This window comes from Pseudoalteromonas shioyasakiensis, assembly GCF_024518675.1.
Classification (GTDB): domain Bacteria; phylum Pseudomonadota; class Gammaproteobacteria; order Enterobacterales; family Alteromonadaceae; genus Pseudoalteromonas; species Pseudoalteromonas shioyasakiensis_B.
This window is the reverse complement of the sequence record NZ_JANIGL010000005.1, coordinates 173,015-273,399: the sequence shown is the minus strand read 5'-3', so window position 1 is coordinate 273,399 and position 100,385 is coordinate 173,015. Positions and strand designations below refer to the sequence as shown.

94 protein-coding genes, 3 tRNA genes, 1 rRNA gene, 2 pseudogenes and 1 riboswitch are annotated in these 100,385 nt (G+C 39.8%); of the genes and pseudogenes, 58 read left to right on the top strand and 42 right to left on the bottom strand.

Features of this window, described 5'->3' with window-relative positions; all coding sequences use genetic code 11:
* The first annotated feature begins 5 nt into the window (after positions 1-5).
* Positions 6-120, top strand: a 5S ribosomal RNA gene (rrf, locus tag NQT69_RS15230).
* A gap of 440 nt (positions 121-560) precedes the next feature.
* Here rrf and NQT69_RS15225 read toward each other — a convergent pair.
* Genes NQT69_RS15225 through uvrD form a run of 4 tightly spaced genes read right to left on the bottom strand, consistent with a single transcriptional unit; the run spans position 561 to position 6,788 of the window.
* On the bottom strand, positions 561-1,409 hold the full coding sequence (locus tag NQT69_RS15225) for a chemotaxis protein (RefSeq protein WP_256828539.1): 849 nt from the start codon (positions 1,407-1,409) through the stop codon (positions 561-563).
* A gap of 58 nt (positions 1,410-1,467) precedes the next feature.
* Positions 1,468-2,586: an ABC transporter substrate-binding protein gene (locus NQT69_RS15220; RefSeq protein WP_256828538.1), complete on the bottom strand. Its 1,119-nt coding sequence runs from the start codon at positions 2,584-2,586 to the stop codon at positions 1,468-1,470.
* A complete protein-coding gene (locus NQT69_RS15215; RefSeq protein WP_256828537.1) occupies positions 2,555-4,645 on the bottom strand; it encodes a GNAT family N-acetyltransferase in 2,091 nt (696 codons plus the stop codon). The genes NQT69_RS15220 and NQT69_RS15215 overlap by 32 nt, the downstream gene beginning before the upstream one ends.
* On the bottom strand, positions 4,623-6,788 hold the full coding sequence (gene uvrD / locus NQT69_RS15210; RefSeq protein ID WP_256828548.1) for a DNA helicase II: 2,166 nt from the start codon (positions 6,786-6,788) through the stop codon (positions 4,623-4,625). The genes NQT69_RS15215 and uvrD overlap by 23 nt, the downstream gene beginning before the upstream one ends.
* A 310-nt stretch (positions 6,789-7,098) precedes the next feature.
* On the opposite strand from uvrD, the gene NQT69_RS15205 reads away from it, so the two are divergent.
* Entirely contained in the window at positions 7,099-7,323 is a 225-nt protein-coding gene (locus NQT69_RS15205) for a hypothetical protein (RefSeq protein WP_256828536.1), read from the top strand.
* A 116-nt stretch (positions 7,324-7,439) separates the two neighbouring features.
* On the top strand, positions 7,440-7,808 hold the full coding sequence (locus tag NQT69_RS15200) for a YacL family protein (protein ID WP_256828535.1): 369 nt from the start codon (positions 7,440-7,442) through the stop codon (positions 7,806-7,808).
* 35 nt (positions 7,809-7,843) lie between these two features.
* Here the strand turns inward: NQT69_RS15200 and NQT69_RS15195 are convergent, their stop codons facing one another.
* Complete coding sequence (locus tag NQT69_RS15195) at positions 7,844-8,473, bottom strand: peroxiredoxin-like family protein (protein ID WP_256828534.1); 630 nt, start codon at positions 8,471-8,473, stop codon at positions 7,844-7,846.
* Positions 8,474-8,594: 121 nt separating this feature from the next.
* Between NQT69_RS15195 and NQT69_RS15190 the strand changes: the two are divergent.
* The 6 genes and pseudogenes from NQT69_RS15190 to NQT69_RS15165 form a co-directional block, all read left to right on the top strand.
* Positions 8,595-9,053: pseudogene (locus NQT69_RS15190) on the top strand (dUTP diphosphatase); the annotation flags it as partial.
* Positions 9,054-9,147: 94 nt separating this feature from the next.
* A complete protein-coding gene (locus tag NQT69_RS15185) occupies positions 9,148-10,377 on the top strand; it encodes a hypothetical protein (protein ID WP_256828533.1) in 1,230 nt (409 codons plus the stop codon).
* Positions 10,368-12,602, top strand: coding sequence for a hypothetical protein (locus tag NQT69_RS15180; RefSeq protein ID WP_256828532.1), 2,235 nt, complete (start codon positions 10,368-10,370; stop codon positions 12,600-12,602). Before NQT69_RS15185 ends, NQT69_RS15180 begins: the two co-directional genes overlap by 10 nt.
* A 5-nt stretch (positions 12,603-12,607) precedes the next feature.
* Positions 12,608-15,283 (top strand): hypothetical protein, encoded by a 2,676-nt coding sequence (locus NQT69_RS15175; RefSeq protein ID WP_256828531.1) that lies wholly within the window; start codon positions 12,608-12,610, stop codon positions 15,281-15,283.
* A 1-nt stretch (position 15,284) separates the two neighbouring features.
* The gene (locus tag NQT69_RS15170; RefSeq protein ID WP_256828530.1) at positions 15,285-15,818 is read left to right on the top strand and encodes a hypothetical protein; all 534 of its coding nucleotides are present in this window, start codon (positions 15,285-15,287) and stop codon (positions 15,816-15,818) included.
* A 48-nt stretch (positions 15,819-15,866) separates the two neighbouring features.
* Complete coding sequence (locus NQT69_RS15165) at positions 15,867-16,472, top strand: NUDIX domain-containing protein (RefSeq protein ID WP_256828529.1); 606 nt, start codon at positions 15,867-15,869, stop codon at positions 16,470-16,472.
* A 281-nt stretch (positions 16,473-16,753) separates the two neighbouring features.
* Here the strand turns inward: NQT69_RS15165 and NQT69_RS15160 are convergent, their stop codons facing one another.
* The 5 genes from NQT69_RS15160 to NQT69_RS15145 all read right to left on the bottom strand — a co-directional run bounded on the left by NQT69_RS15160 (position 16,754) and on the right by NQT69_RS15145 (position 18,417).
* Positions 16,754-17,374, bottom strand: coding sequence for a hypothetical protein (locus tag NQT69_RS15160; RefSeq protein WP_256828528.1), 621 nt, complete (start codon positions 17,372-17,374; stop codon positions 16,754-16,756).
* A 113-nt stretch (positions 17,375-17,487) separates the two neighbouring features.
* Positions 17,488-17,625: a hypothetical protein gene (locus NQT69_RS15155; protein WP_256828527.1), complete on the bottom strand. Its 138-nt coding sequence runs from the start codon at positions 17,623-17,625 to the stop codon at positions 17,488-17,490.
* A gap of 10 nt (positions 17,626-17,635) precedes the next feature.
* Complete coding sequence (locus tag NQT69_RS15150; RefSeq protein ID WP_256828526.1) at positions 17,636-17,776, bottom strand: hypothetical protein; 141 nt, start codon at positions 17,774-17,776, stop codon at positions 17,636-17,638.
* Positions 17,777-17,909: 133 nt separating this feature from the next.
* A complete protein-coding gene (locus NQT69_RS19585; protein ID WP_372823325.1) occupies positions 17,910-18,248 on the bottom strand; it encodes an arsenate reductase/protein-tyrosine-phosphatase family protein in 339 nt (112 codons plus the stop codon).
* A 13-nt stretch (positions 18,249-18,261) separates the two neighbouring features.
* Positions 18,262-18,417 (bottom strand): antitoxin Xre/MbcA/ParS toxin-binding domain-containing protein, encoded by a 156-nt coding sequence (locus NQT69_RS15145; RefSeq protein WP_256828525.1) that lies wholly within the window; start codon positions 18,415-18,417, stop codon positions 18,262-18,264.
* A gap of 228 nt (positions 18,418-18,645) precedes the next feature.
* Between NQT69_RS15145 and NQT69_RS15140 the strand changes: the two genes are divergently transcribed.
* The 9 genes from NQT69_RS15140 to gapS1 all read left to right on the top strand — a co-directional run bounded on the left by NQT69_RS15140 (position 18,646) and on the right by gapS1 (position 34,534).
* Positions 18,646-19,512: a WYL domain-containing protein gene (locus NQT69_RS15140; RefSeq protein ID WP_256828524.1), complete on the top strand. Its 867-nt coding sequence runs from the start codon at positions 18,646-18,648 to the stop codon at positions 19,510-19,512.
* A gap of 3 nt (positions 19,513-19,515) precedes the next feature.
* Positions 19,516-20,010, top strand: a complete 495-nt coding sequence (gene brxF, locus NQT69_RS15135) for a BREX-3 system P-loop-containing protein BrxF (RefSeq protein ID WP_256828523.1) — start codon at positions 19,516-19,518, stop codon at positions 20,008-20,010.
* A complete protein-coding gene (locus tag NQT69_RS15130; protein WP_256828522.1) occupies positions 20,010-23,732 on the top strand; it encodes a DUF6079 family protein in 3,723 nt (1,240 codons plus the stop codon). The genes brxF and NQT69_RS15130 overlap by 1 nt, the downstream gene beginning before the upstream one ends.
* Before the next feature lie 60 nt (positions 23,733-23,792).
* Positions 23,793-26,606, top strand: a complete 2,814-nt coding sequence (locus NQT69_RS15125; protein WP_256828521.1) for a DNA methyltransferase — start codon at positions 23,793-23,795, stop codon at positions 26,604-26,606.
* Between the two features lie 18 nt (positions 26,607-26,624).
* Positions 26,625-29,414, top strand: a complete 2,790-nt coding sequence (locus tag NQT69_RS15120) for a DEAD/DEAH box helicase (protein WP_256828520.1) — start codon at positions 26,625-26,627, stop codon at positions 29,412-29,414.
* A gap of 3 nt (positions 29,415-29,417) precedes the next feature.
* The gene (gene pglZ / locus NQT69_RS15115; protein ID WP_256828519.1) at positions 29,418-31,385 is read left to right on the top strand and encodes a BREX-3 system phosphatase PglZ; all 1,968 of its coding nucleotides are present in this window, start codon (positions 29,418-29,420) and stop codon (positions 31,383-31,385) included.
* 5 nt (positions 31,386-31,390) lie between these two features.
* On the top strand, positions 31,391-32,101 hold the full coding sequence (locus NQT69_RS15110; protein WP_256828518.1) for a hypothetical protein: 711 nt from the start codon (positions 31,391-31,393) through the stop codon (positions 32,099-32,101).
* Positions 32,102-32,120: 19 nt separating this feature from the next.
* The gene (locus NQT69_RS15105; protein ID WP_256828517.1) at positions 32,121-32,828 is read left to right on the top strand and encodes a hypothetical protein; all 708 of its coding nucleotides are present in this window, start codon (positions 32,121-32,123) and stop codon (positions 32,826-32,828) included.
* Positions 32,829-32,938: 110 nt separating this feature from the next.
* The gene (gene gapS1 / locus NQT69_RS15100) at positions 32,939-34,534 is read left to right on the top strand and encodes a GapS1 family protein (protein ID WP_256828516.1); all 1,596 of its coding nucleotides are present in this window, start codon (positions 32,939-32,941) and stop codon (positions 34,532-34,534) included.
* Positions 34,535-34,540: 6 nt separating this feature from the next.
* Here the strand turns inward: gapS1 and NQT69_RS15095 are convergent, their stop codons facing one another.
* Positions 34,541-34,843 (bottom strand): hypothetical protein, encoded by a 303-nt coding sequence (locus NQT69_RS15095; protein WP_256828515.1) that lies wholly within the window; start codon positions 34,841-34,843, stop codon positions 34,541-34,543.
* Between the two features lie 119 nt (positions 34,844-34,962).
* Entirely contained in the window at positions 34,963-35,229 is a 267-nt protein-coding gene (locus NQT69_RS15090; RefSeq protein WP_256828514.1) for a helix-turn-helix domain-containing protein, read from the bottom strand.
* A gap of 138 nt (positions 35,230-35,367) precedes the next feature.
* Here NQT69_RS15090 and NQT69_RS15085 point away from each other — a divergent pair, with 138 nt between their 5' ends.
* Complete coding sequence (locus NQT69_RS15085) at positions 35,368-36,021, top strand: hypothetical protein (RefSeq protein WP_256828513.1); 654 nt, start codon at positions 35,368-35,370, stop codon at positions 36,019-36,021.
* A 439-nt stretch (positions 36,022-36,460) separates the two neighbouring features.
* Here the strand turns inward: NQT69_RS15085 and dut are convergent, their stop codons facing one another.
* Positions 36,461-36,916, bottom strand: coding sequence for a dUTP diphosphatase (dut, locus tag NQT69_RS15080; RefSeq protein ID WP_130256122.1), 456 nt, complete (start codon positions 36,914-36,916; stop codon positions 36,461-36,463).
* Between the two features lie 267 nt (positions 36,917-37,183).
* Here dut and NQT69_RS15075 point away from each other — a divergent pair.
* Positions 37,184-37,354, top strand: a pseudogene (locus tag NQT69_RS15075) (dUTP diphosphatase); the annotation flags it as partial.
* Here NQT69_RS15075 and yrfG read toward each other — a convergent pair.
* A complete protein-coding gene (gene yrfG / locus NQT69_RS15070) occupies positions 37,351-38,001 on the bottom strand; it encodes a GMP/IMP nucleotidase (RefSeq protein ID WP_256828512.1) in 651 nt (216 codons plus the stop codon). The pseudogene NQT69_RS15075 and the gene yrfG sit on opposite strands and share 4 nt — an antisense overlap.
* A 56-nt stretch (positions 38,002-38,057) precedes the next feature.
* Here yrfG and nudE point away from each other — a divergent pair, with 56 nt between their 5' ends.
* The 10 genes from nudE to NQT69_RS15020 all read left to right on the top strand — a co-directional run bounded on the left by nudE (position 38,058) and on the right by NQT69_RS15020 (position 46,718).
* Positions 38,058-38,633, top strand: a complete 576-nt coding sequence (nudE, locus tag NQT69_RS15065; RefSeq protein ID WP_372823329.1) for an ADP compounds hydrolase NudE — start codon at positions 38,058-38,060, stop codon at positions 38,631-38,633.
* A complete protein-coding gene (gene cysQ, locus NQT69_RS15060; protein ID WP_256828511.1) occupies positions 38,630-39,427 on the top strand; it encodes a 3'(2'),5'-bisphosphate nucleotidase CysQ in 798 nt (265 codons plus the stop codon). The genes nudE and cysQ overlap by 4 nt, the downstream gene beginning before the upstream one ends.
* A 140-nt stretch (positions 39,428-39,567) precedes the next feature.
* Positions 39,568-39,644, top strand: a tRNA-Met gene (locus NQT69_RS15055).
* 81 nt (positions 39,645-39,725) lie between these two features.
* Positions 39,726-39,802, top strand: a tRNA-Met gene (locus tag NQT69_RS15050).
* A 150-nt stretch (positions 39,803-39,952) separates the two neighbouring features.
* Positions 39,953-40,029 (top strand) — tRNA-Met (locus tag NQT69_RS15045).
* A 911-nt stretch (positions 40,030-40,940) separates the two neighbouring features.
* Complete coding sequence (locus tag NQT69_RS15040) at positions 40,941-42,758, top strand: assimilatory sulfite reductase (NADPH) flavoprotein subunit (RefSeq protein ID WP_256828510.1); 1,818 nt, start codon at positions 40,941-40,943, stop codon at positions 42,756-42,758.
* A 64-nt stretch (positions 42,759-42,822) separates the two neighbouring features.
* Positions 42,823-44,520, top strand: coding sequence for an assimilatory sulfite reductase (NADPH) hemoprotein subunit (gene cysI, locus NQT69_RS15035; protein ID WP_256828509.1), 1,698 nt, complete (start codon positions 42,823-42,825; stop codon positions 44,518-44,520).
* Positions 44,521-44,563: 43 nt separating this feature from the next.
* Positions 44,564-45,304, top strand: a complete 741-nt coding sequence (locus NQT69_RS15030; RefSeq protein ID WP_256828508.1) for a phosphoadenylyl-sulfate reductase — start codon at positions 44,564-44,566, stop codon at positions 45,302-45,304.
* Positions 45,305-45,405: 101 nt separating this feature from the next.
* Positions 45,406-46,143, top strand: a complete 738-nt coding sequence (locus tag NQT69_RS15025; RefSeq protein ID WP_256828507.1) for a substrate-binding periplasmic protein — start codon at positions 45,406-45,408, stop codon at positions 46,141-46,143.
* 44 nt (positions 46,144-46,187) lie between these two features.
* Positions 46,188-46,718, top strand: a complete 531-nt coding sequence (locus tag NQT69_RS15020) for a DUF4124 domain-containing protein (RefSeq protein WP_256828506.1) — start codon at positions 46,188-46,190, stop codon at positions 46,716-46,718.
* A gap of 60 nt (positions 46,719-46,778) precedes the next feature.
* Here NQT69_RS15020 and acnA read toward each other — a convergent pair whose 3' ends face one another.
* The 3 genes from acnA to NQT69_RS15005 form a co-directional block, all read right to left on the bottom strand.
* Positions 46,779-49,526, bottom strand: a complete 2,748-nt coding sequence (acnA, locus tag NQT69_RS15015) for an aconitate hydratase AcnA (RefSeq protein WP_256828505.1) — start codon at positions 49,524-49,526, stop codon at positions 46,779-46,781.
* A 185-nt stretch (positions 49,527-49,711) separates the two neighbouring features.
* Positions 49,712-50,140 (bottom strand): hypothetical protein, encoded by a 429-nt coding sequence (locus NQT69_RS15010; protein WP_256828504.1) that lies wholly within the window; start codon positions 50,138-50,140, stop codon positions 49,712-49,714.
* Positions 50,141-50,223: 83 nt separating this feature from the next.
* A complete protein-coding gene (locus NQT69_RS15005; RefSeq protein ID WP_256828503.1) occupies positions 50,224-50,607 on the bottom strand; it encodes an RNA-binding S4 domain-containing protein in 384 nt (127 codons plus the stop codon).
* Positions 50,608-50,877: 270 nt separating this feature from the next.
* Between NQT69_RS15005 and NQT69_RS15000 the strand changes: the two genes are divergently transcribed.
* Positions 50,878-51,165 carry a hypothetical protein gene (locus NQT69_RS15000; protein WP_256828502.1) on the top strand — a complete coding sequence of 96 codons (288 nt, stop codon included), beginning with the start codon at positions 50,878-50,880 and terminating at the stop codon, positions 51,163-51,165.
* 55 nt (positions 51,166-51,220) lie between these two features.
* Positions 51,221-51,883 carry a hypothetical protein gene (locus tag NQT69_RS14995; protein WP_256828501.1) on the top strand — a complete coding sequence of 221 codons (663 nt, stop codon included), beginning with the start codon at positions 51,221-51,223 and terminating at the stop codon, positions 51,881-51,883.
* A gap of 8 nt (positions 51,884-51,891) precedes the next feature.
* Here the strand turns inward: NQT69_RS14995 and NQT69_RS14990 are convergent, their stop codons facing one another.
* The 5 genes from NQT69_RS14990 to glnA all read right to left on the bottom strand — a co-directional run bounded on the left by NQT69_RS14990 (position 51,892) and on the right by glnA (position 56,990).
* Positions 51,892-52,350 (bottom strand): Crp/Fnr family transcriptional regulator, encoded by a 459-nt coding sequence (locus NQT69_RS14990; protein ID WP_256828500.1) that lies wholly within the window; start codon positions 52,348-52,350, stop codon positions 51,892-51,894.
* Between the two features lie 24 nt (positions 52,351-52,374).
* Positions 52,375-53,760, bottom strand: coding sequence for a nitrogen regulation protein NR(I) (gene glnG, locus NQT69_RS14985; RefSeq protein WP_256828499.1), 1,386 nt, complete (start codon positions 53,758-53,760; stop codon positions 52,375-52,377).
* 17 nt (positions 53,761-53,777) lie between these two features.
* Entirely contained in the window at positions 53,778-54,848 is a 1,071-nt protein-coding gene (gene glnL / locus NQT69_RS14980; RefSeq protein WP_256828498.1) for a nitrogen regulation protein NR(II), read from the bottom strand.
* An 87-nt stretch (positions 54,849-54,935) separates the two neighbouring features.
* The gene (locus tag NQT69_RS14975) at positions 54,936-55,448 is read right to left on the bottom strand and encodes a DUF4124 domain-containing protein (RefSeq protein WP_256828497.1); all 513 of its coding nucleotides are present in this window, start codon (positions 55,446-55,448) and stop codon (positions 54,936-54,938) included.
* Positions 55,449-55,583: 135 nt separating this feature from the next.
* A complete protein-coding gene (glnA, locus tag NQT69_RS14970; RefSeq protein ID WP_256828496.1) occupies positions 55,584-56,990 on the bottom strand; it encodes a glutamate--ammonia ligase in 1,407 nt (468 codons plus the stop codon).
* 506 nt (positions 56,991-57,496) lie between these two features.
* On the opposite strand from glnA, the gene typA reads away from it, so the two are divergent.
* Positions 57,497-59,320, top strand: a complete 1,824-nt coding sequence (gene typA / locus NQT69_RS14965; protein ID WP_256828495.1) for a translational GTPase TypA — start codon at positions 57,497-57,499, stop codon at positions 59,318-59,320.
* Between the two features lie 286 nt (positions 59,321-59,606).
* Here the strand turns inward: typA and NQT69_RS14960 are convergent, their stop codons facing one another.
* Positions 59,607-60,335: a CBM9 family sugar-binding protein gene (locus tag NQT69_RS14960; RefSeq protein ID WP_256828494.1), complete on the bottom strand. Its 729-nt coding sequence runs from the start codon at positions 60,333-60,335 to the stop codon at positions 59,607-59,609.
* 178 nt (positions 60,336-60,513) lie between these two features.
* Between NQT69_RS14960 and NQT69_RS14955 the strand changes: the two genes are divergently transcribed.
* Positions 60,514-60,789 (top strand): hypothetical protein, encoded by a 276-nt coding sequence (locus NQT69_RS14955; RefSeq protein ID WP_256828493.1) that lies wholly within the window; start codon positions 60,514-60,516, stop codon positions 60,787-60,789.
* On the opposite strand, the gene NQT69_RS14950 is transcribed toward NQT69_RS14955, so the two are convergent.
* Both NQT69_RS14950 and NQT69_RS14945 read right to left on the bottom strand, forming a co-directional pair.
* Entirely contained in the window at positions 60,784-61,875 is a 1,092-nt protein-coding gene (locus NQT69_RS14950; protein ID WP_256828492.1) for an MBL fold metallo-hydrolase, read from the bottom strand. The two genes, NQT69_RS14955 and NQT69_RS14950, sit on opposite strands and share 6 nt — an antisense overlap.
* Before the next feature lie 145 nt (positions 61,876-62,020).
* On the bottom strand, positions 62,021-62,677 hold the full coding sequence (locus NQT69_RS14945; protein ID WP_256828491.1) for a DUF2959 domain-containing protein: 657 nt from the start codon (positions 62,675-62,677) through the stop codon (positions 62,021-62,023).
* Positions 62,678-62,765: 88 nt separating this feature from the next.
* Between NQT69_RS14945 and NQT69_RS14940 the strand changes: the two genes are divergently transcribed.
* The 3 genes from NQT69_RS14940 to dtd are packed head-to-tail and all read left to right on the top strand — an operon-like array spanning position 62,766 to position 65,075.
* On the top strand, positions 62,766-63,656 hold the full coding sequence (locus NQT69_RS14940) for a virulence factor BrkB family protein (RefSeq protein ID WP_256828490.1): 891 nt from the start codon (positions 62,766-62,768) through the stop codon (positions 63,654-63,656).
* A 40-nt stretch (positions 63,657-63,696) separates the two neighbouring features.
* Complete coding sequence (locus tag NQT69_RS14935; RefSeq protein ID WP_256828489.1) at positions 63,697-64,650, top strand: alpha/beta fold hydrolase; 954 nt, start codon at positions 63,697-63,699, stop codon at positions 64,648-64,650.
* The gene (gene dtd, locus NQT69_RS14930; RefSeq protein ID WP_256828488.1) at positions 64,638-65,075 is read left to right on the top strand and encodes a D-aminoacyl-tRNA deacylase; all 438 of its coding nucleotides are present in this window, start codon (positions 64,638-64,640) and stop codon (positions 65,073-65,075) included. Before NQT69_RS14935 ends, dtd begins: the two co-directional genes overlap by 13 nt.
* Positions 65,076-65,081: 6 nt before the next feature.
* On the opposite strand, the gene NQT69_RS14925 is transcribed toward dtd, so the two are convergent.
* Positions 65,082-65,771: a spermidine synthase gene (locus NQT69_RS14925; RefSeq protein WP_256828487.1), complete on the bottom strand. Its 690-nt coding sequence runs from the start codon at positions 65,769-65,771 to the stop codon at positions 65,082-65,084.
* A 193-nt stretch (positions 65,772-65,964) separates the two neighbouring features.
* On the opposite strand from NQT69_RS14925, the gene NQT69_RS14920 reads away from it, so the two are divergent.
* Entirely contained in the window at positions 65,965-66,858 is an 894-nt protein-coding gene (locus NQT69_RS14920) for a bifunctional GNAT family N-acetyltransferase/hotdog fold thioesterase (RefSeq protein ID WP_256828486.1), read from the top strand.
* 55 nt (positions 66,859-66,913) lie between these two features.
* Here the strand turns inward: NQT69_RS14920 and NQT69_RS14915 are convergent, their stop codons facing one another.
* From NQT69_RS14915 to dapA, 5 genes are all read right to left on the bottom strand, one after another.
* Positions 66,914-67,954, bottom strand: a complete 1,041-nt coding sequence (locus NQT69_RS14915) for a phospholipase A (protein ID WP_256828485.1) — start codon at positions 67,952-67,954, stop codon at positions 66,914-66,916.
* A 220-nt stretch (positions 67,955-68,174) separates the two neighbouring features.
* Positions 68,175-69,293 carry a succinylglutamate desuccinylase/aspartoacylase family protein gene (locus tag NQT69_RS14910; protein WP_256828484.1) on the bottom strand — a complete coding sequence of 373 codons (1,119 nt, stop codon included), beginning with the start codon at positions 69,291-69,293 and terminating at the stop codon, positions 68,175-68,177.
* A gap of 5 nt (positions 69,294-69,298) precedes the next feature.
* A complete protein-coding gene (locus NQT69_RS14905; protein WP_256828483.1) occupies positions 69,299-70,504 on the bottom strand; it encodes a PLP-dependent decarboxylase in 1,206 nt (401 codons plus the stop codon).
* Complete coding sequence (locus NQT69_RS14900; protein WP_256828482.1) at positions 70,504-71,244, bottom strand: 2,3,4,5-tetrahydropyridine-2,6-dicarboxylate N-succinyltransferase; 741 nt, start codon at positions 71,242-71,244, stop codon at positions 70,504-70,506. Before NQT69_RS14900 ends, NQT69_RS14905 begins: the two co-directional genes overlap by 1 nt.
* Before the next feature lie 15 nt (positions 71,245-71,259).
* A complete protein-coding gene (gene dapA / locus NQT69_RS14895; RefSeq protein WP_256828481.1) occupies positions 71,260-72,144 on the bottom strand; it encodes a 4-hydroxy-tetrahydrodipicolinate synthase in 885 nt (294 codons plus the stop codon).
* A gap of 131 nt (positions 72,145-72,275) precedes the next feature.
* Positions 72,276-72,469, bottom strand: a riboswitch (Lysine riboswitch).
* 171 nt (positions 72,470-72,640) lie between these two features.
* On the opposite strand from dapA, the gene NQT69_RS14890 reads away from it, so the two are divergent.
* The 5 genes from NQT69_RS14890 to NQT69_RS14870 all read left to right on the top strand — a co-directional run bounded on the left by NQT69_RS14890 (position 72,641) and on the right by NQT69_RS14870 (position 78,363).
* Positions 72,641-73,345 carry a DNA-3-methyladenine glycosylase I gene (locus NQT69_RS14890; RefSeq protein ID WP_256828480.1) on the top strand — a complete coding sequence of 235 codons (705 nt, stop codon included), beginning with the start codon at positions 72,641-72,643 and terminating at the stop codon, positions 73,343-73,345.
* A 17-nt stretch (positions 73,346-73,362) separates the two neighbouring features.
* Complete coding sequence (locus tag NQT69_RS14885; protein WP_256828479.1) at positions 73,363-74,772, top strand: protein adenylyltransferase SelO; 1,410 nt, start codon at positions 73,363-73,365, stop codon at positions 74,770-74,772.
* A gap of 363 nt (positions 74,773-75,135) precedes the next feature.
* Positions 75,136-76,179: an OmpA family protein gene (locus tag NQT69_RS14880; RefSeq protein ID WP_256828478.1), complete on the top strand. Its 1,044-nt coding sequence runs from the start codon at positions 75,136-75,138 to the stop codon at positions 76,177-76,179.
* A gap of 309 nt (positions 76,180-76,488) precedes the next feature.
* A complete protein-coding gene (locus tag NQT69_RS14875; protein ID WP_256828477.1) occupies positions 76,489-77,121 on the top strand; it encodes a 2OG-Fe dioxygenase family protein in 633 nt (210 codons plus the stop codon).
* 9 nt (positions 77,122-77,130) lie between these two features.
* Entirely contained in the window at positions 77,131-78,363 is a 1,233-nt protein-coding gene (locus tag NQT69_RS14870; protein WP_256828476.1) for a cysteine desulfurase-like protein, read from the top strand.
* A 141-nt stretch (positions 78,364-78,504) separates the two neighbouring features.
* On the opposite strand, the gene NQT69_RS14865 is transcribed toward NQT69_RS14870, so the two are convergent.
* On the bottom strand, positions 78,505-79,209 hold the full coding sequence (locus NQT69_RS14865) for a 2OG-Fe(II) oxygenase (RefSeq protein WP_256828475.1): 705 nt from the start codon (positions 79,207-79,209) through the stop codon (positions 78,505-78,507).
* 23 nt (positions 79,210-79,232) lie between these two features.
* On the opposite strand from NQT69_RS14865, the gene NQT69_RS14860 reads away from it, so the two are divergent.
* Positions 79,233-79,634: an acyl-CoA thioesterase gene (locus tag NQT69_RS14860; protein WP_256828474.1), complete on the top strand. Its 402-nt coding sequence runs from the start codon at positions 79,233-79,235 to the stop codon at positions 79,632-79,634.
* 88 nt (positions 79,635-79,722) lie between these two features.
* On the opposite strand, the gene NQT69_RS14855 is transcribed toward NQT69_RS14860, so the two are convergent.
* From NQT69_RS14855 to NQT69_RS14840, 4 genes are read right to left on the bottom strand one after another with little or no spacing between them, the layout of a single operon-like run.
* Positions 79,723-79,971 (bottom strand): YdcH family protein, encoded by a 249-nt coding sequence (locus NQT69_RS14855; protein WP_256828473.1) that lies wholly within the window; start codon positions 79,969-79,971, stop codon positions 79,723-79,725.
* Between the two features lie 47 nt (positions 79,972-80,018).
* Positions 80,019-80,210, bottom strand: a complete 192-nt coding sequence (locus NQT69_RS14850) for a hypothetical protein (protein ID WP_256828472.1) — start codon at positions 80,208-80,210, stop codon at positions 80,019-80,021.
* The gene (locus NQT69_RS14845; protein ID WP_256828471.1) at positions 80,207-81,106 is read right to left on the bottom strand and encodes a TraB/GumN family protein; all 900 of its coding nucleotides are present in this window, start codon (positions 81,104-81,106) and stop codon (positions 80,207-80,209) included. The genes NQT69_RS14850 and NQT69_RS14845 overlap by 4 nt, the downstream gene beginning before the upstream one ends.
* A gap of 36 nt (positions 81,107-81,142) precedes the next feature.
* Positions 81,143-81,427 carry a hypothetical protein gene (locus NQT69_RS14840; protein ID WP_256828470.1) on the bottom strand — a complete coding sequence of 95 codons (285 nt, stop codon included), beginning with the start codon at positions 81,425-81,427 and terminating at the stop codon, positions 81,143-81,145.
* Between the two features lie 433 nt (positions 81,428-81,860).
* On the opposite strand from NQT69_RS14840, the gene NQT69_RS14835 reads away from it, so the two are divergent.
* From NQT69_RS14835 to speD, 8 genes are all read left to right on the top strand, one after another.
* Positions 81,861-82,442 carry an anthranilate synthase component II gene (locus NQT69_RS14835; protein WP_256828546.1) on the top strand — a complete coding sequence of 194 codons (582 nt, stop codon included), beginning with the start codon at positions 81,861-81,863 and terminating at the stop codon, positions 82,440-82,442.
* 46 nt (positions 82,443-82,488) lie between these two features.
* Positions 82,489-83,649 carry an HDOD domain-containing protein gene (locus tag NQT69_RS14830; RefSeq protein ID WP_256828469.1) on the top strand — a complete coding sequence of 387 codons (1,161 nt, stop codon included), beginning with the start codon at positions 82,489-82,491 and terminating at the stop codon, positions 83,647-83,649.
* A 380-nt stretch (positions 83,650-84,029) separates the two neighbouring features.
* Positions 84,030-85,235, top strand: a complete 1,206-nt coding sequence (locus NQT69_RS14825; RefSeq protein WP_256828468.1) for an aspartate aminotransferase family protein — start codon at positions 84,030-84,032, stop codon at positions 85,233-85,235.
* Between the two features lie 88 nt (positions 85,236-85,323).
* Complete coding sequence (astA, locus tag NQT69_RS14820) at positions 85,324-86,340, top strand: arginine N-succinyltransferase (protein WP_256828467.1); 1,017 nt, start codon at positions 85,324-85,326, stop codon at positions 86,338-86,340.
* A gap of 15 nt (positions 86,341-86,355) precedes the next feature.
* The gene (astD, locus tag NQT69_RS14815; RefSeq protein WP_256828466.1) at positions 86,356-87,825 is read left to right on the top strand and encodes a succinylglutamate-semialdehyde dehydrogenase; all 1,470 of its coding nucleotides are present in this window, start codon (positions 86,356-86,358) and stop codon (positions 87,823-87,825) included.
* A 146-nt stretch (positions 87,826-87,971) separates the two neighbouring features.
* Complete coding sequence (locus tag NQT69_RS14810) at positions 87,972-88,319, top strand: DUF3802 family protein (protein WP_256828465.1); 348 nt, start codon at positions 87,972-87,974, stop codon at positions 88,317-88,319.
* A 79-nt stretch (positions 88,320-88,398) separates the two neighbouring features.
* The gene (locus NQT69_RS14805; RefSeq protein ID WP_256828464.1) at positions 88,399-88,812 is read left to right on the top strand and encodes an OsmC family protein; all 414 of its coding nucleotides are present in this window, start codon (positions 88,399-88,401) and stop codon (positions 88,810-88,812) included.
* 87 nt (positions 88,813-88,899) lie between these two features.
* Positions 88,900-89,712 carry an adenosylmethionine decarboxylase gene (speD, locus tag NQT69_RS14800; RefSeq protein ID WP_256828463.1) on the top strand — a complete coding sequence of 271 codons (813 nt, stop codon included), beginning with the start codon at positions 88,900-88,902 and terminating at the stop codon, positions 89,710-89,712.
* A 279-nt stretch (positions 89,713-89,991) separates the two neighbouring features.
* Here speD and NQT69_RS14795 read toward each other — a convergent pair whose 3' ends face one another.
* The 3 genes from NQT69_RS14795 to NQT69_RS14785 form a co-directional block, all read right to left on the bottom strand.
* Complete coding sequence (locus tag NQT69_RS14795) at positions 89,992-90,285, bottom strand: hypothetical protein (protein WP_256828462.1); 294 nt, start codon at positions 90,283-90,285, stop codon at positions 89,992-89,994.
* On the bottom strand, positions 90,282-90,557 hold the full coding sequence (locus NQT69_RS14790; protein ID WP_256828461.1) for a hypothetical protein: 276 nt from the start codon (positions 90,555-90,557) through the stop codon (positions 90,282-90,284). Before NQT69_RS14790 ends, NQT69_RS14795 begins: the two co-directional genes overlap by 4 nt.
* A gap of 113 nt (positions 90,558-90,670) precedes the next feature.
* Complete coding sequence (locus NQT69_RS14785; protein WP_256828460.1) at positions 90,671-91,069, bottom strand: VOC family protein; 399 nt, start codon at positions 91,067-91,069, stop codon at positions 90,671-90,673.
* 186 nt (positions 91,070-91,255) lie between these two features.
* Between NQT69_RS14785 and NQT69_RS14780 the strand changes: the two genes are divergently transcribed.
* On the top strand, positions 91,256-92,737 hold the full coding sequence (locus NQT69_RS14780) for an NAD(P)H-hydrate dehydratase (protein ID WP_256828459.1): 1,482 nt from the start codon (positions 91,256-91,258) through the stop codon (positions 92,735-92,737).
* 122 nt (positions 92,738-92,859) lie between these two features.
* Here the strand turns inward: NQT69_RS14780 and groL are convergent, their stop codons facing one another.
* From groL to NQT69_RS14765, 3 genes are all read right to left on the bottom strand, one after another.
* Positions 92,860-94,509 carry a chaperonin GroEL gene (groL, locus tag NQT69_RS14775; protein ID WP_256828458.1) on the bottom strand — a complete coding sequence of 550 codons (1,650 nt, stop codon included), beginning with the start codon at positions 94,507-94,509 and terminating at the stop codon, positions 92,860-92,862.
* A gap of 47 nt (positions 94,510-94,556) precedes the next feature.
* On the bottom strand, positions 94,557-94,844 hold the full coding sequence (locus NQT69_RS14770) for a co-chaperone GroES (protein ID WP_256828457.1): 288 nt from the start codon (positions 94,842-94,844) through the stop codon (positions 94,557-94,559).
* A 151-nt stretch (positions 94,845-94,995) separates the two neighbouring features.
* Positions 94,996-95,472: an FxsA family protein gene (locus tag NQT69_RS14765; protein ID WP_256828545.1), complete on the bottom strand. Its 477-nt coding sequence runs from the start codon at positions 95,470-95,472 to the stop codon at positions 94,996-94,998.
* 164 nt (positions 95,473-95,636) lie between these two features.
* Between NQT69_RS14765 and cutA the strand changes: the two genes are divergently transcribed.
* The 5 genes from cutA to accC all read left to right on the top strand — a co-directional run bounded on the left by cutA (position 95,637) and on the right by accC (position 100,381).
* A complete protein-coding gene (cutA, locus tag NQT69_RS14760; protein WP_256828544.1) occupies positions 95,637-95,957 on the top strand; it encodes a divalent-cation tolerance protein CutA in 321 nt (106 codons plus the stop codon).
* Positions 95,957-97,768, top strand: coding sequence for a protein-disulfide reductase DsbD (locus NQT69_RS14755; protein ID WP_256828456.1), 1,812 nt, complete (start codon positions 95,957-95,959; stop codon positions 97,766-97,768). The genes cutA and NQT69_RS14755 overlap by 1 nt, the downstream gene beginning before the upstream one ends.
* Positions 97,769-98,063: 295 nt before the next feature.
* On the top strand, positions 98,064-98,516 hold the full coding sequence (gene aroQ, locus NQT69_RS14750; protein WP_256828455.1) for a type II 3-dehydroquinate dehydratase: 453 nt from the start codon (positions 98,064-98,066) through the stop codon (positions 98,514-98,516).
* Between the two features lie 33 nt (positions 98,517-98,549).
* The gene (gene accB, locus NQT69_RS14745; protein WP_256828454.1) at positions 98,550-99,014 is read left to right on the top strand and encodes an acetyl-CoA carboxylase biotin carboxyl carrier protein; all 465 of its coding nucleotides are present in this window, start codon (positions 98,550-98,552) and stop codon (positions 99,012-99,014) included.
* 26 nt (positions 99,015-99,040) lie between these two features.
* Positions 99,041-100,381 (top strand): acetyl-CoA carboxylase biotin carboxylase subunit, encoded by a 1,341-nt coding sequence (gene accC / locus NQT69_RS14740; RefSeq protein WP_256828453.1) that lies wholly within the window; start codon positions 99,041-99,043, stop codon positions 100,379-100,381.
* Positions 100,382-100,385 lie beyond the last annotated feature (4 nt).

Here is a 100,385-nt window from a genome sequence, read left to right as displayed (position 1 = left end):
ATTTGCTTGGTGACAATAGCGTTTTGGACCCACCTGATCCCATGCCGAACTCAGTAGTGAAACGAAACAGCGCCGATGATAGTGTAGCATTTGTTATGTGAAAGTAGGTCATCGCCAGGCTCCAAATTGAGAAAGCCCGATTCGAAAGAGTCGGGCTTTTTTACGTTTACAGGAAAGTGAAATAGTAAGCGAGCATAAAGCTAGCGAGAGTAAAGAGGTGGAGTACTTGACTACCGCGTTGAAAAATTCATTCTGATAAAACTCGCAAACTCGCAAACTCGCAAACTCGCAAACTCGCAAACTCGCAAACTCGCAAACTCGCAAACTCTATAAGAAAACGCAAACTCGCGCCTTTTATCAGGAATAGGCAAACTCAAAACTCGCGCTCCTTACAAGTCAATGCAAACCCGCGCTCCTTACAATTGAATGCAAACTCGCGCCTTTCATCAGGAATAGGCAAACTCAAAACTCGTGCTCCTTACAATTGAATGTAAATTCACACTCCCTATAAGAAAACGCCAACTCGAAGCTTCATTTTTGACCTAGATGTTTTGAAAAGACTAAAACAATCCGTATGCTTCAGTTTCTTCTGCCTGATGTTGTGCTAGGTGTTCTGGTCTAAATATTACGCTGGGGTCAATTAGTACGCTGTGTTTTTGTTCAAGTTTAATAAGCCCTCGCATCATATTCTTCGTTTGTGAATCAATTTCAAAACCAATATCAGTCAGTTTATCGAGTGGTTTAACATCTTCTTTTTTGTAATTAATGCTATCTTCTACTTTATCAACAAGTAAGCCAATATGAGGGTTAATGCCATCTTTAGTAGTGAAAATTATGATTGGTTTATAATCTAGACTTAGTTGTTCTTTTGCGGACTCAAAAAGCCTCATTAATTGTTTATAACTACCACTTCGCTCGGTGTTTAGCTGTTTTTGTGCCTTTTCATTATGACCAGACTTGGTGAGCATACTTATTTCATTAGCTTGTTGACATAAACGTTCATGTGGAGCATTAAAGCGCTCAACAATGGCTTGGAGGTCATCATTTTCTGTTTTAAAACTAAAATACCAATTAGCGAAACTTGATTGTTGAATATCAGTGTTTTGTTCAAATAGTGTTTGCTGGATAGTGCTGCTCTCTAAAGACGAAAACCAAGCTTGTTGCTTATTCTGCCAGTCATTGAATACCTCAAGCATTGACTGGTTAGCTTCTTGAGTCGACTTTTTATTGAGGATAATACCTAAGTCAAAAATAGGGGTGGGTATTTCCATATAATCTTTGACGCCGATGAAGCTTTTATTGTCGTTTGGGAGGGAGGTTAAGTTATCTTCAAAACGCTCAGTTAAAAGTATGTCTAATATTTTTAATGAGATTGTTTTTTGACCCACCCTAAAGTTTATTAACTCCATAGCTTCCTCGCTTACCTAAATGATAATTTAAGGATAGAACATAATTTAAAAATAGCAGCTATTTTAGTGAGAAGAATGAGCGATAGACGCTATGTTCGTTCACGTTTTTTTTATTTATAAATAAAGTGTTTAATTGCTCATTTTTATTAAACGTTTCTTTAAGCTGTGTCATTAAACATAAATGGTGCAATGGCTGTTGGCACCGCTTAGCGGCCAAATCGAATAATACCGCATTGAGGTAGCCTTCAAAATGGAGCCTATTAGGTGTTGTTATATTGGCATCTTTCATGTCTTTTAAAAACTTCAAACACCAAGTTGATTTACAGGCAAGTGGGTTTGGAACAACTTCAGTTACCATCAGATTGGTAGAATATTTTAAGTTGGCAAATAGATCAGAGCTTGAGGCAAATGAAATGCTTGTGTAATCCGGTTGAAAGCCTTGCTGATAGGCTGTGTTTATAAACTCAGAGAGTGGCTTGTATGTACCTACAAGGCAGATAGCCGTCGCGCCGCTGTCTTTTAATGCTTTCAGTGCTTGCGCTACATCATGAGTGTTACGTAAGTAGCGTGCGACTTTTACCGGTTTTAAACCATACTGAGATAAGGCTTTAAGAAGCCCTGTTTCAACAACATACCCGAACTCATCTGCTTGAATTAAAAAACCAATCTTTGTGTGTTTTTTCTCTTCTACTAAATGTTTTATCTGTACGTTTGCTTCATCATAATAACTAGCGCGGATATTGAATACATTCACAGTTGGATCTGTATGTAAAAATTCAGCCCCACTAAAGGGCATTAAATAGGGGATTTGTAACTTTTCTAATATTGGGCTGACCGCATGGCTTGTGGGTGTACCCATGGAGCCGAATAGAGCTAATACGCCTTCATTTGTAATAAAATGATGAGTATTGTGTACAGCTCTTTGTGGCTCATAGCCATCATCAGCAACCAACAATTGCACCTTTGCACCATTGATGCCCCCTGTTTTATTCAACTTAGTAAAATACACGCTACTTCCTTGATAGAGTTGGTAGCCAATTTCTTTAGCTGGCCCTGTTAAGGCTGTAGACATCCCTAATTTAATGATTGGCTGTTCAGTCGCTATAGCCGTGTTAACAATAATGGCTATGAAAAGTAGTGAAACTCTAAGAAGTGCGTGAATGAGAAAATGTGTCATACCAATTTATTACAGCCTGCTTAAATTGTTTAGTCAGTGTTTTTTTACCGCTGATCTGTAATGTCGATTGTGCCTTTTCTAGTGACCAGTTTTGTAATATTAGTCTAATAAAAAGGTATTTGGTATGTTCATCGCAATTTTTCAGGCTTTGTGGTGACTGCCAAAAAATACGCCATAATATAGGCTTAATTGTAAATAGTTGAAAGTCGGTGTTTAACAGGGGGATTAGACGTTTTATATAGTCTGTATTAATGTCTTGGTTTTGATATTGCTCGATAATAACTTCGATTAAGCGCTGATCTAAGGTTTGAAACTGATCAAACAATTGTAATGCGAAGTCAGATTGAAATTGTTGTTCAAGCAGTTGTACTAACGGGTCATTAATCAAGCTCTTTACAACTAAGGCTGAGTGCTCTGCTGTTGCTTTATCTTTTTGAAAGCCTAATTTAATTAGTTTAAAACCATTATTCTGCCAGAACTTAAGCAGTGTAGCGTTTGCACCAAAACTGGCGCCGAAATAGTCACATTCTGGAGTTAATTTACCTTGGCTATATGTTAGCAGTTGAGAACCAAGGTGCTTATTGTGCTGCGAAGGTGAAACAGCAATACGTACTACTCGGGCACATCTTTTTTCAGCCGTTGCAGGGTCTGCACTAAGCTGTGCAAGAGTTTGTGCCATCAAGTGCCCTTGTGGCCGTCGCTTACCTGCAACTATTTGTTCGCTAATAGCTGTTGTTAAGCCACCTTCAAGCGTTACTAAGCAAACCGCGATAATATTCGTCTGCTGTTGGGCTACAAAAATACGCTGTGACGGTGCGTCTAAAAGATGGCGTAAATCATTTACACTATTTTGATAATGCGCCAGTGAGAGTAAGCTAACAATTTGTTGTAATAAACCCTCGTCGCTTATCAGTTGTGCGCTACTTAGTTCATTAAACTTTAGTTCGGCACTATCTAAATTTGTTTCTTCATAGTGCGCATTAAGCGCGAGCAATGTGGATATTTGCTCTTCTAGTGGATCATGAGCAGCAAAGCGAATCGGGTGTTTTAATTCAATACTGCGCATATTTTTATAATGGAGTTCTAAATAGCGGTTAAACTTTAATGTATAACCTCTGCCATTTCCTTCGTAGCCAATCATAGTGCTAGCAAATACGACTCTTGGATAATGAGCTAACATCTTGATGAGCATTGGCACAGGTATCGATGCTGCTTCATCGACAAACAGGACATCACATTTTGGGAGTTCATGAAGTAACTGATCTGGTGCGAAAAAGTGAAGGTTTGCTAGTTGCTTATCTGTTTTGTTATGAGTTAAGCCAAGCTGTTGTGATAAGTGTTTATAGCAACTGTGTAGCGCAGCAAATTGCTGGGCGCATATGACTATTTTTTTAGTTGTTAATTGTGCTGCAGCAAAACCTAAAGCAGATGATTTACCGCGACCTCTATCAGCATTGATCAATAATGGGCGATTTGCTCTGCCATTGGCTACTTTGATTATTTGCTCAATACAATATTGCTGCTCAGTTAAATCAATAACACCTGGCTGGAGTGCGTATTTTTGCATGGGTTTCCAGCCATTTCTTTGACTAAAGTGTAGAGCACTTTTATGCTCAAGTAATCGGGCTAATCGTTGGTTAAAAAAGCTTATGGGTTGGTTTTGGTCATAGGACTGAAAATAAGTTAAAGCAGGGTCGCACCAATTTTTTAACTGCCCCAGCTCAGGTAACAGTAAAATTAATAAACCGCCAGCTTTAACTGTACCGCTAAGTGCTGCTAGTTTATCGGGTAAAATGCCGCTAAAGCCATCATAAATAGCATGCTCAAACTCTTGGCCTAAAATTTGATGGGTATGCTCAGGCCATGAGCTAGTTGTTAATTTTGTGCTTTTAGATAAAACATTAATGGTACTATTACTTAGTTGGTTGAGTAGGTGTTGGGCATATATATAGCACCAGCTTTGTTCACCGCTAAGCAGTAACAACTGCCTATGCTTAGCATAGGCTAATTGCGTGAGTACTTGAGTTAGACCTGCATTAAATGGCTTGAAGTCGTGCATATTGTGTTACTAGCCATTTACTACCGACATCGTCAAAGTTCACTTGTACTCGTGATTGCGCACCAGCCCCTTCGTAATTTAAAACTGTACCAATCCCAAACTTTGCATGCACAACTCGTTGTCCTAAATTGAAGCCACTTTCTTCAAATGCTGCATGGCTAACCGAAGAGCTAAAGCGTCCTGCGGCAGGAGGCCGAGAGACTTGGGTTTTAATCCTAATCTCTTCTACGCAATCTTCAGGCATTTCGCGTAAAAAGCGTGATGGGCTATGGTACTTTTCTTGGCCATATAAGCGACGGCTTTCAGCGTGGCTAATATAGAGCTTTTCCATTGCTCGCGTCATACCTACATAACACAGGCGGCGTTCTTCTTCTAAACGGCCAGATTCTTCATTACTTTGCTGAGAAGGGAACATGCCTTCTTCCACACCCACCATAAATACCAGTGGGAATTCTAAGCCTTTCGCTGAGTGAAGCGTCATCATTTGCACAGCGTCTTCATGTTCTTCTGCTTGGCCATCACCCGATTCAAGCGAGGTATAAGCTAAAAAGCCTTGTAATGGTGAACTGAACTCTTCGTCTTCAGGTAATTCGTATTGACCACAGGCGCTAATAAGCTCCTCTAAGTTTTCTACTCGGGCACGGCCTTTTTCACCTTTCTCGGCTTGATACATGGCCATTAAGCCTGATGTTTGAATAGCGTATTTGGCTTGTTCTTCGAGTGTAAGGTCGCCAATCTTATCTTCTATATGCTCGACCAGCTCAACAAATTTAGTCACAACACTGGCTGCGCGACCAGATAAATGTTGTTGCTCAACAACTGCTTTAGCAGCATACCAAAGAGGCAATGACTCAGCACGAGCGCAATCACGTATGTGACTTAGGGTTTTGTCACCGATACCACGTGCAGGGGTGTTAATGACACGTTCAAATGCAGCATCATCTTGACGGTTACCTACAAGGCGTAAATAAGCTAGGGCATCTTTGATCTCTTGGCGCTCGAAGAATCGCATACCGCCATAAATTCGATACTTTAAGCCTTCTTGTAGCATGGCTTCTTCAAGTACCCGCGATTGTGCATTGCTACGATATAAAATAGCCGCATCTTGTAATGCATTACCTGCGTTGAGCCAGCTGCGTAGTTTACTGCTAACAAAACGTGCTTCGTCAAGTTCGTTAAACGCCGCATAGACTGATATAGGTTCGCCTTCACTGCCATCAGTCCAGAGGCTTTTGCCCATTCGGTCTGAATTATTTTGGATCAGCGCATTTGATGCTTTAAGAATAGTGGCCGTTGAGCGGTAGTTTTGTTCAAGGCGAATTGTTTCGGCTTCAAAGTCAGTTAAAAAGCGTTTGATGTTTTCAATTTTTGCACCGCGCCAACCATAAATACTTTGGTCATCATCGCCAACAATCATAATGCTGTTGGTATCGCCTGCAAGTAGCTTTAGCCACGCATATTGAATGGTGTTGGTATCTTGAAACTCGTCTACTAACATGTGCGCAAAACGCTGTCGATAATGGCGCAATAAGGTTGGGTTATTTTTTAAGACTTCAAAACTGCGGAGCAGAATTTCGGCAAAATCAACCAAGCCGGCGCGATCGCAGGCCTCCTGATAAGCGGTATAAACCTTAAGCATCATTTGCTCATTTATATCATAAGCCTGAATGTCTTTTGGGCGTAGGCCTTCATCTTTTTTCGCGCTGATATACCAACCAAACTGTTTGGCAGGCCATTTTTTATCATCGATGTTCATCGCTTTTAATAAGCGTTTGATCATTCTTAGCTGGTCGTCGGAATCTAAAATTTGAAATGCTTCAGGTAAATTAGCTTCGCGGTGATGGGCGCGTAAAATGCGATGCGATAAACCATGGAATGTACCAATCCACATGCCGCCGACTGGTGATCCGAGCGTTTCTTCAACCCGAGAGCGCATTTCTTTTGCTGCTTTATTGGTAAACGTTACCGCAAAAATACTGTAAGGCGATGCTTGCTCTACTTGCATTAACCACGCAATACGATGAACTAATACTCGAGTTTTACCAGAGCCTGCGCCTGCGAGCACCAGCATATTTTGCAGTGGAGCAGCTACGGCATCCCGTTGTTTGTCATTTAAGCCATCGAGTAATTCTGAAACGTCCATCATCACGCCTTTTCAATCAATATTGCAGGCAGTATAACAGGTGTTTTTGTTAGGCTAAATAAAATACTGTTTTTATAAACAGTTAATTTTAAAATGTTCTTTATTTAATTCATTGCGCTTTTTAGCTAAGCTATTGTTGTAAACAATATTTGCTGTAGCCAATTTGACTGATATTTAGTAAAAATCACGATTTAAAAAAGTTTAACATAAACTAAATTTATTTTAACTATATGATTATTATGCTTTTTAATAATTGGCATGAAGTGTGTAAGTATCTAACAAGAAAATCAAATTAATAATTGAGGTTAACATGGCAGAGCAAGGTTCAGGCGGTAATGTAATCGCAGCAATTTGTAATATATTTTTCCCAGGTCTTGGACAGTTAGTCCAAGGTCGTATCATGGCGGCAATTTTCTTTTTCTTAGCTTGGGTTATTAGTGGTGCACTTATCTATGTGGTAATAGGCTTTGTTTTACTGCCTATCGTATATATTTGGGCCATTATCGATGCAGCTCGTTTTAAAAACTATCGGTAGCTAATCTTACTTAAGTAGAAAAATAGCGCTTTTTAGCGCTATTTTTGCATCTGGTTTTCGTTATTCATAATCGACTAGGTTATAATTCAGATTATAAGTAGTACTGGAATTAATTTATGGAATATCAATTTATACGCGACCCAATTAGTGGCTTACGCATTAAAATTAGTAGCGAGCATGCAGTGATTGGTCGTTGGCTAAATGAAGAAATTGGCAAAGAAAAAATAGCCATGGTTCAAGCCTTAATTACATCGGTTGCCACTAGCTTCGAGCCGTTAACTTTACAGGGCCAAGAAATTGATTTGATTTTAAATAAAGACGAAGCCATTTTTGAAGCCCATGCCCTCCATCAAGACTCAGAAGACTTAATCGCCTATCAAGATGATGAGCTCATGCTTGAGGAAAACGGCCTAAGTAGCGGCTGTGGTTTTGAAGATTTTGTTGATTTAATAAATTCTTGGCAAGAGTTTACTTCAGGAAGATAAGCAGGGCGGATCTCCCTGCTAATAAATTATGCGGACTATTGCTCTGCGACTGACTTAACTGCTGCCAATAGTAAGTTTTCTGTTAGGCGCACTTTGTAGTTTGGGTTAGCGTATTGAAAGTTTACTAGCCCAGTTTTGTCTACTACAAATACTGCGGGCACTGGCAACGCTACTTTTGCCTTACCATCTAACGTGACAAAATTTACCCCTAATTTATTACGGTAAATAGTCGCTGTTTTGTCATCTAAATAAAATGCTAAACCAAGCGCTTGGCTTAGCATAAGGCTATCATCAGACAGTAGCTGATAATTGGCTGAATCAATTTTACTTTGAGCTAACTTTTCTGGGCTATCAGGAGAGACCGCAATAATTTGCGCACCTAAATCAGCGATTTGTTGCTCTATATTTTGAATGCTGGCTAATTGTTTTGAGCAGTACGGGCACCAGCCACCACGGTAAACAATGAGTACAGTGGTTTTTTCAGCGAAGCGCTTACTTAAATCAATATTGTTCCCGTCTTTATCTTTTAAAGTTGTAGCAGGAACCATTAATCCCGGCATCAGTGGGCTGACTTTTTCTGCTTTATCAGCAATATTGGTGGCGGTTGCAGCAGTGGCCGCAGTACTTACTAACATAACACAAGCGAGTAAAATAGATTTAAGCATGTAATTCCCTAATAGTTGTTTAATCATTTAATATAGAAGATAGACTAACAAGATAAATTATTTCATCAAAACTTAATTATCTGTATTATTGAGCGCAATTAAAATAGTTACTGGAAGAGACATGTCTGCCAATTTAAATAAACTAGTGGTGATGCTAGAGATGCAAAACGCTATGAACACAAAAGTTCATGAGCAATGGTTTAGCCAAGGTTTTGAGTGGAATCGTGCAATTTGGGTTGAGTGTGCTGAAATGCTCGATCACTATGGTTGGAAATGGTGGAAAAAACAAACTCCAGATACTGAACAAGTGATCCTTGAACTCGTTGATATTTTTCACTTTGGTCTTTCATTGCGTATCGATGGACAAACTAGTTATTTAGATTTAGCTAAACAGTTGGAAGAGCAATTAAACTCGCCGCAAACAGCCGATGATTTTAAACAAACGCTTGAAATTTTAGCTGCGTCAGCTGTTGCTGATAAAGTTTTTAATGCTGAAGCATTCGCAGGGTGTATGGCGCAAATTGGTATGGATATCGATGATTTATACCGTGGTTATGTTGGTAAAAATACCCTTAACTTCTTAACTATCCCCCTACATACTAAACAAGAAAACGTATCTTTTTATCACTAATAAATGTTAATATGTTATGCAATATCATAATAGGTAAATAAGTATGCTAGAGGTTGATTCAAAAAAATATAAGACTCCATTATTTATATGTGATGATCTTACTCTCATGTTATTGCCTAGTTGCTTTTCTCATTCATTAACAAAGAATCAAACCATTTATGTTTTAGAAAGAAAAGTAGGAAAAAAAGGCTTTGTTACCCAGAAGCTGAAAGAAAACCAGATAAAGAGAAAACAAGTGGAATTGATATTAGAAAAGTTGAGAAACTTTCTCCAATGGATAGAAGAATATGCTTTATCTAATTCAGAAGTATCTATAGCTACCCACCACAATCTTTCAAATAAAATATTAAACTATTATATAAATGACATATTGATCGACAAGCTTAAGAAAAGTGAAGGTGTTGTAAAGAAGCATGTTTCAGCTCTTAAAGCATATTATAACTATTTAGCTAATGCTGGTTTCACCAATATAAAAAATCTTATGATTGAACCCAGACTTCAAGAGCAAGCAAGAGATAATAAAAAACCTAGAACAGCTGTAAAATATTTAACACCAGAACTTAGATCTATTATTTATCAAAACACTTCGAGTATTAGAGATGAATTGCTTTTGAAGACTGGCGGCGAAGTAGGCTTAAGATCTAAAGAAAATGTAGGCATTCTACTTAATGATTTTGAGGTCGGTAATAAAAAGCATAAAGGTTTACTTTCATTGTTTAAAGAGATGAAAGATAACCCAACTAAAGATGAATTCATCTTTTACCTTCAGGGTAAATATACTAAGGCACGGAGAAATGGATTCGGCCTACCTAGAAATATCTTTTTCACTCGTGAGCTGCTATTGAGAATGAAAGAGTATTACGACAAAGAACGTCCAGAAAGCGACTCGGATCACTTTTTCTTGAATGACGATACCGTCTATTTCGGCACGAAAATTTCAGTAAAAAGAGCATCACTTGTATTCACAGATGTATGCAAAATTGTATTAGAGAAACAAAAAAATGGAATGCTACCTTCAGATGGCCAGCTATTAGAAAAAGATCATACACATCATGTTCTAAGGCATAGTTTTGGTACAGATAAGTTTTATTATTTAGCTGAAAGTCGCCAAATAGCAATCGACAATGTCACTGTGCATTCTATTGTTTATCTCACTGTGGCAAGCCTCATGGGACATAACGCCGAAGGTGAATATGCTTCTAAGACTACAAAAAAATACATTCGCTCTTGCAACATCAAAAAAGATTTTGAGGAGAAGCAACAATGGTTCTAGAAGCTAGCTCTGAATTCTCTAAAAAGCAGCAGGAAAAATTGATAAACCAACAAATAAGGATGGATAAAGAATTAGCATCCAAGTCTAAGGTTTTTGAGCTAGTATTTGACATTAATGCTAATCAATTTTCAATCCCTAGCTACGAAGGTGGTGATTATGCACCTCATAATGTGACAATTTCGCCTAACACCCCAGACCACATTAAGCTTATCTTCTCAACACTTAATAGGGCTAACTACCTCGTATTTGTTGATAATAAGGGGACTATAACTCATAAGAAGCAAGCTCATTCAACATACAAAATCTTTATCGATTTTATGTGTTCTGAACCCTTTGAAAAAAAAGATCGAATCAAGATTTTAAAAAAATTTGAAACGCATAGAGTGAACATCGACAAAGTTAAACCTCAAAGTTCAGGCCTTCATGCTATTAAATCAATGATTAAGCTCGCTATTGAAGATGAGTGGTTCAAAGAACAGCTATCTGAAGCGCAATATGCCTACATTTTTACACTGTCAAAAACAAAGCCAGCCCCTTCTTCCGAGCGAGACCAGATAAACTTGGCTGCTTGGTTTGCTCAGCATACTTGGTTAAGAAGAGATGATGTTGGTATAGGGCATACATTGTTTTCTCGATTAGCATCACCAAAAGCTACGATAAAATCGTTTAGTGTTACTATTGAAATTGCAATGTTAGAAACATTGAAAGCAAAGGAAGCATTAATAGCGTTATTTCTTGATGCCCCCATCACAACTGATGAAATACCGGTTGAGCGACCAAGAGCCCAATTTCCTGTGAAAAGCGAGCATGACGTACATGTTAGAAAGTGCTTTTTAACAACATTTGATGTTTTACGAGCAGCATATCATTCATTAGAAGAGCCATCTGCTAATCTAAAAACAGCTATCAAGCTGTTTCTTTCCGAAAACATTAGAGAAGATGACTTGAAGCGCTATGATGAGGCATTTTTTAGAAATAAGCCCGCTTTCAACTCAACTTCAATAATTACTTCCAGAAATAAGTTATTTTTTTCTGTGTTTTTTTTGCATGAACTTGCTGAATATGTGCATAGCGGTAATAAAGAAGAACTTCAGGTTCCAGCCAGCCAAGGAGAGCACTTACTATTTCATTGGCTTATGGCAACACAAACCGTTCAAGCATCTGATATCGCAAAGTTATCTGGAAGAAACTTTCAATTTATTAGAAGGCGAAATGGTAAGATCACACATATTAGAAATGAATATTATAAAGGGCGTGCAAAGACTGTTCATAAACCAAAGGAAGTAAGCACTAATACAACCCTGGGTAGTGCAATTCTTTTATTCATTCTACAAAGAACACCTAAGTATGATAATTCAGCTAAATTAACAGGGCCATTGAAAGATGTCGCAACAGGAGTGTCTTTTGCGAGATTTATAAACTTCCTAAATACATATTTAAACGAGAAAATCATTACTACATTAGATAAAGAGAAGTCATCACTCGTTTTTCTAAAGGCCATAACAAAGCTACTTGATAATGGTATTAGCGCACTAGGGAAAAACAAAACTGTTGAAGAGTTATGGGAAAATTGTGATACACCATGCAAACGACATTTATTTAAACCTTCTTCAATCAAAACAGCGGCAGTTTATGCGTCGTCAGATAATTTTAACCCAACTCAACTGACTAACTTTCATTCTCATACAAATAAAACAGAACGAAATGGCTACCTAACACCAAATAACGAAGAATGGATGAATAACACAGGCTTAATAACAAGAGCTGTAATGCAAGATCTAACCGTTAATCTTTTTAAGGCATCAGAATCTGAAAAGCAGGCGTTTAATTCTCAGTTTACAAATGCTTCAGAATACATTTCAGCTAAAACAGAAGAAACACTTACTAGAATGAAGCTTGTAACAGGTAAAGAGGACGGGAAAGTAAATGATTTAGGCTTTCTAACCAGTTATAAAGATGCTGATGAGCCAAGCGACACAATTTATCTCGTTGACTCGCCAGAAACAGTAGTAAAACTTAGACATTTCTTATCTGAAGTAAAAAAGAAGCATCATATATTGGCTAAAAACTCCCCTGAGTACCTATTAATGACAGTTCTTCCAACAGTTGAATGGGTAGAAAAGTTGTTTGAATACCAGCGTTTCTCAACAAAAGACAAAGGTGAGAAACTTTATAAAGAACTTGCCTCAATTTTACCACCATTATTTAGCGCACACATGAGGTAGCAATCATGCAAAGAAATCTACGAAGCATAGAAAAAACAGCATATGAAACGCTTATTCAAGAAATGAACGATATAATGGTATTGCACAATGTTATTGATAATTGCTCTTTCACTGACGACAAGTGGCAATTTGAAAGTAATAGTATTGCCGGTATTTTCGAGTTGGATTTTAGTCTTTTTAGTTTTCCCCAATTTAATGGGGGAAAAATCTATAAGGTTGTATGTCACGGTGCAGAAATAGAGCTTACGAATCAAGAGCTTGCAAAGATTATTTTTCTAGAGCATTTAGATAAATCAGCAACGCTTTATTATTACCATCGAAATGGATTTAACTTTATAGCAAAAGTATGTTCTTTTTTAAAAATTTACAATGTAGATGCTATTGATAAAAACAATGTTCAAGATTTTTATAACTATGCATTTAGCCATAAAGTACACGCTAACAATATAGTTAAAAGCTTATCCCCTCCTGCTTTTCAATCATTATCTGGTAGTGCCATAAGTTTAAACAACCTTGTTCAATACTTAAAACTCTACAATGTTGAAGGGCTAATAGGTGGCATTACAATTGATACCGAGCAAGAAGGTTTAAACACAGCTTGTAGCACTTTTTTAGGAATGAATTTAAGCGAATATCAAAACGGGGATTCATTTAACTATTTAGGCTTAGACATTGGAAAGCACTATATAGATCATTGTGGTAGCTTATTTGAAGAAAATATTCAGTATGCTATAGCTGCTAGAATTACATTAAATGAAACGATACACGAAGTTCAAAGAGATTTAGAGCAAGGAAATTTAGAAAGCATTCAGCCTATAGTCGCCCAAGCACTCATGGGGGAAAAATTAACTGACTTACCAGATCACCAAGTGAGAGTTTGGTCAAAGAAAAAGTTAGAGCTGATTTATGATACATCCCTTAAAAACTTCATTAAAAACTATAACCAGTTTGCCATTGTGGCCAGTGCGTTTAAGTTAGATGTTATCAATGAAGTAATAGCAAAAGCTAAATTGCCTGACAGGTATGACGCCCAAGAGTTCGTGCGCTCTATTTTATTCGCGAGGTTGAACGATAAAAAAATCAAGAAAGAAGAGAGTATCTTTAAAGAATATCTAGCCGTTTTAAAAGCCAACGATGAAGGTCCAGATATTGATTTTAAAGAGCTCATATCAATATGTAATAAGACGTTGAACACCTTCAAACAGACATTACCCAATAAGCCTAATGAGGCTATAAAACTCTGTCATAAACACAGCAGTCGAATCTGTATAGAATCAAAGAATGATGGTGTTAGAAAGTTTAAAGCTGGTTTGAACATGGTCACGGCTTGCGGAGCAACACTTGTAGTAGGACTGCTTGGTTGGAGACGAAGTGAGTTTGGGTTTTCACTGAATAATATCAATTTAAAGATAAATGAAACCGTCTCAGATAATTTTTATACATCACTTAGGTTTATGGTCAACTGGACTGTTGAAAAAACAAGCGGAAAAACAAAGTTGGATAGGGAAATCACTCAATATGCATACATTGTTATAGACCTATTAGCTAAGTTAAATGAATCGGAAAGTCACTTACCTGCAATCTATTTTGCTTCAAAATCTCGCAGTAAAGGTACAACTCCATCTACAGACTCATCGATGTTTATTGCCAACCTTGTTGATTATGCATGGCCTGATTTTATTCGAAATTACTCAGAAAAAGAAAAAATTCTTAATAGCAATGATGAGCAATTAAAAATTGATTTCGAGAAATTAGAAGCAGATCTGCCAATATATATTCTCTGTCAAACTAATAACTCACAATCCTTAATCACAAAGATCGAATTATACAGAAATGGAGAGTTACCTGAGTTAGAAACAAAAATATTCGATGATAAGTTAACTTTAAAAACAAAGGAAATGTTAAATGATGCGAGTATTGAACTAACTCCATCAGATATAACTAAAATTCGCTCGCAACTATTACAGGATGTAGCTTATCCTACTCCTCATGCATTCCGTCACATTTGGGCTGAAGCAGCACTTAGAAGGTATAGAGGAGATATTGGTAAGTTTATTCGAGCTAACTTTAAACACCTAGATGAATCTTTTTTTATGGCTTATTTGCGTGACAAAGAGACGAGTGCTTTTTACCAGATTGCAAAAAGAACTGTCATAAAAGACATTGTTAGACAGCAGTTACTTTCATTGACTAATAATGATCGAATATTTGCAGGTGCATTTGATCACATGTTAACAAAAGCCGTTCATAGTACAAAAGTTGTCTCTCATGAAGAGTACATTGCATTAAGCAATAAGATCAGCGAAGAACGTATTATAAATATAAGCCCTAGACCATGGGTAACGTGTATGCTTCGCGTCAATACAGAGCGTTTTGCAAAATGCTCTGAAGACGGTGTTCCCCAACCACATAAAGCAGAACCTAAATTTTGCTTGGGCTGTATAAATGCCAATATTTCAGAAGGGAATTACAATGGCATTATGTTTTATATAAGTACAGATATTAAAGCATGTCGTAATGCAGCTTTACCTAATTTCATTAGAAAAATGCATGAGCCTGTAGTTCGTGATGCACTCAAACGAATAAGAGAACTTGCTAAAAATACAGACAAATATAAAGAGTTTATTGAGCACTTAGAAGAAACTCTTTATATTTCCGAACAACTAAATAGAGCAGCTTAATATGAATATTGACGATTACCTATCTAAATATTTAGATACCAGTGAATTGCCAGGAGAGGCTAAATCTGAAAAAAGCTCTAGGCCTGACTGGGCAGAGCCATCCAAAAGGTCAGGTAAAGCCTATGATGCGATTGAAAGCCTGAAAGGACAAAAGAAAGCATTTATTAAAAAACATGGAAAGAAATCAGATTACGTTACTAAAGGTAATTACTTAATAACTAAAAAAGAAGTCGCAGAATTAGTCGGCCCAAATGTAAAACCACAGCCTTTATTCTACAGTAAAACAACGTCTTATTGTGAGGCTCTCTTAACGCATTTTAATAATACAAATGATGAGCTTAATATCTTAAAAGAAAAGCGAATATCGAAAAAAGGTCGTGGTCTTATGCAGAAAACTAAAGAAGAGCTAATCGAGCAGTTGAGAGCCGAAAAGGAATCGAAAACAGAAGGGTTAACATCACTTGTAGATGATGTTTATCAGCGCACATTAGATAACATTTCCTTAGACATGAAACGAAAGCTAGGCCTTTTGTAAACTAGTAAGAAATAAAAACTTTAATAAATACAATTGTGGTAAATAAACATGAACAAAAAACACCAAGAACATATAGTTTGTATCAAGTCATCAGCTGTTGAGCATAGAGCTCATGGCTTTGTAGATTATGAATTAAACCTAGCAGATCTTATGCTAGGACAAAGAGCGATGCTCGAAAATGATGAAGATTTTAGACAAGTATTACCTATCTCTATTTTCACGCACAACGGCAAAGTTTGGGCGTATGAAAGAACGTCTAAAGGCGGAGAAAGCCGTCTTCACAACAAGATTGCCGTAGCTGTTGGTGGCCATTGGGATATGGACGACATTATTACAAAAGATGGCATTATAGATCTTGAAGAATCACTTCAAAAAGCGATGGAAAGAGAACTTTTAGAAGAAGTAAAACTATCTTCAGCTGTTGTTAAGTCTACTAGATTAAAAAAGATGATTTGTGCTGATGATACTGAAGTAGATCGTGTGCATATGGCTATGATTTATATGCATGAGCTAGACGGAGAAGGAATCGAATCAGCCGAAGATCAACTAAAAACTGTTGGCTTTGTCTCTCCCCAAGAATTATTAGACGGTGACTACAATATTGAAGTGTGGGCCAGAATTGTATGCGAAATTTTGGTATCAGACCAAGTTTAACACCGTTTTTAAATCATAAGAAAGTTAAAGGCCAAACGACATTTCAAATAGAAACGTGGTTTGGCCTTACCCACCCCTTTCCCTTGTTGCTCAGGATTATTTCAGCTACTTAGCGTACCTTTCACCTAGCCAATGGCAAATCACAAAGCACCTTTATGTTAAATGCGACTACAGCTTAAAAAAGCTATAGTGGCACCGCAAAGCGAAACATAACTAGACGGTTGTATTTCCAACCTATAGCGGAGTTTTACTCCAGTTTGGTTTTGGGTTTAACTGATTATCTAGTTTTGGGTTGAAATGTCAATTACATCAGGTAAATGAATACCTTCTCCCATTAGATATCGCCTAATACTAAACTGTAGTTCCTGACCTGAATACACGTATTTATTACGGGAAGAAAACCGCCCTTCCGCGAGCTCTAAAGCCAGTGAATCAACACACTTTAATAACTCATCTAGTGATAATAATTTGGGCACACCTTTAGATATCCAGTTAGCGTCCTCGCTGTCACAATGTGACAAACTATTTAGGGAGTCATTATCTAACCTACGGTTTGAATCAAAGCCTTTTCTATCCTGAGGAACTATATAGTAATTGTCACCTTTTCGAAAAATAAGAAAACGGTGAATAGCTATATTTAGCTGTTTTCTGTTAACGAAAATACGCTCTCTTAGAACATGCTTAACGATTAAATCACCAGTCAGCTTAATGAAAAATTGCTTACCGTCCTGCTCAATAGTCAACAAATGTTCAGACTTACGTTTTAATTGTTCACCAAACTCTTTAACAAAGAAGCGCATTTGCCGTTCGGTAGCAAGAACGCCATCATTTAACCAACGACTAACCAAAGATACAGACTTAGCACTTAAACCGGCTTTAACAGCAATATCTTCATTTCTCATACCTGAATCTTTGGCTATTTTTACAAGTCTTTTGGTGTCCTTACATTTTTTATCCATTTTAAAAAGCTACTCCTTTGGCTGGTAGATATTACATTATCTACCAGCCTGCTTAGTTAGTCATCTCCAATATAGTCATCATTATTGGGATTATGGCAATCTGCCCAGTCGTCCATATCTGCATCGTTGTTCGGATTATTAATATCTGACCATGCATCCAGTTCTGATTGCGACATATCTGATGTATCAGGCATAAAAGTCTCCTTACTTTTTAGTTTTATAAAGTGGGTTATTAGGGTTCAGCTGGTTGCTTCTGTTATCCAGTACTTTTTGATGTGGTGTATTAGTACCAGATGTACCGTGATTTTGATTTTTCTGGTTTGCTTTATGGTTGTTATTACTCATGACATTCTCCTGTGTTTCGTGTCATAGCTATAGTAGTAATCAAGCGCAATTCGATGAAGTGATAGGTACGTGAATGTTTAGTGAAAAGCAGTGATAATCAATGAATATATAAAAATTGGCTGATATTGTTGGCCTAAGTTCGAAGAGTTCGTGATATCTTTTCTAACAAAAGTAAAACTAATTCACGCTGAAAGTACTGATAATCGTCAGGAATGTTTAAATTGATTATCTTCGGCAAGAAGACTTCGCTAGTATGGCTTTGAATTCGGTCAATGTGTTGCTGTTCAAAAACATAGATCCTATCTGCCCATTTCAACATCTCTTCGGTACAAAGTGTCGAATTGGCTTTCAGTACGTATTTAGCACTGAGGCCTGCTGATTTGTACTGATGGTTTTTATTGGCAGCACGAAACAACTCTTCAGCAGTTTTGCTTCGTTGTATATTACTAGTACATAAAAAGAGAATATTCACAGACGGCTATTCCTCATGAAAAATCTCCAGTTCTCATGCGAATTAGCATATCCATCACCTCATCAGCATTAATTGTTAGCTGTTTAAACGGTGACTTACCTTGCAAGGGGCGCTTGGGTTTAGTGAGCCATTCTTGGCATACCCGAACATCACATTTAAATTGTTTCATCAACTCTTGAAAAATATCAAAATGCTCAGTTTTTAAATACTCTAACTCAGTTAAATTAGTTTGTTTTTCTAAAGAGGATTTGGAATTCTGATGACACATAAATTTAAGCTTTTGAGTAGCGATGATCTATATCAATACTAAAGCATAAAATCTATTTGATGTCTAACTCATAATGAGACATACTATTTCAACTCGAATGGAAAATGTCAATAGAATCAGAATTATCGAATGGATGAATTCAGTTTTGCACAGAAGCAGCGCCTAGCTTATATCGACTTTAAGCTCTATTTTACTGGGATGGTAACTCGCAGTGAAATAGTCAGTCATTTCGAATTAGGCATGGCAGCAGCAACCAGAGATTTAAAGTTCTACAAAGACAATGCGCCTGAGAATATGGCGTATGACAACGTAGAGAAAAAATATTTCATCACAACGCAATTCAAGCCCATATTTAAACATGATGCACGCCGCACGCTTATTAAGTTAGCGAATAACATTAGCGATGGCTTTGATTCTATTGGTGATACATCATTCCCTATTGAATCACCAAGCCCGTTAAACGTACCTGATATTGATATTATCGCTAAGCTATCTCAAGCGATTATCAACCAAAAGCCTATTTGCGTTATCTACACGTCTTTAAGTAGTGGTTCAGGTGCAAGAGAGCTTGTGCCTCATTCAATAGTAGATAATGGCTTACGTTGGCATTTAAGAGCGTATGATCGCAAATCAAAATCATTCCGAGATTTTGTTTTAACGCGCATTACTAAAGTTACAATTCAAGCACAGACACCATCCCCTGAAGAAGATAAGTTAGAAGATCATCAATGGATGCGTATGGTGCCATTACAAATTATTCCTCACCCAAATAACGTTAAGCATCCAACTGCAATTAAGTTAGATTTCGGTATGGAAAAAGGCATGTTAGAAGTTAACGTGCGTGCCGCTATGGCAGGTTACTTATTAAGACGTTGGAACGTGGATTGTTCTGAAAGTGCTTCACTTTCAGGCCCTGAATATCAGCTCTATTTGCAAAATAGTCAAACGTTATACGGTGCAGAAAATCTCGCGATAGCACCCGGTTATGAAAACTAATTTATGAAAATATCTAACACTAAAATTGAAAATATTAAAACTGACATTGATCAAGCGATTAAATCTGGCTCTTTTCAATCGAGTAATCTCATTTTATTGGTGCTGAGCCCAACGGAAATTGACGAATTTATTGTAACGCACGTTGATACTCAGTTTAAAAATCTATCTAAGCTGTTGTCAGAAAAATTAGTAGTCTTATCGTTAAAAGATAGAGAACAATGTCTACATAGTTTAGTCTCTGACTTAGTTAAAGAAGCTGAAGATATTTGCTACTTTTCAAGAATAAATTTGCTGTTTGAAGAAAGCTTACAAGCAGACCCATTAAAGCTGCTGCAATATGCAGCGAAAAAGAAACCTATTATTGTCATTTGGCCTGGTAGTTTAGACAGCATGTCATTGAGCTATGCAAAACCAGGCTTACCAGATTACAAAAGTTATAAATTAAATGAATTTCAAGATGTGCAAGTAATCACTACTTGCGAACAGGGAGTTAAATAATGAAGAAGTACAATGAATTAATCCAATTTGAACCAGTTACCACGACTATCGAATTGGAAGATTCCGCTGATCATAACAAAGCGGAAAAATTGATATCGTCATATGTTATTTCAGAGAAAATGAAATCTAAATTAAACGATATCATCATTAAGCATCTTCAGTATGAAGAATTCACCGATCAAAAGGCATTATGGATTGTTGGTAATTATGGCTCTGGTAAATCACATTTGATGTCTGTCATATCAGCAATAGCTGAATACCCTGATTTAATAGACAAAATTACAAATGATGAAGTCAAAGAGAGCGCTAAAAAAATTGCAGGAAAATTTAAAGTAATTCGCTTTGAAATTGGTGCAACAAAAAGGGATTTAACAGATATCATTACAGATAATCTAACAGATGGTCTCGAAAAGCTAGGTGTCACATATCAATTCCCCCCAATGGAGGACATTAAAACCACACATAAACCTTATATAGAAGAAATGATGGTTACATTTCACGAAAAGTACCCTGATCATGGATTATTACTTATTTGTGATGAAATACTAGATTACTACAACTCTAGAAACCAACAGCAACTTCCATTAGATATGGCTATCTTAAGAGTGATCGGTGAGGTTATCGAAGGAACACGATTTAGATTTGTCGCTGGTGTGCAGGAAGCTATCTTTGCTGATCCAAAATTAAGCTTCATATCTAATGAGGTTAAACGAATCAGTGATCGAGCTGTTCAAGTTATCATTGTTAGAGAAGATATTAAATTTGTGGTTGCTGAAAGGTTACTAAAGAAAAGCGCTCAACAAAAAGAATGGATCAGAGAGTACCTACAAAAATTCACGCCTTACTACGAAAAAATGAATGAACGCTTAGATGAGTATGTTCAAATGTTCCCAGTACACCCTGATTATATTAATACTTTTGAGCGTGTTCGAATTGCAGGGTTAGAGCAACGTCAAGTTTTACGTAGCTTATCAAATCACATGGAAACGCTAAAATCTGATGATGTGCCAGATGATGTGCCAGGCATATTTTCATACGATACCTATTGGCATGAATTAAATGCTGATTCAACTATGAAAAGTAACCCAGAAGTTGGCCAAGTAATTGAAACAGGTAAAACCTTAGTTGAACGTATAGAACAAGCTTACCCAACGCCAGGTGAAAAAGACTTTGCCAAACGACTAGTTGCTGGCTTAGCTATTCACAGAATGGCTGTTGGTGATATATATAACGAAATGGGCGCTACAGCAGCAGAGCTTAGAGATTCTCTCTGTTTATTTATTCCAACGGTTGATGTTTTACCAGGTGAAAAAAGTAAAAACTTAGAAAATCATATTGTTACTGTTTTAAAGAAAATAAGAAAAACAGTCAATGGCCAGTTTTTCTCAAAAAATAAAGCCAACGACCAGTTTTATATCGATCTTAAAAAGACTGAAGATTTTGATGCCATCATTGAAACAAAAGCAGAGCAATTAGCTAACGATAATATCAACGGTGCATATCGTGCGGCAATGCTTGAAATCCTTGAACAAACCGATACGCAGCAAGTACACACCATGTGGCAACATGAACTGAAATGGATCGATAGAAATGTAAATCGCCAAGGTTGGTTATTTTTAGGCTCGCCAAATGAGCGTGAAACGGCTAAACCTCAACGCGATTATTACATGTACTTTATTCAGCCTGAAGATGCGCCAAAGCAGAAAAAAGAACATATCCGTGAAGACGAAGTGCTCTTTGTATTAAAGAATAGAGATGAAACGTTTGATCGTTATCTTAAATACTATGCTGCATCTGTTGAATTAAGAGGCTTAGCTACAGGTAGTGCCAAAAATACCTATAAGCTGAAAGCTGATGATTATCTAAGAGATATGCAGAAATGGATAAGAAATCATATTGCAGATGCTTTTGAAGTAAAATACAACGGTCAATCAAAGCCTATTATGGATTGGCTCAAGGGAACATCAGTTCGCGATATCACCGGCATATCAGCCAATGAGCATAGCAATGTAAAAGATATTTTTGAAGCTGTCGCGAGTTATGTTTTTGAAGGTTACTTCCAATCGCTTGCACCAGAATACCCTAAGTTTAGTCAGTGGATCACTGGTGATAATATGCAAGGTGCAGCAAACGATGTACTAATTAGCTTATCTAGTGGTGCTAGAACCAAGCGTGCTACGGCTGTAATGGATGCGCTAGAGCTGCTTGATGGAGACAAACTACAAGCAACTAAGTCTCGCTTCTCTGCAACAGTTTTAGATGTGCTAAAAGCCAAAGGTCATGGCCAAGTAGTTAACAATGGCGAGTTGCTAGAAAAAGTTAATGCCAACCTTTATTTTAAGCCCGATACATATCGTCTAGAACCTGAATGGCTACTGGTTATCTTAGCAAGCTTGGTTTATTCAGGTGAGTTAGAGCTTTCTGTAGTAGGTAATAACATTACGGCAAGTAATACGGATTTACTTAAATCTTTAGATTTTAACGACCTAGTTAACTTCAAACATATACAAGCACCAAAAGACTTCAATACTTCAGCTATTAAAGCATTATTAGAGCTGCTTGATATGAATGAAGGCTTAGCCATTAGCATTCAACAAGGTGACGATGGCATCGTTCGTGAAATGGGCGACAAAATTGAGCAGAAAGTTAAGTCGCTTGTTACTGATAGCCAAGCAGTAAAAGAAAGACTGCTTTTATGGGGCCAGCATGTACTTGAAGAAAATGAAGCGGAATTGCTGACTGAAAAGCTAACATCAGCCAAAACGTTTTTAGAAGAAATGCAGCGCTTTAATACGCCAGGCAAGCTCAAAAACCTAAAAGCAACACCTGAAGATATTGCATTACAAAAAGAAAATTTAATCGCTTGGAATGACTATAAGCAGTTAGAGCTGACAGTAAAAGAGTTTTCCGAAATTACCAACTACCTAAGTAAAGCGCAGTTAGTATTAGCTGAAAATGACGACTGGCAAGAAACGGTTAAGAGTGCCCAACATCAATTACGTCAAGGCTTAGCTGATAAAGACGTAAGGCAATCATCAGAATTTAAGCAGAAAACACTTAAACAATTAAATGATGCAAAGCAATCTTATATCACTCGTTTTGTTGCTTTATACCAACGTGCCCATTTAACGCTAGCTGAAGATAAAACTAAAGCAGCATTAATGAATGATGACAGGTTAACCACATTAAGCTTATTAAGTGGCATCGCATTATTACCAGGTAATCAAGTTAAAGACTGGCGTGAAGATTGGGCTAGTTTACAGCCTGCAACTGCTATTGATAGTAAGATGTTAGCTGTCAATCCAAATCCTGTGTCATTCAACCCTAGAACAGAGAAAGACCTTGCTCCAGCCAGTAATCGCTTGAACAGATTAGATGATCAGTTAGATGCCTTGTTAACGGAGTGGACTTCTACACTTCAAACAAACTTAGCTGACCCATTTATCCAATTAGATTTAATGAAATCAGAACAAAAAGCCGAAGTTACTGAGTTTATCAATTCAGGGTGTTTACCTGAGCCATTAACAAAAGAATTCGTTGAAGAAGTTAATAAAGTACTGGATGGCCTAGTTGCTGTAGCAATAACATCACAAGAATTGGTTGTTAGCCTTGGTAAAGGCACCCCACAGAGTATTGATGATGTACGTAAGCGTTTTGAGCAACTCATTGCTGAGCGTTGTAAAGGCCAAGACAGCGATAAAGTTCGTATCGTTATTGAATAAGCCTTATTAATAATTTATGAGAAGGCAGTTAATTAATAACGGCCTTCTAAGAGAGAATATATGCAACAAGACTCATTATTAGATGATACAAAAGTCGAATCACCAAAAGGCCCTGTAGAATGTTTAGGGCAAACTTTCGAAAATGAAGAAGCACGTAGAGCACACTTTACTGAAATTTTACGTGAAAAACTAAAAGAGCCTGAGTTTAGAAAAATAGAGGGCTTTCCAATAGGCACAGATGAAGCGATCCTTGAATTATCAGATGCTCCATACTACACGGCTTGTCCTAATCCATGGTTAAATGACTTTGTTGAATATTGGGAATCACAAAAAGATAGCTCTGAAGAAAGCTATCACAGGGAACCATTTGCTGCTGATGTTAGTGAGGGAAAAAATGATCCTATATACAACGCACATTCTTATCATACGAAAGTGCCGCATAAAGCAATAATGCGCTATATCCTTCATTATACAAAACCAGGAGATATTGTTTTTGATGGTTTTTGTGGTACAGGGATGACTGGCGTTGCGGCACAGATGTGTGGTGATCGAGATGCAATATTATCGCTTGGATTAAAGGTCAAAGATGACGGTACTATTCTACAAAAAGAAAGTGCAGATGAAGGTTCTATTGAATGGGTAGCATTCAGCAAAATTGGGGCTAGGAAAGTTATCCTTAATGATCTTTCTCCAGCAGCTACATTTATTTCTAATAATTATAATGCTCCCATTGATTTACCTGCTTTTGAGTCTGAAGCTTTAAAAATAATTAATGATATAGAAACTGAATATAGCTGGCTATACGAAACATCACATATCGATGGGAAAGTTGGAAATGTTATTAATACAATTTGGTCAGATGTATTTGTATGTTTCCAATGCTCTAATGAAGTAGTATTTTGGGATGAAGCTATTGATAGTAATCTTGGAAAAGTTTTAGATTCTTTCGACTGCCCGCATTGCAAAGTTCAGTTAACGAAAAAAAATATGGAAAGAGCTTGGGATACTATTTTTGATACAGTACTTAATGAATCAATAAAGAAAGCTAAGCAAGTTCCTGTCGTTATAAATTACACTGTTGATGGTGAAAAAGGGAAATTCAGTAAAGTACCTGATGATAAGGATTTAAAGTTATTAAAACGAATAGAACAAACCACTTTACCTTTTCCCGTACCAGTTTCTTTGTTAACTGATGGGTACAATACTCGACAGCCTAAAAGATCTCATGGTTTTACTCACGCTCATCACTTTTACACAAAAAGAAATTTACTTATTATGTCTGTTTTTTGGGACAGATTAAAAAATGCTGGACCTCGTTTTCCTTTCTTGTTTACAGCGAGTCAGCGTGCCTTATCAAAAATGGCAAGTATTGCATTTTCATATTACTTTAATGGAGGTGGTGGTTATATAAATGCTGGTACTAAAGGCACATTATATGTCTCAAGCACTAATCCAGAAGTGTCTGTTTTTCATAGTTTAAAATCTAGAATTAGATCATTAAAGTTTGATTTTAATGCTAGTAAATTAAACTATGTAATAGAAACAAAAAGTACTACAAACAAGTCAGCTACTAAAGATAATTCGATTGATTATTTGTTTATTGATCCACCTTTTGGTTCGAACATAAATTATTCCGAATTGAATACCCTATGGGAACCTTGGTTAGGTGTAACAACAAGCATAGAAAAAGAAGCGATAGAAAACACTGTTCAGGGTAAAAATATTTCCGATTATCGTGTGCTAATGACTTCGGCATTTAGAGAGGCCTATAGAGTATTAAAGCCTAACCGATGGATGACAGTCGAGTTTTCAAATACTAAAGCATCTGTTTGGAATAACATTCAAACGGCATTAACTGAATCAGGGTTTGTTGTTGCAAATGTGTCTGCCTTGGATAAAAAGCAAGGTAGTTTCAAAGCTTATACTTCTCCTACAGCAGTAAAACAAGATCTAGTAATCACAGCGTACAAGCCTTCTGAATCAGTTGAACGTTCAATCACAAATGATGATGAAAATAGTGTATGGGATTTTATAAAAACACATCTTAATCACTTACCAATAATTAAGAGGGAGGGGAATTGCTTATCAATAATTCCAGAACGTGATCCTAGAATATTGTTTGACCAGATAATCGCGTATTACGTAAGAAACGGAAAGACAGTTCCTATTTCTAGTCAGGAATTCCAGAGTGGTCTAAAACAGCATTTTGCAGAAAGAGATGGTATGTTTTTTACTTTAGAACAGGTGTCTAAATATGATCATAAGAGAATATCATCACCAATTAATAAGCAATTATCGATATTCATTAATGACGAAGCTTCTGCAATAGAGTGGTTGAGAGGAGAGTTGAAGAATAAACCCAAAATATATTCAGATATAAGCCCATTATTTTTGAGTGAAATTTCAGGATGGAAAAAAAATGAACTTCAATTGGAGCTAATGACTTTACTTGAGCAAAACTTCATTAAATATGATGGTAATGAAGATGTGCCAAATCAGATTCATACTTACCTTTCTACCAACTTTAAAGATATGCGTGGATTAGCCAAAGACGATCCTGCACTTGTCGCAAAGGCAAAAGATCGTTGGTATGTGCCAGATCCAAGTAAAGCTGGTGATATTGAAAAGCTTAGACTTCGTGCATTGCTGCGTGAGTTTGATGCTTATAAAGAAGAAAAGAAGAAGATTAAACAGCCTCGTGCTGAAGCGTTACGAGCTGGTTTTAATGCTTGTTGGGAAAACCAAGAACTACAGACGATTTTAGATATATCTGCAAAAATTCCACCTGCTGTATTACAAGAAGATGAAAAACTGTTGATGTTCTACGATAACGCATTAACGCTAACATCTAACGATGATGACGATTGGGATTAAGGCTAAAAGGAAATAAGGATGTTTGATGTCGGAGAATGGGCTTGGAGCAAGGCCCATCAGCAGCATGTTAAGGTTATAGAAAACTCTGGCTTATGGGGCCAGAGTTTTTACCGTGTTTGGTTGCAGCAACAAGACTCTGTTGTGAAAGTTGTTGCTGATGATTTGGTTCATGCTAATGAGCAGCAAGAGCCAAGTAAACACTTTATTTCATATGTTGCTGTGGCTGCAAAAATAGCGAACGCACAGCAAGAAGATGTATTGCTGGCCCCAATTGAATCCAATGTTATTCCCCTGCCTCATCAATTAAAAGCACTCAATAAAGCGATGGCTCGTAAGCAGGTACGATACTTGTTCGCAGATGAAGTTGGTTTAGGTAAAACTATAGAAGCAGGCTTAGTAATGCGAGAGCTAAAGCTCAGAGGCATGGCAAAACGCATATTAGTGTGTGCCCCTAAAGGTTTAGTTAGCCAGTGGGTAAGTGAAATGAGTACCCATTTTAATGAGTGTTTTCACTTACTTTTACCTGGTGAACAAAAGCCTGTTGATGATCATGACAATGTTTGGTTGCGCCATGATCAAGTTGTATGCCCCGTTGATAGTATTAAGCCGATTGAAAGCCGCAAAGGGTGGTCTTTAAAGCAAGTTCATGAATATAACAAACATCGATTTGATGATTTGCTCGCAGCAGGTTGGGATTTAATTGTTATTGATGAAGCCCATCGTTTAGGTGGCAGCACTGAGTTAGTCGCTCGATATAAATTAGGGCAAGGGTTAGCAGAAGCTGCACCTTATTTATTGCTACTGTCGGCCACACCTCATCAAGGAAAAAGCGATGCTTTTCATCGCTTAATGGCCTTACTTGACCCTGAAGTGTTTCCTGATATTGGTAGTGTGACTAAAGAGCGAGTACAGCCATATGTTGTACGTACAGAAAAACGTATATCTATTGATGGTGAAGGCAAGCCATTATTCAAACCTAGAAAAACAGAATTAGTTCCTGTTGCATGGCAACAGAAACACTCTATTCAACGCCACCTTTACGAAGAAGTAACCGAATACATTAAAGAAGGTTACAACCAAGCCAAAGCCAAAAAACAAAATGCCATTGGCTTTTTAATGATTTTAATGCAGCGACTGGTTAGTTCTAGTAGTGCCGCAATAGCCAAAACATTATCAAGACGCTTAATCGCTTTGGATACCATGGTAGTGGAAGAAGAGTTACCACTGTCTTTCGCGGATGACTGGGCAGAGCTAGATGGGCAATCACAGTTAGATGAGCTGATTGTTGAAAGTAAACAAGCTTTAGAGAACGAAAAAGCTGAAGTTGCACACCTTTTGAAATTAGCAGAGAAATGTGTCGCAAATGAAAGTGATGCTAAAGCCGAAGTACTGTTAGATTGGCTTTATAAATTGCAACAAGAAGAACAATCGCCTGATTTAAAAATGCTAGTGTTCACCGAGTTTGTGCCGACTCAAGCAATGTTAGATAAGTTTTTTACTGATCGCGGTATTAGTGTTGTTTGCTTAAATGGTTCAATGGACCTTGGTGAGCGTAAGAAAGTACAAGCGTCTTTTGCGGGTGATACTCGCATCCTTATTTCGACCGATGCAGGTGGTGAAGGTTTAAACCTCCAGTTTTGTCATGTGATTGTTAACTATGACATGCCTTGGAACCCGATGCGCATGGAACAAAGGATAGGACGTGTTGATCGTATCGGTCAGCCTCATGTGGTTAGAGCGCTAAACCTTGTATTAGAAGATACTGTTGAGCATAGGGTACGTGATGTACTTGAAACTAAACTGCAAGTTATTTTAGAAGAATTTGGTGTCGATAAAACCAGTGATGTACTCGACTCTGCTGAAGCTAATCACCTATTTGATGAGTTGTTCATGGAAGCATTAACTAACCCTGAGGTAATGGACCAAGAGCTAGCCAAAGCACTACAAACAATACAAAACGCAGGAAAGGATAAAAAATCACAAGATAATTTGTTTTCTGATGGTGAGCAATTACTTGCTGAAACATATCAAAAAACAGCTAATCACCCTTTACCTCATTGGGTTTCTGCAATGGTTGAGCAATATCTTCTATGGCAAAATCAACAAGGCATTAAGGCTAAGTTTGATAAATCCTTAACAGGAGGTTTAGATATTACTTGGCCAGATGGTGCTTTATGGAATGATATAACTTTTGTTGGTAAAGACGCTCAGCAAGATCTTAGACTAAAACACATTACTTTGGAGAACCCTAAAGTTAGAGGGTTGTGTACCCATTTACCTATTTGGAGTGATGTGCAATCGATACCTGTTGTAAAAGTAGCAACATTACCAACAGGTGCTTCTGGCTACTGGTCTTTGTGGAGTGTTCGTTTTGCCGGGAGCGATGAGAGACAAGTTAAATACTTACCTATTTACGTTAAACCTGATGGTAGCTTTTTTGCTCCCGCCTCAAACCGGATTTGGGATGCGTTATGCTCTGATACGGTAGAAGTGATTACAGGCCCCAGTAGTGTGAAAAGCTCTGATATTTACCAAATGCTGCGAGCTATTGCAGAAGAACAAGGAAAATTAGTTTTTGAAGATATGCTAATTAATTATAAAGCTGATTTGTCAGAGAAAATTGATAAAGGAGAATATTCTTTCGCTGCTCGAAAACGAGCAATAGAGAGAATAGGATTGCCTGAAGTAAAAAATTATCGTTTACGTCAATTAGCAGATGAACAACTTACTTGGGCACAGCAAATAAAAGAAAAACAGCAAGTATACCCTGAGTTATCACTTCATATTGTTTTTGAGATAAAGGGGTAATTTATGGCTTGGCAAAGTGAACTACTCAGTAAATTAGATTTCACCGCAAAACAGTGTTTTATTATTTCAGATCCTGAAAACCTTTGTTTTGAACCATTTATTGACTCACAGTTTGAAGAATCAAAAATAGAGCTTATAGATGATAGCGATCCTGTGTCGTTAAGGTTGGTATATGAGAATTGGCTTGAAGATCAAAACAGCAAGGCATTAATCATTAGATGTGCTGAAATTGATGAAAATTATATTCCTTTTGATATCTTGTTAAACGCACAAAGCGTAAATTTTCATATCAATGAAATAATACCAGAGCTAGAGAGCGAAACACTTCGAAGCCTTTCTCCTATTTACTTCCAGCCAATTAAGGAAGCTATTTCAAACTATCGACCAGGCAAGCTGGGAAGAATTGCTAGTTTAGATTTTTTATTAAGGCATATCTATAAGATTGCCCCTGAGATAATACAATCTGAAGTAGATTTAGTTCGATTACTCATTCAAAAGCATTACCTTAGTGGTGACATGCCAGAAGTAATTGAGCAAAGGTTAATTGCTTTATTAGAGCTAAATAGCGCTTTCAACGGTTGGGATTTTGATAGGTTATTGCCAAATAAGGCTGAGTTTTTTGAGTTTCTGCAAGCTCAATGGGGGCTATACCTTCAAACACTAGTACCTGCGCAAGAAATTAAAGAGCCTTCATGGCCTCAAGGCAAACTAATCGTGCCTTTTGAAGATCAGGATATTCAAGTTTATGTGGATAATTTATTCAGTGATGGCTTGCTAAAACCTATAGATATAAAAGGGATACCACAAGAACACTGGGCATCTATAGGTGTTGCTAGTGATGAAGGTTTCTCTGAATTAAAGCGTTTTTCTCATTTGCTCTCTCGTTTAAATAAAGTGTTTTCAAATGTAGAGGTTAATGAGCAAAACGCGGACTTTTGGGGAGAGCATGCATTTGAGCTTGGCATGTTGAATGCGTTAAGCCACAAAATAGAAAAGTTACTCCCTTCAGATGTTACATCATTAAAGCGCCTAAACGATAAAGTAGATAATACGTTTGAGCAGTGGTTACTAGATAAGTTCGGTAGTTTGATTTCGTTACCTTCGATTCGTCACCCTAATATGTTACATAAAATCCCTGACTGGTTAAATCGTAAGGTACAGGGTGAACAAAAAGTTTGCTTGCTTGTTATGGATGGAATGGGCTTTCAGCAATGGGCATTGTTTAGAGAGTCTTTGAACTCATGTTCAAGAGTAACCATGGAAGAACATTATAGTTTTGCTTGGGTCCCCACTATTACTTCAATTTCTCGGCAGTCGATGTTTTCGGGTAAAAAACCTTATTTTTATGCTGATTCGCTTTTGACAACATCAAAAGAAGGTAAGCTGTGGCAAGCATATTGGGAAGACCATGGTTTAACTAGCAAAGAAGTCTTGTACGCAAAAAAAGTTGAAGATAGAGCTACTAATGAATCGTTTAATGACTTGATATCTAACCGCCATATAAAGGCCGCTGGTTTAGTAATTAATTTTGTTGATGAGCAAATGCATGGCATGAAGGCTGGGATGTCTGGGCTAAATGCTGTTGTGACCGACTGGATAAAAACTTGGGAATTTGCAGATAAAATCAATATCTTACTTGATGCTGGTTATGAAGTGATTGTTACAGCTGATCACGGTAATCAAGAAGCTATTGGCTGTGGGGCATTAAAAGAAGGTGTAAAGGCTGAAACCAAAGGTGAGCGAGTTAGAATCTATGATTCAGAAAATGCTGCTACTAGTTCTAATGACCTTTTAGATGGGAAAGTGCTAAAATGGCCCGGCAAGAAATATGGCTTACCTGAAGGACGATTTCCATTAGTAAGTAAAGGAACTCATGCGTTTGTAAAAGAAGGGAAAAAAATTGTTGGGCATGGTGGTATCAGCTTACATGAAGTAGTTGTACCGTTAGCCGTTATAAAAAGAAAGTTGTAATAGATATGTCTAAAAGGGTTAATTATAGTCGTCATATAGAGGCTCATTGGTTAGATCAAACGGCACTTTGGGTTGCCGAAGGGCTAAACAAACAAGAATTGCACGACAAAATTAATTCAATGCTTTCACCGTTGATTAACTGCAAGGTTAATTTGGGAAAAACACGAAATCAATTAACATCGTTGTGGTTTGATAAAAATGACAACGTAAGCAATGAGTTTTCTGAGTTCGCGGTAGAGTACGTGAAAGAGAGTCATGATATTCCCCTTGTTATTCATTGGGGCTTATTAATTGCGAAAAAGAAATTCTTTGCTGATGTAGCTCGATTTATTGGACGAAATTCAAAGCTGAACGATTCATTTACTTATGCTCAAGTGCAAAAGCGAATGGTTGAGTTATATGGTGATACTGAAACAGTTAAACGTGGTCTACGCTCAGTGTTGAAGACTATGGTTGATTTCGGTGTTTTACAAAGAAGTAACGCCAGAAATTATCAAGTAAATCAAATTAATTTGGCAGTACCTAATAAATTAATGAACTGGCTATTATGCGCTTTACTATTTAGTGAAGACGCAATGAGCAGGACACTATCAGATATTATTGATGATGCAATTTGGTTTCCATTTGAGCTTAGTATCGAGCCTGAATACATTGATAAGCAATGGTTTGAAGTACATCAGCAAGGATATGAGCTGATGTTGTTTAGAAAGAAATAATAAGAATAAGGGAAGTGATTTGAAAGTATCAATTGGTTTTAATCGACACTTAGAGTCGAACTGGCTTGCTCAAACAGCATCTTGGGTGGCAAATGGCATTGAAGGTAAAGAACTAAAAGATAAAATTGATATTTTACTTACACCTGATTTCACAAGCCAAGTAGCTAAAGACAAAACACGTAATTTACTTTTCGGTATTTGGAGTAAATTACCCAAACATATCCCCAATGATTTTCAACGAGGTGCAGCTAATTTACTGATGGAATATAGTGAATTGAACTTAGTTTTTCACTGGGGAATGATGCTTGCAAAGTACCCGTTCTTTAAATCTGTAGTTGAACAAATTGGTCGTTTAACCAAGTTAAATGACTCTTTTTTATATTCTCAACTTGAACAGCGAATTACCGAGAATTATGGTGATACTTCAACCATCAAAAGAAGTATGCAGTTTGTAGTAAGAACGTTGATGAACTTGGAATTACTAGCTAACCCTAAGCAAGGTATATATCAACTTAGAAAGCCTATTCAAGTTAATAACCCATCAATAAAAGCTTGGTTAGTAGAAGCAAGTGTTTATTCTGAACAAATAACAAGTCGAAGCTTAACCGCCATTAACGATGAAAATGTTTGGTTCCCATTTGAGCTATATTTTGATGAGAATGATCTGAGTCAAAATGATCGTCTTGAAGCTCATCACCAAGCCGATGATGTGATAGTGTTTGTTTAAACTCTAACAGGCAATAAAAATAACTAGATTCAGCTTATCAAAGAGGTGGCTTAAAAGTATTCTTTTTTGAGTTGTATGTTTTTAAATGGACTTAATAGAAATGGTGGTACATGTCATTCTCTTCCAAAGCTGATGTAATCAGAAAAAATCTTCGAAAATTCACAAAGCATTCAATTATAAATGAGGAAATAAAACGATTATCAAAGCCTGTTACTGAAAGCTACCATGAAGCGCAAAAGATGCCTTGGTTATCTTTTTTATTAATGGAGTGGCTATACCAAGTTGAAGAGCTTCCTCATGCTGTTGATGCAACGAGCAAAGATGTTTATGACATTTTAAATCGCATGTATAAGCTACAAGACGACGCCTCAAACTTTAAAGATGGGGTTAGTTTAAATTTGGCATTAAGAAGGATGTTATTAGGCCAACTTTGGTGTCAGTTAAACCCTTTGTATCATCAGTTTACTATTATTCGCCTATACAGCTTAACAATCATCAAAGGGAAAACTCCATACTTTGAGAAGACCTTCAAGAAATTTACAGGAATTGAATTATTTGATTTTTTCCAATTTGCTCTTTGGCTAAGTTTTGCTTCTTTACAACAAAAAGGCATTATTAAATTTGAGCAATTAATTAAGGATTTTTACCCTAAATACTCTGTTGAATATATTGCTAGGGTAATTACCTTAATATCTGGTGGCCCAAATAAAATGACACAAGTCATGGGGAGTATAGCTACAGCTAATATTTCATCAGAGCGTTATTTTGCACTACCTAAATTATTAGATGTGCCATTTTTTAGGTTTGAAAATAGGCTAGGATCTCTTCACAACTCTGTTTCCTGCAAAGGTTTGGCAGAGTTCGTTTTAAATACTTTTAAAGTAAAAGATCATGAAAACTTCAGGAGGCACTTTTCTAAGCACTTTGAAGAATATGTAGGGATTATACTTGATGAGTCAGGTTACCCTTATCGCAATGAAAAAGAATTAGAAAAAATATACGATTCTAATGATAAGAATGGAAAAGTAATTGACTACTTACTTGAAAAGGATGGTTCAACCGTATTTATTGATGCAAAAGCCATCGAGCCACCAGAAAAAGTAATGGTTACTGATGATGCCGAAATTATTCGGCAAAGGTTGAAAAGGAGCTTTACCAAGGGAATAGAGCAATCTTTTGAATGTGCAAATATTCTAGTGGAATGTGAAGAAGTTTCTCTTGCTGAATATCAAAATAGATTTGTTATTGTTGTAACCCATCAAGATTTCTATTTATCAAATGGTTTATCGGTACAAGCGTATATAGCCAAAGATTTCTTTCAAGAACTTGCACATACGTATGGTGATCATATTCCCATTGAAAATGTTCACTTTTGCGCAGTTGAAGACTTTGAGGGAATAATGTTCATGTGTAAAGAGCATGGTGTAGAGTTATCAGAGTTTCTCCTGTATTGCACAGAGCAAGATAGTGATGCTATTACTAAGAAGTTTGATATTAGACAACATTTACAGAGCTTCTTACAAAGCAAAGATATAGAGAAAAATTCACCAATTGGCACTGATTATTTATCGAAAAGAAAGGATGAGTTATTTGATGCACTTACCGATACATTAAAAACTAATAATGAATATTGGAAAGAAAATGGAGCAACAGCTATTCCTGAATATCTAGAAAAATATTATAAATTTTGCAAGCTTATGAATTAGTTAATTCTACAACCAATGGTCAGGTATTTTTAGCTCAAAGGTCTTTGCTGCATATCTAAGCATTGAAATGATTTCTTTATACCTAGACTGATCATAAGGCAGATTTTTATTCTTCAGTTCTACAAGTTTTTGTAATTCAGGTAGGTTGAACATACTCAATTTATATAAGTTACCCCAGGTAGCCTCACCAAACAGGTTATAAATGGTCTCAGTACCATCACGTTCACTAGCTAGTCGTTTTTCACCTGTAATTAATGATTCTGCCTTTTCGGCTTCGTCACGGTCTTCGTATGTATTAAGTAGTTTCATTTGTATCTATAAATAGTAGATCAAAGCTAATGTCACTTTTATTAGAGCTTTAATAAATTTGTTTATCAAAGGAGTATGGAGTATTAAAACTAATAATTACAGTAAGGTGTATTACACCTTTACATGTTGCTTGATAAGTTTGTGTTAAAACTTAACTCTTTTAACTTGCTTAGCCCAACAGATGTATCAAGCTTTAGAGCTTCGCAATATTGTACGTACTCAAATACATTCAGTTTTCTTTCACAGGTTTCAATTCTTACCACAAACTGATGAGGCTCACCCAATAATTCACCTAGATCGCGTACAGTTAATCCCTGCTCTTTACGAGCAGCTTTTAGCCAGTCTATCAATGCTTTATAACGAGAATCGTTTATATGCTTAATCATGGCATGAACTCTATTGCATAACCTTCTTGGCAACAAAACTGTGCCAGGCTATAATAATACTTTGGTGCTGTTTTGTTGCCAATATTATATTAAAAACTAATAGCTAATGTCATTAGGTATCAGACGGCTGAGGTATACATGAATGAAGAAAAAAAAGAGATGTTCAAAGAATTCAAGCATATGTTAGGCTCAGGGGCTCTTCGTATATTGCTTAACATAAAAATTGGGGAACCGGCCTTGGACGGCCTAGCAGAGCAACTTCACCGTGATAATGCGCAGTTTCATAACAACAATATTAATATTGCTAAATGCTATAAATTTTTAAAGTATCAATTAGATAAATTTGGCCTAGAAGGTATTCAGCAAGTAGAAAAAGATGAAATAGATTTAACACGCCTTTTCAGGTTTAAATTTGATTTTAAAATTGAGGACAGCGAAGTAAATTTCTTAATCCCTGACGCATGGGCAATATTACGTTTACCTAATACAGAAGATCAAAGAATCATTAGATATAGAATATTTTTTAATTGTACACATAAGGACGTAGACTCAGTCAGATTATCTGAAACAATAATGAGCCTGCATCATATTATTCAAAGCAAAGATAAGTTTGAATGGGTTGCTCCATCTGGAATTAAATTCGTTCTATATAAGGAGAAAATGCTAGGTTTTAGTGAGTATGCAACAGATTACCTAGAACGAAATTATGTTAAACCTTATTGCCAGTGGAGAAAAGGAGAAAACACACGGCCCAAAATTTTAACGTTACCTGAAATAATAAGTAGAGTGTAATTAGGAATATTTAACTGTAGTAGTAGCTAATATCTGATCTTACAGTTTCGATGAGTAAGTTTGGACTTCATCTGGCAGGCAATTTTAAGCTATCAAAAGATGGTCGATATCATTTACAACGATTTGAACATTTTTACAAAGCGGGCATTTAAATGACTCAACCCTGCCCAAAAGGGTTAATTTGATTTATACATCTTCACTTTATAAATCAAAACCCCTCCCTATATGATTCATAAAAGTTACCGGTATCTGAGCACATTATTATCTATTGGCTCCTGATGCATGGGTTGTCGCCGTCAGGAACTGGTAAAAGCCGGCTGTTCACTGCCAGACTTGATTCAACTCTAAAAATCAAATCTGGCAGTTCAAGTTAAGACTTATTCAAATTAACTTGTTCAAATTAACTAGCCCAGTAAGAACTTGCTAACTGTATTGAAACTTATTTACGACCAGAATGGCCAAAACCACCTTCACCACGCTCACTCTCATCAAACTCTTCAACCAGCTGAAATTCAGGTTGGATAACAGGAATAAACATAAGTTGTGCAATTCTATCTGCTGGTTCAATAGTAAATGTGTCATTGCCACGGTTCCAGCAAGAAATGAATAATTGTCCTTGATAGTCTGAATCAATTAAGCCAACTAGGTTGCCTAGAACAATACCATGCTTATGGCCTAAACCTGAACGAGGTAAAATTGTTGCCGCCATATCTTTGCTCTTCATATGAATAGCAATACCTGTTGGGATTAACTCTGTTTGACCTGGTTCTAATGTTAATGGCTCATCAATGCATGCACGAAGATCAACTCCAGCTGAACCGTCTGTTGCATATGTAGGTAATGGAATCTCATTTCCTACTTTTGGGTTTAAAATTTTTACTTCTACTTGTTTCATGGAGTGCTCCGAGTATTTACTACAATCTTATAAAGTGATATTTATATCTTTTAGGTAGGATTAGCTTCGCTTATTTAACCAAAGATTTATGATAGAATATTATCATAATTCGTACTTGCTTTATGTGAGCTACATCTAAAATTAGTGGTTTAAATTTCGTATCTTTATTTTCGTACCTTTAAAATTGAGTGAGATAATTTTTTATATCAATAAAAATAAGCGCTGATAAAAATAAATACGTAAAAGGTACAAAATCCTGGGGTAAGTTCCTTCTTCCGTCAAGATCACGGCTATAAAGATGGCAGCTATATCAAAGTATGGCATGGTCAAGAAGACAACGAGCACTTAGTTGAAGTCGTAAAAAGCCTTGATACTGAGCAAGCTAATTTTGCTAAGCTAGTATATCAAGGCCTTGAAGCACGTTATCCTAAAGGCTAGGGGTGTACTTGGCTAAAATCAGTAATACTTAAATAATCGCTGATTTCATTGTGTGGTTGCTTACTATCAGGGTTGGCAACCGCTAATAAATGGCCTATACCAAATTTTCTCGCCGCATTTAATACGCTTAAGCTATCATCAATAAATAATGTTCGCTGTTTATCAAACTTTAAATCAGCTTGCACTTGTTGCCATAAACTCTGACTTTCTTTGCTCACACCATATTGATGGGTAGAGACTACGCCATCTAAATAGTTATCTATATCAGTTTGCTCAAATTTTAGCATCACACTTTCTGGGTGCGCATTAGTCAGTAAAATGAGGTCTTTGCCAGCTTTACGCATCGCAGTTAAAAAATCTGGCACATCATCACGCACGTTAATCAAATGCTGAGTTTGTCGCTTAAGCTCCATAATTGGCAAGTTTAGCTGCTGTTGCCAATAATCTAAGCAGTACCATTGAATTTGCCCATGAACCGCTTCATAGCGTTTTAGCATCTCAGCCTTAGCCTCTGCTAAACTAATATTTTGCGCAATCGCTAGTTGCTCGGGGATCACGTTGAGCCAAAAGTGATTATCAAAATGAAGATCGAGTAAAGTACCATCCATATCTAATAATACAGTATCGATTTTAGACCAATTTAGCATAGGCATTTCTCTATAAAAGATTTATGATTGTAGTAAGAAGCCATGATAGCAAATTAATGCCGATGACACAGAAAAAGCACCCAACACCACCGCAAATACTCAGCAATAATGTTGTTGCTAAAAGTCGTTTATTTACGGTTGAGTCTTTAGATCTAAAGTTCTCAAATAACGAACAGCGCCAATATGAACGGATCCGCGGCGGCGGCCGAGGTGCTGTTATGATAGTACCATTAACAGCTGATAATGAATTACTGTTGGTGCGTGAGTATTGTGCGGGCACAAATGACTATCAACTTGGCTTTCCCAAAGGCCTAATTGATCCTGGTGAAACTCCAGAGCAAGCGGCAAACCGAGAACTCAAAGAAGAAGTCGGTTTTGGGGCCGAGCAACTCGAACCACTAAAAAAGGTATCGATGGCGCCAAGTTATTTTAATGCCACTATGCACATTTTATTTGCCCAGCAGCTTTATCCACAAACACTTGAAGGTGACGAACCGGAACCCTTGGTGTTGGTTAAGTGGCCATTAACGCAATGGCAGTCATTATTACAACAAGATGACTTTACAGAAGCACGAAGCGTTGCAGCTTTGCTATTATTAATGAAGCGCATTGAGTCGAGGAGCTGCGAATGAATAATTTACTAGAGCCATGTATAGAGCTTGCACAAAGTGCTGGCGCGGCCATTATGGCAATTTATAAAAAAGACGATATCGGTCAGCAGCAAAAATCAGACCATACACCGGTAACAAAAGCGGACTTAGCCGCAAATGATGTACTGGTTGCAGGATTAAAAGCACTTGCTCCTGACATTCCGATTATGTCTGAAGAAACACCTATACCAGCACTTGCAGATAGGCAAGGTTGGCAGCGTTATTGGCTTCTTGATCCTATGGATGGCACAGGTGAGTTTATACTCGAAAGCGGAGATTTTGCCGTAAACATTGCATTAGTTGAAAATAACCGCCCTGTGCTTGGTGTTATATATTGGCCTGCAAAGGGGATAACTTATTTTGCGAGTTATCAAAATGGCGCTTTCAAACGTATAGACGGCACTGACGAAAAAATCAGCGTGGCAACACCTGATAACTTAACTTTAGCAGTCAGTCGCCGACAAAAGATTGAGGCGGTGAGCCAATATTTAAATACACAGTTTACTACGGTTGCTGTGGGTTCTTGTTCTTTAAAAGCATGTATTGTTGCTGAAGGTAAAGCCGATTGCTTTTTACGTATTGGTCCAACGGGTGAGTGGGATACCGGCGCATCACAAATTATTGTGGAAGAAGCGGGCGGGTGTATTACTGATGCTGAGTTTAATCCGCTCACATACAATCAACGTGAAAGCACAGAGAACCCTGATTTCATAGTAATGGGACACCCAGATTGGGAGTTTCAAAAAATGATAAGCCCACACCAAAGAGCGCTTTAAACGTTACTTTGCTTGCTTTTTGTTCGGTTGAGCAGCTTTAAGTGGTTTAGCTCTTGCATTCTAATTTTATTGCTATATGATAGCGCTCTCTTCGAAACAGGCTCGTAAATAACACGAAACTGTTAAGAAGAAATTACAGGCGCGGGATGGAGCAGCCTGGTAGCTCGTCGGGCTCATAACCCGAAGGTCGTCGGTTCAAATCCGGCTCCCGCAACCAATTCTTTTCGTTAAATTTGGTGCTGTAAAACTCTAACTTAAGAGATTAAATTAAGTAGTCGATAGACTTAAAATATACAGGCGCGGGATGGAGCAGCCTGGTAGCTCGTCGGGCTCATAACCCGAAGGTCGTCGGTTCAAATCCGGCTCCCGCAACCAATTTCCTTTAGAGGTTTGAGGTTACTGTAGGTAGTTTATAAAGGTCGTCGGTTCACACCTCACCTTTCACAGCTCCCACAACCAATTCTTTAGGGAGTTGGCAGCCACGTTGTAATGTAAGCAACGTTAAATAAGTATACATATTTCAGGCGCGGGATGGAGCAGCCTGGTAGCTCGTCGGGCTCATAACCCGAAGGTCGTCGGTTCAAATCCGGCTCCCGCAACCACTGAAATAACAAGTTCTATTAAATCGACACGCCTAAAGCGTGTTTTTTTATGCCTAAAATTCAGTGAAATGGATAGCTCGTCGGTCTCAGCTCTCCATTAGCCAGCGAAGGTCGTCGGTTCAAATCCGGCTCCCGCAACCAACTGAAATAAAATGTAATAATGAATCGACACTCTATATGAGTGTTTTTTTATGTCTGAAATTCAGTGAATACCTTGTTGATGCTGCTCATAACCCGAAGGTCGTCGGTTCGCTCTTCATAAACTCAGGCTCCCGCAACCAACTGAAATAAAATGTAATAATGAATCGACACTCTATATGAGTGTTTTTTTATGTCCGAAATTCAGTGAATATCTTGTTGATGCTGCTCATAACCCGAAGGTCGTCGTCACTGCGTGAGGCGCCCACTCTTCATAAACTCTGGCTCCCGCAACCAACTGAAATAAAATGTAATAATGAATCGACACTCTATATGAGTGTTTTTATGTCTGAAATTCAGTGAAATGGATAGCTCGTCGGTCTCAGCTCTCCATTAGCCAGCAAAGGTCATCTATCCAAATCCGGCTCCCGCAACCACTGAAATGATGGCTCAATATTTATATAGACAAGCATGTATATCTGATGTTTCGTATCAATGTTAAAACTTAAAACTTAAAACTTAAAACTTAAAACTTAAAACTTAAAACTCTTCTTTAATCTGTTTTTGCAGGAAATAATCTAAGTTCATAACTAAATGGAATAACAAAGCAGATTCTATTCTTTTTTTATTCGCTCATACCTCGTTATTCTTCACTCTCAGAGAAATCTTTGGAGCGGGCGTTTGCGCTTTAAAGTTGAAACAAATTTTAGGCAAAGTGATTTCAATAGTGCGGTCATTTTGTAGTTAACTTTTAGGGTTACGGGGACGAATTCATGTTGTTAGGTCAACTCAATGCAGCGGCAAGCCCGCTATCGCAAGAGCAAGTACAAAAGCTACAAGGTTTAGTAGCTGAGCTTAATCCAATTCAGCAAGCTTGGGTGAGTGGTTACCTTGCTGCGAATGCTAATACTGCAGCCCTGGGTGGTGTTGTGGGCGCAGCACCGAGTGCAGGTGAAGCTGCGGCATTAACTATTTTATATGGTTCGCAAACTGGTAATTCAAAAGGTGTTGCAACTAAGCTTAAAGAACAAGCTGAATCACGCGGTTTAGCTGTTAAATTAGTGAGCATGGCTGATTACAAACCAACGGCGTTGAAAAAAGAAAAGTTCTTGACCGTTGTTGTATCTACGTACGGTGAAGGTGAGCCGCCAGAAGATGCAGAAACATTACATGAATTTTTAACCACTAAGAAAGCCCCTAAACTCGATGGCGTTAAAATCGCGGTAATAGGTTTAGGTGACTCAAGCTATGAGTTCTTCTGCCAGACAGCCAAAGATTTTGAAGAGCGCTTAAATAAATTAGGCGCAGAGACTATTTACCAGCGCGCTGATTTAGATGTTGATTACGATGATGAAGCCGCTACCTGGATCACCGGCGCATTAGATGCCTTTGAGCCTGACTTAAAAGCACAGCAAGATGCAGGTGGCCAAGTTGTTTCTATGCCATTTGGCGCACCAGCACCAGCAGCAGCTGCCAGCCAATACACTAAGCAAAACCCATTTGCGGCAGAGCTTAGTACGGTACAAAAGATTACTGGCCGTGATTCAACCAAAGATGTTCGCCACGTTGAAATCTCTCTTGAAGGGTCAGATATTACTTATACCCCAGGTGACTCTCTGGGTGTGTACTTCTTAAATGATGAAGTATTGGTCGACGAAGTACTTGAACTGACGCAAATAGATGCTGCAAGCCCAGTTAAAATTGGTGATGAAGAGCTAAGTATTCGCGATGCATTAATTGAAAAATTAGAGCTAACGCAATCCTACCCAGGCTTTGTTGAAAAATACGCAGTTGCGACTGGTACACCTGAGCTATTAAAGCTAGTAGAAGATAAAGCGGCAATGCGCGAATACATAGAACCTCGTCAAATATTTGATGTGATCCGCCAAAATCCAGCAAAAATTGAAGCACAAACCCTTGTTGATTGCCTGCGTAAGCTGCAAGCACGTTTATATTCAATAGCTTCAAGCCAAGCTGAGGTTGAAGACGAAGTCCATCTAACGATTGGTCTTGTTGAGTTCGACGCTTTTGGTAGTGAGCATTTAGGTGGCTGTTCTGGTTACTTAGCCCGCCGTGCTGAAGAAGGCTGCAAGGTTAAAGTATTTAGTGAGCATAATGACAACTTCCGTTTACCAAGCAATGACGATACACCTGTGATCATGGTAGGTCCTGGTACGGGTATCGCGCCGTTCCGCGCTTTTTTACAAGAGCGTGATTCCCGTGAAGCATCGGGTAAAAACTGGTTGTTCTTTGGCAATCCGCACTTTACGCAAGACTTTTTGTATCAAGTAGAGATTCAAGGTTATTTAAAATCAGGCCTATTGAGTAAAGTCGATGTGGCATTTAGCCGTGACCAAGCTGAAAAAGTTTATGTACAAGACAAGCTTCGCCAAAACAGTAAAGAGGTATTTGCATGGCTAGAAGCGGGCGCGCACATATACATTTGTGGTGATGCAAACCGTATGGCGAAAGATGTACACAATGCCTTGGTTGATATCATCAGCGAAAATACCGATAAGAGCTTTGAAGATGCAGATCAGTACTTGAAAGACTTACGTAGCGCAAATCGCTATCAGAAAGACGTTTACTAAAGTTAAACGTTGCTTACTTTGTTAAAAGTTAACAGCCGTCACTGTAACAAATTTAGGATTAAACATGAGCGAACAAGATAAAAACGTAAAGCTTTCTGATAACGAGCGTTTGAAAAGAGAAAGTAACTTTTTACGTGGCACCATAGAGCAAGATTTAAAAGACGATATCACCGGTGGTTTTACCGCGGATAATTTTCAGTTAATTCGTTTCCACGGAATGTATCAACAAGATGACCGTGATATTCGTGGTGAGCGTGCTAAGCAAAAGCTTGAGCCATTACACAATGTGATGCTTCGTGCGCGTATGCCTGGCGGTATTATCAAGCCTGAGCAGTGGCTTGCGATTGATAAATTCGCCGATGAGAAAACCAGCTACGGTAGTATCCGCCTAACTACGCGTCAAACGTTTCAGTTTCACGGTGTGCTAAAGCCTAATATTAAAGGTATGCACCAAATGCTTAATAGCGTGGGTATAGACTCAATTGCAACCGCAGGTGATGTGAACCGTAATGTATTGTGTACCACTAACCCAGTTGAGTCTGAACTTCATCAAGAAGCGTATGAGTGGGCTGCAAAAATTTCAGAACATTTATTACCAAAAACCAAAGCTTATGCTGAAATTTGGTTAAATGGTGAAAAGGCAGAAACCACTGAAGAGCCAATTTTAGGCTCGAATTACTTACCACGTAAGTTTAAAACGACAGTAACTATTCCGCCGAATAATGAAGTGGACGTACACGCAAATGACTTAAACTTTGTAGCAATTGCAGAAGATGGCAAGCTAGTTGGTTTTAACGTGTTAGTCGGTGGTGGCCTTGCTATGACTCATGGCGATACTGCTACGTATCCACGTAAAGCGGACGACTTTGGTTTTATTACCCTAGAAGACACGTTAAAAATTGCTGAGCATGTTGTGTCGGTACAGCGTGATTGGGGTAATCGTTCAAATCGTAAAAATGCAAAAACTAAATACACCTTAGATCGTGTAGGTAGTGATGTATTTAAAGCGGAAGTTGAAGCACGCTCAGGGGTTAAGTTTGCACCGAGTCGCCCTTATGAGTTTACTCATCGTGGCGATCGTATTGGTTGGGTTGAAGGTATTGATGGCAAACATCACTTAACACTATTTATTCAAAGTGGCCGTATTTTAGATTACCCAGATAAGCCACTAAAAACCGGTTGTCGTAAAATTGCTGAAGTTCACCAAGGTGATATGCGTATGACGGCGAACCAAAACTTGATTATTGCCGGTGTGCCAGCGGATCAAAAAGCGGTGATTGAAGAAATCGCCCGTAACCACGGTTTGATTGACGATAAAGACTCTGAGCAACGTAAAAACTCTATGGCGTGTGTGGCATTACCAACCTGTCCATTAGCAATGGCTGAGGCTGAACGTTACTTACCAAGCTTAATTGAGAAAACCGAAGCACTGCTAGCCAAGCATGGCATCCCTGATGACAGCATCATTATGCGCGTTGTAGGTTGCCCTAATGGTTGTGGTCGCGCCATGTTGGCAGAAGCAGGCTTAGTTGGTAAAGGCCCTGGTAAATATAACGTGTACTTAGGGGGCAACCTTGAAGGCACACGTATTCCTAAATTGTATTTAGAAAATGTCGGCGAAGACGTTTACCTAGATGCCTTTGACAAACTAATTGGTCAATGGGCAAGTGAGCGTAACGACGGTGAATGCTTTGGTGACTTTGTTATTCGTAAAGGCATTGTTGCTGAAGTTAAAGTATCAGTGAGCGATTTTCACGCTTAATTTAAAAGCAAGCAAGTTCGCTTGTTGAGGTTTGGAATTTACTATGAGTGAATTTAAAAACATATTACAGCTCGATAAAGAAAGCCAAGCGGCGTTGCTTGCAGATGCTAATGGCTTACTAAAAGACTTAAACGCTGAACAACGTGTTGCTTGGGCGCTTGAAAACTTACCTGAGACGCAGTTTTTATCATCAAGCTTTGGTATTCAAGCTGCTGTGATGTTGCACTTAGTGACAACACAGCGTCCAGATATACCAGTAGTACTGACTGATACAGGGTATTTATTCCCTGAAACTTACCAGTTCATTGAGCAGATGACAGAGCGTTTATCACTGAACTTAAAAGTGTATAAAGCTGAATTAAGCCCAGCATGGCAAGAAGCTAAGTATGGTAAGTTATGGGAGCAAGGTGAGGCTGGTATTAAGCAATACAATCAGCTTAATAAAGTAGAGCCCATGACTCGCGCGTTAAAAGACATTGATGCTAGGACTTGGTTTAGTGGTTTACGCCGTGACCAAGCGTCTACCCGTGCTGATAAGCAGATTATTGAGATCAGCCGTGGCACAGTGAAAGTCTATCCAATTATTGAGTGGACGAACCGTGATGTGTATCAGTATTTAACTAAGCATGATTTACCGTACCACCCTCTTTGGGAAGAAGGGTATGTGTCTATGGGCGATGTTCATACTACCCGTAAGTTAGAGCCTGGAATGACCGAAGAAGAAACACGTTTCTTTGGTTTAAACCGTGAATGTGGCCTGCATATTGATGGTGATGGGATCTAATCCTAAATAGTGATCTGAATATTCCTAAAACGCAGCCTAGCTGCGTTTTTCATTTTTGACTACAGTATACTTAGTCACTACGACTTTATACGTACTCATTTATGAAACAGATTTTTGTTGTATTATTATTGATAATATTTAAGCCAGTGTTTGCCGACACTTTCCGTGTAGCATTGCCCGATGAAGATTACCCGCCATTTCATTTTACTAACACACACAGTAGAGGCATTCTGAATCAAGTAATTTCTCAGTTTTCAGCTGAGCTAGGGTATGAGCTTGAATATGTGTTTGTGCCTGAAATGCGTTCAGCTAAGTTAGTGCATGATAATGATGTTGATGCTCGAATGGAATCCGAACTGTGGCAAGTGGATAGCGATAAATACTATTGGAGCGATGGTATTGTCACTATCGAAGATGTGGTTATAGTTGGCCGTGAGGTTGACCCTAGTATCTTCCTTAGCCAAAATGAGTTCATCTCTGGGGTTTTACTTGGCCACTATGGTTATACTTATCCAGAATATGAGGCGTTAGTTAAAAATAAAGTTATTCATCGCGAAAACTTTTATTCGGATCTAGCTATGCTGCAAAGTCTGCGATCTGATACAAATAAAGCTAAGCGCTTTGCTGTAATGTCTCGAGCTGTGTTCAACTGGTATTGCAAAATGTACCCAGCGTTTAAAACTCTTAATATAAGTGCATTTAACGTAGGTAAAGCTCCTCTACAATTGCAATTTTCTCATACCCCAAGAGGAAAAGAACGCGCAGAGGCATTTAATATTTTTTTAAAAAAGCTGAAAGATAGTGGTGAGCTTGATAGAATTATTGCTCGCTACCAATGATGGTAGTTATGGAGTTCGCTTAAAACTAGCCCAAGGGATTGAAAATGAAGTACTTTGCGTATTTAACAGTGATGATATTATTGTTCAGCGTTGTTGCACTATTTTATCTAAAGCGCCCAGATGGGCAAACATGGTTAACCACAGAGCAAGTGACAACTAAGTCAGGTGCGTTAAAGGAGCAGGTCGTTGCACTCTCAAATGATGCACTCGATCAAGCTGTAAAACTGGTTACAGATACAAGTAGCAAAGTCGTTGCAAAAGTGACTTCTGAGCCAATCGCTTCACCCACTACTATTTATAAATGGCAGGATGACTCTGGGCAATGGCATTACTCTGATAAACCTAATCCTAATGGCGAGAGCCAGCAAATAATATTGGACCCCAACGATGTCACTGTTGTTGCAGCTGAAGATACATCTATTCTCAAAGGGAGTGCAAAGTCAGGGGGGATTTCATTAAGCCCAACGCCTACAAGTGCTTATGACCCTATGGTGATTAAAAAACTCTTTGATGATGCTGAACAGGTTAAATCACAACTCGAGCAGCGCAACACGACTCTCGAAAATACTCAGTGATCAACAACAAACTAGGATAGAACAGGGGGCTTTAATATAAAGCCCCTCGGCAAACATGTACTATTCTTGTAGCATGTTTCTTAATACATATTGCAAGATGCCGCCATGCTTGTAGTACTCCCACTCTTTTGGTGTATCAATACGTACATCAGCACTAAAGCTAGTTTTTTTGCCTTCAGCGTTAGTCGCTATCACACTCACCTCGTTGGTTTTATCATATAAGCCTTCTATATCGAACTGCTCTTGCCCTGTTAGTGCTAATGACTCATGGCTTTCGCCATCTTTAAATTGCAAGGGTAATACCCCCATGCCAATTAGATTAGAGCGATGTATACGTTCATAGCTTTGCGCAATAACAGCTTTGACGCCTAATAATAAAGAGCCTTTTGCAGCCCAGTCTCGCGATGAGCCTGTACCATACTCAGCGCCAGCAAGAACAACTAATGGCACACCTTGTTGTTGGTAAGCCATTGCCGCATCGAAAATACTGGCAAGTTCGTCATCTGGCTGGGTGCGTGTTACACCACCTTCGGTGCCAGGGGCAAGTAAGTTCTTTAACCGCACATTAGCAAATGTGCCACGCATCATTACTTCATGGTTACCACGGCGTGAGCCATAAGAATTAAATTGTGCTTTTTCAACACCGTGTTGTTGTAGATACTCACCAGCTGGGGCGCTGGCTTTGATTGCACCTGCAGGTGATATATGGTCAGTAGTAACCGAATCGCCAAGCTTTGCTAAGCAACGTGCGCCATTAATTGTTGGCACGCCAGGTGGTTCAACGCTCATGCCATCAAAGAAAGGTGCTTTTTTGATATAAGTGGATGCATCATTCCAGTCATACAACTTACCATCAGGAATTTTTATCTGTTGCCAACGCTCATCGCCTTTGTAAACATTGCCATAGCTGCTAGCAAACATTTCCTTCGTGACTGTTTTCTTAACTAGTTCATTTACTTCACTCACACTTGGCCAGATGTTTTTCAAGTAAATATCGTTTCCGTTCTCATCTTGCGCTAATGGCTCGTTGTATACATCTATATCTGTACGCCCAGCAATGGCATAGGCTACCACAAGCGGAGGCGAGGCTAAAAAGTTCATTTTAACGTCTTGGTGTATACGCCCTTCAAAATTACGGTTACCCGATAAAATAGAGCTAACAACTAATTTGTGTTTTTGAATAGCTTCGCTAATTTCATCTGCAAGCGGGCCTGAGTTACCGATACACGTTGTACAGCCATAACCGACCAAATTAAAGCCTAAGCTTTCTAGGTCATCCATTAGGCCTGCTTTTTCAAGGTAGTCAGTCACCACTTGAGAACCGGGTGCAAGCGATGTTTTAACCCATGGTTTTACGTTAATGCCGAGCTGCTTGGCTTTTTTAGCCACTAAACCTGCTGCTAAAATAACACTGGGGTTAGAGGTATTTGTACAGCTCGTGATTGCTGCAATAACACAGGCACCATCGTTTAATTCAAACTCTTGGCCTTTAAACTTCACTTTGGCTGCACCCATAAACTGCGCTTCGTCTACCGGCTCATCTGGGTTGGTGGTTGGGCCTTCACTTTCTATGCGAGCCTGCTGCTCATCGCTCTTATCTCGTGTTGCCATTCGCTCATCTTGAAAACTTTTTAAGTGTTCGCCAATGATATCGCCTGCTTTATCAAGGGCGATTCTATCTTGCGGGCGTTTAGGGCCAGCTAGACTTGGCACAACATCATCAAGTTTTAATTCGAGCTTATCGGTGTAGTGAGCTTCATCGCCAGCATTACGCCATAACCCTTGATGTTTCGCGTAATCTTCAATGAGCTTTAATTGGGTTTCGTCACGGTTTGTCAGACGCAGATAATTTATGGTTTCATCATCAATAGGAAAGATGCCGCAGGTTGCGCCATACTCAGGCGCCATATTGGCAATAGTTGCTCGATCGGCTAATGGTAAATCAGCAAGACCATCACCATAAAACTCGACAAACTTACCTACCACACCATGCTTACGTAGCATTTCAGTGACGGTTAATACCAAGTCGGTTGCAGTTGTGCCTTCTGGTAAGCGGCCATTGAGCTTCATACCAACAACTTGCGGGATCAATAAACTAATTGGCTGACCAAGCATGGCTGCTTCAGCTTCAATACCACCTACACCCCAACCAAGTACACCTAAGCCGTTGATCATAGTCGTGTGAGAATCAGTACCAACGAGCGTATCAGGGTAGGCAAACTTTTGGCCGTTGCGCTCTTCATTAAATACAACACGTGCTAAATATTCTAAATTGACTTGATGGACAATACCGGTTGCTGGTGGCACAACTTTTAAGTTATCAAACGCCGTTTGCCCCCAACGTAAAAACTCATAACGTTCTTTATTGCGTTCATATTCAAGTTTGGCATTTAAATCAAATGCACCATCATCACCGTAACCGTCGACTTGAACAGAATGGTCTATAACGAGCTCAGCGGGAGATAGTGGGTTAATTTTTGCTGGATCGCCTCCTAGCTTTTCCATGGCATCACGCATAGCAGCTAAATCAACAATCGCGGGTACGCCGGTGAAATCTTGCATCACCACACGCGCCGGGGTAAATGCTACTTCGGCACTTGGTTTCGCTTGTGGATCCCAATCGAGTAATGCTTCAATATCTTGTTTTTTAATATTAACGCCGTCTTCATTGCGTAATAGATTTTCTAGTAGAACTTTGAGCGAAAATGGCAGCCGTTTGGCTTTATCACCGAGTCCTTGTAGTGAATGAATATGAAATTGCTCACCGTTAATTGTGAGTTGTTTTTGGGTGTCAAAACTATTGCTCATTATATGCCCCTTTATGATACCGGTATGGTGAATATCCTTAAATCGTAAAATTTAACCTCGTAATGATATGTGTAATTGCAAAGTGTATACCAAAATAAATATGTATTATTTTTGTACACTTCTATTAAATGAAGTGATGCTTATTTTGAATTTTTCAATAGCTAAAACAAAGGTTGTATTAGAGCTTATTTTAACCACCCTTGCTGTATGCCTTTATGACTGAGTATTAATAACCCGATTGCGATTATCACAACTAGTAGAGGCATAAAAACTGCGCTAACGCCTAATAATTTAATACTGTTGATAACTATAAAGTTATAGAATTGCTGAATAATTATAGCGCACAGAGATAGAGCAAAAACAGTGCGCGCTAGAGAGTTTTTTAGTAATAAGAATACTGCGCCTAAGCAGCCTCCAAAAACCGCAATTGCGAATGCGATAGTAGACCAAAGAGGCGTGTTTGAATAAGCAGCTTGTTGATCTAAAGGCAGTTTACTTATCATTTCTGGTGTCATTAGCATGTGCATGACAAAGGCTAAAACGCCTAATAAATTCCAAACAAGGGCCGCCCAAGCAACACTTTTTAACCAGCTAGCTGGTGTGGAAACAGTCATAATTACCTTTTTAACATTATTTAAAAAGGTAATTAAAGACGAGAGATGCTTACTTTACAAGTAACAGTATGCGAAGAACTTAATTAACCAAATGAAATAGGGCGGCGGCCAGTTTTTTCATCCACCTTTGGTTTTTTGTTTCGCTTACGTTTATTCTTAGTCGTTGCAGCGGGAGCTTGAGCAGCTTTAGTTATAACTTCTGGTTGTGCATTCAGTTCAGGTCTTGGTGTTGGTATTGCGTCTTCACTCAAGGTCAACTGAAACCATTCACCATCAAACTCCAGTACATCGCCACTGTATAATTTTTTCCGTTTTATTGTACATATTTCATGGTTAACGCCAACATAACCTTCACTAATTAGGTTTTTTGCTTGGCCTCCACCTTCAACTAAATCAAGAACTTTGAGTAGTTTGCAAAGTTCAATAGGTTCTTCTTCTAATTCAATTTCAATGTATTCGTCGTTCATCTTTGATCTCGTTGAGGTAGGGCATAGCCTTTATTATAAAGGCATCTAGCGAGTTTTGCACCACAGCTTGTACTGTAGGTCACGGTTTGCTGATTTATATTTTAAACTTTTTCACTTTTTTTAGGGTCTTTAAAAAAACTGCAGTAATTGAAGGTTAAGCTGCAGCTCTTAAATTTGGCCTGTTATTTGCCAATAGATGATTCAAAAAATTATCAATGCTAGATAGTAGTAACTAAATGTAAGTCGTTTACATTGAAAATGGAGTAGGAAATGGGCGTAAGATTAGCAATGCGAAAAGAGTTAATGGGTTTAAATAACTCGGATATGTTAACTGCTGATGATGTTAGAACGCACCTTACTAACGTTGTGAAACAACACTCACATAGTAATCAAAAAGGTTTTTCGGTTATTTCTAGATTTAATGATAACCATAGTCAGCTAGTCAGCGGTGATAATAACAAAGAGCGCTTACTAAAGTTTGAGCGCCACCGTTTGTTTAAAGATGTGCTATATACCCGTCAAAGTGTCGATGCATGGTTAAATAGCCAAATAAATTAAGTTGCTTTACAGTACCACCTCCAATAGACTACAAATGTAATCCTTTGAAGGTGTTATGCGAAATGGAATTTTAATCTGCATGTTGTTATTACTAACTGCGTGCCAACAACCAACAATATATGTATACACGCAAGCGTTAACAGAGCTAGAAAAACAACAGCTAACAATACGCTTACAGCAACAACCATTACCGTATCAGTTTATTCAATTACCGATACCCAAAGAGTTTGCAGCTGCGACACTGTTAACTTCCGAAGATATGCTACTCACAGCTGAAACCGAGCAGCTTGCTGGTATTATGCAAGCAATGGGCTATCAACCACAGATACACTATGTGTCGGCAGCAAATCATCATTATAGCAATGGCAATATTGGCTTTTACTTGCGTGGTGAGCAAATAGAGCTAGGTTTTAATGTGCCAGAACAAATGCGAACTACTGGTTGCGTTGAAGATCGCTACAATGGTCTCAAAGTTAAATTTGTTGATAACTTGGTTGAATTTGCTTTAGTAAATGGTGCCCGCGCTCAGTTAGTTTGGCAGCGTTATGAAAATTATTTAGTCATCAATTATAGAGATACTTCGCAGTCATACACGCATTTAAGCCCTTTGGTTGCCACTCCTTTTGGTGAAAAACCCTCAGATACATTTCGCTATAACGCACACATTGAAGGGCCACAATGGTTAAATTGCTCGCTGCAAGTTGTGTATATGGATTAAGTTATCTTTTAGCTGTGGTTTTCTATGTGCTCACTAAGCTTGGCAATGCGTTCGCTCATACCTTCGATAATGCGGTCTTTTATTTTTTCGCGGATCACATTGGGGAGTCGTGTTAGTGCTTCGGGGGTTATAGCTAATACGATTGTGTCACTTTTGGCACGTGCACTGGTGCTGCGTTCGCGGTTATTGATAAACGCACCTTCGCCAATAAACTCTCCGGGTTCTATTGTGCCTAAATCAACTAAGTGACTGTGCTTAAATACTAAAATTGCGCCACTGAGTACAATATAAAGCTGTTTGTCGTTGTCATATTGCTTAAACAGAAAACGGTTTTGTTCAACTAAATATAAATGGCTGAATGATTCTAGAAGCACTTGGCGTTCATTGAGAGTAAACTCTTTAAAAAAATTCAGCCGATTGATAATTTCCATTTGTTTTATTAATGGAATATGTTCGATTAACTTCATAAGTATGATTAGCTACGACATTAATTAGCTAATATTGCGCTCTTTTAATTTGCGGGTCAATGTATTACGCCCCCAGCCAATTTTTACCGCCGCTTCTTGTTTGTGCCCAGAGCAATTTGCGAGCGCGGTTTTGATTAAGCGAGTTTCTAATTGCGCTTGCACGTTTGGCCAAATATTTTGCTTTCCATGTTTTAGCTCCTGATTCAGCCATTGCTGGAATGAGTCGAGCCAATCACCTTCTTGTTGTGATACTTCTGCCTCGAGGATCTCTGGTGGGAGATCTTGCTCACTGACTAATTCACCCGGTGCCATAACTGTTAACCAACGGCAGGTATTTTCTAATTGTCGTACGTTACCAGGCCAACTAAATAAACGTAATAGCTCTGTGGCTTTTGGGCTAAGTACTTTGCTTTCTACTTGTAAGTCTTTCGCACTTTTATGCAGAAAGTGTTGAGCTAACCTTTCAATATCTTCGGTACGTTCACGTAGTGCAGGAAGGCGCAGTCTTACCACATTTAAACGGTGGAATAAGTCGTCCCTAAATTTCCCTTGCTTCACCAAGTCTTCAAGGTTTTGGTGGGTTGCGGCAATAATACGCACATCAACTTTGATGCTTTGATGGCCCCCAACGCGGTAAAACTCTCCATCTGCTAATACCCGCAGTAAACGTGTTTGCACGTCTAATGGCATATCGCCTATTTCATCTAAAAATAAAGTACCGCCGTTAGCCTGCTCGAAGCGACCTTTACGAACACTGTCGGCGCCGGTAAACGCTCCTTTTTCGTGACCAAATAGTTCAGATTCAACTAACTCTTTTGGAATAGCGGCCATATTGAGGGCGATAAAGTGGTTTTCTTTACGGGGGCTGTGATTATGCAGCGCACTTGCAACGAGCTCTTTACCTGTGCCTGACTCACCATTAATTAATACGCTCATACTCGAAGCTGAGAGCTTACCAATGGCACGAAATACCTCTTGCATTGCTGGTGCTTCGCCAATGATATGGGCACTTTTAGGGGGAGTTGCTTTACGCTTGGTTTTTTTCGCTGAATTTGCGCGACAAGCACTCTCTACTAAAGCAACCGCTTCATTTAAGTCAAATGGCTTAGCAAGGTATTCGAAAGCTCCTTTTTGAAACGCATTAACCGCTGAGTCCAAATCTGAATGAGCGGTCATTATTATCACCGGTAAACCTGGGTTTTGCTCGGCTATTAGCTCGAGCAATGCCATGCCATCCATACCGGGCATACGTACGTCAGAGACGAGTACGGTTGGTTGGCTAAACTTCAGCGCACTTAAAACGTCTTGTGCATTGGCAAAACTCTCAGTGTTAAACCCTGCACGAGAAAGTGCTTTTTCTAAAACAAAGCGAATAGACGCATCATCATCAACAAGCCAAACTGTTTTCATGGGCACTCCCAAACTCATTAATCCACAAAAGGCAGATATATATTAAATTCTGTATGACCAGGCCAGCTATCGCATTCGATATAGCCATTATGTTGATCTATTAAAGTTTGAGCAATTGAAAGCCCTAAGCCCGATCCGCCTTCTTTATTGGTGGTCATCGGATAAAATAAGGTTTCTTTAATATTGCTATCAATACCTGGTCCGTTATCTGATATTTGGATCAGCAAAGCTTTTTTTGGTGCTTTACCGGGGCGGCGCTGTCTATGACTGATGCGAGTTTTCAGTTTAATCACTCCACCATCAACTAGTGCTTGTTGTGCATTACGAACAATATTTAATACGACTTGCTGAATTTTACCTTGGTCTATAAATACGTCAGGTATGCTTGGGTCGTAATCTTTCTCTAGGCTGATATTCGCATTGCTATCGAGCATACTTAGTTTTACAACAGACTCTAAGGTTTGGTGAATATTACCGTATGACTTTTGTGGTAATTGATTCGGACCTAGGAGTCTATCGACAAGCTCACGCAAACGGTCAGCTTGTTCAATAATAAGCTCAGCGCACTGATCCCGCTCTTGCTGATCAACCTCATACTGCAATAATTGCGCCGCTCCGCGAATTCCGCCTAAAGGATTTTTAATTTCGTGAGCAAGACCACGTATAAGATTACGTGCGGCTTGATATTGGTGCATTTGATTTGATGCTTGATCATGGCGGATTTCATCATCAGTTTGGCGGCACTCAAATAACAAATAATACTCATCTTCAAGTTTTAAACGCCTGGCACTGATTGCTAACTTTGCATGTCGAGAGTCGATGAACACCACGTCAGCCCTATGCTGGTGGCAATCTACACCATCCATTAATGAATACTGAGCAATACGCTTTAAGTCAATTGAATGGTAGTTAAATAGATTATCGAACGGTTGATTAAGCGTCCGCTTTGGCCCCAGCCCTAGAAGCTCACTGGCACTGTCATTAACGTAGACTAGGGTAAATTTATTATCCAGTAACATCACCGCAGTGGTGAGGTTTTTCCATATGCTGGTTAGTAACTCGGGGTTAAATTTTTTATTGTTGGGCATGTTTGCACCATTTTAGTGCGTTGATGATATTTAGCAGCTTAGCACATATATTTATACTGAGTGTGTCATTATAAAAAAAGCGCCAGACTATAATGCCGACTGCCGATGCATAAAGAACACACTTGTTGGACTTACCGATAACACATTACCTTTGGGGTCATATAATTTAACCTGCAAGGAATGCTCACCTCGGTCCACATTACGAAGTGCAAAGGTACTACTGCTACCGGGTGCTGAGTAAGCGGTACCATCAACGAATAACTGAATCTTAAAGCCATTCTCAAAGCGCGGAGAGACTCGACTAGTAACGTATACTGAACCGGTATTTTCTCTCACTGTTTCTTCGTTGGCAGGCGATGCTACTTCAATCTTAAAGCTTTTTTTGGCGATAGGTTTTGTTTCATCTAAAATACTTGTATTGGTGGTAGGCATAGAAAGTATTTGGCTGGTTAATTTTACTTCCTGCGCTCCGACTTTTGGAGTGTCAGAAAAAACCACTGCGCCATTTTTATCCTTCCATGTATAAATTTTTTTATCGGCTGCATAGCCATAAAAGCTGAATAAAATTAGCGTCAGCAATACCAAAATCTTTGTTTTCACCCTTTAATCCTGCATTTTTTGCACTAATTAAACTCTAGTGGAGAATGAAACATTTTGCCATAAAAAAAGCCCGTAAAACGGGCCTTGAGAACACACATATATTATCTATAACTAGATAATTTTAGCTACAGCGCATTAAACGCTGTAGTACATTTCAAACTCAACTGGGTGAGTTGTCATGTTAAGTTTTTCAACTTCTTGAGATTTAAGTGCGATGTATGCATCGATTAGGTCATCAGTGAATACGCCACCTTGAGTTAAGAACTCACGGTCAGCACTTAGTGCTGCAAGCGCTTCGTCTAGTGACGCTGCAACTGTTGGAATTTCAGCTGCTTCTTCTGCTGGTAAATCGTATAAATCTTTATCCATTGCATCACCAGGGTGGATCTTGTTTTTAATACCGTCAAGACCAGCCATAAGCATAGATGCAAATGCTAGGTAAGGGTTAGCAGTTGGATCTGGGAAGCGTACTTCGATACGACGACCTTTTTCAGATGGTACTACTGGAATACGGATTGAAGCTGAACGGTTACGAGCTGAATAAGCTAGCATTACTGGTGCTTCAAAACCTGGAACTAAACGCTTGTACGAGTTAGTTGACGCATTAGCAAACGCATTGATTGCTTTAGCGTGTTTGATGATACCACCGATATAGTAAAGTGCATCTTCAGAAAGACCGCCGTACTTGTCGCCTGCGAATAAGTTAACGCCGTCTTTAGCTAAAGACTGGTGACAGTGCATACCAGAACCATTATCGCCAACGATAGGCTTAGGCATGAATGTCGCTGTTTTGCCATATAAATGAGCCATGTTATGAATAACATATTTCATTTCTTGGATTTCATCTGCTTTTAATACCATAGTATTAAAACGAGTAGCGATTTCGTTTTGACCTGCTGTAGCAACTTCGTGGTGATGCGCTTCAACAACTTGACCTAGCTCTTCAAGAACTAGACACGTAGCTGAACGCCAATCTTGAGATGAATCAACCGGTGAACATGGGAAATAACCACCTTTAACACCTGGACGATGGCCTGAGTTGCCGCCTTCGTATTCTTTATCTGAGTTCCATGATGCTTCTTCTGCATCGATTTTGTACATAGAACCAGACATGTCTGATTTGTATTTAACGTCATCAAATAGGAAGAATTCTGGCTCTGGGCCAAATAATACAGTATCAGCGATACCTGTTGAACGCATATATTCTTCAGCGCGTTTAGCAACAGAACGCGGATCACGTTCATAACCTTGTAGTGTAGAAGGCTCTACCACGTCACAACGTACGATTAGTGTTGTTTCTTCAGTGAAAGGGTCAAGTTTTACTGACTCAGGAACTGGCATTAATACCATGTCAGATTCGTTGATGCCTTTCCAACCTGCGATTGAAGAGCCATCGAACATTTTACCGTCTTCAAAAAAGTCTTCATCAACTTGGTGATGAGGAATAGAAACATGTTGCTCTTTACCTTTTGTATCAGTAAAGCGTAAATCAATGAACTTAACGTCATTTTCTTTAATAAAATCTAAAACCGATTGTGACATGTGTCCTCCAACTGTTGGGTTTTATTATTGCTGCATAATTGCTTTTGCATTCTAGTAAGCTGATTCTGTGCCATGTTTATAACTAACTGTTTATAATCTTAAAAAATATACAGGGCGTAAACAAAAATACGCTCGCGCACCTTTTTGGTGCGCATTATTTTCATTTTGGTGCAATATTTACAAGCTATATTTTGCTGATCTTTTAAACGCTCAAAATCAGCATAACCTAAATGCTAAATAGTGCCAAAAAGATCCTAAAAATAGCTCAAAAAGTGGTTTTTAATAAATAAATGGAATTTTATTCATTTAATTGTCATATATAAAACAGATACTTACTGAAAGTATTGAGAAAGTTTTCAAATTTATATTGGATAAACTTTCATCCATGTCATTAATGAGGGATAATATGCGCCCTTTTAAATCCTATGCTGGGACATCTGGTGAAAACGCAGATGAGTGCGTAGATCTTGCAGGATCAATGAGAATAAACTTCTCTGAGTAAATATATGAGCATCGAACAGTTAAGAAATATAGCGATTATCGCGCACGTTGACCATGGTAAAACAACCTTAGTTGACAAACTACTTGAGCAATCAGGTACATTAGAAACACGCGGCGGTAACGAAGAGCGCGTGATGGACTCAAACGACATTGAGAAAGAACGTGGTATTACCATTTTGGCTAAAAACACGGCCATCTCTTGGAATGACTACCATATCAATATCGTAGATACCCCGGGACACGCCGACTTTGGCGGTGAAGTTGAACGCGTACTTTCGATGGCTGACTCAGTATTATTACTTGTTGATGCTCAAGAAGGTCCAATGCCACAAACGCGTTTCGTAACGCAAAAAGCATTCGCGCAAGGCTTAAAGCCAATCGTTGTTATCAACAAAATTGATAAGCCAGGTGCTCGCCCAGATTGGGTTATGGATCAAATCTTTGATTTATTCGACAACCTTGGCGCAACTGACGAACAGTTAGACTTTAAAGTAATCTATGCATCAGCTATCAATGGCTGGGCAACACTAGATTTAGACGAGCCATCAGACAACATGGAACCTATGTTTAAGATGATCGTTGACGAAGTATCACCACCGGATGCAGATCCTGAAGGTGACTTCCAAATGCAAATCTCTCAGCTTGATTACAACTCGTATAAAGGTGTAATCGGTATCGGCCGTATCAAACGTGGTTCTGTTGCGCCTAACCAACAAGTGACAGTTATCAGTGCTGACGGCACGACTCGTAACGGTAAGATTGGTTCAGTACAAAGCTACCTCGGCCTTGAGCGTATTGAAACGGATAAAGCGTTCGCTGGTAACATCGTAACAGTTACTGGTCTTGGCGAGCTTAAGATTTCAGATACGATTTGCTGTCCTAACAATGTTGAAGCATTACCACCACTAAGTGTTGATGAGCCAACAGTAACGATGACATTCTCTGTAAATAACTCTCCGTTCTGTGGTAAAGAAGGTAAGTTTGTAACATCACGTAATATTCGTGAGCGTTTAGACAAAGAATTAGTACACAACGTAGCACTTCGTGTTGCAGATACTGGTAATCCAGATAGCTTCCGTGTATCGGGTCGTGGTGAATTACACCTTGGTATCTTAATCGAGAACATGCGTCGTGAAGGTTACGAGCTTGCTGTATCTCGTCCAGAAGTAATCTTACGTACTGTTGATGGTGTGTTAGAAGAACCGTATGAAACACTAACAATTGACTGTGAAGAAGAGCATCAAGGTTCTATCATGGAGCAAATTGGTCTTCGTAAAGGTGAACTTACTGACATGGCACCAGATGGTAAGGGCCGTATGCGTATGGACTTTATGATCCCAAGCCGTGGTTTAATCGGTTTCCAAACTGAATTCATGACGTTAACATCAGGTTCTGGTTTACTTTACCATACGTTCGATCACTACGGTCCACACAAAGGTGGCGAGCTAGGTGTTCGTAAGAACGGTGTAATGATTGCAAACGCAACAGGTAAAGCACTGACTAACGCATTATTTAACTTACAAGAGCGCGGCCGTTTATTCATCGGTCACGGTGTTGAAGTTTATGAAGGTATGGTTATCGGTATTCATAGCCGTGATAACGACCTTACAGTTAACGCGCTTAAAGGTAAGCAACTTACTAACGTTCGTGCATCAGGTACTGATGAAGCACAATCACTTGTACCACCTCTAGATTATACACTTGAGCAAGCGCTTGAGTTTATCGATGATGATGAGCTAGTAGAGGTTACTCCTGAGAACATTCGTATTCGTAAGCGTCACTTAACTGAAAGTGAGCGTAAACGTGCGGGTCGTGCTCCTAAGTCATAATCTATTTATTTAGAATAATGATTTTAAAAGCCGCTGTATTGCAAAATACAGCGGCTTTTTAGTGGTTATTAGTTAGCGAGGGTAAAGTTAGCGAGAAAATAGCTGTAAGCTATAAGCGGTCAGCAGTCTGATCTGACCCCGATAAATTAGGCCGGTGTCAGCTGAAAGTCGGTAGACTATATAAACCTGCAACAATGCATAACTTTAGTGCTGTTGCTAGAGTATTTTTTCGTTGGGTTTCGCTGTTTAACTCGCTAACTTTACTCTAGCTTACTCGCCTACTTTTTCATTCCTTTGGTAGCAAAGTGATTTCGCCAAATACATCTGCGTCTATAAAACCACGGTTTCTGTCGCCATTTACGGGTTGGACTTCGTGTGAGCCCATAAAGTGTTCGCGCACTTTACTGCCGTCGTTATCGCAATAAGCGAGCATAAAGCCGATGACTTGTGTTGCCGTTAATTTAAGCGGTGTGTTTTGCGCGCCTTCTTGATAATCATTGGGATAGAGCTTTATCGCCACTTCCCAGATAATGTTATAAGGAGCTTGGGTATTGCGCTTCCAGCTACTGACTAAGTGATCGGTATACAAATGGGCTTTTTTATCAGGGCCGTAATCGGCAGCTTGGTTATCAAGGCCGATATGATAAGCAAATGCAGTATGATTAAATTGGTGATTACCACCTGATGCATCGCTGTCGATAAATATTTCTAGTGCATCGTCATCCCAATATTTTACAGTTGGATCTGGGTGTGTATCGAACAGTACATCATCAGCAATATCGGCTTGTAAATAAAGGGTGTTTTCATCCCATAATAAGCGATAGCGGCCTGTAAAATCACTCTCTGAGTCTGGTAGTACACCATCCATCAAATGTGGCATGTTATGCCATTTAGCTTTGTTCCATGCGCTTTCAGAGACACCATCTATGGTGATAGGTGTCGGTGTATGTACTACATCTATGGCAAGAGCATGTGTGCTTATTAATAGGCTATAAATCAGCGTGGCTATTTTCATAAAATTCTCAAACTTTTATTTTGATTAATAGTGTCTGAAACGTGAGGTGAAAACAACCAATGTTAGGGTACAGAGGTTAAATTATAGTAATGGGTAGTTTAAGTACAATTTATTACAACATTTAGTTTAAGTGGATGATAAATTAGGCTCGTTGAGAATGTATATTAAAGGGATTATTATGGCTAAAGTGCTGATTGTAGTTATGGTTACTTTACTATCAGGTTGCACTTCATCACAAGTGATGAGCTCGGGTTGTGATTTTGTGGTTGGTAGCGGAAAAAGTCAGCAACGGCAAGTGCAAAATAGTTCACTCGCTAATTCTGATACAAACCAAGAAATGAATGTGATTAACGGGGTATTGCAGATGTTACTTGGGCCATTAAGTCGCGCGCTTGGTGATGATGAATGCGAGGCGCAGGAACAACTTTATCAGTACCCAAGTGTCGCTTTATAAAGCGACACTTTCTCCTTCATTTAAAATATACAGAGGAGTTGGCGACTCTATTTTATTGTACATGTGCAATAGACGTAGTAATGCTGAATGACTACTGTGATCGCCCATTTTCCAACTTGAATTACCATAGCCCCATGGGATCATCACTTTGCAGTTGAGATCTTGCGCAGCTGATAGCGCATCTTCTGGCGTGGTATGAACATACCTATACCAATCTCCATCTTCTTCATGATAATAAGAGGCAATTGGCATTAAACAAATATCAATTTCGCCAAATTTTTGCCCAATATCGCTAAAATGCTGCGAGTAGCCGGTATCTCCTGCAAAAAATAATGTTTTACCATTTTGCTCAAGCAGCCAGCCGTTCCATAAGTCTTTATCGTGATCTTCATAGATAAATGGCACCAAAACACGGCTACTAAAGTGATGAGCAGGAACCGCATGAATGTTTAAATCATCAATAGTGGTTTTGGCATACCAAGCCATTTCGCTTATATAAAAGCCACCAGTTGGAAAGTTATCAGCCATTCCCAGTGGGGTTAAGTAGCGAGGCTTATTACCTATTTCTTCAATATCTGCTTTATTGAAATGATCATAGTGAAGATGTGAATACATTACCGCGTCTAAGTTTGTAAGCTCGCTATCTGTGAGCCAGTCACCGGGTTGACGATAAAACCCAGAGGCCAGTCTAAAAGCTAAATCTACAGGGGAGTCGAATTGCTCTTTTACTGGATCAAACACTACTTGTTGTCCGTTTGGCGTTTTTATCATAAATCCTGCGTGACCAAGCCAGCGTACAGTAAATCCGGTATTTAATTGTGGGATTGCTTGCTGAGCACGGTATTGGCAGTTCTCACTTTCCAGCTCGCATTGTAAATTAGGGTTGCTTGGGTAGCAGTCGTCTTCACAACTAACTGGGTAGGTTTTCTCCCCCGGGTAGAGATTATGATAACGCCCTTGACGTTCGCCATCTTGGTGTAATGGGGTAATGGTATCTGGACCTGCGATGACTTCAGTATGATTAGCAGCCGAACAAGCCGATAAGAAGCCAGTTAGAATAATTAGCGTAAAGGTGTTTAACTTCATTATGATCATTTTTTAATTTTATTTTGATAAAATTGTACCAAAAACAGCGGATTAAAAAACATTTAAAAAGTAACAAAAAATAACAGCAAAAAGCCTGCAAAATTGCAGGCTTAATGTATTCTTTTCTCGCCAACTCTAAGTTGATTTATCCCGCTTGATTCATTTGCTCAATGAACTTGTTAGAGTCAGCGATCGATTTATTCATGTCATCCATTAATACTTTAATGTCGCGCTTAAGGTTAGTAAATTCGCCTTGAATAGCACTCACAGCTTGAGCATTAAGGTTATGTTTTAAATATAAAACATTATCATGCAGTGACGATAATACCGGTTCCATTTTACTTTCGGCATTACGCATTGAGCGTAGTAATTTATCAAAATCACGTTTGGTTGACGTTAACTTCTTATTACTTTCACGCTTTAAAGATGCATTGGAATATTGCTCTAGCTCATCTGCCCACTCTTCAAAAAGGGCTTCAGCAACGTCTTCAACTTTGTTTATGTTGCTAGTAACATCGTTTGCGGCCGCTAGGCTCGACTCATAATCATCATTTAGTTGCTCATAGGCTGTTTGTAAGTCACCGCCATCAAAATCAATTAACGTTGTTAAACGCTCAAGCGCTGATTGAAACTCTTCTTGCGACTCTTCTTGTGATTCTTTTGTTTCTTCAACACGGTCCACCAAAATATCGCGTTTATGAACGCCAACGGACTCCATGGCAGAATAGTAGGCCGATTGGCAACCTGATAGCGCCATTGTGAGTGCTAGCAATGGTGCGCTTAGTGCAGTAACTTTTTTCATTGATATCCCTTTTTATTCCCGTTTAGTTTTTAAATTATGTGGCGGATTGCTATGATAATCAAAACTATTTTAGCAGAAAGTTAACCTCATGAATGAAAAGGTAGCACATTTTAAGCAACAGGCAGGTTCATTTTTGCGCCAACAACCCGGTTGGTGGATGCAGTATGTTAACCGTTGTATTGATGATCAAATCACTGTTAATGCAGGTTATTTAGCTTATGTTACGTTACTCTCACTAGTGCCTTTAATTGCGGTTGCGGTTGCTATTTTTTCAGCTTTTCCGGGCTTTGAAGAGACCCGTATTGCGATTGAAAACTTTTTGTTCACTAATTTTGTACCGGCCTCGTCAGATGCAATCAGAGAGCATGTGAGTTCCTTTGCAGGCAATGCAAACCAAATGACGGCAGTGGGGGTGAGTTTTTTAGCGGCGATAGCACTGTTGTTAATGAAAAATGTTGATGCCACGCTTAATCGTATTTGGCGTATTAAAAAGAAGCGACCTTTGATGATTTCATTATCGGTATATTGGATGATTTTAACATTGGGCCCGGTTTTATTAGGTGCGAGTATTGGTATATCTTCGTATATTGTGTCTTTGGTTTCATTTGCAGATCAAGGGATCCCAGGATTTAGTGGTTTTTTAATAAAGCTATTACCTTTTATTATTTCCATGGCTGGCTTTATTTTGCTCTATACTTTAGTTCCAAATACGCGTGTTCCATTTAAGGCGGCGATCCCGGGTGCTATTTTTGCGGCGGTTTTGTTTGAGCTAACGAAAAAAGGGTTTGCTTTATATATTAGCCACTTTCCATCATACGAGTTAATTTATGGAACTGTAGCGACGATACCCATTTTATTTGTTTGGGTTTACCTTTCATGGACTGTGGTGTTACTCGGTGCAGAATTTACTGTATGTATTAGCCCTCATGATATCGAAGATACCCCAGATAGTATCCTCGACAGTGATGCTATTACTTAACCGTAATTAACTGCACCGCTGATAGGAAGGAGTCAGCGTTATGCAGTTATACCCAAGTATTACTCCGTATAATGATTTTCACTTAAGTGTTGGTGAAGGTCACCAGCTTCATGTGCAAGAATACGGCGACCCTTCGGGGTTTCCTGTGGTAATTTGTCACGGTGGGCCAGGGCTTGGTTTACATAGTGATAATTGTCGATTCTTTGATCCCAACCGTTATCGTATTATTTTATACAGCCAGCGTGGGTGCGGTTTATCTTCGCCGCATCAATTAATAAGTAATCGTACAGATTACTTAGTTACCGATTTAGAGTATCTGCGTCAGTCATTAGGAATTAACAAGTGGTCGCTTTGTGGTGGCTCTTGGGGGGCAACTCTGTGCTTGTTGTATGCTATCAAATATAGCAGGCAGGTTGCAGGGCTTATTCTACGGGGGACATTTTTAGCAACCAGCGCTGATTATCAGTGGCTGTACGGCGCAGAAGGAGCAGGTGCACAATTTTACCCTGAGCTATATGAGCAGTTCTCGCAGCAGCAAACCGACGTTAAAAGTATTTTAGATTTTTATCAGCAAAACCTCTGTATTGATAATCAAATTAAAGCGAGCCAGTACGCCAAACTATGGTGTCAATGGGAGTCAGTTTTATCGCAAGGCCATCATTGTCCTGACTGGACTTTAAGTAGCCCCCAACATGGTTTAAATATGGCACGTTTAATGGTGCATTATTTTAAATCACGATGTTTTATAGAGGAGGGTTACATACTAAAAAACAGTCACAAGTTAGCAAATTTAGCTATTTGGTTTATTCATGGCCGCCATGATTTGGTATGCCGTTTTAGTGCCACGCAGCGATTTGCTAATCAGTTAAACGCACAATTAATAGTATTAGATGAAATTGGGCATGGTATTGATAATCAGGTATATTTGTCGGCAGTACGGCGTGCTGCCGATCATATGTTTATTAAGTTATCGAGGGAACAATGCAAGGACTAATACAGCGAGTGAAACACGCTAGAGTTGAAGTTGAAGGTCAAGTGATAGGGCAAATAGAGCAAGGTGTCTTGTTGTTGCTTGGTGTTGAAAAGTCAGATGATGCCACCTCAGCGGATAAGTTATTACATAAAGTGAGTAACTATCGTATTTTTAGTGATGAGAACGATAAAATGAACCTAAGCCTAAAGGATATTCAAGGTGAGTTATTGGTTGTTTCTCAATTTACTCTTGCCGCAGATACTAAAAAAGGCATGCGCCCGAGTTTCTCATCAGCTGCGACTCCCCAGCAGGCTAATGAATTATATGAATACTTTGTCAGCCAAGCGAAAGAGTTAGGATTAAAGGTGGCAACAGGTCAGTTTGCATCTGATATGCAAGTAAGTTTATGTAACGATGGGCCCGTTACTTTTAATTTAAGCGTATAAACTAAATTACTTTTTTATCATGACAATATGATTGGTGTATCCCGGTATTTTTTCAATACTGGGAATTTTACCAAAGGTTGTGATCAGTAAATGCTCCAATTGCTTAAGTTGGGACTCATGGGCTGATAAAAAGTTAATAAATAAATAGCCATCGGCTGACAGTGCATTACGTACTTTTTGATAAAAAAAATGCTTATATAAAAAGCCAGGTGCATCGAGTTGGCTAAATAGGTCTAGGATAATCCAATCATATTCTTGGCCTTGATCTAATACTTCCTGTGCGTCAAAACAGCGTAAATTAGTGGCATGGTCGCCGCCAAAAAAACGCTTATAACAATGGATGATACTGGGGTTTTTCTCCACAGACATAAGTTGGCTATCAGGGTAAACATGTTGCAGGTAGTTACGAATAGCCCCTGCACCTAGGCCAAGCTCAAGCACTGTTTTAGGCGCAGGTAAAGGCTGCCACAAACAGGCTAAGTGCTGTAAATGTGGGAACAATAGATGGCTCGGGCGGCTTTTTTCAACCACGGATTGCAATGTTTCATTGATCAACAACCAGCGAAATTGCTTATGCTGACGTACTTGAATGCAATCAGAGCCATGTTTATGCCAATATATGAGTTGTCCGATGCGATGGCAATCTTCAATAAAGCTATGCTTTACGGCGCCGGAACCTGCGATTAAATTTTCCATACTGGTAGCTTAGACGAGTCAACATAAAGCGCCAGTTTGTAGCGTAACTTTTTCTAGTTAAAACAGAGGCTCACCAAAGTCGTATTCCAAGTTTTAAAGAGATAGCGTATGGTGGCTTGTAATAGTAAATAGCCATATACTTTAATTATCCCGTTAGCTTTGTTTATATGGCATTAGTACGATAGGAGATTTTATGTTTCAGGTAACTACCCCGCAAAGTAGCGAAGATTGGCAAGCGTATTATCAATTACGCTGGCAAGTATTACGTGCGCCTTGGGATCAGCCTCGGGGCTCGGAGCAAGATGATTTAGAGCAAGATGCCGAGCATAGGTTTATTAAAAATAAAGCGGGTGAAGTACTGGGTGTAGCTCGGTTGCATTTTAATAATCAGCAGCAAGCGCAAGTTCGCTATATGGCGGTTGCAGAGGGAAATCGCAATCAGCATATTGGCAGCCGTTTATTACATGAGCTTGAAAAAATAGCATGGACGCAAGATGCTGATGAACTTGTATTATTTGCTCGTGAACGCGCACTTGAGTTTTATAAACGTCATGGCTATGAGCTAAAAGAAAAAGCACATCTGGCTTACGATGACGTACAGCATTTTAAAATGATCAAGCAAAAGCCTTCTGAGCCTGGTTGGTTCCGTCATCCAGATTGGACGCAGGTGCTACAAAACACATGGCGAGAGTCGATCCCTATTAGCGATGCCATGGGCATTAAAGTTGAAAGTTACACAGATTGGCAGTTTACTACTCGAGCGGATCTAAATGCTAATTTGAACCTGCATGACACCATGTTTGCCGGTTCTATTTATAGCTTAGCCACCTTGACGGGCTGGGGGGCCACTTATTTGGCACTCAAAGAAGCGGGTCTGGAAGGGAATATTGTACTTGCTGATGCGAATATAAAATATTTAAAGCCGCTCAACAGTGATCCTCGCGGTAGTGTTAATTTAGCTGGCTGTAGAGGAAAACTTGCAGAACTTGAAACAACAGGTAAAGCTAGGTATCTAGTGCCGGTCGAAATTTACGATGGTGAGGTACTTGTTGCCGAGTTTGAAGGTTCGTTTATTGTTAAAAAGTAATCGTGCAGTTAGGTTAAAGTGGATAAAAGCCAAGCTAGGCTTTTATCCTTGGTTATTACAATAAATCAGTTAATAAAATACCTACACCAATACGCTCAATATCTGCGTTGTAATCAATTAAGCTTTCGCCATAACCATTAAAGTATTGTGCATACCCACGCAAGCGCCCCCACAGCGGGAAAGACCAATCTAGCTGAATTGCACCACGGTTATCAGAGTTGAGGTTATTACGCGTCATGAAGCTAAATTCATGGTCTTCGTAGCGATAAGCACCACTAAACTCAAAGTAACCCATGTATTTATAAATGTCAGGGTTATCATCACCTTTGGCTTCCATAGGATCTTCTTTTTTATCCTCAGGAATGCGGTACCAAGGTTTAAAGCTAAATACAAAGCCTTCATTCTCCCAAATAAAGTCGGCGTAAATACGGTTCCATGAACGGGAGTTAGGCTGGCTTCGCCCATTTGATTGATGTACAAAGCCCAGTGCAATTGCCATTTCATCACCCCAAAGAACATTTTCAGGATCTAAATAATTAACCCAAAAAATTTCTGGTTCGTAATTAGTTTCACGAAATGGAGAAGAGATGTCGTTATTATAAAATTGCCAAAAAGATTGTAAGGTAAAGCCAAAAAATACGGCTTGATCTTCATCGGCAAAATTATCGTAAAGTGGCACTTTAATTGAAAGTTGATATTTCACTTCAAGGTTATCTAATGGCTCGCCATCAGGTTCATCTGAAAGTTCATTTAAGCCACTAAAAGGGCGTACATTTGGGTTTGATACATAGGAAAGTGGTAAAATGTAATTGCGTTTATGCGGGGTGATCACATTACGGTTCTTTTGGCTAACTTCCTCGCGGGCTTTGCGTTTATCCAGCGCTGTAATTTGTTTACTTTCATCAAGCGCAGAACACTTTTCACGAAGTTGGGCCAGCGTTTGTTCACCATCTCCAGCAATGGCTTCATTTAAAATACATTGCTTAACTAGTTCAATATCGCTGTTTTGTTCGTTAGTTTTTTCGCCTTCAGCTTGCTGTGCTGCGACACTTGCTGATAACAAGGTTGTTAGTAAGATTCCGTTGCGCCAAGTCATTATTATTCCTTTGAGAAATATGTATATTAAAAAGTGTACAGGGTTTTATAGCTTAGTGACTGTGAACTTTTACTTAACTATTTTATAGAGTTATTCTAATGTTACGACAGATTGAATAATTTTGATCATAAAATTAGAGAAAAAGCGGCCTTAGCCGCTTTTTCAATGCAATATTAGCACTCTGGGCTTATATTGCTCTCACGCAATGAGAAGGGGGAGCTTACAGCTCAAATACGTTGGTGAAGAATTTATACAGTTCGGTGCCTTGGTTTACACTTGCTGAGGCAAAGTGCAAAATGGCAATCGCATCGCAATCAAGTGTTAGTGTTTGCAAAGGTTGCTCACTAAGGTAACGCTCCATTCGTAATACTTTAGCAATCGGTTCGCCTGCTTTAATATGCCCACCTAGTGGAGCTATATATTCAACCATACCGCCCATAGGCGCGTAATAAGCCATGTAATCATTTAAATTACAGCCGTAGCGTTTCATTACTTTTGGCTGATGAGGCGCATCAACAAAAACTTGCTTGTGATTTAAGTAACTTAAAATACTGTTGGCGTCATCAAGTGCCGCGCTTAAATCGATTTTTTCTTGGCTACCTAATTCAACAGTAAACGCTTCAACTTGTACGTTAAACTCACGGCCTTGCTTTGCTAGCTGTTCAGTTAGTTGCCACCATGGGCAAAAGCTGGCTTCATCCATTGCACCGTCAAAGTCATTAGGAATAAGCAGCACATGCGGAATATTGAAATAACTGGCGCTTTGTTTGGCGTAGTCAGGGCAATATAAATGCTGGCTAGAAATAGGGCCTGTGTGTAAGTCGAGTACAATATCAGCTTGGTGTGCGAGCTTTTGTAAATTAAGCGCAATACGTTTGCCTGTAGTTAAACGATAATCTGGTCCGGCTAACTGTTGTTCTACTTCATTTATCAGTGCGGATTTAAATGCTGCTTTTAGAGTTTGCTCATCGGCATCGCTGTATTGCTGTGCAAATTGAGTCGCTAATTGGCTATTACAGTGGTACATGCGATTCCAGTTGGTGCCAGTAATGGGATCAAAGCGGCCAAGAGTGAACTCTCCTGACTTTTGATTACAGCCAATTGGGTTCGCATAGGGCACTAAAGTGATATCGCCTTTTAAGTTAAGTTGCTTTAGTTGCTCAAGCAATTGATAAATTACTGCGTTGCCTTGCACTTCAGCGCCATGCATATTTGCTTGTATATAAACGCTTGGTCCGCTGCCATCGCCTTTTAAACGATACACAGGAATTGTTAGCGGTAAACCGTTGGCAACTTCGCCAACGACTATATTCTCTTGGCTGATTGGTGTTGTACTCATCTCAATTACCTTAGATAGTAGCTGGCATCTTCAGCTTGGCGAACACATTGTAATTCGCTACGGTGCAAAACATATTCAGCGGCAAGTTCGTGGCATAAAAAGTAGGGCATGCTTTCGGTAAAACCATAAGCTCCGCATTGACTAAATGCGAGCCAGTCATCTTCATTTAAATCATTGGGAAGTTGATGCTCACCTAAACAATCTAGTGCGGTGCATAATGGCCCATATAAGCTCATTGCTTGGTTTGGTGCTGTTGAGTCTCGTAGTAATCGAGCTGGGAAATCTTGGCTGGTGACTGCTGGGCGTAACAAATGATTAATGCCGCCACTAAGAATCACTTGTTGCTGAGCGTAGTTTAATTTGCGCTCGACAACAGGGGTTGCATAATGACCACATTCGCCGACAGCATAACGGCCAAGCTCCATCCATAACTCTTCAACGCCAGCATCGCGTTTAATTTTCGCAAGTGCATCGATCAACGCATCCCAACTTAGAGTTGGTGCATCAAGCGTGTAAGGAATACCTAAACCACCGCCTAAATCGAGCACTTTTAAATGAATACCTAAGTCGCTTGCTAGCTGTTGTAGTGGCGCGACCATTTGTGACCAAAGCTGGGCGAGTTTATTGCTACTAAGCATATTTCCCCATTGAAAAATATGCAGGCCGTTAAAGTTAAGTGCAGGATAGTCACTCGTGTTGAGTGCTTGCCATTCATCGCAGCCTAAGCCAAATGGCGTAAGGCTATCGCCCCCTAGCGGGTTTTTTTCACCTTCAGGCCAGCGCAATTGCACACGTAGTAAAACTTGTAGTTGGCACTGTTTTGCAATTGCTTGCTCATTTAGCCAACGCACTTGATTGAGACTTTCAGCGACAAATATACGTACGCCTCGATCAATAAAGTGTTTAATTTGTTTTGGGCTTTTAGCGGGCCCGGTATTGAGCACGCGCTCGCTGTTAATACCTTGAGCAAGTACTTGCTCAAGTTCGCCTTTACTTGCTACATCAAAATTAAAGCCTGCGTTATCTAAGCTTTGTATAACTTTAGATAGTGGGTTGGCTTTAACCGCATACCAAAGCTTTACTTCTGTTTGCGCCACTAAACGCGCAAGGTGCGCATCTAGCGAGTCAAGGTCGTAGACAAAAAATGGGGTATCGAGTTTAGTCGACAGCTCATCAATGGCGGTTTTAACTGGCGTGCTCAAAAAGGTCATTAACGTAAAACCTCTTCTAGTAGTAATGACGCATCACTTTGTTCATCACGGTATTTTACGATTAATGCACATGACATGCTTAGACCTTGCTCGCGTGCCCAGTCATTCGAAGCAGGTCGAGAACCTGGGATCACAATAGCATATTCAGGAATAGGCTCGCCTTTATCTAGTTGACGCTCGTTAACGCAGTCATAAACAGGAATAGTTGCTGACAAACGTACGCCTGGCGCAAGTACCGCACCCTTTTTAACTACAACCCCTTCAACGATTACACAACCTGCGCCAATGAAAGCATCGTCTTCAACGACTACAGGGCTTGCGCCAATTGGTTCAAGTACACCGCCGAGTTGCACAGCAGCACTTAAATGTACGTTTTTACCAACTTGTGCACACGAGCCAACTAGAGCGTGGCTATCAACCATAGTGCCTTCATCGATAAATGCACCAATGTTTACATATGCTGGTGGCATGATGATCGTGCCTTTAGCAACGTGAGCGCCACGGCGAACACTTGAGCCTCCCGGTACCATACGCACGGCATTTTCGGCAGTAAACTCTTGCGGTGCTAAGTTGTGTTTATCAACAAAACCACCGGCAAATTCGGTGTTAGTGCCGTTTTTAAACGCCTCTAAGATACCTTGTTTTACTTCAACGTTAGCATGCCATTGGCCGTTTGCGTCTTGTGTTGCAGCGCGTACGGCGCCTGATTCTAAATTATTTAATAGTTCTAACCAGCTCATTATAAAAACCTGTGTTTAATGCCAAGATAAAATGGTGTTATTTGCATTGTTAATGCAATCTGTTTGCGTTAGCTCGAGGTGAGTTAACGGTGGACGCAAATACGGGCTGTTAATTCGGCCTTGCAGATGCATCAAAACTTTTACGGGAATAGGATTGGCTACAGCAAACAAGCTTTGAATTGCTTGCGACCAATCGGCAAATAGATTGGGGTGTTGACCGCTAAGGCTGCGTTTTACAAATTCATGGGTTTGTGTAGGCCAAGCATTGGCGGCAACAGAAACTAAGCCTTTTGCTCCGGCTTGGGCAAAATAAGGCATCAGGGCATCATCGCCACTGAATATCGCTAATTCTGGCGAGGCTTTTCTAAAACCTTCAAATTTAGCAATATCACCGCTGGCTTCTTTAAGCGCCCATAAATTTTTATGATCTTTTAAATTGCTAATAACGGCTGGTGGAATATCTACTGCGCTGCGACCAGGCACGTTATATAACATGCAAGGGTGATTGCTTGCGTTCAGCAGCGTTTCGAACCAGTGGGTTTGGCCAACAACGCCAGGCTTGGCATAAAGTGGTGAGCCCAGTAAATAACCGTGAATAGGGAGTTGATTACAGTATTCAACCCACGCAATTTGTTGGGTTAGGTTCATACCGCCAACGGCAACCATTAATGGCACAGTAGGCTTTAATTGGCATACATGTTCAATAATGGCTTGTTGCTCTTTTAAACTAAGTGCTAAGCCTTCGCCCGTACTACCAAGTAGTAAAATGCCATTATTAGCTGCTTGTTGTTGTGCAACTAGCTGTTCAAGTACTACGTAGTCGACTTCGCCTGAATCAGTAAAAGGCGTGACGAGTGCAGTCCATAACGGATAGTCGTTTAAATTAAAGTTGTTTTTCATCTGCAACGAACTTCTTAGGTGTTCGATGAGTTCAATGGGGAAGTTAAAAGCGCCGCATTTACATCATTCGAACATTAAAATTCGAAGAGCGAATGGACTTAAATAATAAGGCGCATAGGCCTTATTATGCTAAGACCAGAAGCTCTCCACCAAACTTATCAACAGTTTTGCTGTTGTTGGTGACAGTCGCTGGGATTCAACCCAGTCGCCCGAAATAACCCTTCACAAAAAGGATTACTTCTCGGCGTTAATTCCCCTCACGTATGATCACTGGAGTGTGTGCTCCTCACATACGTTACCTGAATAACGCACCTCTTCTAGCCCACAGTGCAAGTTAAAATTATAAACTCGCACTTTAAATAGGGGTAATGGCGGTGATTAAAGCATTTTAGCCGTCTAGGTGTCAAGGTTGTAAACGATCGTTTATGGCTAGTGGTTACGTATAAGGCCATTTTTTCGTACACTAACAAGTAGACAAAGCAAGGGTAGTTAATCGATGGAAAAGTTTCAGGATATTTATCAACGCGCGGCGCAGCGAAAAGGCGGTAAAGTGATGTTAGAACAGTTGCTTTATACACCGTTATCTAAGGCGCAGTTGCAGAAGTTGTCTGATGATGACTGGCTTGAGGAGTTTACCCGCAAGGTTTTTCAAAGTGGTTTTTATTGGTCTGTTATTAACAATAAATGGGCTGGGTTTAGGGAGGTGTTTTGGGGTTTTAGTGTTGAAAAGCTACTGATGATGCCACCGGATATGCTAGAGCAAAAAGCCAGTGACGAACGTATTGTGCGTAATTTTAAAAAAGTGCAAACCATTCCTGAAAATGCTTATATGATTCATGATACAGCTAATGAACACGGCAGCTTTAGTGAGTTTATTGCTAATTGGCCAACAGAGGACATTATTGGTTTATGGGCATACTTAAAAAAACACGGTGCTCGTTTAGGCGGTAACACCGGACCATATGCTTTGCGTGCACTAGGAAAAGATACATTTTTATTATCACGAGATGTAGAAAGTTATTTACGCGGCCATAAAATTATTGACGGTGGTTTGCAAACCAAAAAGTCAATAACAGCGGCGCAGGCATTTTTTAATGAATTACAACAACAAAGTGGCTTAAGTCTGCAAGAGTTAAGCTTAATTGTTGCCTATAGTGTAGGTGATAATCGTGTTGGTATTCAAACAAGTGAACCTCGATAGAGGCATAAGGTAATTTCATGAAATTAGTACCACGCTATACCGAAATTGCAGACCAGTTTGCTATAGCAGATATGCCAAGCCCAGTTAGCCAACCATCTGTATTGTTATTTAATGACGCTTTGGCTGAGCAATTGGATATTAGTGTTGCGCCAGAAAACAGAGCCATGGTATTTGGTGGTAACTACATTGATCCTAAGGTTGGCCCAGTTGCACTTGGCTATTCAGGGCATCAATTTGCTCACTTCTCACCTCGCTTAGGGGATGGTCGCGCGCATTTACTCGGAGCTGTAGCTGATCAAGATGGATTGCTTTGGGATATTCAGCTAAAAGGCTCCGGAGCGACACCGTTTTCACGAGGTGGTGATGGTCGCTGCGCTATTGGTCCTGCGGTGCGTGAGTACATTATGAGTGAAGCTATGCATGCGTTGGGAGTGCCGACAACTCGATGCTTAGCGGTCGTCGCAACTGGGGAGACCGTTTACCGGCAGCCACCACAACCAGGGGCCATAGTGACCCGAGTGGCTTCCAGTCATATACGTGTTGGTTCATTCCAGTATTTAGCAACTCAAGGGGATGTTACAAGTTTAAAAGCATTGGCTGATTTGGCAATTGCAAGACACTATCCACATATTGAAAGTACAGGAAGCGAGCGTTACTTAGCTTTTTTAGCAGAGGTCATTAAGCAGCAAATAACGTTGGTAATTAGCTGGATGCGAGTGGGATTCATCCACGGTGTAATGAATACCGACAATACTTTAATTAGTGGCGAAACCATTGATTATGGCCCGTGTGCGATGATGAATCAGTTCGACTTTGATACTGTGTTTAGTTCTATCGATCGTCAAGGCCGCTACGCTTTTGGCAATCAACCAAATATAGCTAATTGGAATTGCGCACGTTTAGCTGAGAGCTTAATACCGTTAATAAATGAGGATGATGAACAAGCTGTTGCTGTATTGAGCCCTTTAATTAATGGCTTTGCTGAGCAGTTTAATCATGCTTTCACTCAAATGTGGGCACAAAAACTAGGCCTTGATGGGCACCAAGACTCTGATACCGAATTAGTAGCCGAATTACTTGCTTTATTAAGCGACCACAAGCTTGATTATACGAATACCTTTAATGCGTTGACTCAGTCACTCGAAGGTGATGAAGCTATCCCTACTGAGTTAACTCAGTGGTCACAAAAGTGGCAACAAAGAACCTATGCAAGCAGTTATGCAATTATGCGTAAAGCAAACCCTAAGTTGATACCGCGCAATCATATAATAGAAAATATTCTAAAAGATTTTAACCAAAAGGGGCAAAGCGCTATGCTAAGTGAGTATTTACAGGCTTTACGACAGCCATATCAACAAGATGCTAACGAATTGTGGTGTACTGCGCCGCAAGATGAAGAAAATTATCAAACTTTTTGTGGCACTTAATTTCAGAAAAAGCTGATTGTTAGTGGCTTTAGCTAAGTGTAATATTTATTCTGTATGCTAGGGCGAGATCGGACTGAGGGGTCTTGATAAATATTTATGGGCTCTGTTATTTGATATGCTTTTTCTAAAATTATTATGACCGTTTGTTGACTTTCATACTAGAATGTTAACCTAGCTGGTAAATTAACTATAGTATTAGGTAAAGTTCATATTATCATCTATAGTTTCTAATGATCTATAGTTTGAGTTTGTAATGTAATCTGTTGCCTATTAAGTATAGGTTAACTAAATGAAGAGTATTCTGCTTATAAAATGGCTAAGATGACTTGGCTGAATTTTAATTGTAAAAATGGGAAGGAAACAATGAAATTAAAATCACTTACAATGGCGATCGCATTAGCTGCAACTAGTGCGACAACATTCGCTGCAGAGAAAGAAGGCTTCTATATTGGTGCATTTGGTGACTATTATGATGCATCTTGGATTGCTACAGATTATTCTCCACATGTGAGATCAGGTTATGCAACGGGCTTTGGTGCTGAAATAGGTTACAGATTTTCAGATTACTGGAGTGCACGCCTTGAATATGCTGATAATAACGTTGACGTTGAGAGTTTATATACCGGTGACAAATACGATATGGACATGGAAAGATACGGTATAGATATGCTGCATCATTTCTCTGGAGGTCCATTTTATGGTGTCTTAGGTATTAAAGAAATTGATGTGTATGACAGCAATACTTTTGCAAATGTTGGTTTAGGTTACCAGCACTTCTTAACCGAAGGCCTGTCTGTTAATATCGAAACGTCTTATTATAGAGGTCTAGAGTTTAGTGAGTCAGACTTAAACGCTAAGTTTGGTGTAAGCTACTTGTTTGGCCAATCAAATGAGCCGGCTGCACCTGTTGAACCGGCTCCTGTTGTTGTTAATGAGCCAACAGATTCAGACAGCGATGGCGTGAATGATAAAGATGATCAGTGTGCTAATACACCTATGACAGATGCAGTCGATGCGACTGGTTGTACTATGTATGAAGAAAAACCAGTGACAATTAGCCTGCTTGTAAGTTTCGCGCATGATTCAGCTGCAGTTCCTCAACGTTATTTTGACGATATCGCTGAAGTTGCTGCATTTATGAAAGAAAACACAGATGCAACGGTAGTTCTAGAAGGCCATGCTTCAGCAGTCGGTGATGCTGAGTATAACAAGATGCTATCGAAAACACGTGCAGACGATGTTGCTGAAGAATTAATTAAAGATGGTATTTCAGAAGACCGTATTTCAACAGTTGGTTATGGTGAAGAGCGCTTGAAAAATGAAGCGTATACACTAGAAGCTCATGCTGAAAACCGTCGTGTTGAAGCTCAGCTTACATCAACTCAACGTGTAAAAGTTATGCGTTAATATTATTTAGATTTAAAAACCCAGCAAATGCTGGGTTTTTTTATATCTAAAAAAGTAAGTAGTAACTAATGTTTGGTTTTAGAAACAGCACCATAAACTTCTTGAATACCTTTTATAGTTGATAAAGCAACCAGTCCTCATGGCTTTTTTATTTTTAAATTAAAAATTCAATAAATCTCAGTTTTAGATCTTAATTTTAGACATTTCCTTGCCTTTACCTCAATAAAGGCGCAAAAATTCCCCCTTATATGCATTAAAATGCTCCCATCTTTTTATGAGTTAGTCTCTTATTTTTTAGGTGAGATTTTTATGACAGTATTAAACAACCAGAACCTATTACAATTACGTTTTGTAAACCAAGCTCATATTGATGCAGTAAAACCATCGTTTGCTAACCTTCCTGCAAACCCTTATGCCGATGGGGCGTTTCGTAAACGCCGTTATTCAGTCATTAAAGTACAAAATGGTGAATTAAAACTACAGGCAACGAAAGCCTTTGTGCAAGATGATTCAATTAATACTTTTCAGGGGAATGTTGAGCGTACTTACGAAAATCTCGAGCAATCTTTACTGCAAAGCGAAGGCATGAAAAGTATCGTTAACGAGTTTCGTGCGATTACAGGTATAGACGAAGAACGTGATATTGAGATTCATCAATTTAGAATGCTCGCAATTGATAGCGATACACCTCCGGCACCTGAGGGTATTCATCAAGATGGTTTTGATCACGTGTGTATTTGTGGCGTATCTCACGAGAATTTAGAAGGCGGTGAGCTTTTGGTTTATGAAAACAAACAAGCTGAGCCCTGTTTTAAAATGGAAATTAAAGACGGCATGTTTGCACTTATTAATGACCGTGAAGTTTGGCACAACGCTACACCAATGAATAAAATTGATGCAAGTAAAGACGGTTACCTAGACTGCTTTGTATTGACGGCTTAAGGAATTGCAATGAATTTAACTAAACTTCGTCGTCAATTTCCGGCACTAATGCAACAAGTTGCGGGTAAGTCACCGATATTTTTGGATGGCCCGGGTGGTTCGCAAGTGCCACAATCAGTACTTAGTGCGATGTCAGCCTATTTAGGTTATTACAATTCAAACTTGGGCGGGGCGTTTTTCTCAAGCGATAAAACCGTTGAGCTGGTGGCAAATGCACGCCAAGCGGCGGCTGATTTACTCAATGCCCCGTCGCGCGATCAAATTGTATTTGGTGCGAACATGACCAGCCTTACGTTTAGCTTTAGTCGTGCGATTTCGCGTGACTGGCAAGCGGGAGATGAAATCATTGTGACCAATGCGGATCACTTCTCAAATGTATCGTCATGGCAGCAAGCCGCCGAAGATAAAGGCGTTAAAGTCAATGCTGCACGTATCAATGAAGCTGATTGCAGCTTAGATTTAGCGCATTTTGCCAGCTTATTGAAAAGCAATACTAAGCTTGTAGCAGTGACCTATGCATCAAACACCACAGGCTCAATTAACGATATTAAGCGTATTGTGGCGATGGCTCACGAAGTGGGAGCACTCGTTTATGTTGACGCAGTTCATTATGCACCCCATGAGCTGGTGGATGTACAAGCACTTGATTGCGACTTTTTAGCCTGCTCTGCGTATAAGTTTTTTGGCCCGCACCTAGGCATGATTTACGGTAAGCGTGAGCACCTAGAAGGGTTTACACCCTACAAAGTTGAACCTGCGAAAGATGTGATCCCCGGTCGCTGGGAAACCGGCACGCAAAGCTTTGAAGCATTAGCAGGTCTAATTGCTGCGGTAAATTATATTGCTGAGATTAGTGAGCTTGATGATAGCTACTCGCGCCGTGATAAATTAGCCGCGGCGTTTGTGAAAACGAAGCAGCATGAAATGACCTTAAGTGAGCACTTCCTTACGCGCTTAGTTAACTACCCTAAAATCAAGCTATTTGGTATTGATGATTTAGAACGTTTATCAGAGCGAACACCTACCTTCGCTCTGACATTTGAAGGGCTTGAACCGCGTCAGGTCTCTGAGTTTTTAGGTAAAAAGCATATCTGTGTTTGGGATGGTAACTTTTATGCGCAGGGCTTATGTGAACAGTTAGGAGTGTTAGATAAAGGCGGCGTTGTTCGTATTGGTTGTATGCATTACAACACCATTGAAGAGCTCGATAAGCTGTTTGATTTGTTTGATCAATTATTTTAGAGCTATAAGTCATAAGCTGTAAGTTTTAAGCGGCCCGAGTGCTTTTTAAGTGTTGACATAATAATTTGCAACGCTCAAATTGGCTTACCGCTTACCGCTTACCGCTTACCGCTTACCGCTTACCGCTTACCGCTGACCGCTTTAACTTTTTGGTTGCCCATATATTTGTTCGGCGCGGTTAAACATCACCCAGGAGGTTAAAATATACTTATCATTTGAGATGGGCTTATTGCCACGATGGGTGTGGGTGAAGTAGCCAGGGGCTACGACCATAGTGCCTTTTTTGGGCGATATTTTCCGCTGTTGATAGTAAAACTCGGTTTCACCGCCTTCTTCTACATCGTTTAAATAAAACATAAATAATAGCACGCGGTGCAGGGCTTCGTTATGGCCAGCTTGCGGGTAAACTTCGCTATGCCAATAAGGGTAGCCACCTTTATTGGTTTGATATTTTTGCGCTTGAATATTCCCGAGCCTAAAAATTTGCTGCACTAATAAAGGGAGTTGTGGTTTACCTATTTCATCAAAGTTAGCTTGTGTTAGGTCCGTTGGCACCCCTGTTTTTGGATGATACACTTTTAGCCCAAACGCACCGATCATCATAAAAATATGCTCTTCCAGATACTTAAATATATAGCCAGCGGTGGTTTGTTGAATATGCTTTAGTTGCTCGGCGTATTCTGGGTGGTTATTTAAATAAAGATCATGGCTATCTTTTTTTGCTAAATCGACGCCGCCAGATGTCATGCCTTGTTTTAGATGCGGGCTTTGTTCAAAGAGCGTGATAAAGTTATCGCAAAATTCATTGCTTAGGGCGTTATCGTAAACGCGGATAAAGTCCGTCATGAGCTGCCTTTATTGGATTTATTATGTTTGTAGAAAAAATTACACCGCGCTTTAGCGAAACCGATGTACTAGGACACATTAACAATACCGTACTCCCAGTATGGTTTGAAGCCGCGCGAGCGCCTATTTTTAGATTTTTTACCCCAGACTTGAACCCACATGATTGGAAATTGATTATCGCCAAGGTTGAAGTGAGCTTTGTTGGTGAGCTTTTTTATGGCCATGATGTTGAAGTGAAAACTATCGTGGAGCATATTGGTTCTAGTTCATTTGTTATCTGCCAAGAGGCTTATCAGCAAGGTAAGCTTTGTGCGATTGGTAAAACAGTTTTAGTACGTTATGACTTTAAAGCTAAAACCAAGAAAGTGCTATCTAATGAAGAGAAGTCTGCGCTTAGTGGGCATCTAGTCGCTGATCAAAAGTAGTAATTATAAGCTTTATTTTGATATTCAAAAAAGTAACGGTACTCGGTGGATGGGGGCTGTAGAGCCCACATTGGTGGGCTCAAAGCGGTTAAGAGGAATGAGCGCTCATTAACGTGTGATGCAGCCAATCTTTTAATTCGGCCCGTTCAATTTTCATTTTTTGCATTGATTGGTCATCAATTGGAGCGTCTTGAAGTTCTAATACACGCACCTCTTTATCAATTGCATCATATTGTTCTGCCTTTGCTGAAAATTCAGCACTTTCGCTGTTTAGCGTGGCAATCGTATTCAGGTATTCAGGAAACTCTTTAGTTAATGAATGGTCTTCGCCTAACATAGGTTGCTCCTTTAGGTTGAATGCAGGTAATGTAGAGAGTATTAACCCTACATAATAGAGCTTGGGCTGTTTGATAATAAATCAACAGTGAGCGACTTTTTTCTCTCATCATAGAGCTTAATATCTGCTTGTGTTTGTTTAATTACAGGTGCAGCATCGCTTGGCATGACTACACTGGCCAACATTATGCAGGCAAATGTACATAACAGGCTAATGGCTTGCTTATCAGTTTTGTTCATAGTACTTCATCCTGTTGACTAATTTGCGTCACGCTGTAACCTTGCTCGTTGAGTAGAGTTAATAGGTTATACTCACCAACTAAGTGGCCTGCGCCTACCAGTACGAGCTCTTTTTGTTGATTACCAAATAATGCTTCTATTTTTGGTAGCCAATTATAGTTGCGCTGCTTTAGTAATTTATTAAATGTATCCGGATCGTTTTTTTGTAGTGGTTTTACTACGAGCTCATTTAATTGTTTGGTATTGCCGCTGCGCCATGCTGCGGTCATTGAAGTAAATAGCTCTGCATAATTGCTCAACTGAGCTAAATTGTTTTCGATAAATTGGCTTTCACTATTCTCGCCCATTTGTTTAAATAATTGTAGCTGATAGTCTAGAGTTTCTAGGTAACTCAATGTCTTGCCATCAGTGTTTGCCCGTTTCACAAAATGGGCGTCCACGCCCTCACCAATTAGATGCTGTTTTTGTAGCTCCATTGACATCAAAATAACACTAACCATAAAAGGTCTAAAGTGATTGAGTTCATTAATATTTGCGCCAAACTCAGCGAGTTTAGTCTCTAGTTTTTGCTCTATTTCAGGAGTTAGTTTATTCGCTAGCAGTTCGCCGTCTTTATAAGATAGGGTTGTTAGTATGTTCATTTGTGCTTGCGTATCACTTGGGTCTGGCATAGGAGCTTCAAGTAATACCGTATCTGCATGGTTATAAGCGTATTCAAATTCCTTTGGTAGGGGGATTTGCTCTTTTGGTAAAATATGCAAAGTGCCACCAATATAAATACTGTCATCACCCTTACTTACTTGCCACACCGATGTTTGGGCTACCGCACTTAGGCTTAATAAAGAGCAACCAATTATTAAGCATTTAGTGAGACGGTTTTTACGTAAATCAATCATAACTTTCCTCATTCCTTTGTCGCTTTTGTGTTTGTATTAAAGTAACTTCGCAATTTGTGCGGAAATTTGCTGATTAATTTTCTTGATTGAGCTCTCTATTTGCTCATTAATTGTTACATTCACTTGGTTGAGCTGGTTTTGCACTGTGTCTGATAAATCATCACTAAAGCTGGTTTTAACTTCTATTGTTTGGGTTGTGGCTGATGTGAGTTTTGTTTGGCTGGTATCCTGTTCACTTGCCATACTACTTGCACTAAATAATGCTGAAATTAATACACCGATTACAATTGATTTATTTGCAGTTTTAAAAGTATTTTTCATGATTGTATCCTTCATTTTTTATTGCTTGCCGTCTAATCTATAACAGCGTCTATAAGTGTCTATGCATTACGCTGTGTTGCAGCGATGAGTGAATATTAGAGTTGATAGCACTGAAAGTCGCTTATCTAGATATGAGCAATTAACTTATAAGGTTTTAATTTATTATTTTAAATAAAATCAATGGCTTGACTTTAAATCTTATGAGGGTTATAAGGTTTTAAAATTAAACTGTAGTGTGGTTTTTTGTTCTTAGCTGTTTATTCAAAGTTTAAATAGGCCTGGTTTTTGATATTTTTAGTATTAGAGCCTGTGTGATTTGTAATCTGAGTCTTGTTTAAATTGCTTTAATTATAAGGATGCTCGCATCTTGGGGTGGTTTGGGTATAGAATGCCACCCCATTATTCTGGTTATGCTTTTTGGGTTATCTATTTCATGCTGTTAATGATCGACAACTATGACTCGTTCACTTACAACTTAGTGCAGTATTTTCAGTGCTTAGATCAAGAGGTGTTAGTTAAGCGTAATGATGAGTTAACCATTTCACAAATAAAGCAATTAAACCCGCAGCATATTGTTATTTCACCAGGGCCATGCTCGCCTAATGAGGCGGGTATATCATTACAAGTTGTTGAGCAGTTAAAAGGGATTTATCCTATTTTAGGAATATGCCTAGGGCATCAAACTATTGCTCAAGCACTCGGGGGGGTAATAATGCGGGCGAAGCAGGTTATGCATGGCAAAACATCGCCGATATACCATAATAATCAGGGTGTGTTTCAAGGCTTAGCAAATCCGCTGACCGTATGTCGCTATCACTCTTTAGTTGTGCAACGACACAGCTTACCAAGCGAGTTAGAAGTGACCGCTTGGACACAGACGCTAAATGGAGAGTTTGATGAAATTATGGGCTTATTACACACAAACCTTGCTTTAGAAGGTGTGCAATTTCACCCTGAGGCAATTTTAACTGAACAAGGGCTTGAATTACTTGCCAACTTTTTAACTCGGTTCTAGGCTTAGAGTTAATTTCCATATTTCGTTTATACAAAAGATATAATCAATGACAGACAAATTGCGTCAACAAGTAACAGCAAAAGCACTCTCTCAACGCGCACACGATCTGTTGCTGGGACATAGCTTTGCACAGCGTCAAATTGGTTATATCCACACTCTTGAGATTGATTATGGTGAGCCGATTAAGCAACGAACGTTGCTTGAAGTCGAAGTTGCAGCGCAAGCAAAACGGCAAAAATCCAGTACTGCCCATCATAAATATCGCGCACAAGCGAGTGAGCAATTGCATGAAGTGATCGAAACCGCAATGCAAAAGCAGTTAGCTGATATAGATACCGTGATTCATGAAACCATAGGGATAGAAGATAACATACCGGCTATTTTAGACATTCTATCGGTTAAATCTGCGTCTGTGGGTCGCTTAGAGCCGCTTGTAAATGATTTAAGTTGGCTGGGCCGTGAACTCGTTACTTTTGTAAACCTACCTTATTACCGTGCCCAACGAAATAAGCACACTTCGGTAAAAGTTGATAGCCCATCGCTTGCGCTACGCTACATTGGCCTTGATAACTTACAATTTGTCGTGCCTACCTTTGCAGTAAGACATTGGATGCCACACAGTACAGAACCATTTCCACTGTTAAAACGCCGTTTACGAGATAACTCAATGGCATCAGCTATTGCCGCACAAGAGTTAGCAAAACTAAATGGCGTAAATGAAATTCATGCATTTACTTTGGGTATGCTATTAGATGTTGGTAAAATTGCTTTAGTTAGGCTTTATTTAAGAACCTTTGAGCTTATATGGCAGCGTAAAGTAACCCTTGCACGTGAAGAGCAACAAAAAGACTTACACACAGCTTTGTTGGAGTTAAAACCTGATCCACTGTTTTTAAGTACTTTATTAAGCGAGCATGCGCTAAAAGTAAGTGAAAAGGTGATAGACAAAATGGCTTTTCGATTTTTGCCGTTTAAATTTGTTATGCAACAACTCACATCGCCCTTAGCAAAAGGCGATTCACCATTACCTTTAACTGAAGTTATACAAAAAGCGCGATGCTATTCTCAATATATTACTTTGCTTGATCATCAAATGGTTGAAAGTGACGAAGCTGCGCAGTGGTTTGAATATCTCAATTTCACTAAATCGGAACTAATCCAGTTAGAAAAAACCAATTTCCAGAACTTTCATATAAAAATTGACTAATTTCATAAATTTTTTGTTAATTTTTTTGCGACTATTCATTCATTAGCCAATATAAAGCATAGCGCCAGTTTATTAGCTTAAAGGTGTACTCAGCAAGTAACAGGGCAGTCTTCTTGGTGAAAATAGAGGTTATCAAAAGCGGTAAATAGTTATTCACTATCTATGAAATAATATCTCAAAGCCTTGAATATCAAGGCCTGCATGAAAGTTTTCTAAGAGACAACAGCACAAAACTCTGAAATAATGACCTTCTGAAAATTGAACCAGAGAGTATTTTTTGGCAATTTAAGCTATGCTCATTTACGCCAAAGGAGATGGTACAACACGCCATCATGCAATTTTTCACACTCTCTGTGATATCACAATTAAGAGGATACAAAATGACAGTTAATCGCGAATTATTTGATCAAGTAATGGTACCAAACTACGCACCTTCAAGTGTGATCCCTGTTCGTGGCGAAGGCTCACGTGTATGGGATCAGCAAGACCGCGAATACATCGATTTTGCTGGTGGTATAGCTGTTAACTGTCTAGGACACTGTCATCCTGCATTAGTGAATGCACTAAAAGAGCAAGGCGAAAAAATCTGGCACTTATCAAATGTGATGACCAATGAACCTGCGCTTCGCTTAGCTAAAAAGCTGGTTGATGCTACTTTTGCAGAAAAAGTCTATTTTGCCAACTCAGGGGCAGAAGCAAATGAAGCGGCGCTTAAATTAGCGCGTCGTTTAGCGCTTGAAGAATTTGGCGCAGAAAAGTCTCAAATTATCGCGTTTAATAAAGGTTTTCACGGCCGTACATTCTTTACTGTAACAGTAGGTGGTCAAGCTGCTTACTCAGACGGTTTTGGCCCTAAGCCAGGTGACATCGTACATTGTGATTACAACGATTTAGCTGCTTTTGAAAAGCTTATTTCAGATAAAACATGTGCGGTAATGATGGAGCCACTACAAGGCGAAGGCGGTATTGTTTCGCCAACTGACGAGTTTGCTAAAGGCGTTCGTGAGCTGTGTACTAAACATAACGCACTACTTATTTTTGATGAAGTGCAAACCGGTGTTGGCCGTACTGGTGAGCTATATGCATATCAAGGATTAGGTGTTACACCTGATATTTTAACATCTGCAAAAGCATTAGGCGGTGGTTTCCCAATCGGCGCTATGCTAACGACAACTGAAATCGCTAAGCATTTAAAAGTAGGTACTCATGGCTCTACTTATGGCGGTAATCCATTAGCGTGTGCTGTCGGTGAAGCTGCTTTTGACACTGTAAACACCCCTGAAGTATTGGCTGGCGTTAAAGCAAAAGAAGCATTATTCCGTGAATTACTAACGGCTGTTAATGATAAGTACAAAGTGTTCTCAGAAATCCGCGGCCAAGGTTTATTAATCGGCGCAGTGGTCGCTGAGCAATACAAAGGACGTGCAAAAGAGTTTTTAGTTGCTGGTATTAACGAAGGTGTTATGTCGCTTGTTGCTGGTGCAGATGTAGTGCGTTTCACTCCTTCTCTTGTAATACCAGAAGCAGATATTCGCGAAGGTATGGCACGCTTTGAAAAAGCGGTTGCTGCAGTTGTGAACGGTTAATCAACGCGTCTCACCTGATTAAGGGCAAGTAGCAAGCTTGCCCTAGTATTCTAATTTTACCGTTATTTATAAGGGAGCAAGCGGACTCATGATGATCCTTCGCCCAATCCAGCAATGTGATTACCCAGCTTTATTGAAGATTGCCCACGAATCGGGACATGGCTTTACGTCTTTACCGAATAACGAAGCGTTATTACAAAAGAAAATAGACCATTCAGTAAGCTCATTCGCAAAAAGTGCATCTCACCCGGGTGATGAAGGCTACTTGTTTGTTCTTGAAGATAGCGAAACAGGTGAAGTAGTCGGTACTTCAGCTATTGAGGCTGCTGTTGGTCTTGATGATGCGTTTTATCATTATCACCTTAGCAAAGCGATTCATTCATCTCGCACTTTAGATGTTTACAAAGCGGTTGATATTCTAACCTTGTGTAATGATTACACCGGTGCAACCGAGTTATGCACATTATTTTTAAAAGACGGTTATCGCAAAAACAATAACGGCAAGCTACTGTCAAAAGCGCGTTTTATGTTTATTAAACAACATCAAGAGCGTTTTGCAGAGACCGTTATTGCAGAAATGCGCGGTGTATCAAATGAAAATGGCGATAGCCCGTTCTGGCAATGGCTTGAAGAGCATTTTTTCTCGATGGACTTCCCAACTGCCGATTACTTAACAGGTATTGGCCAAAAAGTGTTTATCGCCGAGTTGATGCCTAAATACCCAATTTACGTCAACTTATTAAGTAAAGACGCGCAAGCAGTTATTGGTAAAGTACATGACAATACACGCCCTGCAATAGAACTATTAAAGAGTGAAGGTTTCACCTTTAACGGTTACGTCGATATTTTTGATGCCGGCCCTACCGTTGAAGCAAAAGTAGGCAACATTGCAACAATTCGTAATGCGAAAAACTTTACTGTAAAAATTGGTGACAATAACGGCGATACCGCTGTGATGTTAGCGAACGATAAACTAAATGACTTTAGAGCAACAGTTGCACAGCTAAACTTTGATGCGGCAAGCGCAGAGCTTACATTACCGCAAGCAATGGCCGATGCACTGCATTTACAAGCGGGCGATACCGTTACCGCAACAAGCTTATAATTTAGGAGAAAGTATATGACTCATCCTGCACAATTTATTAATGGCCAATGGTCGCAAGGCCAAGGCGATGCATTTAATTCAGTAAATCCAGCAAATAACGACGTTATTTGGCAAGCAAATTCAGCAACCAGCGAGCAAGTTGATAGCGCAGTAAATTCAGCGCGTGAAGCGTTTTATAGCTGGGCTGATAAATCATTCGATGAGCGTTTAGCCATTGTAAAAACATTTGCAGAAACACTTAAAGAACACAGTGAAGAACTTGCTGTCGCTATTGCGCAAGAAACCGGTAAACCATTATGGGAAACCCGTACTGAAGCTGGTGCTATGGTGGGTAAAATAGCGATTTCTGAAAAAGCGTTTTTAGAGCGTACGGGTGATGTAGAAAACCCAATGCCACAAGGCCGCGCTATGATCCGCCATAAGCCACATGGTGTAGTTGCTGTATTTGGCCCTTATAATTTCCCGGGTCACTTACCTAATGGTCATATTGTTCCTGCACTTTTAGCGGGTAACACAGTGGTATTTAAACCATCTGAGCTAACTCCTATGGTGGCTGAGCTAACTCTTAAGCTATGGCAAAAAGCAGGTTTACCAGCGGGTGTTATTAACCTTGTACAAGGTGAAGTTGAAACAGGGAAAGCATTGGCAGCCCATAAAGGCATTGATGGCTTATTCTTCACGGGTTCATCACGTACAGGTCATATTTTACATGAGCAGTTTGCAGGTCAGCCGGGTAAAATTCTTGCATTAGAAATGGGCGGTAATAACCCACTTATCATTACTGATGTTGCAGATACTAAAGCCGCAATTCACGATATACTGCAATCTGCATTTATCTCAAGTGGTCAACGTTGTACTTGTGCACGTAAGTTGTTTTTACCCGCGGGTGAGCAAGGCGATGCAATTTTAGCGGGTCTTATCACAGCGACTAAAGCCATTAAAGTGGGTAACTTTGATGATGAAGATCAGCCATTTATGGGTTCGATGATTTCATCAGCTGCCGCAGCAGGTATGGTTAAAGCGCAGCAGCAGCTTGTTGAGCTAGGGGCGCAAGTACTTGTTGAACTTACACACACTGAAAATACTGGCTTTGTTACTCCAGGGATCATTGAGTGTACAGATGTAGCAAACTTCCCTGATGAAGAGCACTTTGGCCCGTTATTAAAAGTCTTCCGTTTTACTGATTTTGATAGCGCAATCGATAAAGCAAATGACACCAGCTTTGGTTTATCTGCTGGTCTTCTAAGTGATAATGCCGCTGACTATGACCATTTCTTACGTCGCATTCGTGCAGGTATTGTTAACTGGAACCGCCCAATCACAGGTGCGTCAAGCGCTGCGCCATTTGGTGGTATTGGTGCTTCGGGTAACCATCGTGCAAGTGCATACTATGCGGCGGATTATTGCGCATACCCAGTGGCTTCGGTTGAGCTTGAAAAAGTAGCCATGCCGGCAACCTTAAGCCCTGGTTTAAAAATTGATTAGTACTGGGTTTTAAGTTGGTACTAAATAACTAAAAAAGCAGCCTTGGCTGCTTTTTTTGTACTGCTTAATGCTCAAAGGTAGCAATTAAAAGCGCTTTCTGCTTAAATCATTACAGTCGTGATAATTTTATAGTAGGTGTTTTAATTATGGTTTTAGATAGGCAAGGGTATGATGATCTCATCATGTATCTTACTCAAAATTTAGCGTTATTTGAGAAGCCCGGCGAAATAAAACCAGGCGCTCCTACAGTCATGGAGCTAATCGAAGACGATATCGCTGAGAACGTGATGTTGTTATGCCAACAACACACTGAGCTATCGACTGAGCAGCGCGGCATGATAGTTCGTGAGGTTGACGGTATAGTGTATGACTTACAAGAAGTGCTTAGTAGTGTAACAAGTAAGCAAGTGACTATTGAACAACACGCATTTATTGATGAGTTTGCTGGTCTAGTTAAAAATCTATTTGATAGTGCCGTAGCCGAAGGCGCTTAATTGATTTGTATATCGCTTTTAATTGCATCTTAGCGCCACTTGCATACAATTAATAAAACAACTTTTTTAGAGTATAAAAATGCAAGCGAATGTAAAATGGGTTGAAGGCGATACATTTATTGGTCGTTCTAATTCTGGTCATAATGTAGTCTTTGATGCTGGTAGTGACAGTGCAGCGCCAAGCCCTATGGAAATGGTATTAATGTCTGCGGGCTGTTGTTCATCTGTTGATGTGGTGAGCATTCTAAAAAAAGCCAAACAAAATTTCTCTGATGTACAAGTGCAGCTCACATCTGAGCGTGCTGAGTCAGCCCCTCGCGTATTCACTAAGATTAACTTACACTTTGTTGTAACAGGCGATAATGTCTCTGAAAAGCACCTTGCGCGCGCTGTGCAATTGTCTGCTGAAAAGTATTGTTCAGTTGCATTAATGCTTGATAAAACGGTAGAAATTACCCACAGTCACGAAGTCGTGCAAGAACAGGTAAAATAACGCTTTTTCCTGCGGTGAAATTCGTATAAAATCCGCGAACTTTCATTCTGCTGTGGCAGATTTCACTAGTTTATAGGTTGGTTTATCATGAACAAACCCTTCGATAAAATTAAACTACATGGCTTTAATAACTTAACAAAAAGTTTAAGCTTTAGTATTTACGATATTTGCTACGCAAAGACTGAACAACAGCGTAAAGAATATATTGAATATATCGACGAGCAGTATAATGCTGATCGACTAACCGATATTTTAGGTGAAGTGGTTGATATCATCGGCGCGAATATTTTAAATGTATCTCGCCAAGATTATGAGCCACAAGGTGCCAGCGTAACAATATTGGTGTCAGAAGAGCCAATAGAGCAACAGCAGACTTACGATGTTGATGAAGCACCCGGTCCGTTGCCAGATACCGTAGTTGCCCATTTGGATAAAAGCCATATCTGTGTTCACACGTACCCTGAAGCACATCCTGATGATGGTATTTGTACATTTCGTGCCGATATTGAAGTATCAACGTGTGGTATTATCTCGCCACTAAAAGCGTTGAACTTCTTAATTCATAGCTTGGATTCAGACGTAGTGACAATCGACTACCGTGTACGTGGTTTTACCCGTGACGTAGATGGTGTGAAACATTATATCGATCATGCGATTAATTCGATTCAGAATTACATGACCGAAGATACCAAGGAAGCGTACCAAATGATGGACGTGAACGTGTATCAAGAAAACTTGTTTCACACTAAGATGATGCTAAAAGAGACCGATTTAAATACTTATTTATTTGGTGTTTCTACTGATGATTTATCTGACGACGAAGAAGAAGAAATTCGTTCGAAGTTAACCCGTGAGATGCAAGAGATTTTCTACGGCCGTAACTTACCAGATACAGAATAAGCTAAGTTTGTTCTTAAACACGGCGCATAACGTAAGTTATGCGCCGTGTTTGTTTGTGTAAGCTAGCGAGAGTAAAGTTAGCGAGAGTAAAGTTAGTTTGAATAAAGTGCTCTCAGTATCGGTGGTAAACTTGCCAGTAGGCTTTAGCGCCTAATAAAAAGCAAATACCAACGTATAGCCAAACCGAGCTCGCTACTAATTGCCAAATATCAAGCTCAGTTGAGCGAACAAGTAATGGTACTGCAATTAAAGCACGGGCTACACATATCAAAGCGATGGTTATAAAGCCGCCGTTGTTAAAGGTATTTTTCGTATTAAGCCCGCAGCTGAGAACGCATAGGCACTACAGGTAAGCATAAGCCCAGCAACTATAATGGTGGCAGCAGGCGCAAGGTAGGTGCCTTGTTGAGCTGACTCAATTAAGGCGTGCGGCGCTCTAGCAAAGGCATACCAGCTTGGCCCACCCAAAATACAGAGTAAATGCCAGATAGCCGCGGCAAATGCGATGACCCCCGCGCTGATTAACAGTCTCTCGGTGTTATTTTTTTCATGATCTAAATCTACTTTTATCATGCTATGGTTTCATCATCAGGTGGATCCCCAGAATCTTCTTTACGCTTACGTTGTTCTTGTTTGGCTTTTTGCACATTCTCAAATTGCGGGGGGGGAATAGGAAATAACGAAATCAGCGGAAAGAACGACAAAAATAAAAATGCACCCCGAGACATGATTTTACCCGAGGTCAGAACTTTAATCATGGCCCACACTATAATAAGTAACAGTAAGGTGACGACAAGCCAATGTAGTAATAATGTGCCAAGGCCAACCCCATCTAATAAATCCATTTGTTTTCAATATGGTTACTAATAAATAGTTAATGTGGGTAAATTGAACAAGATCAAGTCAATAGGTGTTATTAACGTCATGAAGGTCGCGATTTATCGCGACAACTAAATTTTTAATTCAATTGTAGCAAGTCCCATTTATTACCGTATAAGTCTTCAAATACCACAACGGTGCCGTAGGCTTCTTCACGCGGCTGTTCGTTAAATTTAACGCCTTGTTGTTGCATCATTTGATAATCACGCCAAAAGTCATTGGTGTGTAAAAGTAAAAACACGCGACCGCCAGATTGATTGCCAACTGAGTCTAATTGCTGTGGATTACTTGCCTGTGCAAGAAGTAAGTTAGTGCCATTAGAGTTAGGTGGAGCGATTAATACCCAGCGTTTGCCATTGTCAAGATCGGTATCTTCAATTAAATCGAACCCCAGTTTTTGAGTGTAAAATGCGATTGCATCATCGTAGTTTTCGACCACTAACGCGACGCTTCCTATGTGTTGTTTGATATTGGGCATTGGCTTTCCTTATGGATTAATAACTGTGTATGGCTTTTTATCACATATCAACAATTCATCAGAGGACAAAAGGCTGTGTAGACAAAAGCACAATAAAGTGACAGCAATAAGCTTTGATTTTACCAACCATTTGACTGCTATTGTCACCGCTTATATGCTGATAAAAAGCCATGATTAAGGTTGAATATGTCAGCAAAATTACCCCAATGTGTATTTAGTGCCGAGCAAGTACGCACTCACGAACCTAGTGCAGCAGAGCAAAGCGCTGTGTCTATGTATACGCTGATGGAGCGTGCAGGGAAGGCAGTGTTTGAGCAGGTAACTAAACATTACCCACATTCGCAAAATTATGTCATTTTAGTTGGCGTCGGCAATAATGCTGGTGATGGCTATATTGTTGCAAGCTTGGCAAAACAAGCTGGCAAACAGGTTACTGTGATTGCTGCACTACCAGATAGGCCTTTAACAGGAGATGCGCTAACAGCGCAAGAAGCGTGGTTGGCTGTTGGCGGCGAAATATCTCATTATAACCCGCAAACGATAAAAACTGCTGACATTATTATTGATGGCTTGCTAGGCACAGGCCTTAAAAGTGAAGTACGAGAGCCATTTACTAAGCTAATAAAAATGGCAAACGATAGCCCTGCGCCAATTATTGCGATTGATTTACCTTCAGGCATTGATGCTGACACCGGAGTTGTACAAGGTATTGCTATTCAAGCCGAGCTTAGTGTTACGTTTGTTGGTATAAAGCAAGGCTTAGTAACGGGCGAGGGCAGAGCATATGCGGGTAAATGTGAATTTGCAGACTTAGGCGTTGGTCAGGCGTTTATCCAATTGGCAGCGCCAAGCGCAGCGCTTATGAATTATGACACGACTCAAGGCTTAGCTAAGCGACAAAACAACAGCCACAAAGGCAGCCATGGCAAGTTACTGTGTATTGGCGGAAATGCGGGCACTGCCGGTGCAATAAGATTAACCAGCGAGGCGGCGCTTCGTACAGGTGCAGGTATGGTTAAGGTGTATACGCACCCTGATTCTGTATTGGCTATCAGCATGGGTCGTCCTGAGTTGATGGTGACGACAACCGATCTTAATGCAGCATTGGAATGGGCAACGTGTATAGCGATTGGCCCAGGGCTTGGCCAAGACTCATGGGCTAAATCCACCTTTGAAGCGGTTATTCAACACTGTGTTACCCATAAAAAAGCAATGGTTGTCGACGCCGACGGGTTAAACCTATTTGCTCAGCAATCAGCACCTGTTGCACTGAAAAATACGGTATTCACACCGCACCCAGGGGAAGCCGCACGGCTACTTGATTGCGCTATTAGTGATATTGAGTCAGATCGTTATCAAAGTGCACGGAAATTGGCAGAAACATATTCAACGACCTGTGTACTCAAAGGGGCGGGCAGTATTATCGCTAATACCACTAAAAGTTGGGTATGCACTGATGGCAATCCAGCACTAGCCGTAGGCGGCAGCGGTGATGTACTCACAGGCATTATTGCTGGTCTTATCGCACAAGGGTTAACAACTGAGCAAGCTGCGTGTTTTGGTGTGACCTTGCATGCAAAAGCTGGAGATGTAGCTGCAGCGCGAGATGGTGAGCGAGGCATGTTACCCAGCGATCTGTTCGCTGTTGTCAGAGAGTTGGTAAACTAAAGCCGTCAGCCGTCAGCCGTCAGCCGTCAGTTTCTGATAGCTGACAGCTAAAAACTGAAAGCTATAATGCGCAAAAACCCAGCCGAAGCTGGGTTTTTATAAGCAAGGTGCTTAGGGGATGATTACATCATGCCGCCCATGCCACCCATTCCGCCCATGCCACCCATGTCAGGGGCACCAGCTGGCTCATCTTTAGGAATTTCAGCAACCATCGCTTCAGTGGTGATCATAAGACCCGCAATCGAACCTGCAAATTGTAGTGCAGAGCGCGTTACTTTAGTTGGATCTAGGATACCCATTTCAATCATGTCGTTGTATTCGCCAGATGCTGCGTTGTAACCGTAGTTACCTTCGCCGCCTTTAACTGCGTTAATTACTACAGACGCTTCGTCACCTGCGTTAGTCACGATTTGACGAAGTGGTGCTTCCATAGCACGTAGTGCTACTTTGATACCGTGGCTTTGGTCTTCGTTGTCGCCTACAAGTGCAGCTAGTTTGCTAGCAGCACGTACTAGTGCAACACCACCACCAGGCACTACGCCTTCTTCAACCGCTGCGCGAGTTGCGTGTAGTGCATCTTCTACGCGGTCTTTTTTCTCTTTCATTTCGATTTCAGTCGCTGCGCCAACTTTGATTACTGCAACACCGCCGGCAAGTTTTGCCATACGCTCTTGTAGTTTTTCTTTATCGTAGTCAGACGTTGCTTCTTCGATTTGTGCTTTGATTTGTGAAACACGACCGTTGATGCCATCTTCTTCACCAGCACCGTCGATGATCGTTGTATCATCTTTAGTGATTACTACGCGTTTAGCTGTACCTAAGTCTTCGATTGTTGCTTTTTCAAGCTCAAGACCGATTTCTTCAGAGATAACAGTACCGCCAGTTAATACAGCGATATCTTGTAGCATTGCCTTACGACGGTCGCCAAAACCAGGTGCTTTAACAGCTGATACTTTAACAATACCGCGCATGTTATTTACTACTAGTGTTGCTAGTGCTTCACCTTCAAGGTCTTCAGCAATGATAAGTAGTGGCTTGCTTGCTTTAGCAACCGCTTCTAATGTAGGTAGTAACTCACGGATGTTAGAAACTTTTTTGTCTACAAGTAGAATGAATGGGTTATCTAGTTCAACCGCGCCTTTTTCTGCGTTGTTGATGAAATACGGAGATAGGTAACCACGGTCAAACTGCATGCCTTCTACAACATCAAGTTCGTTCTCAAGTGATTGACCTTCTTCAACAGTGATAACACCAGTGTTGCGGCCTACTTTTTCCATCGCTTCTGCGATGATGTCGCCAATCTCTTTATCAGAGTTAGCTGAAATAGTACCCACTTGCGCAATCGCTTTAGTATCAGCACATGGTACTGAAAGTTCTTTAAGCTCAGCAACTGCTGCGATGATTGCTTTATCAATACCGCGCTTAAGGTCCATTGGGTTCATGCCCGCTGCAACCGCTTTTAAGCCTTCGTTAACGATAGATTGTGCTAAAACTGTAGCGGTAGTTGTACCGTCACCCGCTGCATCATTTGCTTTAGATGCAACTTCTTTAACCATTTGTGCGCCCATGTTCTCAAACTTGTCTTCAAGTTCGATCTCTTTTGCCACTGATACACCATCTTTAGTGATCACTGGTGCGCCAAATGATTTGTCTAATACTACGTTACGGCCTTTAGGGCCTAACGTTACTCGAACTGCATTTGCTAGGATATTTACGCCAGTTAGCATTTTAGTGCGTGCGTCACTTGCAAAAAGTACTTCTTTTGCTGCCATGATTTTTTCCTCTAAATTCTTAAATGTTTGTTAAACGAAAAGCAGGCTTAACCTACAATGCCTAAAATGTTGTCTTCACGCATGATCAGGTACTCTTGACCTTCGATCTTTTCAGCTTTTTCAACATATGAGCCGAATAACACAGTGTCACCGATTTTAACTTCTAATGCTCTCACATCACCGTTATCTAGAGTACGGCCATTACCAACAGCGACAACTTCTCCGCGCGTTGATTTCTCAGCAGCAGAGCCAGTTAATACAATACCGCCAGCAGACTTGGTTTCTTCTTCTAGACGCTTAACGATCACGCGATCATGTAAAGGACGAATGTTCATTTGTTTAGTTCTCCTAACAGTTTCTGAACAGGACAGAAAAAAGTTTTGTGTGTACCAAGGCAATTAAATCGCTGTTGCGAAACTGCCTTGGATTAGTTGTACTCAGTAATGGGGGTAATGCGGAAAAATCCAAGAGAAAAAAATAAAAATTTTAATCTTTTCTCTCGTATTCACCATCAATCGTGGTTGGCTCGCTCATTTTATGTGGTTCAGGCTGTTGCTGAGTCTGTTGCGTAAATGGCGAAGGACCTTGTTGCATACCTGCACTCATGCGCACAGTCGCTTGGCTAGCAAGGCCTGCGGCTAGCTTATTGCGAATAGCAGGGGTAAGTAGTAAAAAACCAAACACGTCGGTCATGATACCTGGAGTTAAAAGTAAAACACCGGCGATGATCACACATAATCCAGTAAATAATTCTTTGGCTGGCATTTGCCCTTGGGCCATTTGGCTTTGCACATTTTGCAGTGCGCCCATGCCTTGCTGTCTAACAAGCTTTGCACCAAAAATGGCGGTTAAAATAACCAGTGCAATTGTCGCAAAGCCACCAATCACATCGGCTACTTGAATGAGTAACGCGATTTCAATGATCGGTACGAGAATAAATAACAAAAATAAAAATCTAAACATAAAGCTCTCTAAAGTGTGCTCACGTAACTTCGTGATGAAATATAAATATGGGCTATCAGGTCTTTTTTCAATAGCAAGTGAATGGCCTATGTACATGGCTACACTTTGCTTTAGCTATCAGCTACTATGAGTTGGGCAGAACAAACAAATAAAGGTTCAATATGATGACGACTCATTTTCGACTTGTTTTTACCACTTGCGCAGATGCAAGTGAAGCGCGCGCAATGGCAGAACAATTGGTGAGCCAAAAATTGGCTGCATGTGTCAGTATTCTTCCTAATGTAGAGTCGGTCTATATGTGGGAAGGTGAGGTAACGCAGGCAACAGAGTGTAAGCTGTTAATTAAAACCAAGTCAGAAAAAATGAACCAAGTTATTCAGACTATTAAGCAATTACATAGTTATGAAGTTCCTGAAATTCAGGTAGTCGATGTATCAACAGGCAATTTAGCCTATTTTAATTGGATGGATGAGGTACTTAATTAATGCGGTTTTTTCTTTTATTGCTAGCTGCGCTTTGGCTTTTTCCTGCACAAGCAAATAATAATGTATTGAATGACTTATTACAGCCAGCAGAGCAAACCTTCTTACCGGTTGATCAGGCTTTCTCATTTGACTTTGATCAGCAAGGCAGCACTTTATTTGTTGGTTGGGACATTGCACCGGGTTATTACCTTTATAAAAACAAGCTTGAATTTATTGCTAAAGGTGCTGAGATAAAGCTACCTGAGTTGGCAGAAGGTGTGGTGATTGAAGATGAGTTTTTTGGTAAAACTGAGGTCTTTTTCGACTCTTTAACTGTGGTAAGTAAGTTAGCAAATGTCACTGAAGAAGGCGTTGTTAAACTTCGCTATCAAGGTTGTGCTGAAGCAGGGCTTTGTTATCCACCAGAAATAATTACTATTCCATTGAGTGCGATCGCTGGCGAGAACCCAGAGCAAAATAACACTGCAGCCACTTCGAATGCCTTAGCTGCGTTAAGTAGTGAGCAAGCAAAACCGAGCGCAGCCCCAGCAGAAGACGTTGAAACAGAACAAAACTTTACCGAAAAGTTGGCATCACAAGGATTACTGGCTAACTTAGCTATTTTCTTTTTAGTGGGTATTGGCTTGGCTTTTACGCCGTGCGTATTTCCCATGTTTCCTATTTTATCAAGTCTAATTGCAGGCCAACAAAACCTCTCAACTAAAAAGGCTTTTGCTTTATCGTTTTTTTATATTCAAGGGATGGCGGTCACCTATGCGGCACTGGGTTTAGTGGTGGCATCTTTAGGTGGGCAAGTGCAGGGTTACTTACAGCACCCATATGTTTTGATCAGCTTTAGTTTGTTATTTGTGTTGTTAGCCATGTCGATGTTTGGTTGGTATGAAATAAAACTACCTAGTGGCATGATGAATAAACTCACTCAAGTGAGCAATAATCAAAAAGGTGGCAATTATATTGGTGTATTTTTGATGGGCGTGTTGTCAGGCTTAATTGCATCACCTTGCACTACGGCTCCATTATCAGCTGCTTTATTATTTGTCGCGCAAAGCGGCGATTACTTAGTAGGTGGTTTAACCTTATATGTGTTGAGCTTAGGTATGGGGATCCCACTATTACTACTTGGAACTTCTGGTGGTAAATTATTGCCAAAAGCAGGTGGTTGGATGGAGCAAGTTAAAACCTTGTTTGGTTTTATTATGCTAGTTGTGCCGCTGATACTGCTAGAGCGTATTGTTGATTTTGACCTCATACTATTAATGGCAGGTTTGTTAGCATTGGCAACGGCGCTTTATTTACATCATTGGCAAAGCGGCCAAAGCCAAGGTAAGCTCAAAACGGCATTGTGGTTTGCAGCAACCTTATTGGTGATTACTGGTGCAAGTTTAACTAAAAACTATATTTGGCCAACTGCGAATACGGTTGAGGTGAGTGCTGAACAATCGCAAAGCCATAACTTTAAGCTAGTGGCTAACTTAGCTGAACTTAAGCAAGCGATAAATGAAGCAAACGATGAAGGCCGCATGGTAATGGTTGATCTGTATGCCGAGTGGTGTGTTGCCTGTAAAGAGTTTGAAAAATACACCTTTCCAGAGCCGAGCGTGCAAGATGAGTTTGCTCACTTTGAGTTACTTAAAATTGATTTGACAGAGAGTGACGAAACCACCATCGAAGTCATGGAAGAATACACTGTATTTGGTTTACCCAGCATTCTGTTTTTCAACACTCAAGGTGAAGAATTAGCAGCTCAGCGTGTAACCGGTTTTTTAAATGCTGACGATTTTGCACAGCATTTAGCTAAAGTTCGCCAATAAGCGACTACAAAACCAGAATAAATACATTTTAGCCACAATTTGATTTAGATATGAATTAAATTGTGGCTAAACCTTCTCATTTATAATGGGTTGTTTTTAGCTCCCGCCTTTATCCCCGCAACTTTGCGCCACGCCATAGTCATTAGACCAGTATTTTGCTGCTATTTACGTCGAACTAGCTATAATAGGTGGTTAACGTGAGAAATACTTGCTATTTTAGATTTTACCCACTACGTTATGGTGGGATTTCTAATTAAAACGGCTTAACTCATTATTTATAGGATTATCGCGTATTATGGCTGCAAAATTTAAACTTTTAGTTATAAATGGCCCCAACTTGAATATGCTAGGTAAGCGAGAACCAGAAAAATATGGTTCGCAAACTCTAGCTGAGATTATGAACGAACTTACCAGTGTCGCCCATGGTCTAGATGTTGAGTTAACGCATTTTCAAAGTAATAGTGAGCAAGCTTTAATTGAGCACATACACAGTGCATGGCAGGCTATTGATTACATCATTATCAACCCAGCTGCATTTACGCATACAAGCGTGGCTTTACGTGATGCATTACTGAGTGTTGATATCCCGTTTTATGAAGTGCATTTAACCAATGTGCATGCGCGGGAAGCGTTTCGTCATCATTCGTATTTTTCGGATGTGGCGCAAGGCGTGATATGTGGATTAGGTGCAATGGGTTATCGCGCAGCATTAGAAGCTGCTGTTAACCGGTTGCAAAACTCAAATTAACTTTAAACACACAAACTAGAAGGCGGGTCGTTCATGGATATTCGCAAGATCAAAAAACTAATTGAACTAGTAGAAGAATCAGGTATTGCTGAATTAGAAATCACAGAAGGTGAAGAATCAGTACGTATAAACCGTAATAACATGAGCGCAGGTCCTGCTTACGCTCCACAATATGCTCCTCAGTACGCACCAGCACCTGCTGCGGCACCAACACCTGCGGCTCCAGCAGCTGCCGCTGAAGCAGCAGCACCAGCAGCACCGACAGGTCATCAAGTTTTATCGCCAATGGTAGGATCTTTCTATGCAGCAGCTTCTCCTGAAGCACCGGCATATGTAGAAGTGGGCACGCAAGTAAAAGTAGGCGACACACTTTGTATCATCGAAGCGATGAAAATGATGAACCAAATTGAAGCAGATAAAGCCGGTACAGTGAAAGCTATTTTAGTTGAAAACGGTGAGCCAGTAGAATTTGATCAACCTTTATTCATCATTGAATAATAGCGCAACCTTAGAGGCCAACTCTCATGTTAGATAAAGTAGTCATTGCAAATCGGGGTGAAATTGCACTTCGTATATTGCGCGCCTGCAAAGAGCTTGGGATCAAAACGGTTGCTGTGCATTCAACGGCGGATCGCGATCTTAAGCACGTATTATTAGCAGATGAAACCATCTGTATCGGTAGACCTTCAGCAACTGAAAGTTACTTAGATATTCCGCGTATCATTGCGGCAGCTGAAGTGACTGACGCGGTTGCTATTCACCCAGGTTATGGTTTCCTTGCAGAAAATGCTGATTTTGCTGACCAAGTTGAGCAAAGCGGTTTTGTATTTATCGGTCCTAAAGGCGACACTATTCGCTTAATGGGCGATAAAGTATCGGCAATCAACGCTATGCGCAAAGCGGGTGTACCGTGTGTTCCGGGTTCTGACGGACCGGTATCAGATGACAAAGAACGCAATATGCAAATTGCTAAGCGCATCGGTTATCCGGTAATCATCAAAGCTGCTGGTGGCGGTGGTGGTCGTGGTATGCGTGTTGTACGTAATGAATCAGAGCTTATCGATTCAATCGCACTTACTCAGCAAGAAGCAAAACAGTTCTTCGGTAATAGCATGGTTTACATGGAAAAATTCCTTGAAAACCCACGCCATATCGAAATCCAAGTACTTGCAGATGGCCAAGGTAACGCGGTTCATTTAGGTGAGCGTGACTGTTCAATGCAGCGTCGTCATCAAAAAGTAGTTGAAGAAGCGCCAGCGCCGGGTATCACTGCTGAAGTACGTAAGTTCATTGGTGAGCGCTGTACGCGTGCATGTATCGAAATCGGTTATCGTGGTGCGGGTACGTTTGAGTTCTTATATGAAAACGGCGAGTTCTATTTCATTGAAATGAATACCCGTATTCAGGTTGAGCACCCTGTAACTGAAATGGTTAGTGGCGTTGATTTAATTAAAGAGCAGTTAAAAATTGCTGCGGGTCAACCGCTGTCATTCACGCAGGATGATGTGGTTATTCGTGGTCACGCTATTGAATGTCGTATCAACGCAGAAGATCCTGAAACGTTTATTCCTTCACCGGGTAAAATTACCCGTTTCCACCCTGCAGGTGGTTTAGGTATTCGTTGGGATAGTCACATTTATGCTGACTATAGCGTACCGCCACATTATGACTCAATGATTGGTAAACTCATTACTTACGGTGAAAACCGTGATGTGGCGATTGCTCGTGCACGTAATGCATTAAATGAGTTAGTGATTGACGGCATTAAAACCAATACACCACTGCATAAGAAAATCTTAGCAGATGAGAACTTCCAAAATGGTGGGACTAATATTCACTATCTTGAGAAAAAATTAGGTTTATAAGCAG

Coding starts and splice junctions, on each gene's coding strand:
- NQT69_RS15225 (WP_256828539.1), bottom strand. CDS start 1,409: ATGGAGTTAATAAACTTTAGGGTGGGTCAAAAAACAATCTCATTAAAA.
- NQT69_RS15220 (WP_256828538.1), bottom strand. CDS start 2,586: ATGACACATTTTCTCATTCACGCACTTCTTAGAGTTTCACTACTTTTC.
- NQT69_RS15215 (WP_256828537.1), bottom strand. CDS start 4,645: ATGCACGACTTCAAGCCATTTAATGCAGGTCTAACTCAAGTACTCACG.
- uvrD (WP_256828548.1), bottom strand. CDS start 6,788: ATGGACGTTTCAGAATTACTCGATGGCTTAAATGACAAACAACGGGAT.
- NQT69_RS15205 (WP_256828536.1), top strand. CDS start 7,099: ATGGCAGAGCAAGGTTCAGGCGGTAATGTAATCGCAGCAATTTGTAAT.
- NQT69_RS15200 (WP_256828535.1), top strand. CDS start 7,440: ATGGAATATCAATTTATACGCGACCCAATTAGTGGCTTACGCATTAAA.
- NQT69_RS15195 (WP_256828534.1), bottom strand. CDS start 8,473: ATGCTTAAATCTATTTTACTCGCTTGTGTTATGTTAGTAAGTACTGCG.
- NQT69_RS15185 (WP_256828533.1), top strand. CDS start 9,148: ATGCTAGAGGTTGATTCAAAAAAATATAAGACTCCATTATTTATATGT.
- NQT69_RS15180 (WP_256828532.1), top strand. CDS start 10,368: ATGGTTCTAGAAGCTAGCTCTGAATTCTCTAAAAAGCAGCAGGAAAAA.
- NQT69_RS15175 (WP_256828531.1), top strand. CDS start 12,608: ATGCAAAGAAATCTACGAAGCATAGAAAAAACAGCATATGAAACGCTT.
- NQT69_RS15170 (WP_256828530.1), top strand. CDS start 15,285: ATGAATATTGACGATTACCTATCTAAATATTTAGATACCAGTGAATTG.
- NQT69_RS15165 (WP_256828529.1), top strand. CDS start 15,867: ATGAACAAAAAACACCAAGAACATATAGTTTGTATCAAGTCATCAGCT.
- NQT69_RS15160 (WP_256828528.1), bottom strand. CDS start 17,374: ATGAGAAATGAAGATATTGCTGTTAAAGCCGGTTTAAGTGCTAAGTCT.
- NQT69_RS15155 (WP_256828527.1), bottom strand. CDS start 17,625: ATGCCTGATACATCAGATATGTCGCAATCAGAACTGGATGCATGGTCA.
- NQT69_RS15150 (WP_256828526.1), bottom strand. CDS start 17,776: ATGAGTAATAACAACCATAAAGCAAACCAGAAAAATCAAAATCACGGT.
- NQT69_RS15145 (WP_256828525.1), bottom strand. CDS start 18,417: ATGAAACAATTTAAATGTGATGTTCGGGTATGCCAAGAATGGCTCACT.
- NQT69_RS15140 (WP_256828524.1), top strand. CDS start 18,646: ATGGATGAATTCAGTTTTGCACAGAAGCAGCGCCTAGCTTATATCGAC.
- brxF (WP_256828523.1), top strand. CDS start 19,516: ATGAAAATATCTAACACTAAAATTGAAAATATTAAAACTGACATTGAT.
- NQT69_RS15130 (WP_256828522.1), top strand. CDS start 20,010: ATGAAGAAGTACAATGAATTAATCCAATTTGAACCAGTTACCACGACT.
- NQT69_RS15125 (WP_256828521.1), top strand. CDS start 23,793: ATGCAACAAGACTCATTATTAGATGATACAAAAGTCGAATCACCAAAA.
- NQT69_RS15120 (WP_256828520.1), top strand. CDS start 26,625: ATGTTTGATGTCGGAGAATGGGCTTGGAGCAAGGCCCATCAGCAGCAT.
- pglZ (WP_256828519.1), top strand. CDS start 29,418: ATGGCTTGGCAAAGTGAACTACTCAGTAAATTAGATTTCACCGCAAAA.
- NQT69_RS15110 (WP_256828518.1), top strand. CDS start 31,391: ATGTCTAAAAGGGTTAATTATAGTCGTCATATAGAGGCTCATTGGTTA.
- gapS1 (WP_256828516.1), top strand. CDS start 32,939: ATGTCATTCTCTTCCAAAGCTGATGTAATCAGAAAAAATCTTCGAAAA.
- NQT69_RS15095 (WP_256828515.1), bottom strand. CDS start 34,843: ATGAAACTACTTAATACATACGAAGACCGTGACGAAGCCGAAAAGGCA.
- NQT69_RS15090 (WP_256828514.1), bottom strand. CDS start 35,229: ATGATTAAGCATATAAACGATTCTCGTTATAAAGCATTGATAGACTGG.
- NQT69_RS15085 (WP_256828513.1), top strand. CDS start 35,368: ATGAATGAAGAAAAAAAAGAGATGTTCAAAGAATTCAAGCATATGTTA.
- dut (WP_130256122.1), bottom strand. CDS start 36,916: ATGAAACAAGTAGAAGTAAAAATTTTAAACCCAAAAGTAGGAAATGAG.
- yrfG (WP_256828512.1), bottom strand. CDS start 38,001: ATGCTAAATTGGTCTAAAATCGATACTGTATTATTAGATATGGATGGT.
- nudE (WP_372823329.1), top strand. CDS start 38,058: ATGCCGATGACACAGAAAAAGCACCCAACACCACCGCAAATACTCAGC.
- cysQ (WP_256828511.1), top strand. CDS start 38,630: ATGAATAATTTACTAGAGCCATGTATAGAGCTTGCACAAAGTGCTGGC.
- NQT69_RS15040 (WP_256828510.1), top strand. CDS start 40,941: ATGTTGTTAGGTCAACTCAATGCAGCGGCAAGCCCGCTATCGCAAGAG.
- cysI (WP_256828509.1), top strand. CDS start 42,823: ATGAGCGAACAAGATAAAAACGTAAAGCTTTCTGATAACGAGCGTTTG.
- NQT69_RS15030 (WP_256828508.1), top strand. CDS start 44,564: ATGAGTGAATTTAAAAACATATTACAGCTCGATAAAGAAAGCCAAGCG.
- NQT69_RS15025 (WP_256828507.1), top strand. CDS start 45,406: ATGAAACAGATTTTTGTTGTATTATTATTGATAATATTTAAGCCAGTG.
- NQT69_RS15020 (WP_256828506.1), top strand. CDS start 46,188: ATGAAGTACTTTGCGTATTTAACAGTGATGATATTATTGTTCAGCGTT.
- acnA (WP_256828505.1), bottom strand. CDS start 49,526: ATGAGCAATAGTTTTGACACCCAAAAACAACTCACAATTAACGGTGAG.
- NQT69_RS15010 (WP_256828504.1), bottom strand. CDS start 50,140: ATGACTGTTTCCACACCAGCTAGCTGGTTAAAAAGTGTTGCTTGGGCG.
- NQT69_RS15005 (WP_256828503.1), bottom strand. CDS start 50,607: ATGAACGACGAATACATTGAAATTGAATTAGAAGAAGAACCTATTGAA.
- NQT69_RS15000 (WP_256828502.1), top strand. CDS start 50,878: ATGGGCGTAAGATTAGCAATGCGAAAAGAGTTAATGGGTTTAAATAAC.
- NQT69_RS14995 (WP_256828501.1), top strand. CDS start 51,221: ATGCGAAATGGAATTTTAATCTGCATGTTGTTATTACTAACTGCGTGC.
- NQT69_RS14990 (WP_256828500.1), bottom strand. CDS start 52,350: ATGAAGTTAATCGAACATATTCCATTAATAAAACAAATGGAAATTATC.
- glnG (WP_256828499.1), bottom strand. CDS start 53,760: ATGAAAACAGTTTGGCTTGTTGATGATGATGCGTCTATTCGCTTTGTT.
- glnL (WP_256828498.1), bottom strand. CDS start 54,848: ATGCCCAACAATAAAAAATTTAACCCCGAGTTACTAACCAGCATATGG.
- glnA (WP_256828496.1), bottom strand. CDS start 56,990: ATGTCACAATCGGTTTTAGATTTTATTAAAGAAAATGACGTTAAGTTC.
- typA (WP_256828495.1), top strand. CDS start 57,497: ATGAGCATCGAACAGTTAAGAAATATAGCGATTATCGCGCACGTTGAC.
- NQT69_RS14960 (WP_256828494.1), bottom strand. CDS start 60,335: ATGAAAATAGCCACGCTGATTTATAGCCTATTAATAAGCACACATGCT.
- NQT69_RS14955 (WP_256828493.1), top strand. CDS start 60,514: ATGGCTAAAGTGCTGATTGTAGTTATGGTTACTTTACTATCAGGTTGC.
- NQT69_RS14950 (WP_256828492.1), bottom strand. CDS start 61,875: ATGAAGTTAAACACCTTTACGCTAATTATTCTAACTGGCTTCTTATCG.
- NQT69_RS14945 (WP_256828491.1), bottom strand. CDS start 62,677: ATGAAAAAAGTTACTGCACTAAGCGCACCATTGCTAGCACTCACAATG.
- NQT69_RS14940 (WP_256828490.1), top strand. CDS start 62,766: ATGAATGAAAAGGTAGCACATTTTAAGCAACAGGCAGGTTCATTTTTG.
- NQT69_RS14935 (WP_256828489.1), top strand. CDS start 63,697: ATGCAGTTATACCCAAGTATTACTCCGTATAATGATTTTCACTTAAGT.
- dtd (WP_256828488.1), top strand. CDS start 64,638: ATGCAAGGACTAATACAGCGAGTGAAACACGCTAGAGTTGAAGTTGAA.
- NQT69_RS14925 (WP_256828487.1), bottom strand. CDS start 65,771: ATGGAAAATTTAATCGCAGGTTCCGGCGCCGTAAAGCATAGCTTTATT.
- NQT69_RS14920 (WP_256828486.1), top strand. CDS start 65,965: ATGTTTCAGGTAACTACCCCGCAAAGTAGCGAAGATTGGCAAGCGTAT.
- NQT69_RS14915 (WP_256828485.1), bottom strand. CDS start 67,954: ATGACTTGGCGCAACGGAATCTTACTAACAACCTTGTTATCAGCAAGT.
- NQT69_RS14910 (WP_256828484.1), bottom strand. CDS start 69,293: ATGAGTACAACACCAATCAGCCAAGAGAATATAGTCGTTGGCGAAGTT.
- NQT69_RS14905 (WP_256828483.1), bottom strand. CDS start 70,504: ATGACCTTTTTGAGCACGCCAGTTAAAACCGCCATTGATGAGCTGTCG.
- NQT69_RS14900 (WP_256828482.1), bottom strand. CDS start 71,244: ATGAGCTGGTTAGAACTATTAAATAATTTAGAATCAGGCGCCGTACGC.
- dapA (WP_256828481.1), bottom strand. CDS start 72,144: ATGAAAAACAACTTTAATTTAAACGACTATCCGTTATGGACTGCACTC.
- NQT69_RS14890 (WP_256828480.1), top strand. CDS start 72,641: ATGGAAAAGTTTCAGGATATTTATCAACGCGCGGCGCAGCGAAAAGGC.
- NQT69_RS14885 (WP_256828479.1), top strand. CDS start 73,363: ATGAAATTAGTACCACGCTATACCGAAATTGCAGACCAGTTTGCTATA.
- NQT69_RS14880 (WP_256828478.1), top strand. CDS start 75,136: ATGAAATTAAAATCACTTACAATGGCGATCGCATTAGCTGCAACTAGT.
- NQT69_RS14875 (WP_256828477.1), top strand. CDS start 76,489: ATGACAGTATTAAACAACCAGAACCTATTACAATTACGTTTTGTAAAC.
- NQT69_RS14870 (WP_256828476.1), top strand. CDS start 77,131: ATGAATTTAACTAAACTTCGTCGTCAATTTCCGGCACTAATGCAACAA.
- NQT69_RS14865 (WP_256828475.1), bottom strand. CDS start 79,209: ATGACGGACTTTATCCGCGTTTACGATAACGCCCTAAGCAATGAATTT.
- NQT69_RS14860 (WP_256828474.1), top strand. CDS start 79,233: ATGTTTGTAGAAAAAATTACACCGCGCTTTAGCGAAACCGATGTACTA.
- NQT69_RS14855 (WP_256828473.1), bottom strand. CDS start 79,971: ATGTTAGGCGAAGACCATTCATTAACTAAAGAGTTTCCTGAATACCTG.
- NQT69_RS14850 (WP_256828472.1), bottom strand. CDS start 80,210: ATGAACAAAACTGATAAGCAAGCCATTAGCCTGTTATGTACATTTGCC.
- NQT69_RS14845 (WP_256828471.1), bottom strand. CDS start 81,106: ATGATTGATTTACGTAAAAACCGTCTCACTAAATGCTTAATAATTGGT.
- NQT69_RS14840 (WP_256828470.1), bottom strand. CDS start 81,427: ATGAAAAATACTTTTAAAACTGCAAATAAATCAATTGTAATCGGTGTA.
- NQT69_RS14835 (WP_256828546.1), top strand. CDS start 81,861: ATGCTGTTAATGATCGACAACTATGACTCGTTCACTTACAACTTAGTG.
- NQT69_RS14830 (WP_256828469.1), top strand. CDS start 82,489: ATGACAGACAAATTGCGTCAACAAGTAACAGCAAAAGCACTCTCTCAA.
- NQT69_RS14825 (WP_256828468.1), top strand. CDS start 84,030: ATGACAGTTAATCGCGAATTATTTGATCAAGTAATGGTACCAAACTAC.
- astA (WP_256828467.1), top strand. CDS start 85,324: ATGATGATCCTTCGCCCAATCCAGCAATGTGATTACCCAGCTTTATTG.
- astD (WP_256828466.1), top strand. CDS start 86,356: ATGACTCATCCTGCACAATTTATTAATGGCCAATGGTCGCAAGGCCAA.
- NQT69_RS14810 (WP_256828465.1), top strand. CDS start 87,972: ATGGTTTTAGATAGGCAAGGGTATGATGATCTCATCATGTATCTTACT.
- NQT69_RS14805 (WP_256828464.1), top strand. CDS start 88,399: ATGCAAGCGAATGTAAAATGGGTTGAAGGCGATACATTTATTGGTCGT.
- speD (WP_256828463.1), top strand. CDS start 88,900: ATGAACAAACCCTTCGATAAAATTAAACTACATGGCTTTAATAACTTA.
- NQT69_RS14795 (WP_256828462.1), bottom strand. CDS start 90,285: ATGATAAAAGTAGATTTAGATCATGAAAAAAATAACACCGAGAGACTG.
- NQT69_RS14790 (WP_256828461.1), bottom strand. CDS start 90,557: ATGGATTTATTAGATGGGGTTGGCCTTGGCACATTATTACTACATTGG.
- NQT69_RS14785 (WP_256828460.1), bottom strand. CDS start 91,069: ATGCCCAATATCAAACAACACATAGGAAGCGTCGCGTTAGTGGTCGAA.
- NQT69_RS14780 (WP_256828459.1), top strand. CDS start 91,256: ATGTCAGCAAAATTACCCCAATGTGTATTTAGTGCCGAGCAAGTACGC.
- groL (WP_256828458.1), bottom strand. CDS start 94,509: ATGGCAGCAAAAGAAGTACTTTTTGCAAGTGACGCACGCACTAAAATG.
- NQT69_RS14770 (WP_256828457.1), bottom strand. CDS start 94,844: ATGAACATTCGTCCTTTACATGATCGCGTGATCGTTAAGCGTCTAGAA.
- NQT69_RS14765 (WP_256828545.1), bottom strand. CDS start 95,472: ATGTTTAGATTTTTATTTTTGTTATTTATTCTCGTACCGATCATTGAA.
- cutA (WP_256828544.1), top strand. CDS start 95,637: ATGACGACTCATTTTCGACTTGTTTTTACCACTTGCGCAGATGCAAGT.
- NQT69_RS14755 (WP_256828456.1), top strand. CDS start 95,957: ATGCGGTTTTTTCTTTTATTGCTAGCTGCGCTTTGGCTTTTTCCTGCA.
- aroQ (WP_256828455.1), top strand. CDS start 98,064: ATGGCTGCAAAATTTAAACTTTTAGTTATAAATGGCCCCAACTTGAAT.
- accB (WP_256828454.1), top strand. CDS start 98,550: ATGGATATTCGCAAGATCAAAAAACTAATTGAACTAGTAGAAGAATCA.
- accC (WP_256828453.1), top strand. CDS start 99,041: ATGTTAGATAAAGTAGTCATTGCAAATCGGGGTGAAATTGCACTTCGT.